Origin of the sequence: Tardiphaga sp. 768_D3_N2_1 (assembly GCF_052076105.1) — a bacterium.
Classification (GTDB): domain Bacteria; phylum Pseudomonadota; class Alphaproteobacteria; order Rhizobiales; family Xanthobacteraceae; genus Tardiphaga.
The window spans coordinates 5,368,165-5,481,329 of record NZ_CP197245.1 but is presented as its reverse complement, the minus strand read 5'-3'; the positions used below and the strand labels follow the sequence as shown (position 1 = coordinate 5,481,329).

Annotated in this window: 113 protein-coding genes and 2 tRNA genes (2 of these 115 only partly in view); 51 read left to right on the top strand and 64 right to left on the bottom strand. The window is 61.9% G+C overall.

Going from position 1 to position 113,165, the window contains the following annotated elements:
• From tsaE to trxA, 6 genes are all read left to right on the top strand, one after another.
• Positions 1-67: the final stretch of a tRNA (adenosine(37)-N6)-threonylcarbamoyltransferase complex ATPase subunit type 1 TsaE gene (gene tsaE, locus AB8A27_RS25810; protein WP_441244332.1), read on the top strand. Its footprint begins 1,457 nt before the window's first position; 67 of the gene's 1,524 nt are visible here — the last part of the coding sequence; the start codon falls outside the window, past its left edge; the stop codon is at positions 65-67.
• A 92-nt stretch (positions 68-159) separates the two neighbouring features.
• Positions 160-477, top strand: a complete 318-nt coding sequence (locus AB8A27_RS25805) for a PilZ domain-containing protein (protein WP_092140743.1) — start codon at positions 160-162, stop codon at positions 475-477.
• Between the two features lie 176 nt (positions 478-653).
• The gene (locus AB8A27_RS25800) at positions 654-1,376 is read left to right on the top strand and encodes a nucleotidyltransferase family protein (RefSeq protein ID WP_441244331.1); all 723 of its coding nucleotides are present in this window, start codon (positions 654-656) and stop codon (positions 1,374-1,376) included.
• 68 nt (positions 1,377-1,444) lie between these two features.
• On the top strand, positions 1,445-4,633 hold the full coding sequence (gene addB / locus AB8A27_RS25795) for a double-strand break repair protein AddB (protein ID WP_441244330.1): 3,189 nt from the start codon (positions 1,445-1,447) through the stop codon (positions 4,631-4,633).
• The gene (gene addA / locus AB8A27_RS25790) at positions 4,630-8,121 is read left to right on the top strand and encodes a double-strand break repair helicase AddA (RefSeq protein ID WP_441244329.1); all 3,492 of its coding nucleotides are present in this window, start codon (positions 4,630-4,632) and stop codon (positions 8,119-8,121) included. The genes addB and addA overlap by 4 nt, the downstream gene beginning before the upstream one ends.
• A 101-nt stretch (positions 8,122-8,222) precedes the next feature.
• Positions 8,223-8,543 carry a thioredoxin gene (trxA, locus tag AB8A27_RS25785; RefSeq protein WP_068734104.1) on the top strand — a complete coding sequence of 107 codons (321 nt, stop codon included), beginning with the start codon at positions 8,223-8,225 and terminating at the stop codon, positions 8,541-8,543.
• A gap of 233 nt (positions 8,544-8,776) precedes the next feature.
• On the opposite strand, the gene AB8A27_RS25780 is transcribed toward trxA, so the two are convergent.
• From AB8A27_RS25780 to trpA, 4 genes are all read right to left on the bottom strand, one after another.
• Positions 8,777-9,517, bottom strand: a complete 741-nt coding sequence (locus tag AB8A27_RS25780; RefSeq protein WP_441244328.1) for a metallophosphoesterase family protein — start codon at positions 9,515-9,517, stop codon at positions 8,777-8,779.
• A 57-nt stretch (positions 9,518-9,574) separates the two neighbouring features.
• Positions 9,575-10,906 carry a bifunctional folylpolyglutamate synthase/dihydrofolate synthase gene (locus AB8A27_RS25775; protein WP_441244327.1) on the bottom strand — a complete coding sequence of 444 codons (1,332 nt, stop codon included), beginning with the start codon at positions 10,904-10,906 and terminating at the stop codon, positions 9,575-9,577.
• A complete protein-coding gene (gene accD, locus AB8A27_RS25770; protein WP_092140753.1) occupies positions 10,903-11,832 on the bottom strand; it encodes an acetyl-CoA carboxylase, carboxyltransferase subunit beta in 930 nt (309 codons plus the stop codon). The genes AB8A27_RS25775 and accD overlap by 4 nt, the downstream gene beginning before the upstream one ends.
• A 105-nt stretch (positions 11,833-11,937) precedes the next feature.
• Positions 11,938-12,774: a tryptophan synthase subunit alpha gene (trpA, locus tag AB8A27_RS25765; protein WP_441244326.1), complete on the bottom strand. Its 837-nt coding sequence runs from the start codon at positions 12,772-12,774 to the stop codon at positions 11,938-11,940.
• Positions 12,775-12,822: 48 nt separating this feature from the next.
• Between trpA and AB8A27_RS25760 the strand changes: the two genes are divergently transcribed.
• Positions 12,823-13,170: an endonuclease domain-containing protein gene (locus AB8A27_RS25760; protein WP_441244325.1), complete on the top strand. Its 348-nt coding sequence runs from the start codon at positions 12,823-12,825 to the stop codon at positions 13,168-13,170.
• Between the two features lie 148 nt (positions 13,171-13,318).
• Here the strand turns inward: AB8A27_RS25760 and trpB are convergent, their stop codons facing one another.
• The 8 genes from trpB to aroA form a co-directional block, all read right to left on the bottom strand.
• The gene (gene trpB / locus AB8A27_RS25755) at positions 13,319-14,533 is read right to left on the bottom strand and encodes a tryptophan synthase subunit beta (RefSeq protein ID WP_441244324.1); all 1,215 of its coding nucleotides are present in this window, start codon (positions 14,531-14,533) and stop codon (positions 13,319-13,321) included.
• Complete coding sequence (locus AB8A27_RS25750; protein WP_441244323.1) at positions 14,533-15,189, bottom strand: phosphoribosylanthranilate isomerase; 657 nt, start codon at positions 15,187-15,189, stop codon at positions 14,533-14,535. The genes trpB and AB8A27_RS25750 overlap by 1 nt, the downstream gene beginning before the upstream one ends.
• A gap of 57 nt (positions 15,190-15,246) precedes the next feature.
• Positions 15,247-15,636: a LapA family protein gene (locus tag AB8A27_RS25745; RefSeq protein ID WP_441244322.1), complete on the bottom strand. Its 390-nt coding sequence runs from the start codon at positions 15,634-15,636 to the stop codon at positions 15,247-15,249.
• Positions 15,637-15,723: 87 nt separating this feature from the next.
• Positions 15,724-16,035, bottom strand: a complete 312-nt coding sequence (locus AB8A27_RS25740) for an integration host factor subunit beta (protein WP_068730326.1) — start codon at positions 16,033-16,035, stop codon at positions 15,724-15,726.
• 161 nt (positions 16,036-16,196) lie between these two features.
• The gene (sppA, locus tag AB8A27_RS25735) at positions 16,197-17,177 is read right to left on the bottom strand and encodes a signal peptide peptidase SppA (RefSeq protein ID WP_441244321.1); all 981 of its coding nucleotides are present in this window, start codon (positions 17,175-17,177) and stop codon (positions 16,197-16,199) included.
• A 202-nt stretch (positions 17,178-17,379) separates the two neighbouring features.
• Entirely contained in the window at positions 17,380-19,083 is a 1,704-nt protein-coding gene (gene rpsA / locus AB8A27_RS25730) for a 30S ribosomal protein S1 (protein ID WP_092140767.1), read from the bottom strand.
• Positions 19,084-19,344: 261 nt separating this feature from the next.
• A complete protein-coding gene (cmk, locus tag AB8A27_RS25725) occupies positions 19,345-19,983 on the bottom strand; it encodes a (d)CMP kinase (protein WP_441244320.1) in 639 nt (212 codons plus the stop codon).
• 110 nt (positions 19,984-20,093) lie between these two features.
• Positions 20,094-21,443, bottom strand: a complete 1,350-nt coding sequence (gene aroA, locus AB8A27_RS25720; protein WP_441244319.1) for a 3-phosphoshikimate 1-carboxyvinyltransferase — start codon at positions 21,441-21,443, stop codon at positions 20,094-20,096.
• A 146-nt stretch (positions 21,444-21,589) separates the two neighbouring features.
• Between aroA and AB8A27_RS25715 the strand changes: the two genes are divergently transcribed.
• Positions 21,590-22,006 carry a TIGR02300 family protein gene (locus AB8A27_RS25715; protein ID WP_441244318.1) on the top strand — a complete coding sequence of 139 codons (417 nt, stop codon included), beginning with the start codon at positions 21,590-21,592 and terminating at the stop codon, positions 22,004-22,006.
• 81 nt (positions 22,007-22,087) lie between these two features.
• Positions 22,088-22,163: transfer RNA gene (locus AB8A27_RS25710), tRNA-Ala, on the top strand.
• Positions 22,164-22,232: 69 nt separating this feature from the next.
• Here the strand turns inward: AB8A27_RS25710 and AB8A27_RS25705 are convergent.
• The gene (locus AB8A27_RS25705) at positions 22,233-22,691 is read right to left on the bottom strand and encodes a MarR family transcriptional regulator (RefSeq protein ID WP_115031981.1); all 459 of its coding nucleotides are present in this window, start codon (positions 22,689-22,691) and stop codon (positions 22,233-22,235) included.
• Between the two features lie 160 nt (positions 22,692-22,851).
• Between AB8A27_RS25705 and AB8A27_RS25700 the strand changes: the two genes are divergently transcribed.
• The 8 genes from AB8A27_RS25700 (at position 22,852) to AB8A27_RS25665 (ending at position 30,070) form a co-directional block, all read left to right on the top strand.
• The gene (locus tag AB8A27_RS25700; RefSeq protein ID WP_092141938.1) at positions 22,852-23,277 is read left to right on the top strand and encodes an organic hydroperoxide resistance protein; all 426 of its coding nucleotides are present in this window, start codon (positions 22,852-22,854) and stop codon (positions 23,275-23,277) included.
• Positions 23,278-23,523: 246 nt separating this feature from the next.
• Positions 23,524-24,732 carry a CaiB/BaiF CoA transferase family protein gene (locus tag AB8A27_RS25695; protein ID WP_441244317.1) on the top strand — a complete coding sequence of 403 codons (1,209 nt, stop codon included), beginning with the start codon at positions 23,524-23,526 and terminating at the stop codon, positions 24,730-24,732.
• 167 nt (positions 24,733-24,899) lie between these two features.
• Positions 24,900-26,213: a sn-glycerol-3-phosphate ABC transporter substrate-binding protein UgpB gene (gene ugpB, locus AB8A27_RS25690; RefSeq protein ID WP_441244316.1), complete on the top strand. Its 1,314-nt coding sequence runs from the start codon at positions 24,900-24,902 to the stop codon at positions 26,211-26,213.
• 121 nt (positions 26,214-26,334) lie between these two features.
• Positions 26,335-27,216, top strand: a complete 882-nt coding sequence (ugpA, locus tag AB8A27_RS25685) for a sn-glycerol-3-phosphate ABC transporter permease UgpA (RefSeq protein ID WP_092140781.1) — start codon at positions 26,335-26,337, stop codon at positions 27,214-27,216.
• On the top strand, positions 27,216-28,064 hold the full coding sequence (gene ugpE, locus AB8A27_RS25680) for a sn-glycerol-3-phosphate ABC transporter permease UgpE (RefSeq protein WP_441244315.1): 849 nt from the start codon (positions 27,216-27,218) through the stop codon (positions 28,062-28,064). The genes ugpA and ugpE overlap by 1 nt, the downstream gene beginning before the upstream one ends.
• Positions 28,065-28,070: 6 nt before the next feature.
• Positions 28,071-29,168, top strand: a complete 1,098-nt coding sequence (locus tag AB8A27_RS25675) for a sn-glycerol-3-phosphate import ATP-binding protein UgpC (protein WP_441244314.1) — start codon at positions 28,071-28,073, stop codon at positions 29,166-29,168.
• Between the two features lie 158 nt (positions 29,169-29,326).
• Complete coding sequence (locus AB8A27_RS25670) at positions 29,327-29,752, top strand: Hsp20 family protein (protein WP_092140787.1); 426 nt, start codon at positions 29,327-29,329, stop codon at positions 29,750-29,752.
• A gap of 51 nt (positions 29,753-29,803) precedes the next feature.
• Positions 29,804-30,070: a DUF1150 family protein gene (locus AB8A27_RS25665; protein WP_441244313.1), complete on the top strand. Its 267-nt coding sequence runs from the start codon at positions 29,804-29,806 to the stop codon at positions 30,068-30,070.
• A 137-nt stretch (positions 30,071-30,207) separates the two neighbouring features.
• Here the strand turns inward: AB8A27_RS25665 and AB8A27_RS25660 are convergent, their stop codons facing one another.
• Positions 30,208-30,459, bottom strand: a complete 252-nt coding sequence (locus AB8A27_RS25660; RefSeq protein ID WP_441244312.1) for a hypothetical protein — start codon at positions 30,457-30,459, stop codon at positions 30,208-30,210.
• A 54-nt stretch (positions 30,460-30,513) separates the two neighbouring features.
• Between AB8A27_RS25660 and AB8A27_RS25655 the strand changes: the two genes are divergently transcribed.
• Together AB8A27_RS25655 and AB8A27_RS25650 are read left to right on the top strand one after the other, a co-directional pair.
• Positions 30,514-31,014, top strand: a complete 501-nt coding sequence (locus tag AB8A27_RS25655; RefSeq protein ID WP_441244311.1) for a hypothetical protein — start codon at positions 30,514-30,516, stop codon at positions 31,012-31,014.
• 32 nt (positions 31,015-31,046) lie between these two features.
• Positions 31,047-31,574 carry a hypothetical protein gene (locus AB8A27_RS25650; protein ID WP_092140793.1) on the top strand — a complete coding sequence of 176 codons (528 nt, stop codon included), beginning with the start codon at positions 31,047-31,049 and terminating at the stop codon, positions 31,572-31,574.
• A 112-nt stretch (positions 31,575-31,686) separates the two neighbouring features.
• Here AB8A27_RS25650 and ptsN read toward each other — a convergent pair whose 3' ends face one another.
• The 7 genes from ptsN to AB8A27_RS25615 form a co-directional block, all read right to left on the bottom strand.
• Positions 31,687-32,148: a PTS IIA-like nitrogen regulatory protein PtsN gene (gene ptsN / locus AB8A27_RS25645; RefSeq protein ID WP_068730308.1), complete on the bottom strand. Its 462-nt coding sequence runs from the start codon at positions 32,146-32,148 to the stop codon at positions 31,687-31,689.
• A gap of 241 nt (positions 32,149-32,389) precedes the next feature.
• Complete coding sequence (hpf, locus tag AB8A27_RS25640; protein WP_092140795.1) at positions 32,390-32,995, bottom strand: ribosome hibernation-promoting factor, HPF/YfiA family; 606 nt, start codon at positions 32,993-32,995, stop codon at positions 32,390-32,392.
• A gap of 59 nt (positions 32,996-33,054) precedes the next feature.
• Positions 33,055-34,746, bottom strand: a complete 1,692-nt coding sequence (rpoN, locus tag AB8A27_RS25635; RefSeq protein WP_441244310.1) for an RNA polymerase factor sigma-54 — start codon at positions 34,744-34,746, stop codon at positions 33,055-33,057.
• Between the two features lie 90 nt (positions 34,747-34,836).
• A complete protein-coding gene (gene lptB / locus AB8A27_RS25630) occupies positions 34,837-35,853 on the bottom strand; it encodes an LPS export ABC transporter ATP-binding protein (RefSeq protein WP_441244309.1) in 1,017 nt (338 codons plus the stop codon).
• 198 nt (positions 35,854-36,051) lie between these two features.
• Positions 36,052-36,729, bottom strand: a complete 678-nt coding sequence (locus tag AB8A27_RS25625) for an LptA/OstA family protein (RefSeq protein WP_441245026.1) — start codon at positions 36,727-36,729, stop codon at positions 36,052-36,054.
• A 5-nt stretch (positions 36,730-36,734) separates the two neighbouring features.
• Positions 36,735-37,484: an LPS export ABC transporter periplasmic protein LptC gene (gene lptC, locus AB8A27_RS25620; protein ID WP_441244308.1), complete on the bottom strand. Its 750-nt coding sequence runs from the start codon at positions 37,482-37,484 to the stop codon at positions 36,735-36,737.
• A gap of 176 nt (positions 37,485-37,660) precedes the next feature.
• Complete coding sequence (locus AB8A27_RS25615) at positions 37,661-38,275, bottom strand: ribonuclease D (protein WP_068730302.1); 615 nt, start codon at positions 38,273-38,275, stop codon at positions 37,661-37,663.
• Between the two features lie 169 nt (positions 38,276-38,444).
• On the opposite strand from AB8A27_RS25615, the gene AB8A27_RS25610 reads away from it, so the two are divergent.
• Positions 38,445-39,281 (top strand): NYN domain-containing protein, encoded by an 837-nt coding sequence (locus AB8A27_RS25610; protein WP_441244307.1) that lies wholly within the window; start codon positions 38,445-38,447, stop codon positions 39,279-39,281.
• Between the two features lie 36 nt (positions 39,282-39,317).
• Here AB8A27_RS25610 and AB8A27_RS25605 read toward each other — a convergent pair whose 3' ends face one another.
• From AB8A27_RS25605 to AB8A27_RS25560, 10 genes are all read right to left on the bottom strand, one after another.
• Positions 39,318-40,994, bottom strand: coding sequence for a thiamine pyrophosphate-binding protein (locus AB8A27_RS25605; RefSeq protein WP_441244306.1), 1,677 nt, complete (start codon positions 40,992-40,994; stop codon positions 39,318-39,320).
• A gap of 49 nt (positions 40,995-41,043) precedes the next feature.
• Positions 41,044-42,546 carry a tripartite tricarboxylate transporter permease gene (locus AB8A27_RS25600; RefSeq protein ID WP_441244305.1) on the bottom strand — a complete coding sequence of 501 codons (1,503 nt, stop codon included), beginning with the start codon at positions 42,544-42,546 and terminating at the stop codon, positions 41,044-41,046.
• Positions 42,543-42,992 (bottom strand): tripartite tricarboxylate transporter TctB family protein, encoded by a 450-nt coding sequence (locus tag AB8A27_RS25595; protein ID WP_441244304.1) that lies wholly within the window; start codon positions 42,990-42,992, stop codon positions 42,543-42,545. The genes AB8A27_RS25600 and AB8A27_RS25595 overlap by 4 nt, the downstream gene beginning before the upstream one ends.
• Positions 42,993-43,065: 73 nt before the next feature.
• Entirely contained in the window at positions 43,066-44,031 is a 966-nt protein-coding gene (locus AB8A27_RS25590; RefSeq protein ID WP_441244303.1) for a Bug family tripartite tricarboxylate transporter substrate binding protein, read from the bottom strand.
• A gap of 46 nt (positions 44,032-44,077) precedes the next feature.
• Positions 44,078-45,502 (bottom strand): UbiD family decarboxylase, encoded by a 1,425-nt coding sequence (locus AB8A27_RS25585; protein WP_441244302.1) that lies wholly within the window; start codon positions 45,500-45,502, stop codon positions 44,078-44,080.
• Positions 45,503-45,622: 120 nt separating this feature from the next.
• Positions 45,623-46,162, bottom strand: a complete 540-nt coding sequence (locus AB8A27_RS25580; protein WP_441244301.1) for a TIGR02444 family protein — start codon at positions 46,160-46,162, stop codon at positions 45,623-45,625.
• A 43-nt stretch (positions 46,163-46,205) separates the two neighbouring features.
• On the bottom strand, positions 46,206-46,799 hold the full coding sequence (locus AB8A27_RS25575) for a UbiX family flavin prenyltransferase (RefSeq protein ID WP_441245025.1): 594 nt from the start codon (positions 46,797-46,799) through the stop codon (positions 46,206-46,208).
• Position 46,800: 1 nt separating this feature from the next.
• Positions 46,801-47,181: a cupin gene (locus AB8A27_RS25570; RefSeq protein WP_092140823.1), complete on the bottom strand. Its 381-nt coding sequence runs from the start codon at positions 47,179-47,181 to the stop codon at positions 46,801-46,803.
• A 24-nt stretch (positions 47,182-47,205) separates the two neighbouring features.
• Positions 47,206-48,705, bottom strand: a complete 1,500-nt coding sequence (locus AB8A27_RS25565) for a 4-hydroxyphenylacetate 3-hydroxylase family protein (protein WP_441244300.1) — start codon at positions 48,703-48,705, stop codon at positions 47,206-47,208.
• 50 nt (positions 48,706-48,755) lie between these two features.
• The gene (locus AB8A27_RS25560) at positions 48,756-49,286 is read right to left on the bottom strand and encodes a flavin reductase family protein (protein ID WP_244558211.1); all 531 of its coding nucleotides are present in this window, start codon (positions 49,284-49,286) and stop codon (positions 48,756-48,758) included.
• A gap of 175 nt (positions 49,287-49,461) precedes the next feature.
• On the opposite strand from AB8A27_RS25560, the gene AB8A27_RS25555 reads away from it, so the two are divergent.
• The gene (locus AB8A27_RS25555; protein WP_092140827.1) at positions 49,462-50,028 is read left to right on the top strand and encodes a MarR family winged helix-turn-helix transcriptional regulator; all 567 of its coding nucleotides are present in this window, start codon (positions 49,462-49,464) and stop codon (positions 50,026-50,028) included.
• A gap of 27 nt (positions 50,029-50,055) precedes the next feature.
• Here the strand turns inward: AB8A27_RS25555 and AB8A27_RS25550 are convergent, their stop codons facing one another.
• From AB8A27_RS25550 to AB8A27_RS25520, 7 genes are read right to left on the bottom strand one after another with little or no spacing between them, the layout of a single operon-like run.
• Positions 50,056-50,745: a response regulator gene (locus AB8A27_RS25550; RefSeq protein WP_441244299.1), complete on the bottom strand. Its 690-nt coding sequence runs from the start codon at positions 50,743-50,745 to the stop codon at positions 50,056-50,058.
• Positions 50,742-53,462, bottom strand: coding sequence for a DUF4118 domain-containing protein (locus tag AB8A27_RS25545; protein ID WP_441244298.1), 2,721 nt, complete (start codon positions 53,460-53,462; stop codon positions 50,742-50,744). The genes AB8A27_RS25550 and AB8A27_RS25545 overlap by 4 nt, the downstream gene beginning before the upstream one ends.
• A gap of 58 nt (positions 53,463-53,520) precedes the next feature.
• A complete protein-coding gene (locus AB8A27_RS25540; protein ID WP_441244297.1) occupies positions 53,521-54,126 on the bottom strand; it encodes a K(+)-transporting ATPase subunit C in 606 nt (201 codons plus the stop codon).
• An 11-nt stretch (positions 54,127-54,137) separates the two neighbouring features.
• On the bottom strand, positions 54,138-56,255 hold the full coding sequence (gene kdpB, locus AB8A27_RS25535; protein ID WP_441244296.1) for a potassium-transporting ATPase subunit KdpB: 2,118 nt from the start codon (positions 56,253-56,255) through the stop codon (positions 54,138-54,140).
• A 21-nt stretch (positions 56,256-56,276) separates the two neighbouring features.
• A complete protein-coding gene (gene kdpA / locus AB8A27_RS25530; RefSeq protein ID WP_441244295.1) occupies positions 56,277-57,980 on the bottom strand; it encodes a potassium-transporting ATPase subunit KdpA in 1,704 nt (567 codons plus the stop codon).
• A 26-nt stretch (positions 57,981-58,006) separates the two neighbouring features.
• Positions 58,007-58,096 (bottom strand): K(+)-transporting ATPase subunit F, encoded by a 90-nt coding sequence (locus tag AB8A27_RS25525; RefSeq protein WP_081421711.1) that lies wholly within the window; start codon positions 58,094-58,096, stop codon positions 58,007-58,009.
• 10 nt (positions 58,097-58,106) lie between these two features.
• A complete protein-coding gene (locus tag AB8A27_RS25520) occupies positions 58,107-58,265 on the bottom strand; it encodes a hypothetical protein (protein WP_441244294.1) in 159 nt (52 codons plus the stop codon).
• Between the two features lie 207 nt (positions 58,266-58,472).
• Here AB8A27_RS25520 and AB8A27_RS25515 point away from each other — a divergent pair, with 207 nt between their 5' ends.
• From AB8A27_RS25515 to AB8A27_RS25505, 3 genes are all read left to right on the top strand, one after another.
• Entirely contained in the window at positions 58,473-58,901 is a 429-nt protein-coding gene (locus tag AB8A27_RS25515) for a hypothetical protein (RefSeq protein WP_441244293.1), read from the top strand.
• 72 nt (positions 58,902-58,973) lie between these two features.
• Positions 58,974-59,954 (top strand): 2-dehydro-3-deoxygalactonokinase, encoded by a 981-nt coding sequence (locus AB8A27_RS25510; protein ID WP_441244292.1) that lies wholly within the window; start codon positions 58,974-58,976, stop codon positions 59,952-59,954.
• Positions 59,951-60,586, top strand: a complete 636-nt coding sequence (locus tag AB8A27_RS25505) for a 2-dehydro-3-deoxy-6-phosphogalactonate aldolase (protein ID WP_441244291.1) — start codon at positions 59,951-59,953, stop codon at positions 60,584-60,586. Before AB8A27_RS25510 ends, AB8A27_RS25505 begins: the two co-directional genes overlap by 4 nt.
• Positions 60,587-60,698: 112 nt before the next feature.
• Here AB8A27_RS25505 and AB8A27_RS25500 read toward each other — a convergent pair.
• A tRNA-Leu gene (locus AB8A27_RS25500) sits at positions 60,699-60,785 on the bottom strand.
• 165 nt (positions 60,786-60,950) lie between these two features.
• Between AB8A27_RS25500 and AB8A27_RS25495 the strand changes: the two genes are divergently transcribed.
• The gene (locus AB8A27_RS25495) at positions 60,951-61,919 is read left to right on the top strand and encodes a complex I NDUFA9 subunit family protein (RefSeq protein WP_441244290.1); all 969 of its coding nucleotides are present in this window, start codon (positions 60,951-60,953) and stop codon (positions 61,917-61,919) included.
• Between the two features lie 56 nt (positions 61,920-61,975).
• On the opposite strand, the gene AB8A27_RS25490 is transcribed toward AB8A27_RS25495, so the two are convergent.
• Positions 61,976-62,785 carry an undecaprenyl-diphosphate phosphatase gene (locus AB8A27_RS25490; protein WP_170849629.1) on the bottom strand — a complete coding sequence of 270 codons (810 nt, stop codon included), beginning with the start codon at positions 62,783-62,785 and terminating at the stop codon, positions 61,976-61,978.
• Between the two features lie 205 nt (positions 62,786-62,990).
• Here AB8A27_RS25490 and AB8A27_RS25485 point away from each other — a divergent pair, with 205 nt between their 5' ends.
• On the top strand, positions 62,991-63,683 hold the full coding sequence (locus AB8A27_RS25485; RefSeq protein WP_068730287.1) for a glutathione S-transferase family protein: 693 nt from the start codon (positions 62,991-62,993) through the stop codon (positions 63,681-63,683).
• A complete protein-coding gene (gene queG / locus AB8A27_RS25480) occupies positions 63,632-64,867 on the top strand; it encodes a tRNA epoxyqueuosine(34) reductase QueG (protein ID WP_441244289.1) in 1,236 nt (411 codons plus the stop codon). The genes AB8A27_RS25485 and queG overlap by 52 nt, the downstream gene beginning before the upstream one ends.
• On the opposite strand, the gene AB8A27_RS25475 is transcribed toward queG, so the two are convergent.
• Both AB8A27_RS25475 and AB8A27_RS25470 read right to left on the bottom strand, forming a co-directional pair.
• Complete coding sequence (locus tag AB8A27_RS25475; RefSeq protein WP_441244288.1) at positions 64,827-65,297, bottom strand: nuclear transport factor 2 family protein; 471 nt, start codon at positions 65,295-65,297, stop codon at positions 64,827-64,829. The genes queG and AB8A27_RS25475 overlap by 41 nt on opposite strands.
• Before the next feature lie 45 nt (positions 65,298-65,342).
• Positions 65,343-66,125: an alpha/beta hydrolase gene (locus tag AB8A27_RS25470; protein ID WP_441244287.1), complete on the bottom strand. Its 783-nt coding sequence runs from the start codon at positions 66,123-66,125 to the stop codon at positions 65,343-65,345.
• A 332-nt stretch (positions 66,126-66,457) separates the two neighbouring features.
• Here AB8A27_RS25470 and infC point away from each other — a divergent pair, with 332 nt between their 5' ends.
• Positions 66,458-66,997: a translation initiation factor IF-3 gene (gene infC / locus AB8A27_RS25465; RefSeq protein WP_092141944.1), complete on the top strand. Its 540-nt coding sequence runs from the start codon at positions 66,458-66,460 to the stop codon at positions 66,995-66,997.
• Positions 66,998-67,095: 98 nt separating this feature from the next.
• Here the strand turns inward: infC and AB8A27_RS25460 are convergent, their stop codons facing one another.
• A complete protein-coding gene (locus AB8A27_RS25460; RefSeq protein ID WP_176454502.1) occupies positions 67,096-67,242 on the bottom strand; it encodes a hypothetical protein in 147 nt (48 codons plus the stop codon).
• A gap of 293 nt (positions 67,243-67,535) precedes the next feature.
• Here AB8A27_RS25460 and rpmI point away from each other — a divergent pair, with 293 nt between their 5' ends.
• The 6 genes from rpmI to AB8A27_RS25430 all read left to right on the top strand — a co-directional run bounded on the left by rpmI (position 67,536) and on the right by AB8A27_RS25430 (position 73,638).
• Positions 67,536-67,736 carry a 50S ribosomal protein L35 gene (rpmI, locus tag AB8A27_RS25455; protein WP_011661951.1) on the top strand — a complete coding sequence of 67 codons (201 nt, stop codon included), beginning with the start codon at positions 67,536-67,538 and terminating at the stop codon, positions 67,734-67,736.
• A gap of 67 nt (positions 67,737-67,803) precedes the next feature.
• The gene (gene rplT, locus AB8A27_RS25450; protein ID WP_068730282.1) at positions 67,804-68,163 is read left to right on the top strand and encodes a 50S ribosomal protein L20; all 360 of its coding nucleotides are present in this window, start codon (positions 67,804-67,806) and stop codon (positions 68,161-68,163) included.
• 206 nt (positions 68,164-68,369) lie between these two features.
• A complete protein-coding gene (gene pheS, locus AB8A27_RS25445) occupies positions 68,370-69,452 on the top strand; it encodes a phenylalanine--tRNA ligase subunit alpha (protein ID WP_441244286.1) in 1,083 nt (360 codons plus the stop codon).
• Positions 69,449-71,854 carry a phenylalanine--tRNA ligase subunit beta gene (pheT, locus tag AB8A27_RS25440; protein ID WP_441244285.1) on the top strand — a complete coding sequence of 802 codons (2,406 nt, stop codon included), beginning with the start codon at positions 69,449-69,451 and terminating at the stop codon, positions 71,852-71,854. Before pheS ends, pheT begins: the two co-directional genes overlap by 4 nt.
• Positions 71,851-72,618, top strand: a complete 768-nt coding sequence (locus AB8A27_RS25435; protein WP_441244284.1) for a TSUP family transporter — start codon at positions 71,851-71,853, stop codon at positions 72,616-72,618. The genes pheT and AB8A27_RS25435 overlap by 4 nt, the downstream gene beginning before the upstream one ends.
• A gap of 72 nt (positions 72,619-72,690) precedes the next feature.
• Complete coding sequence (locus tag AB8A27_RS25430) at positions 72,691-73,638, top strand: MBL fold metallo-hydrolase (protein ID WP_441244283.1); 948 nt, start codon at positions 72,691-72,693, stop codon at positions 73,636-73,638.
• A gap of 25 nt (positions 73,639-73,663) precedes the next feature.
• Here AB8A27_RS25430 and AB8A27_RS25425 read toward each other — a convergent pair whose 3' ends face one another.
• Positions 73,664-75,067, bottom strand: a complete 1,404-nt coding sequence (locus AB8A27_RS25425; protein WP_441244282.1) for a flavin monoamine oxidase family protein — start codon at positions 75,065-75,067, stop codon at positions 73,664-73,666.
• Between the two features lie 194 nt (positions 75,068-75,261).
• On the opposite strand from AB8A27_RS25425, the gene AB8A27_RS25420 reads away from it, so the two are divergent.
• Positions 75,262-76,149, top strand: a complete 888-nt coding sequence (locus tag AB8A27_RS25420; RefSeq protein WP_441245024.1) for a lipo-like protein — start codon at positions 75,262-75,264, stop codon at positions 76,147-76,149.
• A 9-nt stretch (positions 76,150-76,158) separates the two neighbouring features.
• On the opposite strand, the gene AB8A27_RS25415 is transcribed toward AB8A27_RS25420, so the two are convergent.
• From AB8A27_RS25415 to AB8A27_RS25405, 3 genes are all read right to left on the bottom strand, one after another.
• Entirely contained in the window at positions 76,159-77,010 is an 852-nt protein-coding gene (locus AB8A27_RS25415) for a carbohydrate ABC transporter permease (protein WP_441244281.1), read from the bottom strand.
• A gap of 13 nt (positions 77,011-77,023) precedes the next feature.
• Positions 77,024-77,896, bottom strand: coding sequence for a carbohydrate ABC transporter permease (locus tag AB8A27_RS25410; RefSeq protein ID WP_441245023.1), 873 nt, complete (start codon positions 77,894-77,896; stop codon positions 77,024-77,026).
• Between the two features lie 111 nt (positions 77,897-78,007).
• Positions 78,008-79,390 (bottom strand): ABC transporter substrate-binding protein, encoded by a 1,383-nt coding sequence (locus AB8A27_RS25405; protein ID WP_441244280.1) that lies wholly within the window; start codon positions 79,388-79,390, stop codon positions 78,008-78,010.
• Between the two features lie 140 nt (positions 79,391-79,530).
• Between AB8A27_RS25405 and AB8A27_RS25400 the strand changes: the two genes are divergently transcribed.
• Positions 79,531-80,283 carry a sulfate transporter family protein gene (locus AB8A27_RS25400; protein ID WP_441244279.1) on the top strand — a complete coding sequence of 251 codons (753 nt, stop codon included), beginning with the start codon at positions 79,531-79,533 and terminating at the stop codon, positions 80,281-80,283.
• Here AB8A27_RS25400 and nth read toward each other — a convergent pair.
• On the bottom strand, positions 80,280-81,056 hold the full coding sequence (gene nth, locus AB8A27_RS25395) for an endonuclease III (protein ID WP_441244278.1): 777 nt from the start codon (positions 81,054-81,056) through the stop codon (positions 80,280-80,282). The two genes, AB8A27_RS25400 and nth, sit on opposite strands and share 4 nt — an antisense overlap.
• 22 nt (positions 81,057-81,078) lie before the next feature.
• Here nth and AB8A27_RS25390 point away from each other — a divergent pair, with 22 nt between their 5' ends.
• Complete coding sequence (locus AB8A27_RS25390; RefSeq protein WP_441244277.1) at positions 81,079-81,597, top strand: DUF2244 domain-containing protein; 519 nt, start codon at positions 81,079-81,081, stop codon at positions 81,595-81,597.
• 81 nt (positions 81,598-81,678) lie between these two features.
• Positions 81,679-82,560, top strand: a complete 882-nt coding sequence (locus AB8A27_RS25385) for a methylated-DNA--[protein]-cysteine S-methyltransferase (protein ID WP_441244276.1) — start codon at positions 81,679-81,681, stop codon at positions 82,558-82,560.
• A 77-nt stretch (positions 82,561-82,637) separates the two neighbouring features.
• On the opposite strand, the gene AB8A27_RS25380 is transcribed toward AB8A27_RS25385, so the two are convergent.
• From AB8A27_RS25380 to AB8A27_RS25370, 3 genes are all read right to left on the bottom strand, one after another.
• Positions 82,638-84,005 carry an MFS transporter gene (locus tag AB8A27_RS25380; protein ID WP_441244275.1) on the bottom strand — a complete coding sequence of 456 codons (1,368 nt, stop codon included), beginning with the start codon at positions 84,003-84,005 and terminating at the stop codon, positions 82,638-82,640.
• 75 nt (positions 84,006-84,080) lie between these two features.
• Complete coding sequence (locus tag AB8A27_RS25375) at positions 84,081-85,610, bottom strand: aldehyde dehydrogenase (protein WP_441244274.1); 1,530 nt, start codon at positions 85,608-85,610, stop codon at positions 84,081-84,083.
• Positions 85,607-86,257 (bottom strand): GntR family transcriptional regulator, encoded by a 651-nt coding sequence (locus AB8A27_RS25370; protein ID WP_441244273.1) that lies wholly within the window; start codon positions 86,255-86,257, stop codon positions 85,607-85,609. The genes AB8A27_RS25375 and AB8A27_RS25370 overlap by 4 nt, the downstream gene beginning before the upstream one ends.
• 171 nt (positions 86,258-86,428) lie before the next feature.
• On the opposite strand from AB8A27_RS25370, the gene AB8A27_RS25365 reads away from it, so the two are divergent.
• Complete coding sequence (locus AB8A27_RS25365; RefSeq protein WP_441244272.1) at positions 86,429-87,220, top strand: alpha/beta fold hydrolase; 792 nt, start codon at positions 86,429-86,431, stop codon at positions 87,218-87,220.
• 26 nt (positions 87,221-87,246) lie between these two features.
• Here AB8A27_RS25365 and AB8A27_RS25360 read toward each other — a convergent pair whose 3' ends face one another.
• From AB8A27_RS25360 to dnaK, 8 genes are all read right to left on the bottom strand, one after another.
• A complete protein-coding gene (locus tag AB8A27_RS25360) occupies positions 87,247-87,870 on the bottom strand; it encodes a 2,3-bisphosphoglycerate-dependent phosphoglycerate mutase (RefSeq protein WP_441244271.1) in 624 nt (207 codons plus the stop codon).
• Positions 87,871-87,892: 22 nt separating this feature from the next.
• On the bottom strand, positions 87,893-88,708 hold the full coding sequence (gene dapB, locus AB8A27_RS25355) for a 4-hydroxy-tetrahydrodipicolinate reductase (protein WP_092140881.1): 816 nt from the start codon (positions 88,706-88,708) through the stop codon (positions 87,893-87,895).
• A 134-nt stretch (positions 88,709-88,842) separates the two neighbouring features.
• Positions 88,843-89,145, bottom strand: a complete 303-nt coding sequence (locus AB8A27_RS25350) for a DUF1330 domain-containing protein (RefSeq protein ID WP_441244270.1) — start codon at positions 89,143-89,145, stop codon at positions 88,843-88,845.
• A 24-nt stretch (positions 89,146-89,169) separates the two neighbouring features.
• Positions 89,170-89,886, bottom strand: a complete 717-nt coding sequence (gene pyrF, locus AB8A27_RS25345; RefSeq protein ID WP_441244269.1) for an orotidine-5'-phosphate decarboxylase — start codon at positions 89,884-89,886, stop codon at positions 89,170-89,172.
• Between the two features lie 6 nt (positions 89,887-89,892).
• Positions 89,893-90,471, bottom strand: a complete 579-nt coding sequence (locus AB8A27_RS25340) for an NADPH-dependent FMN reductase (RefSeq protein WP_441244268.1) — start codon at positions 90,469-90,471, stop codon at positions 89,893-89,895.
• Between the two features lie 44 nt (positions 90,472-90,515).
• Positions 90,516-91,118, bottom strand: coding sequence for a class I SAM-dependent methyltransferase (locus AB8A27_RS25335; RefSeq protein ID WP_441244267.1), 603 nt, complete (start codon positions 91,116-91,118; stop codon positions 90,516-90,518).
• A gap of 92 nt (positions 91,119-91,210) precedes the next feature.
• Positions 91,211-92,353: a molecular chaperone DnaJ gene (gene dnaJ, locus AB8A27_RS25330; RefSeq protein ID WP_441244266.1), complete on the bottom strand. Its 1,143-nt coding sequence runs from the start codon at positions 92,351-92,353 to the stop codon at positions 91,211-91,213.
• A gap of 183 nt (positions 92,354-92,536) precedes the next feature.
• Positions 92,537-94,435 (bottom strand): molecular chaperone DnaK, encoded by a 1,899-nt coding sequence (gene dnaK / locus AB8A27_RS25325; RefSeq protein WP_092140891.1) that lies wholly within the window; start codon positions 94,433-94,435, stop codon positions 92,537-92,539.
• Between the two features lie 380 nt (positions 94,436-94,815).
• Between dnaK and AB8A27_RS25320 the strand changes: the two genes are divergently transcribed.
• A complete protein-coding gene (locus AB8A27_RS25320) occupies positions 94,816-95,760 on the top strand; it encodes a hypothetical protein (RefSeq protein ID WP_441244265.1) in 945 nt (314 codons plus the stop codon).
• A gap of 18 nt (positions 95,761-95,778) precedes the next feature.
• On the opposite strand, the gene AB8A27_RS25315 is transcribed toward AB8A27_RS25320, so the two are convergent.
• Together AB8A27_RS25315 and AB8A27_RS25310 are read right to left on the bottom strand one after the other, a co-directional pair.
• Positions 95,779-97,311 (bottom strand): hypothetical protein, encoded by a 1,533-nt coding sequence (locus AB8A27_RS25315; RefSeq protein WP_441244264.1) that lies wholly within the window; start codon positions 97,309-97,311, stop codon positions 95,779-95,781.
• Positions 97,308-98,855 (bottom strand): hypothetical protein, encoded by a 1,548-nt coding sequence (locus AB8A27_RS25310; RefSeq protein WP_441244263.1) that lies wholly within the window; start codon positions 98,853-98,855, stop codon positions 97,308-97,310. Before AB8A27_RS25310 ends, AB8A27_RS25315 begins: the two co-directional genes overlap by 4 nt.
• A gap of 163 nt (positions 98,856-99,018) precedes the next feature.
• On the opposite strand from AB8A27_RS25310, the gene pncA reads away from it, so the two are divergent.
• Positions 99,019-99,735, top strand: coding sequence for a bifunctional nicotinamidase/pyrazinamidase (gene pncA, locus AB8A27_RS25305; protein WP_441244262.1), 717 nt, complete (start codon positions 99,019-99,021; stop codon positions 99,733-99,735).
• 130 nt (positions 99,736-99,865) lie between these two features.
• Here the strand turns inward: pncA and grpE are convergent, their stop codons facing one another.
• Entirely contained in the window at positions 99,866-100,462 is a 597-nt protein-coding gene (gene grpE / locus AB8A27_RS25300; RefSeq protein ID WP_441244261.1) for a nucleotide exchange factor GrpE, read from the bottom strand.
• A 116-nt stretch (positions 100,463-100,578) separates the two neighbouring features.
• The gene (gene hrcA, locus AB8A27_RS25295) at positions 100,579-101,667 is read right to left on the bottom strand and encodes a heat-inducible transcriptional repressor HrcA (RefSeq protein ID WP_441244260.1); all 1,089 of its coding nucleotides are present in this window, start codon (positions 101,665-101,667) and stop codon (positions 100,579-100,581) included.
• Positions 101,668-101,821: 154 nt separating this feature from the next.
• Between hrcA and rph the strand changes: the two genes are divergently transcribed.
• The 3 genes from rph to hemW all read left to right on the top strand — a co-directional run bounded on the left by rph (position 101,822) and on the right by hemW (position 104,440).
• The gene (rph, locus tag AB8A27_RS25290) at positions 101,822-102,544 is read left to right on the top strand and encodes a ribonuclease PH (RefSeq protein WP_441244259.1); all 723 of its coding nucleotides are present in this window, start codon (positions 101,822-101,824) and stop codon (positions 102,542-102,544) included.
• A gap of 104 nt (positions 102,545-102,648) precedes the next feature.
• The gene (gene rdgB, locus AB8A27_RS25285; protein WP_441244258.1) at positions 102,649-103,290 is read left to right on the top strand and encodes an RdgB/HAM1 family non-canonical purine NTP pyrophosphatase; all 642 of its coding nucleotides are present in this window, start codon (positions 102,649-102,651) and stop codon (positions 103,288-103,290) included.
• A complete protein-coding gene (hemW, locus tag AB8A27_RS25280) occupies positions 103,277-104,440 on the top strand; it encodes a radical SAM family heme chaperone HemW (protein WP_441244257.1) in 1,164 nt (387 codons plus the stop codon). Before rdgB ends, hemW begins: the two co-directional genes overlap by 14 nt.
• A gap of 3 nt (positions 104,441-104,443) precedes the next feature.
• On the opposite strand, the gene AB8A27_RS25275 is transcribed toward hemW, so the two are convergent.
• Positions 104,444-105,670 (bottom strand): penicillin-binding protein activator, encoded by a 1,227-nt coding sequence (locus AB8A27_RS25275; protein WP_441244256.1) that lies wholly within the window; start codon positions 105,668-105,670, stop codon positions 104,444-104,446.
• A gap of 226 nt (positions 105,671-105,896) precedes the next feature.
• On the opposite strand from AB8A27_RS25275, the gene rsmI reads away from it, so the two are divergent.
• From rsmI to AB8A27_RS25240, 7 genes are all read left to right on the top strand, one after another.
• Complete coding sequence (gene rsmI, locus AB8A27_RS25270; RefSeq protein WP_441244255.1) at positions 105,897-106,859, top strand: 16S rRNA (cytidine(1402)-2'-O)-methyltransferase; 963 nt, start codon at positions 105,897-105,899, stop codon at positions 106,857-106,859.
• On the top strand, positions 106,846-107,259 hold the full coding sequence (locus AB8A27_RS25265; RefSeq protein ID WP_441244254.1) for a YraN family protein: 414 nt from the start codon (positions 106,846-106,848) through the stop codon (positions 107,257-107,259). Before rsmI ends, AB8A27_RS25265 begins: the two co-directional genes overlap by 14 nt.
• Positions 107,260-107,314: 55 nt before the next feature.
• The gene (gshB, locus tag AB8A27_RS25260; RefSeq protein WP_441244253.1) at positions 107,315-108,256 is read left to right on the top strand and encodes a glutathione synthase; all 942 of its coding nucleotides are present in this window, start codon (positions 107,315-107,317) and stop codon (positions 108,254-108,256) included.
• 193 nt (positions 108,257-108,449) lie between these two features.
• A complete protein-coding gene (locus AB8A27_RS25255; protein WP_441244252.1) occupies positions 108,450-109,430 on the top strand; it encodes an MBL fold metallo-hydrolase in 981 nt (326 codons plus the stop codon).
• A gap of 209 nt (positions 109,431-109,639) precedes the next feature.
• Positions 109,640-111,178, top strand: coding sequence for a YifB family Mg chelatase-like AAA ATPase (locus tag AB8A27_RS25250; protein ID WP_441244251.1), 1,539 nt, complete (start codon positions 109,640-109,642; stop codon positions 111,176-111,178).
• Between the two features lie 105 nt (positions 111,179-111,283).
• The gene (locus AB8A27_RS25245) at positions 111,284-111,754 is read left to right on the top strand and encodes a hypothetical protein (protein WP_441244250.1); all 471 of its coding nucleotides are present in this window, start codon (positions 111,284-111,286) and stop codon (positions 111,752-111,754) included.
• Positions 111,755-111,929: 175 nt separating this feature from the next.
• On the top strand, positions 111,930-113,165 hold the 5' portion of the coding sequence (locus AB8A27_RS25240; protein WP_441244249.1) for an ATP-binding protein. The gene runs 1,011 nt beyond the window's last position; the window shows 1,236 of its 2,247 coding nt (coding positions 1-1,236); the start codon lies at positions 111,930-111,932; its stop codon lies off the right edge, out of view.

Below are 113,165 nucleotides of genomic sequence, written 5' to 3'. Positions count from 1 at the left end.
GGCGCATCCGACGCTGGCGCCGTTCCAGCAGTGGTATGCGACGCATGTACCACCGCCGCGATTCTAACACTTACTTAACCACTTATTAGTCGCGCACGTTTTATCCTCTGCACGAGCCCTGCACATGCGGAGCTTGGCGTACTGGACAAGGGACGTGTCATGACGGAGCGGCGTGCGGGAGATCGGGTCGTTTTCGAGCGCGGCTTTCCTGCGCACATGATGGGCATCGATGGCACCTGGCGTCGCTCCTGCATCATGGAAGACATTTCCGAAACAGGCGCCAAACTCACCGTCGATGGTTCTGTCGAAGGACTGAACCTGAAAGAATTCTTCCTTCTGCTCTCATCCACAGGTCTCGCCTATCGCCGCTGCGAACTCGGCTGGGTCAATGGTGACCAGATTGGTGTGAACTTTCTCAAACCGAACGACAAAAAGAAAAAGACGAAACGTCCCGAGACGCAGGCGGCAGAAACGTGACGTTGCAGGCGGGTGCAATTGTCGCATCCGCGTCATCTCGGCCCATTATGGCTCGATAGGTTCATGCATGCGACACGCCGCCGTGCTACCATTATTTCAGCTCAGAAATTCAAGAACGATTCCATCAAGGCCCACCATTCTACCAAGGCCCATCTTTTCTTAAGGCCAATGTCGTTATGTCCGTAAAACCCACCAAAGCAATGGTTCTCGCCGCGGGCCTCGGCCTGCGCATGCGACCGCTCACCAACAATCTGCCGAAGCCGCTGGTCTCCGTCGCTGGACAGCCGCTGCTGGATCACGTGCTCGACAAGCTCGCCGCTGCCGGCGTGACCGAAGCGGTGGTCAATGTGCATTACCTGCCCGACCAGATCATCGATCATGTCGCGACGCGCTCCAAACCGAAGATCATCATTTCCGACGAGCGCGATCAGGTGCTCGGTACCGGCGGCGCCGTGGTGAAGGCCCTGCCGCTGCTCGGCACCGAGCCGTTCTATCATCTCAATGCCGACACGATGTGGATCGACGGCGTGCAGCCGAATCTCACGCGCCTCGCCGAAGCTTTCGATCCCGCACGCATGGACATCCTGCTGCTGATGGCGCCGACCGCCAACAGCATCGGTTATGCCGGCTCCGGCGACTACGCGATGCTCACCGATGGCGCGCTGCGTCGCCGCAAGGAAAATCAGGTGGTGCCGTTCGTCTATGCCGGCGTCGCGATCCTGTCGCCCGCACTGTTCAAGGACGCGCCATCCGGCGAATTCTCGCTGACCAAGCTCTTCGACAAAGCCAATGAACAGGAACGCCTGTTCGGGCTGCGCATGGAAGGCGTCTGGATGCATGTCGGCACGCCCGACGCCGTGCGCGCCGCCGAAGAAGCGTTCCTCGCCAGCGTCGCCTGAGCTTCCTGCGACTCCCGTCGCCTTTCCAGCCATGCCATGATGCACCCTGATCACGAATCAGGGTGTTCATGCGCGTCTTCAATATTCCCTCCTCGGCGCCATTTCTGCGCACGCTGATCACCGCGCTCGTCGACGGTGATCTCGTCGAGGGATTCTCTGCGCGCAATGCGCCGGAGAAACTGGCCACCGTCACTTTGTATCTGCCGACACGCCGCGCCGGCCGCATGGCACAGGAGATCTTTCTCGACGTGCTCGGTACCGACGCCGTACTGCTGCCGCGCATCGTGCCGCTCGGCGATGTCGACGAGGAGGAACTGGCCTTTGCTCAGGCGGCATCGCCCGAAGCGCTTGAGCGGCTGGATGCACCTCCCGCTCTCGACGGACTACAACGCCGACTTCTATTGGCGCAGTTGATCGCCGCATGGGCGAAGCAACTCGCACCAGGCGATTCCGGCCAGACACCACTGGTGGTCGGCGCGCCGGCCTCGACACTGGCGCTGGCCGACGACCTCGCACGGCTGATGGACGACATGGCGACGCGCAAGGTCGACTGGAGCGCGCTGGACGGGCTGGTGCCCGATGCGCTCGATCAGTACTGGCAGTTGACGCTGCAGTTCCTGAGCATCGCCAGAAACGTCTGGCCGGACATCCTCGCCGCGCACAATGCAATTGAACCCGCGATCCGCCGCGACCTCTTGATCGACGCCGAAGCCGCGCGCCTGAAGGCGCATAAAGGCGGCCCGATCATCGCAGCCGGCTCGACCGGGTCGATGCCGACGACAGCGAAGTTTCTGCGCGAAGTCGCGCAGCTAGCCAATGGCGCCGTCGTGTTGCCGGGACTCGATACCGACCTTGATGACGTCGCATGGAATCTGATCGGTGGCACCAGGGATGCGCAGGGTCGGGTCGAATCCTCGGCATCGAATCATCCGCAATTCGCGCTCCATGCGCTGCTGGAACGTTTCGGTATCACGCGCCGCGATGTGACGACGCTCGGCACACCGTCGCCGCGGGGCCGCGAATTGCTGGCCTCGGAAGCGATGCGGCCATCCAATGCCACGGCGCAGTGGCATACGCGACTGGCGCAGCCCGCCGTCGACCAAAAGATCGCGGCCGGCATGCAGAAGCTCTCTGTGATCGCCGCCGCCAATCCGGAAATGGAAGCGCTGGCCATCGCGATTGCCATGCGCGAGGCCCATGAGCTGAAGAAATCCGCAGCCCTGGTCACGCCCGACCGCGCGCTGGCGCGCCGGGTGATGGCCGCGCTCGGGCGCTGGAATCTGATCTACGACGATTCCGGCGGCGACGCGCTGACGGAAACCTCGGCCGGCATCTTCGCCCGCCTCATTGCCGAAGCTGCGGCAGAACAGCTTGAACCTGCCACTTTGCTGGCGCTGTTGAAACATCCGCTGTTTCGTCTCGGCGCCACGCCGAACGCATGGACAGATGCCATCGAGACGCTCGAACTCGCACTATTGCGCGGCACGCGGCCGACACCCGGCACCGCGGGACTCGCACAGGACTTCGCACGTTTCCGCGACGAACTCGGCAAGCTGCGCCGCCGCGAAGCCTCGATGCTGCATGGTGCCGAGCCGCGCGCAAAACTCGACGATGACCGCCTCGACCGCACCGAAGACCTGATCGCGGCATTGCGCGCAGCGCTCGCACCGCTGGAGAGCATCCACCCCATCAGGCCCATCGATTTCGCCGAGGTCGCGCTGCGGCATCGCGAGGCGATCAAACTGTTGTCGCGCGACGACAGGGACAGCGAAGCTGCATTTGCCGGACGCGAAGGGACGGCGCTCACCAAGGCATTCGACGATCTCGTCGTCATGGAGACCATCGACACCGAGAGCAGCCCCGAAGAGCGGCTTCGCCCCAGCGGGCTGATGATGCAGCTCCGCGATTATCCCGATATATTTCAGACCGCCTTTGCCGACCGTATCGTGCGCCGGCCGGAAGTCGCCAATGCCAGCTTGCGTATCTACGGCCAACTCGAAGCACGGTTGACGCAATCGGACCGCGTGATCCTCGGCGGTCTGGTCGAAGGCATCTGGCCACCGTCGCCGCGGATCGATCCGTGGCTCAGCCGGCCGATGCGCTATCAGCTCGGCCTCGATCTTCCGGAGCGCCGCATCGGCCTCACCGCGCATGACTTCGTGCAATTGCTCGGCACGGAAGACGTCATTCTCAGCCACGCCGCGAAAGTCGGCGGCGCGCCCGCCGTCGCATCGCGCTTCCTGCATCGTCTCGAAGCCGTCGCCGGCGAGGCTCGCTGGGAGGCCGCGCTTGCTGCAGGCGAACATTATGTTCGCTATGCCGAAGAACTCGATCGCCCCGAACAGGTCACGCCGATTGCCCAGCCGGAGCCGCGGCCGCCACGTGCGGCGCGCCCGCTCAGGCTCTCGGTCACTGCCATCGAGGACTGGCTGCGCGATCCCTACACGATCTACGCCAAATATATCCTGGGCCTCGTGCCGCTCGATCCCGTCGATATGCCGCTATCGGCTGCCGACCGGGGATCGGCGATCCATGCGTCACTCGGCGACTTCACGATGGAATACAGCAAGGCGCTGCCAGACGATCCCGCCGCTGCTCTGCGCCGGATCGGACAGACACATTTTGCGCCCCTGATGACGCGGCCGGAAGCCCGTGCGCTGTGGTGGCCGCGCTTCCTGCGCATTGCATCGTGGTTTGGCGCCTGGGAGATCGACCGCCGCATCAATGTCGCCAGCATCGACGCCGAAGTACGCGGCGAGATCGCGATCCCGCTCGATCACGGCCGTGTCTTCCATCTCTCGGCCCGCGCCGACCGCATCGAACATCGCAGCGACCGCACCTTCGCGCTGCTCGACTACAAGACCGGCCAGCCACCGACCGGCAAACAGGTGCGCATGGGCCTGTCGCCGCAGCTCACGCTGGAAGCCGCGATCCTGCGCGAGGGCGGCTTCAAGGGCGTTGCTGCAGGCTCGTCGGTCAGCGAGCTGGTCTATGTCCGGCTCAGCGGCAACAATCCGCCGGGTGAAGAGCGACTGCTCGAACTGAAGATCGAGCGCAAGGACGAGGCGCAGTTGCCCGATGACGCCGCCATCGAGGCGCGCGCCAAGCTGGAAGCGCTGATCCGCACCTTCGAGGACGAAGCCACCGCCTATGCATCGCTCAGCCTGTCCATGTGGTCGAACCGCTATGGCAGCTATGACGATCTGGCCCGCATCAAGGAATGGTCGGCCAATGGTGGCAGCGGAGGCGAGTCATGAGCGGCCCGCGCAATATCCCGCCCGCCGCGAGCGCCAGGCAGCAACTGGCATCCGATCCGGCATCATCGGTGTTCGTCTCGGCCAATGCCGGTTCAGGCAAGACCTATGTGCTGGTCAATCGCGTCATACGCCTGCTGCTTGACGGTGTCCCGCCCGAGAAGATTCTCTGCGTCACCTTCACCAAGGCCGCGGCGGCCAACATGGCGGAGCGCGTGTTCACGCGGCTCGGCCACTGGGTTACGCTGGATGACGCCGCGCTCGATGCGGAAATCGGGAATGCCGGCGTTCCCGCCTCGAACAGCAGACTGCGGTCGCGGGCGCGCGAATTGTTCGCCAGCGCGCTGGAGACGCCGGGCGGGCTGAAGGTGCAGACCATTCACGCGCTGTGCACACGGCTGCTGCAACAATTTCCGTTCGAGGCCAATGTGCCTGCACGGTTCAGCGTGCTCGACGACCGCGACCAGAACGAGATGATGGAACGCGCCAGCCTGCAGGTGCTGCTGCATGCCGCTGCTGCGCCCGACAGCGCCGAAGGCCGCGCGCTGACGACCGCCATGACATCGGCGGCGGACGTGACGTTCCGCGACGTGGTCCGCGAGGCGAGTCTGTCCCGCGACCAGTTCCTGGCCTGGATCGAACGCGCCGGCTCAACCGACGCTGCGATGGCGCAGCTCTCCGCGACGCTAGGCGTTGGGCCCGGTGATACCAGAGAGAGCGTCGAGCTGGAGATCATCGATGGCCCCAACTTGCCGCGCGAACGCTGGATCCTTGCTGCTGACGTCTTCGAGACCGGTACGACAAATGATATCAAACAGGGCGCGCGGCTGCGCGAAGCGCTATCATACGGCGGCACGGAGCAGATCGACGCCTATCTGAGTGTCTTCCTCACCGACAAGCAGGAACTGCGCAAGTCATTCGCTACCAAGACCATCGAGAAGAACAATCCCGGTCTGTTCAATGCGTTGATCCGCGAAGCAGATCGCATCGCGCCGCTGCTGGAGCGTCGCCGCGCCGTCGCGATGCGCGAGCGCACCCAGTCGCTGCTGGTGATCGCCAGCCAGGTTGCAGAGAATTACCGCCGCGAGAAGAACGAACGCGGCCTCCTGGATTACGACGACCTGATCGCGCGGACACTGGAGATGCTCGACCGGGTGTCGTCGAGCTGGGTGCATTTCAAGCTCGACCGCGGTGTCGATCACGTGCTGATCGACGAGGCGCAGGACACCAGCCCGCGGCAATGGGACATCATCACCCACCTGATTTCGGAATTCACCTCCGGCGAAGGCGCGCGCGACGGGATCAAGCGCACGATCTTCGCGGTCGGCGACGAGAAGCAATCGATCTTCTCGTTCCAGGGCGCGGCGCCCCGCGAATTCGACCTGCGCCGCAAGGCGTTGCAGGGCCGATTCAAGGACGCCGGGATGAAATTCGATCCCATCGCCTTCAGCCATTCGTTCCGCTCGGGCTCGGCCATTCTGCAATCGGTCGATCACGTGTTTCGCGAAGAGGCGATATTCCGCAGCATCCATGCCGTCGAGAACGGCTATCCGATTCATGAAACGCTGGAGGATGCCGGTCCCAGCCTGATCGATCTGTGGGAGCTGGAACAGCCCGACGACCGGCCCAGCATCGAAGGCTGGCAGGCACCGTTCGACAAGCGCTCCGAGACCAGCCCCGAAGTGAAGCTCGCACGCCGTGTCCAGACCGAGATCAAGGGATTGATCGCGGCCAGGACGGAGACCGGCCCCATCGGCAAGCGCCGTCCGCTGCGCTACGGCGATATGCTCGTGCTGGTGCGCCGCCGCGGCAAGGCCTTCGATGCGATCATCCAGGCGCTGAAACATGCGGGCATTCCCGTTGCCGGCGCCGATAGGCTCAAGCTCACCGAACATATCGCCATCATCGACCTGATGAATCTGGCCGACGCACTGCTGCTGCCGCAAGACGATCTGGCGCTGGCGACCGTGCTGAAGAGCCCGCTGTTCAGCCTCGACGACGATGATCTGTTCAAGCTGGCCTGGGAGCGCACGGGATCGCTGCGTGATGCGCTTGGCAGACAGGCGGAGGGCAATCCCAAACTGACCGGCGCGCTGAAGCGGTTGATCGCCTGCGAAAAACGCTTTGCCAGCGAGACTCCTTTCGCGTTCTACGCCTGGCTGCTCGGCGGTGACCACGGCCGCGCGCGTATCCTGCGCCGGCTCGGCCATGAGGCCAATGACGCGCTGGATGAGTTCCTCGAACTCGCACTGGGCTATGAGCGCAAGGCGCCGGCCTCGCTGCAGGGCTTCGTCGCCTGGCTGCGCGCGGCCGACACCGAGGTGAAGCGCGACATGGAAATCACGCGCGACGAAGTCCGCGTGATGACCGTGCACGGTGCCAAGGGCCTGGAAGCGCCTGTCGTCTTCATGGTCGACACCACGTCATCCCCGGCGGATTCGCAGCGGCTCAACCTGATCCATCTGCCGCAGGGCAATGCCGCGCCGCAGGGACCCGGCGTCGTGGTCTGGGCCGGCAAGAAGGTCGACGATCCGCCCGCCGTGGCGACGGCACGCGCCGACATGATCCGCGATACCGAGGACGAGTATCGCCGGCTGCTCTATGTGGCGATGACGCGCGCGGCCGATCGCCTGATCGTCGGCGGCTGCATGCCCGGCAACCGCAACGAGGTGCGGCCGCTGTCCTGGTACGACCTGATCCAGAAGGGCCTCGAAAATTCGGGCCTTCACATGCAGCAGGTGCCGCCGCCGGATGGTGTGGTGAAACGCTATACGCGGGTCGAAGATGTGACACCGGCGCCTGGCGCTGCAATGCCTGTCGCTGCGGCTGCACCGATCGTGCTGCCGGCGTGGCTGCGCGACAAGGTCGGCGATCAGCCGCGCCGCGAGAGCCTGCTGCGGCCATCGGATGCCGAGGATGACGACGGGCGCGGCCAGCGCACGGGTGAATCCGAGCGGCTGCGTCAACTCGCTTTACAGCGCGGCAACCTGGTGCACCGGCTATTGCAGTCGCTGCCCGACATCGCCGCCGAGAAGCGCCGCGAGACCGGGCTGAACTTCCTCGCCCGCAACGCCAAGGACTGGACCGACCTCGACCGGGCGGCGCTGGCCACGCATGTCCTGTCGCTGATTGGCGATCCGCGCCTCGCCGAGCTGTTTGCCCCCGGCAGTCGCGCCGAAGTGGCAGTGGCCGGACGGTTGACGCGAAAGGATGGTTCGCCCGTGCTGGTGTCGGGCCAGATCGACCGGCTGGTCCTGACCAAGACGGAGATCCGGATCGTCGATTACAAGACCAACCACAACCCGCCGCGCAAGCTGATCGAGGCGCCCAAGGCCTATATCCGGCAGTTGGCGCTGTATCGCGGCGTACTCGCCAAGTTATACCCAGACCGGCCTATCCGCGCCGCCCTGCTCTGGACGGAAACGATTGAAATGATGGAGATTTCCGGTGCTGCGCTGGACGCGGAGCTGGCCGCCATCATCTCGGCGTGACCAACCTTGACCCGGCAAGGGGCCGTTCATAGGTTGGATGCATCATTCCAGCGCGCGAATCTTCTGGCGCGCCTTTCATTGAACAGGACGAGGATACGACCATGGCCGTTGGCAAGGTGACAGACGCCGATTTCGAAGCGGAAGTGCTCAAGGCGACCGGCCCGGTCGTGATCGATTTCTGGGCCGAATGGTGCGGTCCGTGCCGCATGATCGCGCCGGCGCTCGACGAAATCTCCGCTGCCATGGGCGAAAAGGTCACCATCCTGAAGCTCAATGTCGACGAGAACCCGAAGACCGCCTCGAAGTATGGCGTGATGTCGATCCCGACGCTGATGATCTTCAAGGGCGGCGAAATGGCCTCCCGTCAGGTCGGCGCCGCGCCGAAGGCGAAGCTGCAGCAGTGGATCAGCGCCGCGGTGTGATCGCGCGCTTCATCCGAGAATTCGAACGGCCGGTGATTATTTCACCGGTCGTTTTTCTTTTGCGTGATGGAGCTGGTTCTTCTCAACTGTCGTCCCCGCGAAGGCGGGGACCCATACACGCCGAGAGTATGGTTGAAGTGCTGTAGTTACGACTCTGCCGTTCGAACACACTGACCGTGGTTATGGGTCCCCGCCTTCGCGGGGACGACAATCGAGAGGGTGTACCGTCTCGCCTACCTGATCCATCCTGTCGCCAGTGCGCTGGCCCATTCGGGTCGTTCGTTCTGCCGCGCCAGCGCTGCCATCGCCTCATGGTCATACGGCACCTGACGGAACGTCACCTGCCAGCGGCCTGAATCGGAATCCAGAATCGCATAGCAGGCATCAGGCGTGCCGACTTCGAGCGTGTGCGGATAGGGCGTGACGTCGCGATAGCCGGGGCCGCCGACGCTGCCGGGATTAACGATCATGCGGCCATCGCGAAGCCGCACCGACCGCGCGATGTGCGTGTGCGCGCACAGGATCAGCGATTGCGTGATGCCTCTCGCCTTCTCCTCGATGGCTTCGATGGCAGCCATGTGCACCACGCCTTCCGGCGTCACCGCTTCCATCCAGTAGGTGTTGTCGTCATCGGGCGTCGCGTGAACGAGATAGACCTCATCGCGATAGATCGTGCTGAAGGGCAGTGCGCGCAGCCAGTCCATCTGCTCTGGTTCCAGCTGACTGTGTGCCAGCCGGTCGGACGGCCACATGTCGTCGAGCTTATAGTCGGTGATGTAACGATCATGATTGCCGCGGACATTGGTGGCATTGAGACCCATCATGGTGTCCACCGCACGGCGCGCATCGAGCGCACCACTGGCCATATCACCCAGATTGACGATGTCGGTGATGCCCTGGTTACGGATATCGGCGACAACGGCCTCAAGGGCAAAGTGATTGCCGTGAACATCGGCAATGGCAGCGAAGCGCATCGAACCTCCCCAAAATCAAGCAAAGATCAATCAGAGACCACTTGTATCGATGCGATTCTATGCAGGTAGCGTGCCGTTCTCCGCCAACACGTGACCGGCCAGATAGAGCGAGCCTGCAATCAGGATCCGCGGCGGGACTTCGTAGGCGAGCCGCGTGAGAGACTGCAGCGCATCGGCGACGCTCGGCGCTGTCTCGACGCGCATGCCGAGACTTCGCGCAGCATCCGCGAGTGTATCCGGCGCCATGGCGCCGTCGCGGCCGGGGATTCTCACGGCGATGATATGGCGCGTCTGGCCGGCGAAATTCGCCAGAAAGCCCGTGGCATCCTTGTTGGCCATCATGCCGGCGATGACCACCAGCGGCCGCGGCACACGCTCCTCGAGATCGCCGAGCGCCGCCGCAATCACGCGTCCTCCATCGGCATTGTGGCCACCATCGAGCCAGATCTCCGAATCGGCCGGCGCCGCAGCGACAAGCTTGCCCGACGTCAGCCGCTGCATGCGCGCCGGCCATTCGGCACGCGCGACACCGGTCTCATAAGCGGCCGGATCGATCCTGAAGCGATCCAGCGCGCGCAGTGTCGCAATCGCAAGACCGGCATTGCCGAACTGATGGCGCCCGAACAGCCGCGGCGCCGCGATATCCATCAGCCCGCGATCGTCCTGATAGACGAGACGCCCACGCTCGATGTTGACGTGCCATTCCTGACCGGCGCTCACAAGCGGCGCGTGCATCTTGCGCGCCTGCTGTTCTATCACCTCGGTGACATCGGGCGATTGCTCCGCAGTGATGACCGGCACGCGGCGCTTGATGATGCCGGCTTTCTCGGTGGCGATCTTCGCGAGCGTATCGCCGAGAAAATCCGTGTGGTCGATGGTAATCGGCGTGAACACGCAGGCGGCGGGCGCCTCAACGACATTGGTCGCATCGAGGCGGCCACCAAGGCCGACTTCGAGCAACACGACATCGGCGGAATGCTTTGCGAACAGATCGAAGGCGGCGGCGGTCTCGGCCTCGAACACCGTGATCGGCGCACCAGCGTTGATCGATTCGACATGCGCGAACGCATCACGCAATTCATCGTCACCCACCAGGGTGCCGGCGAGACGAATGCTCTCATTCATGCGGACGAGATGCGGCGAGGTGTAGACGTGGACGCGCAGGCCTGCGGCCTCGCAGATCGCGCGCAGATAGGCAATGGTCGAGCCCTTGCCGTTGGTACCAGCGACATGAATCACCGGCGGCAATTTCTGCTCGGGATGGCCGAGCTGCGCCAGGAGCCGCTGCATGCGGTCCAGCGACAGATCGATAGCGGTCGGATGCAGCTTCGACAGCCGCGCCAGGATCTCGCCGAGTTCCGGCGACGATGGCGGCGCGGAGGTGCTCACGCGTGGGCGGCCGGCACCGCGTCCGGAGCCACGACGATCTCGGCCGGAATGTTCTCTGCACGCGGCGGGCTCGCAATGGCCGGCGACTTCGTCAGCAGGCGACAGAGACGCGCCAGCGTCGGCTTCAGATCGTGGCGATGCACCACCATGTCGACCATGCCGTGGTCACGCAGATATTCGGCCCGCTGGAAACCTTCGGGCAGCTTCTCGCGGATGGTCTGTTCGATCACGCGCGCACCGGCAAAGCCGATGAGCGCACCGGGTTCGGCGATCTGCACGTCGCCCAGCATCGCATATGAGGCGGTGACGCCGCCGGTGGTCGGATTGGTGAGCACGACGATGTAGGGCAGTTTGGCTTCACGCAGCATCTGCACGCCAACCGTGGTGCGCGGCAGCTGCATCAGCGACAGGATGCCTTCCTGCATGCGCGCGCCGCCGGAGGCTGCGAACACGATGAAGGGCGACTTCTTCTCGACCGCCAGTTCGAGCCCGCGCACCAGCGCCTCACCGGCAGCCATGCCGAGCGAGCCGCCCATGAAATCGAAATCCTGCACGGCGACGACGACGCCGGAGCCTTCCATCTTGCCGTAACCGACCTTCACCGAGTCGTTCATACTGGTCTTGGTGCGCGCATCCTTGATGCGATCGACATATTTGCGCTCGTCGCGAAACTTCAGCGGATCGGCGATCACTTCGGGCAGCGCGACGTCGTACCAGGTCTCGTTGTCGAAGATCGACTTCATGCGCGCAGTGGCGCCCATGCGCATGTGATAGTTCGAGCCGGGAATGACGAACTGGTTGCTCTCGACGTCCTTGTAGAACACGAGCTGTCCAGTATCCGGGCACTTGATCCAGAGGTTCTCGGGCGTATCACGCTTGAGGATGCTGCGGATCTTCGGCCGGACGACGTTGGTGAGCCAGTTCATATGTGTCTCCGCGTCGCTGAGATGATGCGTCGCTCTGATGTCTATATGGCGGCCGGGACGGAGCCCGGCAACCGTTGTTCCCGGTTGATGGAGGCCAATTATGGCTTATTCCGCAGCCTGTTTGGCCCCATGAACGCCCTGGGCGAGGGCTGCGGCCAGATCGGCGACCGCGCCGACGCTCCTGGCCGTGGCCTTGCCATCGGCGTCCAGCGACGCCTTCAGGGCATCGACCAGCGCGGTGCCGACTACGGCGCCACTGGCGTGGCTGGCGATCGCCTGCGCTGCCTCCGGGGTCCGGATGCCGAAGCCGACGCAGACCGGCAGCTTGGTATGACGCTTGATGCGCGCCACCGCCGTGCCGACCGCGGACGCATCGGCTGCGGCTGCACCGGTGATGCCGGTGACGGAGACGTAATAGACGAAGCCCGAAGTGTTCGCGAGCACCGCCGGCAGGCGCTTGTCGTCGGTGGTCGGCGTCGCCAGACGGATGAAGTTCAGACCGGCCTTCATGGCGGGGATGCAAAGCTCGTTATCTTCTTCCGGCGGCAGGTCGACGATGATCAGGCCGTCGACGCCGGCAGCCTTGGCATCGGGCAGGAATTTATCGACGCCGTAGATATAGATCGGATTGTAGTAGCCCATCAGCACGATCGGCGTCTTGTTGTCGGAGCTGCGGAAGTCGCGCACGAGCTGCAACGTCTTCTTCAGCGTCATGCCGGCCTGCAGCGCGCGCAGGCCCGCGGCCTGGATCGAGGGGCCATCGGCCATCGGATCGGTGAAGGGCATGCCGATCTCGATGATATCGGCGCCCGCTTTCGGCAGCGCCTTGACGATTTCGAGCGCGGTGGCGGGATCAGGATCGCCAGCCATCACAAAGGTGACGAAAGCCGCACGGCCTTCGGCCTTGAGTTCGGCGAAACGGGTATCGATGCGGGTGGTCATGATGCGAAGATCGCCGTGCTATACTCTCTGCCGGGGAGAGCCTGGGGGATGGACAAGTTCAAAGCCAGAGCCAAACAACTCCGTACTACGCAAACGAGCGCCGAGGCGAAGCTATGGCAAGCGCTAAGGGCACGCCAGCTGGCGCGCTGGAAATTCCGACGGCAGCACGTGATCAACGGGTTTATCGTCGATTTCGTGACGCTGGATGGCAGGCTGGTCATTGAAGTTGATGGTGTGACGCATGCGACAGCAAGGGAGGCCGCATACGACGCGCGACGCACCTGGGTGCTGGAAAGTGCCGGATTCCTCGTGCTGCGGTTCAGCAATACGGACGTATATGAAGACCTCGAAGGCGTGCTGAAAGTAATCGCGACCACACTGCCGGCGACGGAGTGAAGCCCCCTCACCCGCGCGCAAGAGCGCGCGACCTCTCCCCGGTGGGGAGAGGTGAAGAACGGAGCTCCCTCTTTACCTCTCCCCACCGGGGAGAGGTCGGATCGCTCTTGCGATCCGGGTGAGGGGGCATTTCGGTAAACGCTGACGCTCACTGACGTGCTCGCAGAATATCCCCCACCTGCGGGACGTCCTTGTCGCCGCGGCCGGAGAGGTTGACGACCATCAGGTGATCCTTCGGCAGTTTAGGCGCGAGTTCGGATACCTTGGCGAGGGCATGCGCCGGCTCCAGCGCCGGGATGATGCCTTCGAGTTTCGACAGCAGCTGGAATGCGGCCAGCGCTTCCTCGTCCGTCGCCGACAGATACTTCACGCGGCCGATCGTATGCAGCCATGAATGTTCGGGGCCGATGCCGGGATAATCGAGGCCGGCGGAGATCGAATGACCTTCCTGGATCTGACCGTCTTCATCCATCAAGAGATAAGTGCGGTTGCCATGCAGCACGCCTGGACGACCGCCAGCAATCGATGCGGCGTGCAGGTTGGTGAGCCCGTGGCCCGCCGCTTCGACGCCGTAGATATCGACCGAGGGATCGTCAAGGAACGGATGGAAGAGCCCCATCGCATTGGAGCCGCCGCCGATGCAGGCAATCAGCGAATCCGGCAGGCGACCTTCGATCTCCTGCATCTGTACACGGGTCTCATCGCCGATGATCGACTGGAAGTCGCGCACCATCATCGGATAGGGATGCGGGCCGGCGACGGTGCCGATGCAATAGAACGTGTTGTGCACATTGGTGACCCAGTCACGCAGCGCCTCGTTCATTGCATCCTTCAGCGTGCGCGCACCGACCTGCACCGGCACCACCTTGGCGCCGAGCATTTCCATGCGGATCACATTGGGCTGCTGACGCGCCACGTCCACAGCGCCCATATAGACGATGCATTCGAGACCAAAGCGCGCACAGAGCGTCGCCGTCGCCACGCCATGCTGGCCAGCTCCGGTCTCGGCGATGATGCGCTTCTTGCCCATGCGGCGCGCGACCATGATCTGGCCGAGCACGTTGTTCACCTTGTGCGAGCCTGTGTGGTTGAGCTCTTCGCGCTTCAGATAGATTTTTGCGCCACCGAGATGTTCGGTGAGACGCTCGGCAAAATACAGCGGCGACGGGCGGCCGACATAGGCCTTGAGATAACCGTCCATCTCCTTGCGGAAGGCGGGATCGGCCTTGGCGTCCTCATAGGCCTTCTGCAGATCGAGGATCAGCGGCATCAGCGTCTCGGCGACGAAGCGGCCGCCGAAAATGCCGAAGTGACCGGTGTCGTCGGGACCGGACCGGTAGGAATTGGGAATGGCTTGAGTCATCAGGTCGTCAACTCTTCCGTTGCGCGCGCGGCGCGGATGAAAGCGCGGATCATGTCGGGATCCTTGATGCCCGGCGCGCTTTCCACGCCGGACGAAATATCGACACCGCCGGCCCGCGTGATGCGCAGGGCCTCGGCGACGTTGGCGGCGTTGAGGCCGCCCGACACCATAAAGGGCAGCTTCAGGTCGAGGCCTTCGAGCAGATGCCAGTCGAAGGCCTCGCCGAGACCACCCGGTCGCGTTGCATCCTTCGGCGGTTTGGCATCGAACAGGATGCGATCGCAGACCGCGGCATAGCCGGGCAATGCGGCCAGATCGGCTTTGGCCTCGACGGCAAGCGCCTTCATGACCGGGAGGCCAAACTTCTGTTTGATATCACGCACCCGCGCGACGCTCTCCTTGCCGTGAAGCTGCAGGATATCGGGCCTCAGGGCATCGATACTGTTTTCGAGATCGGCGTCATCGGCATCGACCGACAGCGCGACCTTCACGGCACGGCCCTTTGCCTGCTTGCCCAGAGCCCGCGCAATGTCGAGCGTGACGTGACGCGGCGATGGCGGAAAGAACACGAAGCCGACCATATCCGCGCCGCCGGCCAGAGCCGCATCAAGCGTCTCCGGAGTGGACAGGCCGCAAATTTTGACGATCAGAGACATGCTTCAAATGGCCGCTGGCAATACCGGGAATGGCAGGAAAAGCCTTTGCGCGGGGTTCTACAACGTCGCGCCGGACTTGTCTCGCTCACCGGCCATATAAGGGGAACCCGGCGCCGGGAGCCGCTGCGTACCATTCCGCGAGGCGGTCGCAACATGAGCGCGCAAATCGGCCAGTTCAGCCCGGGCCCGCTGCGCCTCGGCCTCGCGCTGGCGCGCTGCACGGCGCCAGCGGCCCTGCGTGAACCAGGTGGCCATGCCGCCCGCGATGACACCCAGGATGGCCGACAGGATGATCACCGCGAATAACGGCAGCGTGGCGCCGACCGCAGGATCGCTGCTGTTGAACGGATCAAAGGATACCGTGACCAGATGACGGTTGGCGACGGCGAACACGGTAAAGACGATCGCGAGGGGGATGATCACCAGAGCTGAGAAGAATTTGCGCATCAACGTCTCTCGCGAAGGCGATGCGGGCGCGCATTCCGCTAATTGGCTCAGACCTGTCGGCCCGAATGCGCGCTACCTCAAAGTTCTTTATGTCGCCGCGCTTGCTTCCGGCGCGGCATCGTCGCGATTCAGGCGCTCGCGCATTTCCTTGCCCGTCTTGAAGAACGGAACGCTCTTCTGGTCCACCGGCACATGCTCGCCAGTCCGGGGATTGCGGCCCGCACGGGCCGGGCGATGCTTCACCGAGAATGCGCCGAAGCCGCGGAGTTCGACACGATCACCACGTGCCAGCGCAGCCACGATCTCATCGAGAATCGCATTCACGATGTTCTCAACATCCCGCTGGTAGAGGTGCGGGTTATGCTCAGCGATGCGTTGAACGAGTTCGGATTTGATCATCGAGACGTTGGACTCTGAACGGGAGGATGCATTTCCGTGAAAATGCCTTGAACTGTCAAGACGCTAAATGAATTCGAGCACCTTCGAAAATGCGTGACAAATGCCCGAAACCGTTGTTGCAGCCTTCTTTGCAGTGCGGAAAGAACAGGACGAGCGGTTCCCTAGTTGGTGGTGGCCGGCCGCCACAGCGCCAGCATGCCATCGAGACCGAAGCCGTCCATGGCTTGCGCAAGGCCGGCCTGCTCGACCTGCCGCGCGATCGCAGTGAGACCCACTGCATCGAGTGTGATCGTCGCAGCAGCACGCAAGAATGTCAGATCGCCGAACTTGGGCGTCAGCTTGAAGTCGCGAACCGGCAGGTCACTCTTGATCTTCTTCTCGGATACCAGCCACGCCACGGCGGCTTTCTCATCGCCGAGCTGGTCGATCAGCTTGAGATCCACGGCCTGGCGACCCGTGAAAACACGGCCATCGGCGACTTTCTGTAGTTGCCCGTCATCCATGGCGCGGCGGCTCTGCACGAGCCCGCGGAACCAGCCATATGAGTCCTTCACCAGCGATTCCAGCGCTGCCCGCGCTTCCGGGCTGGTCGGCTCGAAGCCGTTGGGCGCGGCCTTCAGCGGCGAGGATTTAACCTGCTCGACCTCGACACCGACGGTCTTCATCAACCCCGTGAAATTGGGAAACTGGAACAGAACACCGATGGAGCCGACCAGCGAGCTCTGCTGCGCGACGATATGGTCGGATGCGAGTGCCGCGATGTAGCCGCCCGATGCGGCCAGGCCCTCGACGACAACGACCATCGGTTTCTTGGCCTTGAGGCGCATCAGCGCGTCATAGAGCTGCTCGGAGCCAGCCGTCGTACCGCCCGGCGAATTGATATGTACCACCACCGCCGCCGCGGATGACTTCTCCAGCCGCTCCAGCGCCTCGACGCGATCATTGTTGCTCTGGATCAGGCCCTCGATCTTGATGCGCGCGATTGCCCCCGACGACGACAGCGCCTGGGACCCGGACCGCGTCACGGCGACGCCGACGACGACCACCGCAGCAACCGCAACCAGTACCGCCGCCACGCGCCAGAAGGTCAGCTTGCGACGCATCCTGCGGCGATCGACGATCACATCGGAATCAAGCGACATCGGAAATCTCCTGGAAGCCCTCGAAAGAGCTTGCGTCTGGCGGGTGCAGCATCTGTCGACCGGGCAGCGTTTATTTGAGGTATCTCAAATACATCAATTGCGAGGCAATATGAAGAAAACATGGTCGAAACAGCAAAAAGGGCCCCGGTGAAACCGGGGCCCTCCTTGATAGCAACAAGTGAGTCGAAACTTACTTGTGCGCTTACTTGTCGGTGCGCTGCTTGAGCGCGGTGCCGAGGATGTCGCCGAGGGTCGCGCCCGAATCCGACGATCCGTACTGCGCGATGGCTTCCTTCTCTTCCGCCACTTCGAGAGCCTTGATCGACACCTGGACCTTGCGGGCCTTCTTGTCGAACTGGATCACGCGGGCATCGACCTTTTCGCCGACGGCGAAACGCTCAGCGCGCTGATCCGAACGCTCGCGCGCCAGTTCCGAACGCTTGATGAAGGTCGTGAAGTCGGTGCCGGCGATCTGAACGTCGATGCCGGATTCCTTCACTTCGAGCACTTCGCAGGTCACGACGGCGCCCTTCTTGACGTCGCCCGGCTCTGCGAAGGGGTCGCCTTCGAGCTGCTTGACGCCGAGCGAGATGCGCTCCTTCTCGACATCCACATCGAGGACGATGGCCTTGACCATGTCGCCCTTCTTGAAGTTGTCGATGACCTGCTCGCCCGGCTGCTTCCAGTCGAGGTCGGAGAGATGGACCATGCCGTCTACGTCGCCTTCGAGACCCAGGAACAGACCGAACTCGGTCTTGTTCTTGACTTCGCCTTCGACGGTCGAGCCGACCGGGAACTTCTCGACGAACACTTCCCACGGATTGCGCATGGTCTGCTTGAGACCGAGCGAAATGCGGCGCTTGACGCTGTCGACTTCGAGAACCTGCACTTCGACTTCCTGCGAGGTCGAAACGATCTTGCCGGGGTGCATGTTCTTCTTGGTCCACGACATTTCCGACACGTGGATCAGGCCTTCGATGCCCGGCTCCAGTTCGACGAATGCGCCGTAGTCGGTGATGTTGGTGACGCGACCCGAGAAGCGCGCGTTCAGCGGGTACTTCGCCTCGATGCCCTGCCACGGATCGTCGAGCAGCTGCTTCATGCCGAGCGAGATACGGTGGGTCTCGTGGTTGATCTTGATGATCTTGACCTTGACGGTCTGACCGATGGTGAGAACTTCGGTCGGGTGGTTCACACGACGCCATGCGATGTCGGTGACATGCAACAGGCCGTCGATGCCGCCGAGGTCAACGAACGCACCGTAATCGGTGATGTTCTTGACGACGCCGTCAATGACCTGACCCTCTTCGAGGTTCTGGACCAGTTCCTGACGCTGTTCAGCGCGGGTCTCTTCGAGAACCGTACGACGCGACACGACGATGTTGCCGCGGCGGCGATCCATCTTGAGGATCTGGAACGGCTGCGAGTTGTTCATCAGCGGAGCAACGTCGCGGATCGGACGAATGTCCACCTGCGAACGCGGCAGGAAGGCCACTGCGCCGTCGAGATCGACGGTAAAGCCACCCTTGACCTGATTGAAGATAACGCCGTGGACCTTCTCGTTGTTGTTGAAGGCCTTCTCGAGCTTGCCCCAGCTCTCTTCGCGGCGCGCCTTGTCGCGCGACAGAACGGCTTCGCCCAGTGCGTTTTCGATCCGGTCGAGGAACACTTCGACTTCGTCGCCGACCTTGAGTTCGCTGTCACGGCCGGGACCGGCGAATTCGCGCAGTGCCACACGGCCTTCAGTCTTCAGGCCGACGTCGATGACGGCCATGTCCTTTTCAATCGCAACCACGCGGCCCTTGATGACCGAGCTTTCCTGAAGGTTGCCGCCCGCGAAGGACTCGTCGAGCATTGCCGCGAAATCATCGCGGGAAGGATTATACGAAGAAGCAGTCGAAGCCATTTGTTCTCCAGATGCGGGTATCGCCGGCCATTCGGGTTAAGGGGCGTCTCAATCGTGAAGTGTCAGGGGTCCGCAACCTCTAACGACCGCCTTGCAGGAGTATGCAAGAACGGGCCGGCAGCATGCCTTCACGATCAAAACGTGGGTAGTACTTGATGGTGTCCGGAGCCTGAAGCGCGTATCGCAGCTCGAGATCGGGAGCGGGCTTTCCTCCAATGACGGCAACGGTTTTGTCTGAGGACTTTCGGAAGGAAAGAAAAATCAGACCCGTTGCCGGCCCGCTCGGACGGCCTCGACAATGTCGATGGCGGCCCGGACACCGCCTTCTATATCCAAATTGGAATTATCCAGCAAGTATGCATCCGCGGCCGGCTTTAAAGGCGCGATCGGGCGGTTCTTGTCGCGTTCGTCGCGCCTGATGATATCGGCCAGCACGGCGGCCTCATCGGCCACCTCCCCCCGCCCCAGAGCCTCCAGGGTGCGCCTGCGGGCGCGGACCCTGGGATCGGCGACGACGAAGATCTTCACGTCCGCATGGGGGCAGATCACGGTTCCAATGTCGCGGCCATCGAGCACCGCTCCCGGCGGATCCTCGGCAAAGCGCCGCTGGAAGTTCAAAAGAACCTCCCGCACCCGGGGGATGGCCGAAACCACGGAGGCTGCATCGCCGACTTCCTGGGTCTTCAGCGCCGGATTGCCGAATTTCTCGGGATCGAGCTCGCTCGCCACAGCCACGGCCTGCGCCTCATCGGTCAGATCCGCGCCGAGATCGAGCAGTGCCTTGGCGACTGCGCGATAGATCACACCGGTATCGAGGTGCCGGTAACCGTAATGGTGCGCAAGCCGTTTGCCCAGCGTGCCTTTTCCGGATGCGGCGGGACCGTCGATAGCAATGATCATGCGTTGCGCGTGCTCGTCTTGTCGCGATGAATGGCGGTGGATCGGGAGCCAGGCTCGCGCGACCTGCGCGGGCTTAGCACCCGTCTCCGGAAATATCCACGCCGGCAGGCTCAGGAAAAATCAGCACCCAGCCGACGCATCATCGGGATGAAATCGGGGAAGCTGGTCGCGATGAATGTCGTGTCGTCGATGGTCACCGGCCGATCGGAGGCGAGGCCCATGGCCAGCGCCGACATGGCGATGCGGTGATCCATATGGGTGGCGACGAGACCGCCACCGGCAACACGGCCGTTGCCATGCACGATCAGGTCGTCGCCAACGATCTCGACATTGACGCCGTTGACCCGCAACATCGCCGCAGTCGCTTCCAGACGATCGGATTCCTTGACGCGCAGCTCCTGCAGCCCGCGCATGATGGTCGTGCCCTCGGCGAAAGCCGCAGCCACCGCCAGCACCAGATATTCATCGATCATCGACGGCGCGCGCTCCGGCGGCACTTCGACGCCGTGCAGCTTCGACGCTGTGATCCGGAACTGCGCCATCGGCTCGCCGGCATCGCCGCGGATATCGCTTTCCTCAATGGATGCGCCCATCTCGCGCAGCGTCGTAAACAGGCCTGTACGCAGCGGATTGGTCATCACATCGGTGAGGACGATCTCGGAGCCCGGCACAATCAATGCCGCGACCATCGGGAATGCTGCGGAGGACGGATCTGCCGGCACCACGACATCGGCGCCCTTCAGTTCGGGCTGGCCAGTGAGCGTAATCTTGCGACCGTGCGCGCCTTCTTTTTCAGAGACGATCTCGGCGCCGAAATGTTTGAGCATCAGCTCTGTGTGGTCCCGGCTGGCCTCGGTCTCGATCACCGTGGTCGTGCCGGGCGCCGAAAGCCCTGCGAGCAGCACCGCCGACTTGATCTGGGCGGACGCCACCGGCGTGCGATAGACGATCGGCAAGGGGTCACGTGCGCCCTGCAGGGTCAGCGGCAGCCGGCCGCCCTCCTGACTGGCGATGACCTTGGCGCCCATCAGTTCCAGCGGATCGACGATGCGGCGCATCGGGCGGCTGCGCAGCGAGGCGTCGCCGTCGAAGGTCACGGTAATCGGACAGCCGGCGACGGCACCCATCACCAGCCGCGAGCCGGTGCCGGCATTGCCGAAATCCAGCGGCGCCTTGGGCGCCGCGAAGCCGGCGACGCCGACGCCGTTGACCTTCCACGCAAAATCGCCTGTTCGCTCGACCCTGGCGCCCAGTGCCTGCATCGATTTGGCGGTATTCAGGACGTCCTCGCCCTCCAGCAATCCCGTAATCCGGGTCTCGCCGACCGCCAGGGCACCCAGAATGAGGGCCCGGTGCGAAATCGACTTGTCACCCGGCACGCGGGCGCTGCCGCGCAGGGCGCCGGATTTTCGCGCTGTCAGCGGTGTCGGCTGGGCGGCGGCTGTGTCTGATTGGGTCAAGATTGTGTTCCTTCGCGCAGGCGGCTCGTAGCATATGAGCCACGCTGCGTCACGCGGCGGTCATTCTCCCGCAAACCGCTATTGACAGAGGCGCGTCAACTAGCCAAGTGAAGCACCGTTTTTCAAAAATCCCCAGGACCCTTCACGTGGCCAAATCCGATCTCGGAACCAAACGCATTTGCCCCACGACGGGCAAGAAGTTCTACGACCTGAACAAGAGCCCGGTGATTTCGCCGTATACGGGCGAGGTCGTGCCTATTGCGCCGATTGCGCCGCCGCGGACCCGCGCGGATGCAGCCGCACGCGCTGCTGCTGCCTCTGCTGCGGCGTCCGAAACGCCGGAGATGGCCGAGAACGAAGAATTGGTCTCGCTGGAGGAAGCCGACGCCGAGGAAAATACCGGCAAGAAGGCTGCCGTGCTGGAATCCGAGGACGATATCGAAGTCGATGACACCATCGATGACGATGAAGACGATGATTCGACCTTCATTGCCGACGAAGAAGAAGGCGATGAGGACGTGACCGACATCATCGGCGACGTCTCGGGCGACGAAGAAAGTTAAGTTCAGAAGAGACTTGAGATCACTCCTGATATGTGATCTTGGTTTGCCGCGCGACGCCCCACCCAGTGCGTCGCAGGTATTGGGGCCATAGCTCAGCTGGGAGAGCGCTTGCATGGCATGCAAGAGGTCGGCGGTTCGATCCCGCCTGGCTCCACCATCCTTCGCTCGCTTCGCGAGCTTCGGCTCGGCGAGACGCACCAATCCATCCTCGTAGAGAATGACCGCGCTAGTCCCCGATCGCAGCGTTGAGCCTGTCGCGGAGTGCCACGAGATCATTTTTCATCGCGGCCATTTCGCCGACTGTGCAGGCTGACGCTGCGAGGATTCCCTGTGGCACGGCCTTGGCCTTTTCACGCAGCGCCTGACCTTGCGCCGTCAATGCGATCAGCATCTGCCGCTCGTCCTCGACACTGCGGGTGCGTTTGATCAGGCCGGCCGCTTCCAGACGCTTCAACAGAGGGGTCAGTGTGCCGGAATCCAGAAACAGCCGCTCACCGATATCCTTGACCGGGACATTGTCCTGTTCCCACAGCACCAGCATCGCCAGATATTGCGGATAGGTCAGCTTTAGCCGGTCCAGCAGCGGCTTGTAGACGCGGTTGAAGGCATGGCCGGCTGAATAGACGGCGAAGCAGAGCTGGTTATCGAGCTGCAATAGCGGATTCGGTGCGGGTTTCTTGGCCATGGTTATCTCCGGAGCTTATCTGGCCACAGGTAATCCCAGACCCAAACCCCTTCACGATCAGTTGAGCACAATTCGATTGCCTCGTCCATTTTATGTATTGCGCACAATCTAATTGTGCGCAATTATAATCAGACAAGACGTAAACAACGAGGAGACGACAATGTCTGTGAATGTGCTCTACAAGACCAGCGCCAAGGCAACCGGTGGTCGCGATGGCCACGCCGCTACGCTTGATGGCGCGCTCGACGTCAAGCTCACCACGCCGAAGGAACTCGGCGGCGCAGGTGGCGCCGGCAACAATCCCGAGCAACTGTTCGCGGCCGGCTACGCCGCCTGCTTCATCGGTGCGATGAAGTTTGTGGGTTCGCAGGGTGGCCCGAAGGTACCGGCCGACGTGTCGGTTACCTCCACCGTCGGTATCGGTCCGCGTTCGGCCGGCGGTTTCGGTCTCGATGTCGAACTCGCAGTCTCTCTCCCGGGCCTGCCGCGTGCAGAAGCCGAAGCGCTGGTCGAGAAGGCGCATCAGATCTGCCCGTATTCCAACGCCACCCGCGGCAATATCGACGTCCGTACCGTCGTGGTGTGATCGATCTCGCAAATTGATCTCGTGGTGTCGCGGATATTCCGCGGCACGACGCAAATCCAAAAAGGGCTCGGCCATTGGCCGGGCCCTTTCTGTTCGCCTGACGGCACCCTCACACCTGCCCATAGCGGCCATCCCGCGGTTGGGCATTGCCGCTGCGGCGGAAGCCAGCTAGCTCTGACGAACTCCGACATGTCCTTCGCGATGCTTTGGGCATATCCGCAATACACGTGAGAGAAGGCTGACTTGATGAGCTTGCCGATAGCTCCCGGCGCAATTGCCGGTCTGCGCGTGATCGATCTGTCACGCGTGCTTGGTGGACCCTATTGCACCCAGATTCTGGCCGACCACGGCGCCGACGTCGTCAAGGTCGAACCGCCCGCCGGCGACGAGACGCGCGACTGGGGCCCCCCCTTCCACGACGACGACGCGGCCTATTTCATCGGCACCAACCGCAACAAGCGCTCGATCGGTCTCGACCTCGCCTCCGAGGGCGGTCGTACCGTGCTGATGCGGATGCTCGAAAATGCCGACGTGATGATCGAGAATTTCAAGCCCGGCACGCTCGACAAATGGGGCATCGGCAACGATTTCCTGCGCGAGAAATTCCCGCAGCTGATCCATTGCCGCATCTCCGGCTTCGGCGGCGATGGCCCGCATGGCGGCCATCCCGGCTATGACGCCATCATCCAGTCGATGGTCGGCCTGATGGCCTCCACCGGCTCGCAGGAAAGTGGCCCGACCCGTATCGGCGTTGCGCTGGTGGATATGTGTACCGGCCTCTATGCCTGCGTCGGCATCCTGATGGCGCTCGCCGAGCGCGCCAAATCGGGGCTCGGTCAATTCGTCGAGGCGACGTTGTACGAAACCGGTCTCGCGATCATGCATCCGCATACCGCGAACTATTTCTACAACGGCGGCAAGCCGCCGGCGCTGACCGGCAACGAGCATCCGAACCTGGTGCCCTATGCCGTGTTCGCTGCGCGCGACGGCAACATCTTCATGGGCGTCGGCAATGACGGCACCTTCCGCAAGCTGTGCCGCGAACTCGGCAAGCCGGATCTCGGCACGGACGTGCGCTTCGCACGCAACCGTGACCGCGTGCAGAATCGCGATGCGCTGCGAGCCGAACTGGAAGCGATCCTGAAGGATCACGACAGCGCGCCGCTGTGCGAGCGCCTGCTTGGCGCCGGCCTGCCGGCAGGCCCGGTGCAGTCGATCGACAAGGCGCTCGCCAATGCCCACACGAAGCATCGCGGCGATATCATCGAGAAGGACTGGTACAAGGGCGTTGCCTCGCCGGTCCGCTTCGATCGTACCAAAGCGAGCCTGCGCCACGTGCCGCCGAAGTTCAACGAGCACTTCAACGAGATTCTCACGGAGTTCGGCTATTCCGGCGATGAGATCAAGGAGCTGGTCGCCAAGGGAACCGTGAGCGGCTCCGAACGCAAGCGATAAGACCAATACGGGGCTGCGCGATCCGCAGCCCCGTTCGTCTTCGACTTTTTGCGGCTTCCCAACGCCGCCATTTCCCGCCTAGCATCCGCGCTGTCAAAATGTCGCATGCACGTCATCCGGCGCAGCTTTGTTGCAACGAGACGATGACGGCTAACGGGAGAAACTGGATGATCCGCCCCCCATTCGCACTTGCCACCTTGTTCGCATCCACGCTGGCGCTCGCTTCGCCCGCGCATGCGGTGACCGAGATCCAGTGGTGGCACGCGATGACCGGCGGCAACAACGATATCGTCAATAAGCTCGCGGCTGACTTCAATGCCAGCCAGCCGGACTACAAGGTGGTCCCGACCTTCAAGGGCAGCTATCCCGACACCATGAATGCCGGCATCGCAGCATTCCGCGCCGGCACCGCACCGCACATCCTGCAGGTCTTCGAGGTCGGTACCGCGACCATGATGAGCGCCAAGGGCGCCGTCAAACCTGTCTACCAGCTGATGAAGGATGCGGGCGAACCGTTCGATCCAAACAACTACCTGCCCGCGATCACCGGCTACTACTCGACATCGAAGGGCGAAATGCTGTCGTTTCCCTTCAACTCTTCATCGATGGTGATGTGGGTCAACCTGGATGCGCTGAAGAAGGCCAACATTGCCGAGATTCCCAAGACCTGGCCCGAAGTGTTCGAGGGCGCCAAGAAACTCAAGGCGGCCGGCTATGCGACCTGCGGCTTCTCCAATGCCTGGGCGACCTGGGCCAATATCGAGCAGTTCTCGGCATGGCACAATGTGCCGATCGGCACCAAGGCGAATGGACTCGACGGCTTCGACACCGAGCTGAAGTTCAACACGCCACTGCATGTCAAACATCTGCAGACGCTGATCGAATTGCAGAAGGACAAGACCTACGATTATTCCGGTCGCGGCAATGCTAGCGAAAGCCGCTTCGGCTCCGGCGAATGTCCAATCTTCCTGACCTCGTCGGGCTACTACGCCAGCGCCAAGGGCACCGCGAAGTTTGCCTTCACCTCGGCGCCGATGCCTTACTATCCCGAAGCTGCCGGCGCGCCGCAGAATTCGATCATCGGCGGCGCCTCGCTCTGGGTGATGGGCGGCAAGAAGCCCGACGAATACAAGGGCATCGCGAAATTCTTCAGCTTCCTGTCCGACACAGAGCGCCAGGCCAAGCTGCATCAGGAATCCGGCTATCTGCCGATCACCAAGGCTGCCTATGAAAAGACCAAGGCCGACGGTTTCTACGAGAAGAATCCGATCCTGCAGACTCCGCTGAAGGAGCTGACCAACAAGGAGCCGACCGAAAATTCGCGCGGGCTTCGCTTCGGCAACATGGTGCAGCTGCGAGACATCTGGTCCGAAGAGATCGAAGCTGCGCTGGGCGGCCAGAAGACCGCGCAACAGGCACTCGACACCGCCGTGAGCCGCGGCAACGCCATGTTGCGAACCTTCGAAAAGACTGCGAAGTAATATCCAAGCGAACGCTGCCATTGCCCAGCCTCGCGCGCAATTGCGCGCCTGGCCAGGCGATGACATGAGCAGACGATGACATGAGCAGACTGAGGCTGCTTTCTGGGGCACGACGAACTGCATGGAAAAGTCCGCGGTCTTCAAGGGCAAGCTGCTGCCATATCTGCTGCTCGTGCCGCAGCTGGTCATCACCCTGGTGTTTTTCTACTGGCCGGCCAGCCAGGCTGTCTGGCAATCGTTCCTGCGCGAGGACGCATTCGGCCTGAATTCGGAATTCATCGGGCTGGAGAACTATCAGGCGCTGCTCGCCCAGCCGGAATATTACAAGGCAATGGCGACGACCGTGGTGTTCTCATCGCTGGTCGCCGCATTGTCGCTGTCGATCGCTCTGCTGTTCGCGACCCAGGCCGACAAGAACCTGAAAGCGGCGCCTACTTTCAAGGTCATGATGATCTGGCCTTATGCGGTGGCTCCCGCGGTCGCCGGCGTGCTGTGGCTGTTCATCTTCCATCCGACGCTCGGCACCATGGCACGGCCGCTGCGCCTGATGGGCTTCAATTGGAATCCAATGTTGAACGGCAACCACGCCATGGCGCTGGTCGTCATGGCCGCGGTGTGGAAGCAGATCGCCTATAATTTCCTGTTCTTCCTGGCCGGCCTGCAGGCGATCCCGCGCAGCGTCCTCGAAGCCGGGGCGATCGATGGCGCCGGACCATATCGACGGTTCTGGACGATCACCTTCCCGCTGCTGTCGCCGACCACGTTCTTCCTGCTGGTGGTCAATGTCGTCTATGTGTTTTTCGACACCTTCGGCATCATCGATGCGGTCACCGGCGGCGGACCTGCTGGGGCGACGACCACCCTGGTCTACAAGGTCTATGCCGACGGCAGGCTTGGCGGCGACCTTGGCGGATCAGCCGCGCAGTCGGTGATCCTGATGGTTATCGTGATCGCGCTCACGGCCATCCAGTTTCGTTATGTCGAGCGCAAGGTGCAGTACTGATGGTCGAGCACCGCCGCTGGAACGACATTCTCGCTTACGCGATCCTGACCCTCGGTGTGCTCATCGTCGTGTTCCCGGTCTATGTCGCACTGATCGCCTCGACCCATGACGCAGCGACGGTGGTCAACGGCAACATGCCGATGCTGCCGGGCAGCCATACGCTGGAGAACTATTACCGGGCGATTTTCGTCGGCGGGTCTCGCTACAGCCGCGAGCCGGTCGGTCAGATGCTGATGAACTCGTTCGTCTCGGCTGCGGGCATCGCAATCGGCAAGATCTTCATTTCGATCCTGTCGGCCTATGCCGTGGTGTATTTCCGCTTTCCATTTCGCAAGACGGCGTTCTGGATCATCTTCGTCACGCTGATGCTGCCGGTCGAGGTCCGTATCTATCCGACCTACAAGGTGATCGCCGATCTGAAGATGCTCGACACCTATAGCGGGCTGATCCTGCCGCTGATCGCATCGGCTACCGGCACGCTGCTGTTTCGCCAGTTCTTCATGACTATTCCCGATGAATTGCTCGAGGCCTCGCGCATCGACGGCGCCGGTCCCTTTCGCTTTTTCAAGGATACGTTGCTGCCGCTGTCGGTCACGACGATGGCAGCGCTGTTCGTGATCCAGTTCATCTATGGCTGGAACCAGTATCTGTGGCCGCTGCTGATCACGACGCAGGAATCGATGCAGACCATCGTCACCGGCATCAAGAAGATGCTGACGACGACGGACGAGCTTGCCGAGTGGCAGCTCGCGATGGCGACAGCGATCCTTGCGATGGTGCCACCTGTCGCCGTGGTGGTGTTCATGCAGCGACTGTTTGTGCGCGGCCTGGTCGAGACGGAGAAGTAAATTCAGATGGCCAATGTTTCGCTGCGCAGCGTCCGCAAGACCTATCCCGGCGGCTTCGAGGCCATCAAGGGCATCGATTTCGAAATTGGCGACGGTCAGTTCTGCGTGCTGGTCGGACCAAGCGGCTGCGGCAAGTCGACCTTGCTGCGCATGGTCGCCGGCCTCGAGACCGTCACCTCCGGCGAGATCGATATTGGCGGCCGTGTCGTCAACGAGATCGAACCGGCGGATCGCGACATCGCCATGGTGTTCCAGAATTACGCGCTCTATCCGCATATGAGCGTCTACAACAACATGGCTTACGGCCTGCGCAACAGGGGCATGCCAAAGCCGGAGATCGATACGCGCGTGCGCGAAGCCGCGCAGACACTCGAACTCGCCGGCATGCTCGATCGCAAGCCCAGACAATTGTCGGGCGGCCAGCGCCAGCGCGTCGCCATGGGCCGCGCCATCGTCCGCCAGCCGAAAGTGTTCCTGTTCGACGAGCCATTGTCCAATCTCGACGCCAAGCTGCGTGTTGCCATGCGGGTCGAAATCCGCAAGCTGCAACGCCGCCTCAAAACGACGTCGATCTACGTCACCCACGACCAGTTGGAGGCGATGACGCTGGCGGATATTCTGGTGGTGATGAATGGCGGCCAGGTCGAGCAGATCGGCAGCCCGCTCGATATCTATCGCAAGCCGGCGACCACTTTCGTCGCCTCCTTCATCGGTGCGCCGCCAATGAACCTGATCAGACTGAGCGGTGACGAGATCCGTGCGCAGTTCGCCGGCGACAGACGCAGCGCTGCCGAGGCCGGTATCCTGGGCATCCGGCCGGAAGACCTCGCGATCTCCGGCGAGGCCACAGCTGACAGCGGCATCACGCTGAACCTGACAGTCGAGGCCATCGAGCGGGTCGGGGCGGAAACCTTCGTCTACGGCACTCGCGCGCGGGCCGAGAAGGCCGTCAGCGCCACCCCGGGTGAGCTGCCCGAAGGCGAGGTCATCGTGCGTATCCCCGGCCAGGATGCCCCGGCCATCGGTGCTTCGATCCGCGCCGCGGCCCCCCGCGACAAACTGCACCTGTTCAGCGCCGATGGCCGGAATCGGATCGATATCTAATCCGTTTCAAGGCCTTAGTAACGGTTTCCTTGCAATTTAGGGGTGCTTGAACCGGGCTTTGGCATGCCCATATGGTTGATTGACCGGTTGGCAGAGTGCCGATTGGCCAGGGGTGCCGTAAGGGCCCCTCAAAGTCGCTTCGAGAGGGCTTTGTAGGTATGTCTCGTGTTCCTTCGTTATCCAGTCCGTTCCTTTTGGGATTCGACGAGATTGAGCGTGCGCTTGATCGCGTCGTCAAAGGCGCCGACGGTTATCCTCCCTACAACATCGAGCGGTGCGACCGTAACAACGGTCAACCCGAACGCCTGCGGATCACGCTGGCGGTCGCAGGTTTCACCCGCGATCAGCTCGATGTGACCACCGAGGAAAACCAGCTCGTGATCCGGGGCCGCCAGCAGGACGACAAGGCCCGGCAATACATCCATCGCGGCATCGCCGCGCGCCACTTCCAGCGCACTTTCGTGCTGGCGGAGGGGATGCTGGTGCTGGGTGCGGATCTGAAGAACGGGCTGTTGTCGATTGATCTGGCCAGGCCTGAGCCTGAAAGGGTCATTAAGACAATCGCTATCAATGAACACGAATAATGGAACGAGTAGCGGACTCGACCGCTTGATCTACCAGAAGGAGTCGAGACGATGACTGAAGTTGCTACGATCACTGAAAATGCCGCCGTGACCACCGAGGCACTGGCACATCTGGGCGAAGGCTTGATCGCCTATGTGAAGCCGGTTCGTTCGGAAGATGTGCCCGGACTGTTCCCGCAGGCGCCTGATATCGCGCCGGGATTGCAGCTGTTCGCGCTGCACGCCGCCGACGGCACACCGATCATGCTCACCGACAGCCGCGAAGCGGCGATCGCGAATGCATGGAGCCAGGAATTGCAGGCCGTCAGCGTTCACTAACGCGGACTGTTTGACATGCAGACGTCAGGATACGCGGTGACAGCCGCGTATCCAATGTCCAGTATCCCAGTATTCAAACCACGATCATTACGTGCAGGCGCTCGGCTTGCATGACGCGGTATCTGTTTAACCCGTCGTCAACATCGTGAGCGCAACATCAGACGCAATCGAGTCGCACGCGACCTTTCGTCTGCTGCGTCATCTGAAAAACTGATCCCCCCATCAATAGAAATCTGGACATCCAGCGCGATGGCATCATTGCGCCTGATCTTTGCTGCCGTTTCGCAGAAGAAAATGGTGACCACGCATTCACCATGACTTGAGAAAATCTGATCATGTTGAGATTCGAGGCCGCTATGAATGGATCGATACAAGCCCAGATCGGTCAAATCGAAGACTTGCTGCGGAGCTTCGGTGCGACGGTCATCGATCGAGAGACAGAGGTGGTCGCGCCAAGCCGCTCCTGGAGTTTCGATAGTCGGCCGGTGATCGCAGCCTGTTTCGCGCTCTTTGTTTTTGCACCGGGCTGCGCTGCGGCCGCCGTGTTCCTGATGCGCGCCGACGGCACTATCCCTCCCATCGTTACGCCCAACAGCAATCCGCCTTTCGTGACCAAGTCAGACCGTTTGCCGCTCGGGCAATGGAGCACCGGGGCAGTTCAACACCTCAGCGCCCGGGATGACGCGCGCCTTGCGACGACTGCCGCACTCGCAGATCCCGCATTTCTCTCACCCATCCTGATCCGCGGCAGCCTTGAAGACGGCACACTCACGACCTTCGCCGAGCCTGCGGTCATTCCAGGGCCGATCATGCTGCCGTCAAAGCTGCGAGTGAAGCGTGACGTCCGGCGCTCCAAGCCAACCAAGCTCGTCGCCGAAATCATTCGCCCTGAGCCGCCACAACCAACCTTCTTCGAAAAGCTGTTCGGACAACGTTTCAACTAGCCCAGTCATTCTTCTCACAGGCGAGGACCACGATGCAAAACACTGCCGCCATGAATTCGGACATCAAAGCTCTCCTCACTTTGCTGTTGCTGAAGACCGGCACCAGTTCGCCAGAGATTCACAATGCTCTGCAGCTTGCTGCCGCATCGCGAGTGATGATGGCGGAAGAGCATGCCAATCCGGCGCGCATGCAGGGCACAGAAACCTCCGGCAGCAACGTCGCCAAGCTTCGCCCCGTAGCCGCCGTCAACGTTCCTGAAACGTCAGCGGCGGTGCGACGCATGAAGCAAAGCGCGGATACCATGAATTCCGACATCAAGGCTTTGCTGACGCTGCTGCTGCTCAAGAGCGGTGCGGATGCCAACGAGATCCAGACAGCACTGCGGATGGCAGCCTCATCGCGCGCCGCCGCTGCAGCGGAAGAAGCAGAATCGGTCCGTGCCGAAACGCAGGCCGAAGCTGCCTCTGCGGCCATGAACGAGCTCGCATCGATCACCGCGCGGCAGGCGGTGCGCAACGAATCGCTCGCTCCAATCTCGGCCAAGGAATTCGCGGCGTAAGCTGGCGAGGCCAACCAGCCTTCTAACCCCACGCAAGCAGGAATTCCGTTCGGAGTCAGAGAATCGCCCGGTCCAACCGGGCGCTTCCAGCGTAAGCTACGGGGTGAGATGGTTAGGCGGCTGTCGCCGGCGGCAGAGCGAGCACCGAATAGATCGCCTGCGCATCGCGAGAAGCGCGCAGCTTCTTGGCGACGTCCTGATCGCGCAGCAGACGCGCGATCCGCGCCAGCGCCTTCAGATGATCGGCGCCCGCACCTTCCGGCGCCAGCAGCAGAAACACCAGATCGACCGGCTGGCCGTCCATGGCCTCGAAATCGATCGGACGCTCCAGGCGCGCAAACAGACCGAACAGCTTGTCGAGCTTCGGCAACTTGCCGTGCGGAATGGCGACGCCATAGCCCACGGCCGTCGTGCCGAGCTTCTCACGCTGCAACAGCACCTCGAAAACGGCACGGTCGTTCTGGCCGGTGAGCGCGGAAGCGCGCGCAGCGAGCTCCTGCAGCGCCTGCTTCTTGCTGTTGACCTTCAACGCCGGGATTATCGCCTCGGGCGCGACCAGATCGGTAATCGTCATTGACCGTTCCGAGGATGTTTGACCGTCAGCGGGGTAGTTAGAACCAAAACCGGCAGCGTCAAGAAAGACTGGAAAGGGACATCGTTCCCTGTGGCGGAAAACGCGCCGGGCGCGAACGCCCGAACGTACTCTAGCACCGGAACCCCCCATGCGAAATCCATTGACTGGCATAACCTGTCAAAGGCGGCGGACCATAGGGAGGGGCCGTTTGGGCGTCAATGCTGTTAAACAGAATTGGCCGTCAGGACGGTTTAACCACCGGCGGATCGACCCAACCCACGTTCCCGTCACCCCTGCGATAGACGATATTTAGCCGGCCGGTACTGCCATGCTGGAATACCACGACGGCAGCGCCGGTAAAGTCGAGTTCCATGACAGCTTCGCTGACCGAGAGCCGCTTCAGCGATCTGGTCGATTCGGCAATGATGACCGGATCGTAGCCGCCGTCTGCATCGTCCTCATGATCGGGCGCCTCGAGGATGTAGCTCGGCGCGTCTAAAGTCGGGGCAGTGAGTTCGGCCATTGCCTGATTTTCAGCATGCGCCTTGCGTGCGGAGCGATCCTTCAGCCGGCTCTTGTAGCGACGTAAACGTTTCTCGATCTGGAGGAGCGCCTGATCGGCGCTGGCGTAAGCATCCGCTGCATTGGAGTCCGCTTCGAGCGTAATTCCGGAGTCAAGATGCAACGCACAATCGGTGCGGAAGCCGAAGCCATCTTTGCTTAGCGTGATGTGACCGGAATAGTTGCCATCGAAATATTTGCGAAGGACTTCATCGGTCCGCTCACTCACGCGGCCTCGCAAGGCGTCTCCGACATTGATGCTTTTTCCCGAGATACGAAGGGTCATGCTGATGCCTCGATTCTTCTGCCTTGAACTGACAGTATCCCGTTTCCACGGGAGTGCAATCAAGCTGGTGCAGTGTCGCGGGATCGGTCGGGTGTCCTGTCAGACTGTGTCCTATCGGACGGAGCGGCGGGCGCCGTGAGTGCATTGCCGAGCATACTCTGCTTGTCGCGGCGGCGTTGAACCGAAGACGGAATACGCATGGCCTCCCGGTATTTGGCAACGGTACGGCGCGCGATATCAATTCCGGCTTCGCGCAAGCGTTCCACGATCGTGTCGTCCGACAGAATAAGAGAAGGACTTTCTCCGTCAATCAATTGCTTGATGTGATGGCGTACCGCTTCAGCCGAATGCGCTTCACCACCATCAGCCGATGCGATCGACGCCGTAAAGAAGTATTTCAATTCAAAGCTGCCGCGATTTGTCGCCATGTATTTATTGGCGGTAACGCGTGACACCGTCGACTCATGCATTTGAATGGCATCAGCAACCGCCTTGAGATTCAGCGGCCGTAGATGTGCAACACCCTGCGTGAAGAAGCCGTCCTGCTGCCGGACGATCTCGGTCGCAACCTTCAGGATAGTACGCGCGCGCTGATCGAGTGCACGCACCAGCCAGGTCGCGTTCTGTAAACAATCGGTGAAGTACGACTTGTCGCCATCCTTGCGGATCGTTTTCGACAATTCGGAATAATAAACCTGGTTCACAAGAACGCGCGGCAGCGTGTCGCTGTTCAACTCGACGTGCCAGCCGCCATCGGGACCGGGCCGCACATAAACATCAGGCACTACGGTCTGCGTCCGCGCCGAGCCAAACTTCAGACCGGGCTTCGGATCGAGCCTGCGAATCTCGCCGATCATGTCGGTCAGGTCTTCGTCGTCGACGCCGCAGATTTTTCTGAGATTGCCGATGTCACGCTTCGCCAGAAGATCGAGATGCTCGACCAGTGCCTGCATCGCGGGGTCGTAACGGTTCTGTTCACGCAACTGGATTGCAAGACATTCACTGAGGCTGCGCGCGCAGACACCCGGCGGATCGAATTTCTGCAACGCGCCGAGAACGCTTTCGACATCAGCAGCCGAGGCGCCGAGCCGCTCATGCACGTCACCGAGATCTTGCGGCAGGTAGCCGGCCTCATCGACGAGATCGATCAGATACTGACCGATCATGCGCTGCGCGGGCGACGAGAACGCCACCGCAAGCTGTTCGGCGAGATGGCTGGCGAGCGTCACTTCCGCGGCGACGAAGGCCTCGAGATTGTAGCTGTCGTCGTTGGAGGCGCCGCCGCCCCATTCGGTATAGGCGGTCGGAGCAGCGTCCTGCGCGTTGCGCGCGGCGGCCTCTGCCGGCTCTTCGGAGAAGACGTTGTCCAGCCCGGTATCCAGGGTCTGTTCGATTTCGGCGCGGGTGCCGAGCTCACGGTTCATCCACTCATCAGGCGCCGGCGCATCGAAGCTGTCGCTGCCTGAACGATCGGAAAAATCGGAGTGGTCGCCGCCATCGTCATGGCCGGAGGCATAGCCCGCCTCGTCCTGGCCCGAAAACTCGCCGCGCTCGGGGCCAGCCTCGCCGGCCACCGGTGGCTCAGGACCGTCGCTGGCGCGCTCCAGCAGCGGATTGCGCTCCAGTTCATCTTCGACAAAGGTTGCGAGATCGAGATTCGACAGCTGCAGCAGCTTGATGGCCTGCATCAGCTGCGGCGTCATCACCAGCGACTGTGATTGCCGGAACTCTAGTCTCTGCGTCAGCGCCATGGAGGCAAAAACCGATCCAAAAGTTGGTCCGTTTCTTGCTTATCTCTTTCCCAGCCTGATGTACACGGCTTGACGAATTGTAAATTTGGGCTAGAGGCGGAATTCCTCGCCAAGGTAAAGGCGCCGCACGTCCGGGTCAGCCACGATCTCCTCTGGAGATCCTTCCGTCAGGATTTCGCCAGCATAAACGATGTAGGCGCGATCTGTCAGCCCCAGCGTTTCGCGCACGTTATGGTCGGTGATCAGCACGCCAATGCCGCGATTGGTGAGGTGACGGACCAGGTCCTGAATGTCGCCCACCGCGATCGGGTCGATGCCGGCGAAGGGTTCGTCGAGCAGCATGTAATTCGGCCGCGTCGCCAGCGCGCGCGCGATTTCGACACGGCGACGCTCGCCGCCAGATAGCGCGATCGAGGGTGACTTGCGGAGCTTCTGGATATTGAACTCTTCGAGCAGCCCGTCGAGCTCGCGCTCACGCTTCTTGCGGCTGGGCTCGACGACTTCCAGCACCGCACGGATGTTCTGCTCGACGGTAAGGCCGCGGAAAATCGAGGCTTCCTGCGGCAGATAGCCGATGCCAAGGCGCGCACGCTGATACATCGGCAATTGCGTGACGTTGTGGCCATCCAGTTCGATGGCGCCGCTGTCGGGCTTGATCAGGCCGGTGATCATGTAGAACACCGTGGTCTTGCCGGCGCCGTTCGGTCCGAGCAGGCCGACGGCTTCGCCGCGGCGAACATAGATGCTGACGCCGCGGGTGACCTGGCGTGAACCGAAGCTCTTTTTGACGTTATGGACGGCCAGATAGCCTGCACGCGGGGCCGCTTTTGGCGCAGCGGCTCCGTTGGTTCTCGGCCGCGGCGGCGCCTTGTCCGGACGACGGGCCGGCGCTTGCTGCGGGGCACGCGGCACCTCCGCCCGGGCCTGTGGAACCTGGGGCGTATCGGCCGGGGCGGTGCGTGCCAGCGGCGGGGCCTCACGGCCCGGATTACCCAGCATATCGCCCATGCTGTCGCCAAGCGCGGTGATGTCGACCGGCGAGCGCGCAAAGCCTTGCGGACCGCGTTTCGGAGCGCGCCGACGGAACATGCCGAGGAAATCAACCATTCGCGCTTCGATCAGCCTCTAGACGTCATCCGCGCCAGGTCGCGGCATATTCGGTTCCCTGGGAACAGCATGGTGCAGTAGATGTCCCTTGCCCAGCCGAACGCCAAGCCTTCCATGTCGATTAAAACAATGGCGATAACGGGTTAGACGACCAGATTCAACCGAATCCGGGTCGTTTGTATCGGCAAACCCTTCGAGTTACTTGGGTTTTCCGCCTCCGGACCCCGGTATGATCGAGGTCGGGCCTCCACCACCGCCCTTCTGCTGGCCGGACGACTCGAACATGCCCTGGACCCTGCCGCTATTGGATTCGACGCGTGAGGTACCGGTGGTCATATCCACGGTCAGACGATCGCCGCGCAGCACATTCTTGCCCTGGGTGAGCACAACATTGCCCTGCATCGTGACGAGATTGGTCCGGGTATCGAATACCGCCGTCTCGCCGGTGACGACCTGGTCTTTCTGGGTGACGATGACGCCGCCACGCGCTTCAAGCCGCTTGATCGCCGACGAGCCACCCGGACCCGGCTGCGCAGCCTTGATCGGTGCCTTGGGTGCAGCCTTGGCCGCCGGCTCGTTCGCGGAACCGCCGCCGTCATAGAAGACCACGAGCGTCTTCGACTTCATCGTGGTGTCGCCCTGTACGACCTTCACATCGCCTGCGAAGGTCGCCTCCTTTTTCTTGTCGCGCATTTCCAGCGATGCGGCCTCGATCTGAATCGGCTGGTCGCGATTCTGCGAGAAGCCCTGCATCGCATTCGGCACACCCTGCACCGCGCTCTGCGCATGTGCTTCACCTAACAAAGCCAGCACGAGCACGGCGATCGCAACACCGGTCGCCCCGCGGAATCGGACACTACTGACGGGAAAAATCATCACATTCATTTCGCGTTGGCGCGCTTGCCGTTGGCGGCCCGCGGTTTCACGGGCTCCGGCGCGGCTTCGGGCTCTGCCGCGGTCTCAGGCTGAGCCGAAGCATCCGGCGAAGGCGGGTCCATCTTCAGGTTCATCGACACACCGCCCTCGAACCGAACCAGCTCACCGTGTTCCGTGATGCGCATCCGTTGCCCGAGCAGAGTGCCGTTGAGAAGTTTGACGTCGACCGGCTCGTCCGACGTGACGATGCCATTGGCAATATCAATGTTCGCCTGAGTCAGCCGCGCTTCGTAGCCGGTCGTCGTTTGCAGGAAAACGTCCTCATACAGATAGAGCATCTGCGCCTTCGAGTTGAATTTCCCGGTGCGGGCATCCATCGTCATCGTCGACTTGTCTTCCATCATCACCTTGGCGCGCAAGGTCGTGAGTTCGACATTGTCGGGATCCGTCAGATCCTGCGTCGCGGCCTTGGCCCATAACTCATATGGCCGCCCGTCCGGCGAGAAACCGGCCAGATGCGGCGTCTCCATGGTGATCTTGGTCCCCGAAACGACCAGATTGCCCATGTCGAGCGGCAATTTGGCGAGAATCCGGAACGGGTTGAAGATCGACACGCCGACAATCGCCGCCATCGACAGGACCACGACGGCAGGGACAGCAATCCGCAGCAGACGCACCAGACGGCTATGGCGTGCCGCGGCCCTGAACCGCGCATCCATGCCCGCCTGATAGCTCGGAATCTGAACTGAACTCACCGTCGCTCCAACGGGCCATACCAAAGCAGGCCACACCGAAAGGCCTGCCAAACCGGCGCCAGTCTACGCTGAAATGCACCGGTTTGCAGCCCCGCCCCACCAGAACGAGGAGTATGACCGAAACGCGGCAGGAGGTACCCTGAACTGTTTCAGAAAGTCACTTCGCCGCAGGCCGGTCACGAATGAGCGAAAATGTCCTCGTTTTCCCAGCCCGAGAGGTCGAGTTTGGCCCGGGTCGGAAGGAAGTCGAAACAGGCCTGCGCCAGCTCGGTGCGACCCTCCCGCGCCAGCATGACGTTCAGCCGCTCACGCAGCCCATGCAGATGCAGCACGTCCGATGCAGCGTAGGATAGCTGGGCCTCGCTGAGGGTCTGACTGCCCCAGTCGCTCGACTGCTGCTGCTTCGACAGATCGACGCCGAGGACTTCGCGGACCAGATCCTTGAGACCGTGCCTGTCTGTATAGGTGCGGCACAGGCGGGAGGCGATCTTGGTGCAATAGACCGGCTCGGGCATCACGCCGAGTGCGTTGTAAAGAGCGGCGAGATCGAACCGGGCAAAGTGAAAGATCTTGGTGACTTTGGGATCGCCGAGCAGCTTCTTCAGGTTCGGCGCGTCCGTGTGGCCCATCGGAATCTGCACGACATCAGCGCTTCCGTCGCCGGGCGAAAGCTGCACCACGCATAGCCGGTCGCGATGCGGATTGAGACCCATGGTCTCGGTGTCGATCGCAACTGAATCGGTGTAGCGGCTCAGATCTGGTAGATCGCCGCGATGCAGGCGGATGGTCATGGTCTCAATTGCCTCTTCAAGCGCCCGCGATTCGCGGGATTTGGGTGACTTTACCGCGCAATGACCGGGCTGACGAGAGATACGCTCTCTCAGCTATGTTTCGCCTGTAGCGAAAAGCTGACAGACTGAGCGGGCCATTCATCCATCACGGAGCGGGCAGAGGTTGCAGATGAACGTCGCACAGCAGCGCTTGCCCCGTTTCGCGGTCCTGATCGATGCCGACAACACGTCCCCGCAGATCGCCGGCGGCCTGTTCGAGGAAATCTCCAAATTCGGTGAAGCCAGCGTTCGCCGGATCTACGGCGACTTCTCAAGTCCGCAGCTCAAATCCTGGGCCGATATCCTGCAAAAACACGCCATCGATCCTTACCAGCAGTTCGCCTACACGAAGGGCAAGAACTCATCCGACATCGCGCTGGTGATCGACGCGATGGACCTGCTGCATAGCGGACGGTTCGACGGCTTTTGCCTGGTGTCCTCCGACAGCGACTTCACACGTCTCGCCTCTCGGCTGCGCGAGCAGGGCGCTGACGTCTACGGCTTCGGCACGCGGAAAACGCCCGAGAGTTTTCGGCAGGCGTGCCGACGCTTTGTCTATACGGAAAACCTGATCGCAGAGCGTGCGACGACGACAACAGAACAGCCGCCGGCCGCCGTCGCCCTGAAGAACCCCGCTGCGGCAATTCCCATTCTGGAAAGGGTCGTTGCCCAGCTTGGCAATGAAGACGGCTGGGTCAATCTGGATCGTGTCGGAGAGCAACTGCCCAACGTCGTCTCCGATTTCGACGTCCGGAATTACGGTTTTAGAAAATTAAGCGATCTCGTGCGCAAGACTGAAATCTTCGAGATCGAGAAGACCGAGGCCGGTCGCCTGAGGCTTCGGGCCAAGCCGAAGGCGAAGCCGGCAGCACCGGCGCCGAGGGAAACGAAGGCGAAACGGAAAGCGGCGGCTGGCCGCGCCAGAAAAGCTACAAAGGACGGCGAAAAAGCCGCCAGCCAGAGTTAGCGGCTTTCCTGATCAACGACAGGCTCCAGACCAGCCTCAGATGCGCCTATCAGGCGTCAACTGGTTACGATTGACGCGCAATTCGATGATCGAGGGCGCCTTGGCCTCCACCGCCCGAGCGAAAGCCGCGGGAAATTCATTATGCGCCTCGATGGCCTCGCCATGGGCGCCATAAGATCGGGCAAGTGCCGCGAAGTCCGGATTGAGCAGGTCCGTGCCGCTTGGACGATTCGGGAAATTCAGCTCCTGATGCATCCGGATCGAGCCATACATCGCGTTGTTGACGATAATCACGATGATCGGCAATCGCTGCTGGACCGCGGTGGCGAATTCCTGCGAGGCCATCATGAAGCAGCCGTCACCGGCCAGGCAAACGATCCTGCGTTCGGGATGGCGCAACTGCGCGGCGATCGCCGCAGGCAGGCCGTAGCCCATCGAGCCAGACTTCGGCGCGATCTGGGTGCCCAGCTTTCTGTAGCGGTAGTAGCGATGCAGCCATATCGTGTAGTTACCGGCACCATTGGTGACGACGGCATCGTCGGGCAATTCGGTATTGAGGTGATCGATCACCGTGGCGAGATCGAATGGCGGCGCATCGGTGCGCGGCGCCTGATAGTCGACGTAAGCCTGACGCAGCTCCGCGCGCCAGCCCGCCCATGCCTCGCTGTCCAGCGGCGGCAGACCGGCCAGCGCTTCGGCGAAGCGCGAGGAATTGGCGGGAATGCCGAGGGTCGGCACATAGACGCGGCCGAGCTCTTCGGGTCCCGGGAAAACATGGATCAAAGTCTGTTTCGGAGTTGGGACGTCGAACAGCGAATAGTGATTGGTCGTGACATCTCCGAGCCTGTCGCCGATCACCAGCAGCAAATCCGCCATCTTGACCCGCGCCATCAACGGACGGCTGCAACCGAGACTGATATCGCCGATATACTGGTCGCTGCGGTTATCGAGCACATCCTGCGAGCGGAAACCGGCGACGACCGGCAAATCATTCCGTTCGACAAAGGCCCTGAACTGTTCGGCCGCTGCGGCGGTCCAGCCGAGATTGCCGACGATCACCAGCGGCCGCTGTGCCTTTTGTAGCAGCGCGCGCACTTCGGCTATCTGCGAGGCCGACGGCGAAGCTTCGATGACGGTCGCAGGTGCCGTGTCGACAACGTCGCTCATCGCGCTGAGCACATCTTCCGGGATCGAAAGCACGACCGGCCCCGGCCGTCCCTGCATCGCGACATGAAAGGCCCGGCTCACCAGTTCCGGAATGCGATCGACCGAGTCAATCTCGACGACCCATTTCGTCATGTCGTCGAAAGTGCGGACGTAATTCATCTCCTGAAAGCCTTCGCGTCCCAGATGACTGCGCGGCACCTGTCCGACGATCAGGATCATCGGCGTCGAGTCTTGCCAGGCGGTATGCAATCCGAGCGCCGCCTGCATAGCGCCGGGGCCCCGGCTGACGACGCAGATGCCCGGACGGCCCGAGATCTTGCCGTCGGCTTCAGCCATGTGAGACGCTGTGGTCTCGTGCCGGCAGACAATGAAGCGGATTCCGGCATCCGGCTCATACAGTGCGTCAAAGATCGGCAGCGCGCTTTCGCCGGGAACGCCGAACATGCGATCGGCGCCATTGCGTCGCAAGGCCGCGACGAGAAGCTGACCGCCATTGCGTGGACCGGTCTTGCTGACCGATGACTGTGTCGGTTCGTGCTTGTTCATGGGGTCTTTCGTCCTGATCTCGCCCGCCGAAATTGCGGATCGAGCAATCTTATTCCTGGAATACTTCGCCCCGGCGCTTGCTGATCGACGGCATCACGATCGAAATCAGCAGGGCAGCCGATAGCAGGAGCAGCGTGAGGCTGATCGGCCTTTGCAGGAACACCATCGGATCACCGTGCGACGTGATCAGGCTGCGCCGGAAATTCTCCTCAACCATCGGACCGAGCACGAAGCCCATCAGCAGTGGCGCCGGTTCTGCGTCGAGCTTGCGCAGGATGTAGCCCAGCGCCGTAAAGCCCACGGTCATATAGATGTCGAAGCTCGAATTATTGACCGAGAACACCCCGATCGCGCAGACCACGAGAATGACGAGATAGAGAATGCGATACGGCACGTTGAGCAGCCGGACCCAGATGCCGATCATCGGCAGATTGATGATCACCAGCATCGCATTGCCCAGAAACATACTGGCGATCAGCCCCCAGAACAGATCCGGCTGACGCGAGATAATCGTCGGCCCTGGCGCGATGCCATGCAGCGTCAGTGCGCCGACAAGCAGTGCCATGGTCGCGCTGGTCGGAATCCCCATGGTCAATAGCGGAACGAATGACGTCTGCGCCGCAGCGTTATTCGCCGACTCCGGCCCGGCAACGCCCTCGATGGCGCCGTTACCGAAGCGCTCGGGCGTTTTGGATACGCGCTTCTCCAGCGCATAGGACGAGAACGACGCGATGGTGGCGCCGCCACCGGGCAAGATTCCAAACACCGTCCCCAGCAGCGTACCGCGAGTCACCGCCCCCCAAGCGCCGCGCAACACTTTAAACGATGGCCAGATACTGTTGATCTTCGAATGGTTCACGATGCGAGTCGAGACGCTTTCGAGGTTGGAGATCACCTCGGCCACGCCAAACAGACCCATCACCAGCGCGACGAAATTGATGCCATCAGACAGTTCGATCAGCCCGAACGTCATTCGTGCTTCGCCGGTATTGATATCCATACCCACCATGCCGAGGAGCAGGCCAAGGAAGATCATCGCCACGGCCCGGAAGGCCGAACCGTTGGCCAGCACCACCGCAGACACCAGACCCAACACCATCAGCGAGAAGTAGTCCGGCGAGGCGAACTTCTGCGTCATCAGCGCAAGCGGCGGACCGAGCAGTGCAATCACGACAGTTCCGAAGCACCCCGCGATGAAAGAGCCGATCGCAGCGATGGCCAACGCCTCGCCGGCGCGGCCCTGTTGCGCCATCTTGTAACCGTCGATGGCTGTGACCACCGACGTCGACTCACCTGGAATATTGACCAGGATGGCCGTAGTCGAACCGCCATATTGCGCGCCGTAATAAATTCCGGCGAGCATGATGATGGCGCCAATCGGATCGAGCGCATACGTGGCCGGCAACAGCAGCGAGATAGTGGCCACTGGACCGAGACCCGGCAGCACGCCGATCAACGTGCCGCAAATGGCGCCGACCAGACAGAACAGCAGATTGAGCGGCGTCGCGGCAACCGAGAAGCCATGGCTGAGGCCGGCGAAGACGTCCATCATGGCAGCACACTCACTGGGATCTTGAGAAGCCAGACAAAGATCACCGAGGAGGCGATCGCCAGCAGAACTCCGGTGACCACACTGGCGAGCCATGTCGTCTCGCGCGAGGCGAAATGAGCCAGACCGACCTGCACCAGGATCGCGATTACGAGACCGGCACGCTCGACCAGGAGACCGAACGCCGCGAAGGACAACAGGACGAAAAACAGTGGCCGCAGATGCAGCCTGCCGACGGACACGCCTTCGGTCGTCAGCCCCTTAACGATCATGACGAGACCCATGCCAAGCAGGATCAGCGCCAGGCCAAGCGGAAAATAGCCCGGGCCCATGTCGAGCACGGTGCCGATTGTCAGCGTGCGGATATAAAGTAAAGCGACGACGGCGACGACGACCAGAAGCAGACCCGAATAGAAGTCCGAATTCCCTCGCTGCGCGATCGATTTCATGGCGGGCTCCTATGCGGTCGGAGGGGGATGCGGACGGCGACGCAATGAATCCGCCGCCCGCGATGTCGGATAATCAGGTCTTCTTCTCGGAGATTTCCTTGAGCAGCGTGCGCCACTGCTCGACTTCCTTGGTGATTTGCGCGGTGTATTCGGCCGGCGTAGTGAACACGGTCGATGCACCGGCGACCGCCATGTTCTTCTTCACTTCGGGATCCGCAGCCATCTTCTTCAGGGCGGCTGACACCTTTTCGACGATCGCATCAGGTGTAGACGCCGGCGCCATGACGCCGTTCCAAGACTCCACCGCATAGCCCGGCGATACGGTCTCGGCGACCGTGGGAAGCTTCGGCGTGAACTCGCTGCGTGTTGCAGACGTCACGGCAAGCGCGCGCACGGTATTGGCTTCGATCTGCGGCAGCGCGTCGGTCATGTTGGTGAAAGACAGATTGACCTCACCCGCAACGACCGCGGCCGTCGCCGGCGAACCGCCCTTGAACGGCACATGGGTCATCTTGGTGCCCACGCGGGCATCGAACAGTGCCACCGAGAAATACATCAGACCGCCGGCACCGCTGGAGCCATAGGTCAGCTTGCCGGGATTGGCCTTGGCATATTTGACCAGATCTTCCATCGAATTGATTGGAAGCGACGGATTGACGATCACAGTCTGCGGAATGGTGCTGACGACACTGATCGGCTTGAAGCTCTTGACCGGATCGTAGGAGGTTGTCTGCGCGACCGGCGCAACCGAGATCGCACCCACGCTGCAGACGCACAGCGTGTAGCCATCGCCCGGCGACTTCGACACGAGATCGGACCCGACGATGCCGCCGGCACCGGCGCGGTTGTCGACGATCACCGTTTGACCGAGTTCCTTCTCCAGGAAACGCGCGGTGATGCGCCCGACCGCATCGGTGTAGCCACCGGGTGCATAGGGCACGACGAGCTTGATCGGCTTCGTCGGCCACTCCTGCGCCGAGGCAGTCGTGACACTCAATCCGGCACCCATCAGCAGGGCCGCTACAAGAAGTCGCTTCATCGGTTTTTCCTAGTGATTGAGAAAATGTCGAGAGGGCTTCAACTACTCATGCAATGTTCGTTCCCACGAGCCCGAGTGCCTGGGTTGCCTTGTCTTCACCTGCGGCAAAATGGCTGAGCTCGATATCGGTCTTCGCGAACTCAACGCGCCGGAACTTGTCCTGATCTTCGAACGGCACCGTGGCGTCGATGCCAAGCTTGGTGCGAATGCCTTCCTTGCTGACACGCACATATTCATGGCCCCGCGCGCCGGGAATCAGAATGAGATCGCTCGACGCTTCCATGCGCGTGGCCACCGCATATTCCACATCGATGGGGTCGCGAATGTCGATGTCGTGATCGACCATGGTAATTAGATCGAGATCCTTCAGCGCGCCAAAGGCGGCCATCATCGCATTGCGCTGCAGACCGTTATGCTGACGGCTCTGCTTCTTCACCTGAATGACCGCATGGAAACGATGCAGTCCACCTGACGTCATCTCGACGTCGGTGACGATCGGAATCGCCGACTGCAGCACCTTGAGCAGGCTGGCTTCGAGCACGTATTTGCGGAGAATGATGGTTTCGCGGCCGAAGCCGTTGATGACGTGATAGATCGGCCGCAGGCGATGGGTGACAGCCGTGACCTTCAACACCGGCGCATCCGCAGCCGGCGCGGCAAAGCCAACGAACTCGCCGAACGGACCTTCCGGCGCGACGTCGTCGATCGAGATTTCACCTTCCAGCACGAATTCGCATTCGGCCGGCACGATCATGTCCTGCGACACGGCCTTCACTACCGTCAGCGGCTTACCTGCGAGACCGCCGGCCACCGCGAGTTCGTCGGCAGTTTCGGGCATCTGCGAACCCATCGTCGCGGCCGTGAAATGCAGCGCAAGATCGGTACCGATGCAAACGGCGACCGGCAGAGACTTGCCCCGCGCCTTGGCGCGTTCGAATGCGAGGCGAAGATGGCGGCCAAAATCGAGTTTAATGGCGACGCTATCCGGCCCCAATAGCTGCAGCCGGTGATAGGACGCATTGTAAATGCCGGTCTCCGGGTCCTTTACGATCACGATACCGGCGGTGATGTAGCGGCCCGCATCGCCCGGCGCATGAAACAATGCTGGCAGTAGCTTGGTAATATCGAACCCGGTCTTCAGCACGACTTCCTGGGACGGCGCGCTGGAGACGACTTCCGGCGGCAACGGACCACCCATCGCGCGCTGTACCAGACCGCGGATGCCGTTGAAATCGAGACCAAACGCAGCCTCGCAGTTCTCCTTCGAGCTCAGCAGATTTCCGATCAGCGGAACGTCGTAACCCTTGACCGACGGAAACAGCAGCGTCTGACGCCCGTCATGCTTCTTCAGAACCGCTGCGATCTCCAGATGCGGATCGGCGGGTCGCTCGAATGTCATAATGCGATCATTCTTGGCCAGGCGCGCCAATGCGGAACGGAACCGTGTGTCGAGGATCTGCGGATGCGGCATGTCGGTCTTTTTCTCGTTTTTCGCCTGATCACATAATTGCGAAGAAAGATAGCTAAGTACTAAAGCTAGTCAAGCACGCTCCCTAGGCACGGACTGACTAATTTCGATGCGTGCACTGCATCATTGCAGTAATTTATCAGTGGCTGAGAGGATCGCCCCGATCGCGGGCGACAGCCCGTCGATCCGGTGATGATGCTCCTTGCCCAGCGCATGACGAACGACATGGTGCAGGACGTCACTCACCTCGCCACGCGTCGATCTGCGCTGTTGCGAGGCATACTGCCCCAACCATGCGACGAGCAGATCATTCTCCAACGACTCGGCGGCGAGTTCTCCAGCCTTGATCTGCGCGCGCAACTGTTCGCTGGCGACCGATGGTGCGGGAGCCGGCCCCAACTTCAACGCGGTTCGGATCGCGCGGAGGGGGTGCACGATCTGTTCGCGCCAGGGACGGCAGGCACGATCCATATTCTCGATGTCGGAAGGAGTAAGAGGAATACGCCGCTGCGCCACCGCAAAAGTCGCAACCAGCAGCAGCATCACATCGACGCCCGCCTCAGCCTGCAGCTTCAGGCAAGCATCCGACACGCCGGGTTCCGCGTAAAGCTTGAGGGCAAAGGCCCAACTTTCACGTGCGGTGAGCGGGCCGTCATCGGTCATTGTCGTCACGCCACCAGATCGGGTGAAGCCGACAATGCCGCGCTCATTGGATGTCTCGGGTCCTGGCGGGATTAAGGCCTTCCCAGCGACTGACGACGCCGGTCTGGATGTCGAACAGATCCAGCACCCGCCCGAGCGTCTGGTCGACCATTTCTTCGAGACTGCTGGGCCGGGCATAAAATGCCGGCACCGGCGGATAGACGATGGCACCGATTTCGGTCACTGCTGCCATCGATCTGAGGTGACCGAGATGCAGCGGCGCCTCGCGCGCCATCAGAACAAGCCGACGGCGCTCCTTGAGGACCACGTCGGCGGCCCGCGTTACCAGCGACGAGGTAATACCGGTCGCGATTTCCCCCAGGCTGCGCATGGAACATGGCGCGATCACCATGCCCATGGTCCTGAACGATCCGCTGGCGATGGTCGCGCCGATATTGTCGGCCTGATGCACGACATCGGCCAGAGCGGTCACATCGGACACCGCAAGGTCCAGTTCCTGCGTCAGCGTGATCTTCGCCGACCGGCTCAATACGAGATGCGTCTCGACGTCGGTCGCCTTCAACAGCCGCAGCAGCCGGACACCATAAATGGTGCCCGACGCTCCGGTGATGCCGACGATCAGGCGCCGCGGTGCAATCTCAGGCTGGGTCGAAATAGTGAATCTCCATCAAGACGCAGCCACCGACCGATTTGAACGGGCCGTGATAGGCACCGGGCGGACGGCAGGCATAGGTGTTGGGCTGGAAGGACTCACCGCCGTTACCCTGCTTGTCGTTACCGACAATCAAGTCGCCGGTGAACAGGAACACTTCTTCCCAGTATTCGTGCACGAAAGGCTCGGTGGTGTAAACGCCGGGCGCGAAACGCAACAGGCGGGTGCGGCTGCCGCGCTTGTTCACCTCATCGAGCGCCCCCGACAGGATCTTCTGCTGGATGCCGGCCGGATAGCCCGCGGGCGTCTCCCATCCCGAGGACATATCGACGGTGCGGAATTCATCGTGAAGTTTGTTGATGGCCATAGTCAGGTTTCCTGCAGGGACGGATCAAGCAACGGCGCGCGGCGATGTGGCCGACGCCGTGGAGGTGGTGACTTCATCGGCAAGGTCATAGCTCGCCAGCATCTTGTCGAGCAACGCCGCCGATTTCATCCAGTCATAAGTCCGGAAAGCGTGGCCCTTGGTGACAAAGGTCGCGCCCGCGAAGAACATCTCGTATTGCGAGTGACGCGAGGCGAATTCCGAGCCGACCGCATCCCAGGCCAGCTTGTAGAACTTGACCTTCTCGGTCGCGCTGGCGGCGGGGGACTGCTGGGTCTTGCCGATTAGGCGCGCCAGTTCCGGATTGCCGAAGTCCTTCACCGAGGACGGCAGCATGATCATGCCGCCGCCGGCGAGTTCGCGCAGCGTGTTGATGACCTTCGAATAGAGCTGCTGGGTGAGGACCTGTGCCGAATACAGCATCGCCCGGTCCGGCACGTAATAGGTGCCGCGCTGCGTGCCCTTGGTCTCCATCGCGACGACGAAGGCTTCGACCATCGACACTTCGGCTGCGAGCTGACCGAGCATTTCCCTGACCTGTGGGAAACCGGCGATGCCGTTGGTCTCCGCGGTCCGATGCGCGATCCCGATCAGGAAGCGCAGCTTCACCGAGAGCCGGATCATGGCCTGATAGTTCTGATACACATGCGCCGGGGTGACGTGGAACTGCTTCTGGCACATCGCGATGTCATCGACGATGAACACGCGATCCCAAGGCACCTTCACGTCGTCGAAATACAGCACGGCATCGTTTTCATCGAAGCGGCTCGACAGCGGATTGTCGAACACCGATGGCGACGCAGCTTCATAGGACTTGCGCGACAGGACCTTCAGACCCTTCGTATTCATCGGAATCGCGAAAGACACCGCATATTTCTCGTCGCCCGGCTGCAGCGGCTGGATACAGGTGACGAACACCTCGTTGGCCATGATGCCGCCGGTTGCCAGCATCTTGGCGCCGCGGATCGTCAGACCCTCGGCATCGCGCGACACCACGCCCGCCGACAGGAATGGATCGGCCTGCTCGGCGGCGCTCTTGGAACGATCGGCCTGGGGGTTGATGATCACATAAGTCAGGTAGAGATCGTTATCGCGGGCGTAGCGATAGTAATCCGCCAGCGCCTTGGCGCGGTCCTTGTTGTAGGTCTCGAAGACTTCAAGACCCATATACATACCGGCGATACAGGAGGCGACGTGATCCGGCGCGCGGCCCATGAAGCCGGCATGCAACTCGGTCCAGGCCTCCAGACCGCGGCGACGATTGACCAGCGCATCATAGCTGCCGGGCAACTCCCAGATCCGGTTGGCGCGGGTGCCGGTCTCGGTCTCGAAAGTCATCAGCTCGCGATTTTCCGGCGCGCTCTGGAAATCGAACATCCGCCCGATCGACGCCACCGCACCACGGAATGCCGGATGGGTGGTCACGTCATCCACCAGCTCGCCATCGAGATAGATTTCACGGCCGTCGCGCAGGCTCGCGATGTGCTGTTCGCCGGTCTTGATCATGGGTTGCCTCGGTCACTTTCAGTCATGGGTGGCATTTCAGGTGCGTTATTTCAGTAATGCATCGGCAGCGGCCATTCCGGGCTGCGTTCGGTACTTGCGAGGCTGCGATAGGCCCCGCGAAAGAAGACCAACGGCTCGTTAGCCGGATAGGCGGTGAACTTCACCACCCGGCCGACGAAGATCACATGGTCCCCGCCGTCATATTGCGCGTATGGCGCGCATTCGAAGTGCGCGAGCGCGCCGGCGATCAGGGGCGCCGCCTCATGGCCCAGCGTATGTTCGACCGCCGCCCACTTGTCGCCGAGCGCCTTGGCGAACTTGTTCGACAGATGCTCCTGGTCGCGGCCGAGGATGTTCACGGCATAGCCCTTGGCTTCGGTCATCGCCTTGAGGCTGAAGGCCTTGCGATCGATCGAGAACAGGATCAGCGGCGGATCCACCGAGACCGAGTTGAACGAACTCATGGTCAGGCCGATCGCCTGGCCATCCGCCGCTTCGGCCGTGATCACGGCGACACCGGTGGCAAACTGTCCGAGCGCCTGTCGGAAGGCACGGGGATCCAAGTCAGCAGTGGCGCCCATGGTCATCTCCTGATCGCGAAACCTGAACGACGCGCATTAGCTTTATAACAAAGCTATATTATCGAACGAAAGCGCGCGCTGTCAAGCATGGCTGGCCTGCTATCAAAACGCGCTGGTTCCAACTTGTTTGTGCGTAACGTCGCCGCTATACGACTCATAGGTGTGCGGGGACCTGATGGCGATTAAAAGCAAATCACGTAAAATGAAGGTAGAACCGACGATTTCGCGGCCACAATTGATGGTCGACGGATCGGATCGGGCTTTCCGTCAATTTGTCCATGACACATTGGCGTTTTCGGCGCGGCTTCAGGCCGTGCGCGGGCAACTCGGCGCAGTGATCGGCCTGTCCGGCACGCAATACACTGTGCTGATCGCAATTGCTCATTTGAGCGGCACAGATGAGAAGATCGGCGTCAATCAGGTCGCCGAGCACCTGCACTTCAGCGGCGCGTTCATTACGATCGAGATCAACAAGCTGGTATCAAACGGCCTTGTTGAAAAAGAGACCGATGCGGAAGACCGCCGCCGCGTCATTCTAACCATCACGCCGAAAGCGCGCGCGCTGCTCAATGAACTGGCACCTGTTCAGCGTCCGGTGAACGATATGCTGTTTCGCAGCATGTCGGCTGCAGACTTCGAGCGAACGCGCAAGCTGATGTCCGAGATGGTGGACGCCGCCGACGAGGCGATCCGGCTACTGGACTACAACGCCCCGGCATCGGTCGCCCGGCAGACCAAATAACCTGCTGTTTGACGGGTTTGTCGCTGGCTATTCGCCGGCGCGCAGCCGATAGCCGATACCCGTTTCGGTCAGGACGAATTGCGGGCGCTCCGGATCAAGCTCGATCTTTTGACGCAGCTGGCGGACATAGACGCGCAGATATTGTGCGTCGGTGAGTTCATCCCACAACTCCTTCAGCAGAAACCGGTGAGTCAGCACCTTGCCGGCATGCTGCACCAGGACCCGCAGCAACTCATATTCCTTCGGGGACAGCTTTACATCGCGGTCACCGACCTTGACGATGCGGCGCACCAGATCGACCGACAATTCGCCGGATCGGAATACCGGCCGCTCGCCGTGAACCTGTAGCTGATGCCTGAGCGCAGCCCGCATCCGCGCCAGCAACTCATCCATACCGAATGGCTTGGTGAGATAGTCGTCGGCGCCAAGATCAAGCGCCTGCACCTTGCCGGCTTCGTCGCCGCGGCTGGACAGCACCACGATCGGCACGCTGTCATCGCGCGCGCGAATCATCTGCAGCAGATCGTGGCCCTGGATGTCCGGCAGGCCGAGATCAAGGATGATGACGGCTGGCTTCTCCGCCAGTTTCTCCAGCGCGATCTTGCCGTTGCTGGCCTCCAGGACGTCATAGCCCTGGGTGCTGAGGCCCATGCGCAGCAATTTGCGGATCGGCGGCTCATCATCGATGATCAGGACCTTGATGGCAGCTGTGTTCATGCGGCGGTGTCCAGAGCTTCAGAGGCCGGCGGGATGGGAAGGCGGATAGTCAGCACGGCGCCTGATCGGTCGGCGCGATTGGTGGCCGAGATAGTGCCATGCATTGCCTCAACAAAACCCCGAGAGATCGCAAGACCGAGGCCGGTACCCGCCCGAACGTGATCGCCCTTGTTGGCGCGATAGAATTTATCGAACACCTGCTCGAGATCGGCGGGTGGAATGCCCGCACCCTCGTCCATCACCTGCAGCAAGACCGAGTCCTTGTCACGGATGGCCCTGATCGCGATGGTGGTGTCATCCGGTGCATATTTCGCGGCATTGTCGAACAGATTGAACAGCACCTGCTCGAACAGTACCGCATCGAGCTCCAGCATCGGCAGGTTTGACGCCAGATCGAGCGCGACGCTATGCCTGCTGAGGATCTTGCCGGCCCGGCGCAGCGCACTGCCGACGATCTCGGTGAGATCCTGCAGCGTTGCATTAGGCACCACGGCACCGGACTCCAGCTTGGTCATATCCAGCAGATTGGCGATGAAGCGGTTCAGCCGTTCGGATTCGTCAATCACCGTGCCGAGCAGATCGGCCTTCTCGGCCTCGCTGAGCTTCGGCGACAGATCGCGCAGCGTGGAAGCCGCGCCGAGCACGGAGGCCAGCGGCGTCTTCAGATCATGCGAGATCGAGGTCAGCAGCGCCTGACGCAGCCGGTCGGATTCGACGTTGCGCTCGGCGCGATCCATGTCTTCCACGAGCTGCACGCGCTCGATCGCGAGTGCGCTCTGGTCCACAAGCGCATCCAGCAGCCGGCGCTGGTCTGGTGTCAGCAATGGCCCCGTGCGATCGTCGTCGATGCCAATCACACCGATCGGTCCACGGCCGGTGCGCATCGGCAGAAACAGCCGCTTGGCGCCGGGCAATGTCTCGGAGCCACGACCGGCCGGCCGATCATTGCTCCAGGCCCAGTTGGCTGCGGCCAGATCGGCCTTGTCCAATTCGTCCTCAGGGGGATAGCCCGCTTTGACGGTGATAACACCCTGTTCCGGCAGCAGAAGAACGACCCGCACCTTGAGCATCAATGCGATCTGATAGGCGCTCGCCCAAAGCACATCGTCGAGTGCCGCCGTGCCCGCTAGTTTTCTGCTGAAAGCATAGAGAGACTCGGTCGTCCGCACGCGGCCGAAGGCCGAGACGGCCTGCGTGCGGACCCGCGCCGCAACATTGGACACCAGAATTGCGATCAGCATGAAGAAGAAGAAGGCCGCAACATTGGTCGGATCGGTGATGGTGAGCGTGTAGACCGGCGGCAGGAAGAAAAAATTATAGCTCAGCGATGCCACGACGCTCGCCAGCAGCGATGGCCAAAGGCCGAAGCGCACGGCGACACCAACCACGGCAGTGAGAAACATCAAATCGACATTCTCGATACCGAAGATTGGACGCAACAGTGTTGCAGCCACAAGGGCCACCGCCACGACGGCAACCGCTGCGATATAGGGCTTTGCGTCGAACGGCTCGACGCGATCGGTCGTCTGCGCACGTTTCGCAGCCGGCTCCGTCGGCAACGCATCGCCGGCAATCACATGCACGCTGATATTGCCGGCGCGCCGGACGAGATCGTGGACCACCGAACCGCGCACCAGTTCGAACCACCATGACCGCGATGCCTTGCCAATCACGATCTGGGTGACGTTATTGGCATGGGCATAACCGAGCAGATCGTCGGCGATCCGCCGTCCAGCGCCCGGAATCGTCAGGGCTTCGGCACCAAGCGCTTCGGCGAGCCGCAGCGTATCAGCCAGCCTGTCGCGCTGTTCTTCGGTTAACTGAAGGCTGCGCCGCGTTTCGATGCTGACTGCCGTCCATGGCGCATGCAGGCGATCGGCGAGACGTTTGGTGTAGCGCACCAGCCCGGCCGACCGTGGATCCTCACTGATACAGACCAGAATGCGTTCACCGGCAGCCCACGGACCAGCAATGGCATTGGCCTGCATATGCGTGAGCAATTGCTCATCGACCCGATCGGCCGTCCGTCGCAACGCCAGCTCACGCAGTGCCGTCAGATTGCCCGGCGAAAAGTAATGTTCCAGCGCACGCTCGGCCTGTTTCGGAACGTAGACCTTGCCTTCCCTCAGGCGCTGAATCAGATCGTCTGGCGTGAGGTCGATCAGCTCGATCGCGTCGGCACGATCGAACACCGAATCCGGCACCGTCTCGCGCACCCGCACATGGGTGATCTGTGCGACCACATCATTTAGGCTTTCGATGTGCTGGATATTGACCGCGGTATAGACGTCGATCCCCGCGGCAAGCAATTCCGCGACGTCGAGATAACGTTTCGGATGCCGGCTGCCGGGCGCATTGGTATGGGCGAGTTCGTCGACCAACGCGATCTGCGGCCGCCGCGCTATCAGTGCATCGAGATCCATTTCCTCGAGTTGCTGGCCCTTGTGATCGATGCGCTTGCGGGGAAGCACGTCGAGGCCGATCAGCAACGCCTCGGTCTCGGCGCGCCCGTGGGTCTCGACCACGCCAACCACCACATCGACGCCCGCCTTGCGTCTGGCATGGGCGCTTTGCAGCATCTCGTAGGTCTTGCCGACGCCGGGAGCGGCGCCGACAAAAATCTTCAGCCGTCCGGCCGCACCTTCCTCGCGCCTTGCTGTTTCCAGCAAGGCTTCAGGCGAAGGTCGTTGATCGGGATCGCGGCGCTGATTTGCCATAAGGCAATATAGTCTCCGCCAGGTCTTAGGCCTAGATTAAGGCTGCGGCCTAGACGGCCTACTTCGGTGCGGCGGCGTCCAGCGCAAGATTCAAGGCGAGAACGTTAACGCGCGGTTCGCCCAGCAGGCCGCCGAGGCGGCCCTCGGTCTTCTCGGTTACCAGCTGGCGGACGCGATCCTCCGGCAGCTTGCGCGCCTTGGCGACGCGCGGCACCTGAAACAGCGCGCCCTCCGGGGAGATGTTGGGGTCGAGACCGCTGCCCGAGGTGGTGACGAGATCGATCGGCACAGGCATCGACGGGTTCTCGGCCTTCAGCTTCTCGACGTCGTCCTTGACGCGGTCGATCAGCGCCTTGCTGGTCGGACCAAGATTGGAGCCCATCGAGTTCACCGCGTTATAGGGCTGCGGCACCGTCTTGGTGGAATCTTGCGGGTCTGGGCCCAGGGTCGCAGACGGACGGCCATGGAAGTATTCGTCGCCCTTGAATTCCTGACCGATCAGGGACGAGCCTATCACCTTGCCGTCCCGCTCGATGAGGCTACCCTGCGCCTGGTTCGGCATAATCGCTTCGGCGACGCCCGTCATCGCGAGGGGATAGCCGAGGCCGGTGATGGCAGTGAGGCCGAGTAGCAAAACAATGGCCGGGCGAATTTCTCTCAACATAGCGTAACTCCTCAAACCAGGTGCAAGGCGGTGACGACGAGATCGATCGCCTTGATGCCGATGAACGGAACGATGATGCCGCCGAGGCCGTAGATCAGCAGGTTGCGGCCGAGCAGTGCGCCGGCGCCGATCGGACGATAGGCGACGCCCTTCAGAGCCAGCGGAATCAGCGCGATGATAATGATCGCATTGAAGATGATGGCCGACAGGATGGCGCTTTGCGGGCTCGCCAGACCCATCACATTGAGCGCGCCGAGCTGCGGATAGAAGGCGAGGAAGATCGCCGGGATGATGGCGAAATACTTTGCCACGTCATTGGCGATCGAGAACGTGGTCAGCGCACCGCGCGTCATCAGGAGCTGCTTGCCGATTTCGACGACCTCGATGAGCTTGGTCGGATTGGAGTCGAGATCGACCATGTTGCCAGCTTCGCGCGCCGCCTGCGTGCCGGTATTCATGGCGACACCCACATCGGCCTGCGCCAGCGCCGGCGCGTCATTGGTGCCGTCACCGCACATGGCCACCAGCTTCCCCTTGGCCTGCTCGTCACGGATGAGCTGCAGCTTGTCCTCGGGTGTGGCCTGCGCGAGGAAATCATCGACACCGGCTTCGGCTGCAATGGCTGCAGCCGTCATCGGATTATCGCCGGTGATCATGATGGTCCGGATGCCCATGCGACGTAGTTCGGCGAAGCGCTCGCGGATACCGCCTTTGACGATATCCTTGAGATGGACGACGCCGAGCAGCTTGCCATCACGTGCTACGGCCAGTGGCGTGCCGCCAGCCTTGGCGATTTCGTCTGAAATCGCCTGGATCTCGCGTGCAGTGTCGGACATCGGCTGGATCGCGCGGGCAACGTTTCCGGACGTGACGGCAAACGACCCGCCGCCATTGACGTAAGCGAGCATCGAATCCACCGCGCCCTTGCGCACCGACGAGCCTCCGGCATCGACACCGCTCATGCGGGTCTGAGCCGTGAACGGCACGAAGGTCGCGCCAAGCTCGGCCATGTCGCGGCCACGGATGCCGTATTTCTCCTTGGCGAGCACGACAATGGAGCGGCCTTCCGGCGTCTCGTCTGCGAGCGACGCGAGCTGCGCAGCATCGGCCAGCTCCTGCTCGGTGACGCCGCGCACCGGACGGAATGCCGTCGCCTGACGGTTACCGAGGGTGATCGTGCCGGTTTTGTCGAGCAACAGCGTATCGACGTCGCCGGCAGCCTCCACCGCGCGGCCGGACATCGCCAGCACGTTGAAACGCACGAGGCGATCCATGCCGGCAATACCGATGGCCGACAGCAGCGCGCCGATCGTGGTCGGGATCAGCGTGACGAACAGCGCGACCAATACGACCACCGAGATCGAGCCGCCAGCATAGGCCGCGTAGCTCGGAATCGTCACCGTCGCGAACACGAAGATGATCGTGAGGCCAACCAGCAGAATGTTCAGCGCGATCTCGTTCGGCGTCTTCTGCCGCTCGGCGCCTTCCACCAGTTTGATCATGCGATCGATGAAGGTCGAGCCCTGCGCCGCCGTTATGCGGACCCGAATCCAGTCGCTCAGCACCTGCGTGCCGCCGGTGACCGCCGACCGGTCACCACCGGACTCGCGGATGACGGGCGCGGATTCGCCGGTGATGGCAGCCTCATTTACGGAGGCCACGCCCTCGATGACTTCGCCATCTGACGGGATGGTGTCGCCAGCTTCCACCAGTACGACATCGCCGACCTTCAGGCTGGTGCCCGAGACCATACGATAGCTCTTGTCACCGGCGTCGCTGCCGGTGAGCAGCTTCGCCTGGCTCTCCGTCCGCGTCTTTTTCAGCGACTCTGCTTGCGCCTTGCCGCGGCCTTCGGCGACAGCTTCAGCGAAATTGGCGAACAGTACCGTGAACCAGAGCCAGAGAATGATCTGGAACGCGAAGCCCAGATCGCTCCCGCCCATGATGATATTCTTAACGAAGATCACCGTCGTGAGCGCGGCGACGACCTCGACCACGAACATCACAGGGTTCTTGATCATCAATCGTGGATCGAGCTTGGTGAAAGCCGATCGGATCGCGGGCAGCACGATTTTCGCATCCAGCATGGCCGAGACCGGCACCCGCTTCTGCAGTTTCAACGTTTCCATGATGAGTACTCCGAAATCCGATCAAAACAGGGTATTGGCGGTCATCGCGAGGTGCTCGACGATCGGCCCGAGCGCGAGTGCCGGGAAGAAGGTGAGACCGCCGATGATCAGGATCACGCCGATAACGAGACCGACGAAGAGGCCGCCCGTCGTCGGCAGCGTGCCGGCCGAGGGTGCAATAGATTTCTTCGCAGCCAGTGAACCGGCCATCGCCATGGCGGGCACGATCATGAAGAAGCGGCCGACGAACATCGAACTCGCCAATGTGAGATTGTAGAAGAAGGTATTGCCGGTGAGCCCACCGAAGGCCGAGCCGTTATTGCCGGTCGCCGAGGTGAAGGCGTAAAGCACTTCGGTGAAGCCATGCGGGCCCGCATTGGCCATCGACGCCACCGCCGAGGGCAGCACCACCGCCACCGCCGTCCAGCCGAGATACATCAGCGGCAGGACGAGAATGGCAAGCATCGCCATTTTCACCTCGCGCGCCTCAATCTTCTTGCCGACATATTCCGGCGTACGGCCGACCATCAGACCGGCGACAAAGATCGCCAGAACGACGAACAACAACATGCCGTAGAGACCCGCACCCACGCCGCCGACGATGATCTCGCCAAGCTGCATGTTGATCAGCGGAATCATGCCACCGATCGCTGTAAACGAATCATGCATCGCATTGACCGCGCCGCAGGATGCCGCCGTTGTCACGACCGCGAACAGCGACGACGCGACGATGCCGAAGCGCAGTTCCTTGCCTTCCATATTGCCGCCGGTGAGGCCGAGCGCATTCAGACCCGTGGTGCCAGAAGCTTCGGCGCCATAGGTGATGGCGACACCGGCAATGAACAATACGCCCATCACGGCCAGGATCGCCCAACCCTGCCTGGGGTTGCCGACCATGCGGCCGAACACATTGGTCATTGCTGCACCGAGCGCGAAGATTGAGATCATCTGGATGAAATTCGACAGCGCAGTCGGATTCTCGAACGGATGCGCGGCATTGGCGTTGAAGAAGCCGCCGCCATTGGTGCCGAGCATCTTGATGGCGACCTGCGAAGCGACGGGACCGACCGCGATCGTTTGTTTGGCACCTTCGAGCGTCGTCGCATCGACATAGGCGCCGAGCGTCTGCGGCATGCCCTGCCAGACCAGGAACAGCGTGTAGACGACACAGATCGGCAGCAGCACATAGAGCGTGCAGCGGGTAATATCGACCCAGAAATTACCGATGGTGCGCATCGACGAACGTGCAAAGCCACGGATCAGCGCAATCGCCAAGGCAATGCCGGCAGCAGCCGACAGGAAGTTATGTACTGTCAGACCCAGCATCTGGGTCAGATACGACATGGTGCTTTCGCCGCCGTAGTTCTGCCAGTTGGTGTTGGTGATGAAAGAGATCGCGGTGTTGAAGGAGAGATCCTCGGCGACCGCCGACTGACCGGCCGGATTGAACGGCAGCACGCCCTGCAAGCGGATCACGGCATACAGGCCGAGGAAACCGGCCGCATGAAACAGCAGCATAGAGACCGTATAGGTCAGCCAGTGCTGTTCGCGTTTCTCGTCAACGCCGGCGACCCAGTACAGCCCGGCTTCGACCGGTCGCAGAACCGGAGAGAGGAAGGTACGTTCGCCGTTGAAGACCGATGTCATGTAGCCGCCGAGCGGCTTCACCAGCGCGAGAACCACCGCGCAGTACAAAGCGATTTGAATCCAGCCAATTGTTGTCATGTCAGTCGACCTTTTGGAGTGCGCGCTCAGAACCGCTCGGGCCGCAGCAGCGCGTAAGTGAGGTAAATCAGCAATGCCGCGGACACGAAGCCGGCGAGGGTGTAATCAAAAATCATGATGCGCTCCTCACAGCCGTTCGCAGGCATAGGCATAGCCCAGCGTGAGGATGAAGAAGCCCAGACCGAGGGCCAGCATGACGACGTCCAGCATGGGAAGCTCCTGATGCGATGACTGCAGCGGCGCGGGGCAAACGGCTCTCGCGCCCGATGCACGATCAGGTGCCATTCCAGACGTAGGTTTTCGAGATGAAGCCAGCAGCGAACTTATAGGAATCTCATAAAGACGCGGGGGCATGCGCGGACCCGGCCAATCTTCACGCGCTTATACGGCCCTTATATTTTCGTGCCCGAAGCTGCATCGTATTCAAATGACGAACGACGGATATTGCATGGTGCGATCTTTCGAAGATCACGCTGTTCATGGAGACCCGTCATGTCGTTCATCTCGATTCAGCGAACGTCCCTTTCCGAAGCGCCATCTGAAACGGCTCCACTAGACGCCACGAGTTTCGCCGCGATCTGCCTCACCACCTGCAAGCGCCTGCCGGCCATGCGCCGCACGGCGGAGGCCCAGCGCCTCGATGCCGCGCTTGCCTTGATCGCCATCGAACTACCGCGGTGGAAACTGCGTCGACTCGCTTATGATGAAGGTGAATGGCATTGCGCTCTCTCGAACCAGCGTGACCTTCCAGACTGGCTGGATAGCGCCGTCGAGACGCATCACCCAGACATGGCAACGGCGATCCTGGATGCATTTCGCGCCGTTGTTAGCCGCGGAGGCACGCCGCATCTGACGCAAGCGCCCGTGCGCGCAATCCAGCCCACCGATTCCGAGCCGATGCTGTGTGAGAACTACTGCTGAGCGAAGAGGGTCAGTGCGAAGTACTGTAGCTCGACCATCTCGAACAGCCTTCCAAGAGTCAGGCTTTCGGCTATGCTTGGCACGAACTCGTGCCATGACAAGCCGGAGCAAGACGTGACATCAGACAAGCCGGCTTTCGTCGCGGTCGATTGGGGCACCAGCAGCTTTCGAGGCTGGTTGATGACCGCCGACGGCAACGCGCTTGCGGAAACCCGCGGGCCTGAAGGCATGCTACATTGCGCGACTGCCGGCTTCGCTCCGGTGCTCGCTGATCATCTTGCCAGACTTGGCGGAACCAGGCTTGGCGGACCGCAGGACCTGCCGGTGTTGATCTGTGGCATGGCCGGCGCACGGCAGGGCTGGATCGAAGCGCCCTATCTGCACACACCGACACGCCTCGACGCCTTGCACGACGGTGCGAAGCGTGTCGATACACAAGGCGACGTGCGTATCCTGCCCGGCATTGCCCAGGCCGACGCCGCGGCGCCCGACGTCATGCGCGGCGAAGAGACGCAACTCCTCGGCGTGACCGAGCCCGGCTTTACCGGCCTGGTCTGCATTCCCGGCACCCACAGCAAATGGATCCGTATTGAGTCCGGCAGCGTGGTATCATTCACGACCTATATGACCGGCGAACTATTTTCGGTCATCACTCAGCACAGCATCCTGAAACACGCCGTCGATCACGACGCGCCGTCGCCCGCCGCGAATGAGGCGTTCCGCGATGGCCTGCAGCGCGCGATCGATGCGCCGATCGGTTTGACTGCTTCGCTCTTCAGCTTGCGCGCAGCGCAACTGCTCGGCTTCCAGCAACAGGCCGACGGTGCCGCACGCCTGTCGGGCCTCCTGATCGGCACGGAAATCGCCGATGCCGGATCGCGCTATGGCACGCAGCATCCGGTGCGCCTGATCGGCGCCGGTGCGCTCAAGGATCTCTATGCGTCGGCGCTTGCGGCTGCCGGCTTCGAGGTTGCCATCGTTGATGCCGAACGCGCGTCGCAACACGGCCTGACCAAGGCTGCAATCCATTTGTGGGGAGCTCAGTTCATATGAACCAGCCGATCCGTTGGCCTACCGTGAAGCGTCCGCTCGTCGCCATCCTGCGCGGCGTGCAGCCCGACGAGGTGGAGGGCATCGTCGAGGCGTTGATCGACACCGGCTTCGAGATGATCGAAGTGCCGCTGAACTCGCCCGATCCGTTCGATTCCATCGCGCGGATTTGCAAACGATTTGGCAGTGACACCCTGATCGGCGCCGGCACCGTCCTCACCGCGGATGATTGCGCCCGCGTCGCCGATGTCGGCGGGCGTCTGATGGTGAGCCCGAATGTCGACGTCGATGTGCTGGCAATGGCCGCGAATCGCGGGATGGTCACGATGCCCGGCGTGTTCTCGCCGACCGAAGCTTTCCTCGCACTCCGCGCCGGTGCCTCCGCGCTGAAATTCTTTCCTGCGTCGATCCTCGGCCCGTCCGGCATCGCCGCCATCCGCGCGGTTCTGCCCAAGGATGCCGTGATCGGGGCTGTTGGTGGTGTTTCCGACCGGAATTTCGCGGACTATGTCGCCGCCGGCATACAAGTCTTCGGCCTCGGCAGCAGCCTGTATCGGCCTGGAATGAGCGCTATCGAGGTGAAGGCGACCGCACAGGCATCTGTCGCGGCTTATGATCAGGCGATGGCCCGCTAGAAGCAGAGCGCGATATCTGTTCGCGGTGATGGCGCGCCGTACCTGTCGGAGGCGTGGCCAGCACATTTAAACTGACTGAATTTCTCTGAATATCAGAGACTTAGGAGCACCGTGGTGCCCAGGAAAGGACTCGAACCTTCACGGCCGTTAAGCCACTGGCACCTGAAGCCAGCGCGTCTACCAATTCCGCCACCTGGGCACGTGCGAGGCACGTGGCGCGGTTAGTAGGGGGCCGTTACGCGCTTGTCAAATTGCTTCGTTCAATTCCAAATCCGCTGTACAGGCCTCGCGCGTTGGCGTATCGCGAATTGGTCTAAATTCCCCCCGTTTTGCCCGTTGCATGACTGACTCAAGGAACTGATCCATGGCTGCCCCCATCGACACCCTCGTTACGGTTTTCGGCGGATCCGGCTTCGTGGGACGCCATGTGGTTCGCGCGCTGGCCAAGCGCGAATACCGGATCAGGGTCGCGGTGCGCCGTCCCGAGCTGGCCGGCCATCTGCAGCCGCTTGGCCGTGTCGGACAGATCAACATTGTTCAGGCCAATCTGCGCCACCCGGCCTCGATCAAGGCCGCGATGCGCGACGCCAGCATCGTCGTCAATCTGGTGGGTATCCTGACCGAAAGCGGCGCGCAGACCTTTGATGCCGTGCAGGCGCGGGGCGCCGGCGCGGTCGCGCAGGCCGCCGCCGAGATTGGCGCCCGGATGGTGCAATTTTCGGCCATCGGCGCCGATGCCAATTCCGAATCAGCCTATGCCCGTGCCAAGGCGGCCGGCGAGCAGGCCGTGCTGGCCGCTGTGCCTTCCGCAACGATCCTTCGCCCGTCGATCGTGTTCGGCCCCGAGGACCAATTCACCAATCGATTTGCCAGTCTCGCCCGGATGGCCCCCGTGATGCCGGTGTTCGGCGCCACGACCAGAATGCAGCCGGTCTATGTGGGCGATGTCGCCCAGGCTGCGGCCGATGCCGTCGATGGCAAGACCCGGCCGGGTGCGACCTATGAACTCGGCGGCCCGGAAGTGCTGACGATGAACGAGATCATCGACATCGTTCTGGCCACCATCGAGCGCAAGCGCATGGTGGTGCCGGTGCCGGCGGCCATTGCCAAGCTGCAGTCCTATTTCCTGCAATTCGCTCCGGGCGACTTCAAGCTGACGCCGGATCAGGTCGCCATGCTGCGCGTGGACAATGTGGTGTCGGAGGCCGCCAAGGCGGCCGGTCTGACGCTGGATGGCTTGGGTATCGCCGCTGATTCGCTGGAAGCGATTGCGCCACAATATCTCTGGCGCTTCCGCGCCACCGGTCAGTTCGCGCATAACGGTATAAACTGACGATATCGTCTCGGCCATGCACACCGAAGGCGTGCATGGCCGATACCCATCGAATTTTAGTAGCCCAGCGCCAGCGCGATCAGGCCAAGCGTGCCGACGATCACGCGCCACCATGCGAACAACGCGAAGCCGTGGCGGGTCACGTAGCCGAGAAAGCTCTTCACCACGATGATCGCGGTGATGAAGGACACCACGAAACCGATCGCGATGATCACGCCGTGATCGACCGAAAGATCGGCCCGGCTCTTGTAGAGATCATAGACGAAGGCGCCGACCATGGTCGGGATCGCCAGGAAGAACGAGAACTCCGCCGCTGCGCGCTTCTCGGCGCCGAGCAGCATGGCACCGACGATGGTGGCGCCGGAGCGCGACACGCCGGGGATCATCGCCACGCACTGCGCCAGACCAATCTTGAGATACATCGGCAATGGGAACGTCGTGGCATCGTGATGCACCGGCTCAAGATCGAGCTGATCGACCCAGAGCAGGATCGCGCCGCCGACGATCAGCGAGAAACACACGACCCACGGATTGAACAAATAGCTTTTGACATAGCCGCCGGCAGCGGCGCCGATGATCGCGGCAGGCAGGAACGCGATCAGCACGCCGATCACGAAACGGCGCGCCGCAGCGTCACCTTTGAACAGATTCAGCGCGATATGCCACAACTTGCCGAAGTAGAGTGCAAGGATCGCCAGAATGGCGCCGAGCTGGATCAGTACGGCGAAGCTCTTCCAGAAATTATCCTCGCCCAGATCGAAGAAGCGTTCCGCGAGCAGCAGATGCCCCGTAGAGGAAACCGGCAGGAACTCGGTGACGCCCTCGACAATGCCGAGAATCACCGCCCTTATCGCATCAGACATCATCTGCTTATCTGTCCTTCGTCAGTGTGGGCCTGAAAAAGCCGGGTTCTTCTCGCCTATTCCCTCCATTGCTGCAATCGCAAATACCATCACATTCGCGGGTTGCCTCAGAACCAAGCTTCGCTAGTTTGGCGCGCGCCGCGTGACACTTTTACCGCCGACGCAACCGAGACGCTTTCTTAACGACCGCATAACTATCAAGGCCCGCATGTACACGCTTTACCATCACTCGTTCTGTCCGCATTCCCGCTTCATTCGTCTCGTACTCGGCGAATACGGACTCGATCTCACATTGGTGGACGAGCGGCCGTGGGATCGGCGCGAGGCATTTCTGGCGCTCAATCCTGCGGGAACTACGCCTGTGCTGCTCACCGACGGTTTCCCGCCCATTCCAGGCGCGGGGATCATTGCGGAATATATCGACGAGACCCACGGGCCGGAGATGGGCGATCGTCGCCTGCTGCCTGTCGCGATGGCGGAACGCATCGAAGTGCGCCGACTGATGGCGTGGTTCAACGAGAAATTCTTCGAGGAAGCGTCCGGTCCGCTGGTCACCGAACGGATTTACAAGCGCTTCATGAGCGAAGAGGTCGGCGGCGGCGCGCCGGCGATGGATGTGATTCGCGCAGCCACCGCAAATGTGCGCTATCATCTGGCCTATATCGGCTGGCTGGCGCGGACGCGTAATTTTCTGGCCGGTGACCGGCTGACTTATGCGGATCTGGTCGCGGCAGCTCATCTGTCGGCGATCGACTATCTGGGCGATGTTCCATGGAGCGAGGACGACGCAGCGAAGGCGTGGTACGCGCGGGTGAAATCCCGTCCGTCGTTCCGACCGCTGCTGAGCGAATGGCTGGCGGGCGTGCCGGCATCGCGGACCTATGTGGATCTCGATTTCTGAGCACATCGGCTGACGACGACCGCACCGCGTTTCCCGCCGATCTCAAGGATACGCTGACGCGCGAGGCACTGGCGCTGGGCTTCGATTCAATCGGGATCACCGATCCAGACGCCATCGCCGGCGTACGCGCGCGACTGCAGGATTTTCTCAACGCCGGCGCCCATGGTGACATGGAGTGGCTTGCCGACAATCCGGACCGCCGCGCCGACCCCAAGGTGATGTGGCAGGATGTGCGCTCCGTCATCATGCTCGGCGTCAATTACGGCCCCGACGAGAACCCGCTCGAAATCCTCAAGCAACGTTCGCACGCCGCAATCTCGGTCTATGCTCGCGGCGACGACTATCATGATCTCATCAAGAAGCGCCTGAAGCTGCTGGCGCGCTGGCTCATCGCGCAGGCGGGCGGTGATGTGAAAGTGTTCGTCGATACCGCCGCCGTGATGGAGAAACCGCTCGCTGGCGCCGCAGGATTGGGCTGGCAGGGCAAACATACCAATCTCGTCTCGCGCGAATTCGGCTCCTGGCTGTTTCTCGGCGCCATCTTCACCACGCTCGAATTGCCGCGCGATAAGCCGGCCAATGATAGCTGCGGTTCGTGCCGGGCCTGTCTCGACAGCTGTCCGACCTCGGCCTTCCCCGCGCCCTACAAGCTCGATGCGCGGCGCTGCATTTCCTATCTCACGATCGAGAACAAGGGCCCTATCCCGCACGAATTCCGCAAACCCATGGGCAACCGCATCTATGGCTGCGACGATTGCCTTGCTGCTTGCCCATGGAACAAGTTTGCGCAGGAAGGCCGCGAGATCAAACTCGCCGCACGTGATGAATTGCGCGCGCCGTCGCTGGCCGAACTTGCAAGGCTCGATGATCCGTCTTTCCGCGCATTCTTCACGAAGTCACCCGTGAAGCGCATTGGCCGTAACCGCTTCATTCGCAATGTGCTGATCGCCATCGGCAATTCAAACGACCTGGCGCTGATGGACGACGCCCAGCGACTGCTCGGCGATGAAAGTCCTGTGGTCCGCGGGGCTGCAGTGTGGGCGTTGTCGCAACTGATGCCTGCGGATGTGTTTGCTGCATTGGCTGTGCGGTTCAGCGAAGCCGAACAGGACGAGAGCGTCGGCCACGAGTGGCGACTGGGCCTCAGTTCGTCAGGTGTCGCGCCATCTCCGGTCGCGCCTTGAGCGCTTCCCCTTGTTTTGCGACGATCCTGGCGATGCGCTCCGGCGCGAAATGCAGATCGACGAAAGCCGGCGCCGTGTTGGCCACTTCGTGATAGTTCGCGATCTTCCCGTCGCGCAGCGTCATGATCGCAACGCCTTCGAACATCGCGCGACCGCCATTGGCTTCGGGGAGTTTCGAGCGATAACTGAAGGTGTAGCGCGCATAGAGCGTAGCGCCGTCGTTCACCGGCGCATGCATATCCCAGCGAAAGTCTTCCGCGGTCCGGTAGAACCAGTCATCGACCATATCAGCGATTTTGGCGCGGCCTTCGAACGCGCCATAGAAGACGTCGTGATAGACGCCGTCCTCGGTGAACAGCGCAGCGAAGCTCTGGCCGTCACGCTGTTCGACGGCATCGCAAAATGCGCGCAACATCGCCATGACATCCATCTCCAGTTCCTCCGCTGATTGATCGCGCTTTTCAGGCAAGCCTATTCAAAACTCCGCCACAGCCGACAATAATCGCGCAATGTCCTGCGGGCGCGACAGCCGATGGTCGCCGTCCTGGATCATGGTCAACACGACATCCTCGCTCGGCAACCGTTCGGCCAGACGAAAGGCATGTTGCCAGGGCACGTCAGGGTCCTGCCTGCCCTGAAGAATCCGCACGGGGCAACCGACGTCGATCGTGCTGCCGAGCAGCAGATGATTGCGCCCTTCTTCGATCAGCCGCCGCGTGATCGGATAGGGCTCGCCATATTCCGACGGGCGCAGCCATTGCCCAGTGGTCTCGATCTCCGCGCGAATGTCCGGCGAGAAGCCTTTCCACATCAGCTCTTCGGTGAAATCCGGCGCCGGCGCGATCAGCACCAGGCCCTTCAGCGTCGCGCGCCCCACTTTGCCGCGTCGAGCCAGCGCGCGCGCCAGCAGCAGTGCCATCCAGCCGCCCATCGACGAGCCGATCACTACCTGCGGACCCTGGCAGGCCGCATCAAACGCCGCGAGGCCATCCTCCAGCCATTGGCCGATGGTGCCATCGACGAAATCGCCGCCGGATTCACCGTGGCCGGAATAATCGAAACGCACGCAGGCGCGGCCATGATCAGAGGCCCAGGCATCAAGCGCCACGGCCTTGCCGCCCTGCATGTCCGATTTGAAGCCGCTCATCCAGAACAGACCCGGAGCAGCGCCATCACGGATCCGCATGGCGATCTGGCGGCTGTTGCTGCCTGTGCCTACAGTGATGAAAGTAGGCTCGGTCGATACCGTTATGCTCATCAAACCATCCTTGTTCGACCCTGAAATGCCGCTTGCTGTTTGATTGAGCAGGTCCGGATCGTCAACGTCGATCCCTGGGGATCATCAACGTCCATACCCTTGTGGAACGTCCACCTCGGTACCGCGTTGCGCTCCCGTCAACCCCGGCTTGCAGAACGAGCCGGGGAACTCTATTTGAGCAAGATTAGCGGTGTGCGACGCCTGATGGCCTTTCGCGTGACGAAATTGCCTCGTATTTGAGTGATTTGACGCTGCGTTGCGTGAGTATGCTTGCTCGAAACGCCTTATTCCTTCACACTGCGGCCTTCCTTCACAACATTGGAGAGTTACCCATTCGCCGTCCCAACAGAGCCCCGCCCGCCGCAACCAAAGACGGGCCGCGCACCAACGATGAAATTCGCAATCTGCAGATCCAGCTGATTGATCAGAACGGCGTGAACCACGGCAACGTGGAAACCATTGCTGCAATCAAGATGGCGATGGAAGCCGGCATGGATCTGGTCGAGATTTCGCCGAACGTGAATCCTCCCGTCTGCAAGATTATGGACTACGGGAAGTTCAAGTATTCGGCGCAGAAAAAGGCCGCCGAGGCCCGCAAAAAGCAGAAGATCGTCGAAATCAAGGAGATCAAGCTCCGCCCGATGATCGATGATCATGACTATGACGTGAAAATGCGCGCGATGCAGCGCTTCTTCGAAGAAGGCGATAAGGTCAAAATCACCTTGCGCTATCGTGGCCGCGAAATGGCGCACCAGGAAATCGGCACCAAGCTGCTCGACAAGGTCAAAGCAGACGTCGCTGAATACGCCAAGGTCGAGCAGGACGCGCGCTTCGAAGGCCGTCAGGTGGTGATGGTGCTGGCACCGCGCTGATCACAATCGTGATTGAGCGCTCAAGGATTGCGGCCCGTCAGTTTTGGCGGGCCTTTTTCTTTGAAAGAGTGTTCGGAGATCAGTCGGAGCCGGGCGGCTCAGCCTGAAATGAGGGCGAGTGCGCCGGCCAGCGCGAGAGCTGCGGCGAGGCCAGCGGCTGCGAACATCCAGCGGGTAGCGGTCTGGGCAGCAGCATCTTGCTGGATGGCAACCGCCCTTGCGGCGGCACGGGCATTCCGGGCCATTGTCGTCGTCCCTCTGTTTCTCTGGTCCGAATAAGATAGGCATCCGACCCCGCTCGGACCAGTCTGAAGCCATGCGCTAAACAGAGTGTTGAGCCGCGTTAATCGTTGCCATCGGGGCATTCCTCTGTCATAAGCCCAACCTTCGTCGCCCGGCTGATTAAGGGCTGCCGTGTCGACGACTGTGCTGACTTCTTGCAAACGGCAATTAGTCGAGCATTTTCAACGCTCTAACGAGCATTTTAGCCTGCGCAACGCCCCTCGGGGCGCTTTCTGCGTGGCCATAGGAGAGCCAAATGCCCAAGCTGAAGACCAAGTCGGGCGCTAAAAAGCGCTTTAAAGTCACCGGTACCGGCAAAGTCATGTCGGCCCATGCCGGTAAGCGCCACGGTATGATCAAGCGGACGAAGAAGCAGATTCGTCAGCTCCGCGGCACCCGCGTGCTGTTCAAGACCGATGGCGACAACATCAAGCAGTACTTTCTGCCAAACGCCTGATCGCCCTACCGCCGCTTAACCCGGCGGATATCACCCCTTTTGTTATTTCAGATGAAGGAGATCAGTCATGGCTCGCGTCAAACGCGGTGTGACGGCTCACGCCAAGCATAAGAAAGTCTACAAGGCCGCCAAGGGTTTCCGTGGTCGCCGCAAGAATACGATCCGCGCCGCCAAGGCCGCCGTCGACAAGGCCGGCCAATATGCGTTCCGCGATCGCAAGCGCAAGAAGCGTACGTTCCGCGCGCTCTGGATCCAGCGTCTCAACGCTGCCGTCCGTCCGCTCGGCATGACCTACAGCGTGTTTATCAACGGTCTCGCCAAGTCCGGCGTGACTGTCGACCGCAAGGTGCTCTCGGATCTCGCGATCAACGAGCCGGCGGCGTTCAACGCGATTGCTGAGAAGGCCAAAGCTGCTCTCGCAGCGTAAGCCAACTTGGGCTGCGCTCGCAGCCTGAGCTCTCAAGCTCCGCGTATTCATCGACATTGTCATGGCCGGGCAGAAGCGTTCACGCGCTCCTGTCCCGGCCATTGACGTCTTAAATCCTTGCAAGACCGTGCTGTAGACCCTGCGCACCCGACCTGTTGTCGGGCGAAGGCAGCAAGAGGCGCCCGCCTCTTTCATCGAGGTTGCTGATGTCCGATCTGACGACCCTCCAACAAACTATCCTGGCAGATATTGCCAATGCTTCCGACGAAGCCACGCTCGAAGCGGTGCGCGTCGGCGCACTTGGCAAGAAAGGCTCGATCTCGGCCCTGCTCGCCACGCTCGGCAAGATGTCGCCAGAAGAACGCAAGACCGAAGGCGCCGCGATCAACCTCGCCAAGGATGCCGTTACGCAGGCGCTGACTGCGCGCCGCGACGTGCTGAAGTCTGCCGCGCTCGATGCGCGCTTGGCATCCGAGACCATCGACGTCACGCTGCCGCTGCGCGATGGCCCGGCCGAGCTCGGCCGCATTCATCCGCTCAGCCAGACATGGGACGAACTGACGACGATCTTCGCCGATATGGGCTTCGCCGTCGCCGAAGGTCCGGATATCGAGACCGACGACTACAACTTCACCAAGCTGAATTTCCCCGAGGGCCATCCGGCCCGCGAGATGCACGACACCTTCTACTTCAATCCGAAGGAAGACGGTTCGCGCCTGCTGCTGCGTACCCATACGTCACCGGTGCAGGTGCGCACCATGCTGAGCCAGCAACCGCCGATCCGCGTGATCTGTCCGGGCCGCACCTATCGCAGCGATAGCGACCAGACCCACACGCCGATGTTCCATCAGGTCGAAGGCCTCGTGATCGACAAGGGCTCGCATCTCGGCCACCTCAAATGGATCCTGCACGAATTCTGCAAGGCGTTCTTCGAGGTCGACAACGTCAATATGCGCTTCCGTCCGTCGTTCTTCCCGTTCACGGAGCCGTCGCTGGAGGTCGATATCCAGTGCCGCCGCGACAAGAACGAGATCCGTTTCGGCGAAGGCGAAGACTGGCTGGAAATTCTCGGCTGCGGCATGGTGCATCCGAACGTGCTGCGCGCCTGCGGCATCGATCCCGATGTGTATCAGGGCTTCGCCTGGGGCATGGGCATCGATCGCATCGCAATGCTGAAATACGGCATGGCCGACCTGCGTCAGCTGTTCGAGGGTGACGTGCGCTGGCTGAATCACTACGGCTTCAAGCCGCTTGAAGTACCGACGCTGGCCGGAGGACTGAGCACGTGAAATTCTCCCTCTCCTGGCTGAAAGATCATCTCGAGACCGACGAGCCGCTTGAGAAACTGACCGACAAGCTCACCATGATCGGGCTCGAGGTCGAGCATGTCGACGACAAGGCGAAGCTGCTGAAGCCGTTCACGATCGCGGAGATCGTCACAGCCGAGAAGCACCCGAATGCCGACAAGCTGCGCGTCTGCACCGTCAATGTCGGCGACGACAAACCCCTGCAGATCGTCTGCGGCGCGCCGAATGCGCGTGCGGGGCTGAAGACCGTGCTTGCACGGCCCGGCACCTATATTCCGGGGAAGGACTTCACCATCGGCCTCGGCAATATCCGGGGCGTCGAAAGCCAGGGCATGATGTGCTCGGCCGGTGAACTCGGTTTGCCCGATGCAATCGATGGCATCATCGAACTCCCCGGGGATGCCCCGGTCGGTGCTGTTTATGTCGACTGGGCCAAGCTCGGCGACCCCGTCATCGAGATCAACCTGACGCCGAATCGCCAAGATTGTACTGGCGTGACCGGCATTGCGCGTGACCTTGCCGCGGCTGACATGGGCGTGTTCAAGAATCCCGGCATCAAGCCAATCAAGGGGGAATTCCCCTGCCCGGTGAAAGTCACGGTCGAAGACGCCAAGCTGTGCCCGGGCTTTGCACTGCGCCTCGTGCGCGGCGTCAAAAATGGCCCTTCGCCGGAGTGGCTGCAGAAAAAGCTGACCTCGATCGGCCTGCGCCCGATCAATGCGCTGGTCGATATCACCAACTTCCTGACCTTCGACCGCGCGCGTCCGCTGCATGTGTTCGACGCCGCCAAGGTGAAGGGCGATCTCACGGTGCGCCACGCGCGCGACGGCGAGACGCTGCTCGCACTCGATGGCAAGACCTATACGCTCGACAGCAAGGTCTGCGTCATTGCCGATGACAACGGCGTGGAATCGCTCGCCGGCATCATGGGCGGCGAAGCGTCCGGCTGTTCGGAAGAGACCACCGATGTGCTGATCGAATCCGCGCTGTGGAACGAGATCAATATCGCGCAGACCGGCCGCAGGCTCGGCATCAATTCCGACGCGCGCTATCGTTTCGAGCGCGGCGTCGATCCGGTCTTCATGGTGCCTGGCCTCGAACTCGCCACCAAGCTTGTGATAGAGCTGTGCGGCGGCACGCCGTCGGAAAGCATCGTGGTCGGCAAGCCCTACGGCGACGACCGCATTATCGACTTCCCGATTGCCGAAGTGAAACGCCTCGCCGCCATCGACGTCCCGTTCCCCGAGATGCGGCGCATCCTCGGCCATCTTGGCTTCATGGTGGCCGGCAGCGGCCCCGTGGTGAAGGTTGCGGTGCCGTCATGGCGCAGCGACGTCACCGACAAGGCCGACATCGTCGAGGAAATCATGCGCATTGTCGGTGTCGACAAAGTGCCGATGACGCCGTTCCCGCGTGGCGATGCCCCGCGCAAGCCGGTGCTGACGCAGATCCAGCAGCGCACCCGCCGCGCCAAGCGTGGACTGGCGGCACGCGGCCTTGTCGAGGCCGTGACGTGGTCGTTCATCTCGAAACCGCATGCCGAAGTGTTCGGCGGCGGCGCCCCTGAACTGGCGCTGGCCAATCCGATCGCCGCCGATCTCTCCGACATGCGCCCGAGCCTGTTGCCCGGACTGATCGCGGCCGCTCAAGCCAATGCACATCGCGGCTCGTCCGATCTCGCGCTGTTCGAAGTCGGCCAGGTCTTCCGTGGCGATCGCCCGCAGGATCAGTTCATGGCTGCATCCGGCGTGCGGCGTGGTCTCGCATCGTCGATTGGCAACGGTCGTCACTGGTCAGGCGCCAGCGCTGCGAATGCGCTCGACGCCAAGGCCGATGCATTTGCGGTTCTCGCAGCCGCCGGCGCTCCGATGCAGGCACTGCAGATCGTGGCCGGTGGCGCCAACTGGCTGCATCCCGGCCGTTCGGGCACCATCCAGATCGGCCCGCAGAACGTCCTCGGTCATTTCGGCGAACTGCATCCGCGCACGCTCGAGGCACTCGGCGCCGACGGTCCGTTGATGGCGTTCGAAGTGATCCTCGATCGTATTCCCGACGCCAAGCAGAAGGCGACGCGCGCCAAGCCGACGCTGGACCTCTCGGCATTCCAGCCGGTCTCGCGCGATTTCGCCTTTATCGTCGATCGCAGGGTCTTGTCCGGCGACATCGTGCGTGCCGCAGCCGGCGTCGACAAGAAGCTGGTCACTGCGGTGACCGTGTTCGACGTCTATGAAGGCAAGGGCATCGACGACGACAAGAAGTCGGTGGCCATCGCTGTCACGATCCAGCCGCGCGAGAAGACCCTGACCGATCAGGAAATCGATGCAGTGGCAGCGAAGATCGTGGCGGAAGTAACGAAGAAGACGGGCGGCACGTTGCGCGCATGATGGAGGCACTCGGCCTGGTCCAGTATTCGACCACGTCGCTCGTTTTTATCACCATCACCGCCTTCATCGCCGGACTGGCCCGCGGGTTTTCGGGCTTCGGTTCGGCGCTGATCTTCATGCCGCTCGCCTCAAGCGTGGCCGGCGCGCAAGTCGCGTCGCCTCTGCTGCTGCTGATCGACTTCTCAACCACGCTGACGCTGATCCCGAACGCTGCAAGACGAGCCGACAGGCGCGACGTCAGCATCATTTCGCTGGGCGCGCTTATTGGCGTGCCGCTTGGCACCATGGCCTTGGCCTGGGCCGATCCGCTGACTGTTCGCTGGGGCATCGTCGCGCTGATCGTCACGATGCTGACGCTACTGATCTCCGGCTGGCGCTATCCCGGCAAGCCGACCGTACCGGTGACGGTCAGCGTCGGTGGTGTCGCCGGCTTTTTCGGTGGCTTGGCGCAGCTCGGCGGCCCGCCCATCGTGATGTATTGGCTGCGAGACGCGGCGGTCGCGGCCGTCACACGCGCAAACATCATTCTGTATTTCGCTATCGCCGACGTGCTGATCATCATCAGCTACACGATCGGTGGATTGTGGAACACAGCCATCCTCGGCCTTGCAGTGATTACCGGACCACTGTTCGGTCTCGGCCTCTGGCTCGGCTCGAAACTGTTCGGCAAGGCCAGCGACGAGCTGTTCCGCCGCATCTGCTACGCGTTGATCGCCGTCTCCGCGCTGATTAGCCTGCCGCTGTTCGACGGGATATTTCACTGACGCTTGCGTGACTTGCGGCGCCAGCCGGCGCGGCGTTAGGGTCTCTCCAATTCAAAAATACGGGAGAAAACCATGATCGATCGCCGCGACATGCTGAAATTTGCCGCTGCCGGCGCCGCGGTCTTGGCGGCGCGCCCCGCGCTGGCGCAGACGCCGGCAAAACCGCGCACCAGGATCATATTTCTCGGCACCAAGGGCGGCCCGCGCGTCGGCGTCGGTGCATCCAATCCCGCTAACCTCGTTGTCGTCAACGATACGCCATTCGTGATCGATTGCGGCATGGGCGTCAGCCGGCAGCTGGTCAATGCCGGCGTGCCGATTCCCTCGGTGAAGTATATCTTCATCAGCCACCACCATTCCGATCACAATCTGGAATACGGCAACCTCTTCTACAATGCGTGGGCCGCAGGCCTCTCGACGCCGATCCACTCGTTCGGTCCCAGGGGCATCGAGGCGATGACCCGGACTTACTGGGAGCTGAACAAATTCGACGTAGATACCCGCATCGAAGATGAAGGCCGCCCCGATCCGCGACCGCTGCTCGTTGCCAAGGATATAGCGGAGGATGGCGTGGTGCTGCAGACCGCCGACGTCAAGGTGACAGCGTTCCGCACGCCGCATCCGCCGATCGTCGACAACTTCGCCTACAAATTCGAGACGCCCGACGGCGTCATCGTGTTCTCCAGCGACACCGCTTACAACCCGAAGCTCGCAGAGTTCGCCAAGGGGGCGGACGTGCTGATGCATGAGGCACTTTACGTCCCCGCTGTCGACCGGCTGGTGATCAAGACGAAGAATGGCGCGACGCTGAAAAAGCATTTGATGGAGAGTCACACCACCACAGAGGATGTCGGCCGCATCGCCGCCGCGGCTGGCGTGAAGGTGCTGGTGCTCAGCCATTTCGTGCCGGGCGACGATCCCGAAGTCACCGACGAGAACTGGATCGAAGGCGCGCGAAAGAATTTCTCCGGCAAGATCATCGTGGCCAAGGATCTGATGCAGCTGACGCTACCGGTGTAGCGCCAATAGCAGCCTCACGTCGCAGCTACTCCGCTCCCGCTCCGCTCGACCGCTGCCGCCGCTGCTTGGTTCGCACCGGCTTTTCCGGTTCCGGCTCCTTCATTGCGCCGATCTTCTTGAGCGCCGCCTCTGCTGCGCGCTCGCCGCTTTCCCATGCGCCATCGACCGTGCCCCACAGCGTTTCATGCGTTGCTTCGCCGGCGAGGAACAGATTGCCCATGGGCTCAGCCAACACGCGGCGCGAGGCCTGGCCACCCGGCGCGGCCCCCGACATGGCTCCGAGCACGAATGGCACCGTATCCCAGCGCGTCGTTGCAGAGCGCTTGATCGCAGGTTTGATATCGGAGCCGAACAGCTTCGTCAGCCACTCCACAGCAAAAGCCAGCATCGCAGCCTCACCCTGAGTTGCAAGGTCGCGGCCGAATGTGCCGGCGACATCGACGGTACACAGTGATGATCCACCAATATTCGCAAATAGCGCACCGGTGCGTGTGCTCGTGCTTTGCTCGACCATCAGCTCGTCGCGACCGAGCCCGAGCGGATTGCCAGTAAACTGCAGCGCTATACGGTCATAGCTGCCGAGGCTGAGTTTTGCCGCCGCCTCGAGCTGCCGCTTTGGCAGTTCCGGCGTGAACTTGATCGCTCCCGACGACAACACATTGCTCGACGCGGTGATGATGACGGCACGCGCCGCAATGCGTCCCGACGCTGTTTCCACCCCGATGTCACGACCGCTCCAAGTCACGCGCGTCACAGGCGTCGACAGCGCCACCGGGACGGCTTCGCCGAGTTTGCCCATCAACGCGCCGAGCCCCTGGCGCGTGGCAACGTCGATGGCGCGATCCTGCGCGCGCGAGAGATCCACCGTCGAGAGATCTTTCAGGTCCTTACCGGTCGCATAAGCCCCGAGCACGAAATCGATCGTGCCCGCCCAGTCCCCGAGGTCCTTCGGTAGCGCCGCGGCGCAGGAGATGTCGGCCCGGCGCGCGGCCTCGTCGATGGCGCGATTGGCGCGCACCACCGCGGCGAGCAATTCCTCGGTTTCGCCGGCGCGGGCGTTGCGACGACCTATGCGCAGCTTCTGGCTCGGCGGGGACGGGGCGACATCGATCCCCGCCGGCCGGGCAAGCTTCACCACTGCGTTGGTTTCAGGCGTGTGCAGCCAGCGTGCGCCACGATCGAACGGGACGTCGAAGCTTGTCGCGTCCGTCATGCACCGTCCGCCAATCCGGCTGGAGGCCTCGACCACGATCACCTTGCGGTTGGCGGCCTGGATACGGCGCGCCGCAGCAATGCCCGCGGCACCTGCGCCGATCACGACAATGTCAGCATCCCGGGGTAGTGGCGCAGCCAATGCCCTTGCGCCGAACAGCGGCGCGAGCGTCAATGCTGCGGACGCCGACAGGAAATCCCGGCGTGAAATTGTCATGACATGGTTTCCGAAATTTTGCGATGCATGAGAACGTCCCGCGAACCTTGCCGTATTCGAGGATGTGCAGCAACCATTGTGGTGAATCAATCGTCACCAGCGGCGCGTGGGCATGAACCAAATTGCAATGGCTCTCGACCATGATGAAGCCAGGGAAAGCGGTCGACATGAACCGCGCTGGGGGAGTCACGATCATGGGCCTCATGCTCGATACGGTCGGGAAACTGATCGCGAAATATCTGCAGAAGGAACTGCCCGGCTACGAGCCCTTCACGCCGAGCGACCCAGAACGCCTGCGCGGTATCATCCAGGAAGGTGATGTGTTGCTGGTCGAAGGCAACAACCGCGTCTCCGGCATCATCAAATATCTCACGCAATCGACCTGGTCGCATTCTGCGCTCTATGTCGGGCCGATCGACGGCGCCACCGAGCCGAATGGCGAGCCGCATGTGCTGATCGAGGCCAATATCGGCGAAGGCGTCACCTCGGCACCGCTGTCGAAATATTATCCGTTCCACACCCGCCTGTGCCGCCCGGTCGGTCTGTCCTATGAGGACCGCGTCACGGTGTGTCGTTACGCCATCAACCGGATTGGCTTTGGTTACGACACCAAGAACATTCTCGACCTGATGCGCTTCCTGATCCCGCTTCCGGTGCCGCAGCGCTGGCGGCGGCGCATGATCGCTTTCGGCTCCGGCGATCCCACCAAGATCATCTGCTCGGCACTAATCGCGCAGGCTTTCGATGCCGTGCGCTATCCGATTCTGCCGAAAATCACCCGCGCCGGCAGCCGCCAGGCCCGCCGCGAGATCCTGCATATCCGCGATTCATCGCTGTATATGCCCAGGGATTTCGATATCTCGCCCTATTTCGAAGTGGTGAAGCCGACCATCGAACTCGGCTTCGATTACACGGCTCTGCACTGGGCCGACAAGCAGAAGCCGCTCCGGGAGGTGGCGGGCACTTTCGATCCATTTCCGGACGTCTTCGGCACGCCGCCGCTCATTTCTGAAACGACTGACACGGAAGCGGAAGTGGCTGACGAAGACATGAGCAGGCCTAGGATCAGGCAGGTCGCCTGATCCGCTACGTCAGGACTTGACCGCGCCCGCTGTGAGTCCGCCGACCATATAGCGCCGGAACGCGTAATACACTGCGGCCGGCGGGAGCGCGTAGATGAAGCCCGTGGTCATCAGCAATTCCCAGGGCGAGTCGTCGGCGGCCAGGAAGTTGCCGAGCGCCACTGGCAGCGTGATCTCCGTGTCTTTCGACAACAGCAGGAAGGCGTAGAGATATTCGTTCCAGGCGAGCAGCAGCGCATAGGTGCCGATCGCGACCAGCGACGGCAACATCAGCGGCACATAGACCATGCGGAACAGTTGCAGCGGCGTTGCGCCATCCATGATGGCGGCTTCGTCGAGCTCGAGCGGCAGCTTGTCGGACGCCTGTTTCAAAACCCAGATCGCATAGGGCGAGGCGATGGTCACCATCGCCAGGATCAGCGACCAGTGATTGTTGAGCAGACCGTAATTGCCCATGGTGCGATACATCGGCACAGCGAGGAATGCCGCGGGAATGAAATAGGTGAAGAGAGCGAGATTCATTACCGTCCGGCCGCCACGTACACGCAGCCGTGAGATTGCAAAGGCTGCCGATGTTGCAGTCACGAGCGTCAGCGCCCCCACCGCAACCGCTATCACAACCGAGTTTCCAAACTGCGCCCAGAAATCGCGCAGGAAATAGTGCTGCTGATTGAACACGATCCTGAAATTGTTCAGCGTCGGATGGTCGGGCCACAGCTTGCCCGCGAACGCATCCTGTTTCGGCGAGATCGCAAACAGGAACATGTGATAGATCGGAATCAGCGTCCAGATCAGCACGGGAATGCCAATCAGCAGCAGTCGCGCTTCGGTTCCGACTTCTCGTAGCGTTGGCACTCTCATCGGGCAAACCTTCTCATCGAGAGAGCCGTTTCATCATGAAATAGACCAGCGGCAACACCAACGGCATCGCGCAGACGATAGACGCCATTGCGAGATCGAGCTGATCGAGCCGGAGATAGCGGATACCCAATGTGGAGAGCACATGGGTAAGATCGGCCGGGCCGCCGCCAGTGAGCAGATAGACGCTGTTGAAATCTCCGAGCGTCCAGATCATCGAGAGCAGCGTGCAGGTCAGATACAGCGTCTGCATTGACGGCCAGGTGATGAAACGGAACTTCTGCCACCAGCTGGCGCCGTCGACGTCGGCGGCCTCGAACATGTCGTTCGAGATGGCGAGGCGGCCGGTCATCAGGATCAATGTCCAGAACGGCAGCGACTTCCAGATATGCACCAGAATCGCCAGCGTCAGACCCATCGCTGGATTGTTCAGCCAATTCGGGCCGTCCTCGCCGGTGAACTTGAAGATCAGATTATTGATCACGCCCCATTCGGGATTGAACATGAAGCGCACCGACAGAATGGTCGGAATCGACGGCACCGCCCAGGGCAGGATGAACAGCACCGAGAGCCAGCGGATCCAGGTGCGCGACTGCACGAAGAAGCCGGACAGGAACAGAGCTATCAGCATCTTCACATTGATGCCGATGATCAGGAAGATCAGCGTATTGACGACGGCGCGGGCGAAGACCGGATCGTTATAGAGCGCGACATAGCTGGCCGGATGCCGCGCCAGCCACAAGCCATAACCGATCGGATAGACCACGAAAGCGGCGAAGACGAGCAGATAGGGCGCCAGCATGACAATGCCCCAGACCTGCGGCGTCGATAGCCGCGCGGACAGGGGAGGAGAAGGAACGTCGGAGGTGGAGTAAGTGATCGCCGTCATTGCGCCTTTGACCTGGATGTAACTCAACTGTCACTCCTCGGCACACCAATTGGTGTGCCGAGGGCGGGACCGGCGCCAAAGGCGGCGGTCCTGTCCGGAACGACGGAGGCCTTAACCCGCGATTTCCTTGATGCGGGCGATCAACTCATCGACGGCCTTTTCGACCGGCACCTTCTCGCTGACCACACGGTTCATCGCCTTGGCCCAGACATTCTCGTTGTTGAGGATCGTGAACTTGTAGTTCTTCACGAAATCGAACGACGAGGTGCCACCCGTGAACTGGGTGTAGACCGCCTTGCGATGCTTGTCGGCCTGCCAGAACGGACTTGCCTGTCCGGCCTTGGTCACCGGGAACCAGCGACCGAGTGCACCTTCAACATAGGGGCCGAGGTTTTCTTCTTCCATCAGGAACTTGACGAACTCCTTGGCGCCCGCCTTGTTCTTCGACTGTGAAAAGATCATCCCCGTCTTCACGTCGGAGCGATACTTGATGGGCGTGCCGTCCGGCTTCAGCGGGAACGACGCCGTGACGATCGTCTCCTCATAGGCTTTCTTGCCCGCTGCACGCTGTTCCGGCGTCAGCGACTGATTCTGCGAATCCTCGAACCACTTCGCCGCGATCGAAATCGTGAAGTTGTGGGTCATGAGGATGCTCTTGTTGTGGAAGGCGACATTGTTGTCGGGGTCCTTCCACGTCGTCGAGGACGGCGGCGTACAGCCCTTGATATAGGTGTCGGTATAGTCCCTGAGCGCGCCGATCAGGCCTTCCTTGACCTTGGGATCATCCACCAGAAGCTTGCCGTCATCATCCACCAACTTGACGTTGTAGGCATCCATGAAGGTGTAGAACGACTGCAGCGAGTCCGTGGACTCCACGCCCATCGGCTGGCCGACGCCATAGGCACGGCTGCCTGACGCCTTGCGGTAGGCCGGCTGGACCTTGTCGCACCAGAATGACCAATAGCCCTTCCAGTCCTTGGGAATATCGCTGACCTTGTAGCCGGCCTGCTCGAGAAGATCGCTCCAGATCTCCACATGCATCGACTGCTGCTTTAGCGGAAAGCCGTAATAGGCCTTCTTCTTGGTCTGGCCATTCATCAGATAGGCGGTCTCGACCGTGTTCGGCGCAAACTTGTCCTTCATCGGCGCGAGAATGTCAGTGAGGTCTTCGAGCTTGCCCTCGAAGGCCCATTTGCCGGACGCCTGCACGTCATAAGTATCGGCATAGGCGACATCCGGCGGTGTCCCGGAATCCAGCGCCGCCACGGTCTTCGGGATCATGTCCTGAATGGCATATTGCGAGAGTTCGACCTTGATCTTGGTTTTGTCTTCGAACTTCTTGATCGCTGCCAGCAGCGATTCATCTTCGGATTTATAGAAGCCCTTGCTGAACCAGACGGTGATGCTTTGCTGCGCGAAGGCGGGCGCTGCGGTCAGAAACAAGCCAGAAGCGGCAGTGGCAACAACAAGCGCACGGGTACCCTTGGTGATCAAGACGTCGTCCTCCCTGATGATTGTTTTTCTTGAGACTACCTCTTTCTATTTATCCGTCCAGTGAAGAAGTCGATGCTGCGCTGCACTTGTCTGACAACTTCGCAATGGTTACGTCTTCGTGATTACAAGGAGAAAATCGGATGTTTGTCGCTGCCGCCAAAGCGCTATCGCAAATTCTTTCACCGCCAATGCGCAGCATCCTGTGGAAGTCGATCGGACTTGCCCTCGTTTTAATCACCGTCCTGGCGGTCGGCATGCAGCGGCTGTTGAACTGGGCTGCCACTTCGGGCGGCGTCTGGGCTGAAAGTGCTATCGGGTCGGACTACCACACGATGATCAATGTTCTGTCCTGGATCTTGTCGATTGCCGCCGGTCTCGGCGTCGTCGTCGGCGCAATCTTTCTGATGCCGGCGATCACGTCACTGGTCGCCAGCGTGTTCGTCGATGATGTCGCCGATATCGTCGAGCGCGAGCACTATCCCGCCGAGCGGGCCGGCGTCGCATTGCCGTTTGGGCTCGCGATCACCGAAGGTGGCAAGACGGCGCTGCTGACCATCGCGGTCTATCTGATCGCGCTGCCCTTCGTGTTCTTTGCCGGCATTGGTTTCATCGTCTTCTTCATCGCCACGGCCTGGCTGCTCGGCCGCGAATATTTCGAGCTCGCCGCCATGCGGTTCCGCTCGCCGGCGGACGCCAAGGCGATGCGCAAGCAGCATGCGGCGACGGTGTTCACCGCGGGGCTGTTCATCGCAGCCTTCGTCTCGATCCCGATCGTCAACCTGGCCACGCCGTTGTTCGGCATGGCCTTCATGGTCCATATGCACAAGCGATTGAGCGGGCCACGACCCGAGCTGATCGAGCCGGGCCGCGTGACGAAGGTGCCGGTCGCCTAGATCACCGTCTTCTCCGGCCACTGGCACAGATCGTTGATCAGGCACACCTCGCAGCGCGGCTTGCGTGCGAGGCACGTATAGCGGCCGTGCAGGATCAGCCAATGATGGGCATGCAGCATGAACTCGTGCGGGATCACGCGCTCCAGTTCGAGTTCGACATCCAGCACGTTCTTGCCCGGCGCCATGTTGGTGCGATTGCCCACGCGGAACACATGGGTGTCCACAGCCATCGTGTATTCGCCGAACGCCATGTTGAGCACGACATTGGCGGTCTTGCGCCCGGCGCCCGGCAGTGACTCGATTTCGGCGCGGGTGCGCGGCACGACGCCGCCGAATTCGCGGATCAGTTTTTCCGACAGCGCGATGACGTTCTTCGCCTTGGTGCGATAGAGGCCGATGGTCTTGATATATTCCCGCACCGTCTCTTCGCCGAGATCGATCATCTTTTGCGGTGTATCGGCGATGGGAAACAGCGCGCGCGTCGCCTTGTTGACGCCAGCGTCGGTCGCCTGCGCCGACAACACCACAGCCACGAGCAGCGTATAGGGATTGAGATGTTCGAGCTCGCCCTTGGGCTCGGGATTGGCCTTGCGAAAGCGCGAGAAGGCTTCATGCACCTGGGCTTTAGTCCAAGGCTTCAACTTGATGGGTTTCAGCTTGATGGGCTTCGACTTGGCTGCCTTCTTCGCAGGCGCCTTTACCGCTTTCGCTACAACCTTCTTTGCAGGACTGGATTTCGTGCTGGCGGGGAGCTTGCGGGTGATTTTCGGCATCAAAGGGATATACTGAGGGACCATGACATCAGGCAACGACTTTGACGTCCTGCAGGAACCGATGCTGTTCAGCGCGCTGCTTCGCCCACATCGCGCGCTGGGTCGCAAGGGCTTCCTCGTGCTCATGGGTTTCATCAGCGTGGTCTCGTTCAGCGCGGGGATGACCTTCCTGCTGATGGGCGCCTGGCCGGTGCTCGGCTTTTTCGGCCTCGACCTGCTGGCGATCTATATCGCCTTCAAGATCTACGACAGACGCGCCAGGGCCACCGAAGAGATCACGGTCACGCCGTCGGAAATCCGTGTGCGCCGGGTCAGCCCGCGCGGTGACGTGGTCGAATGGGCGTTCAATCCGCTCTGGGTGCAGATCGATCAGGTGTGCCACGCCGAATTCGGCATTGAGCAGCTTTTTCTGGTGTCGCGCGGCCGTCGGGTGTCAATCGCGCGGTTCCTCGGCGCAGAGGAAAAAGCAAGCTTTATCAAAGCTTTGATGGAAGCGCTCCAGGCCGCCAAACGCGGCCCGACCTATAATCCGGTGAACTGATGACCAATCGGGAAACGGGTGGTTTGCGCCCCGGGGCAGGCCTACATCGATATCATGATGAATCTTGCCAGAGACCTAGCGATGACTGAGCATCGCCCGATCAAGCCGGGCCAGCGCGACGCGGCCCTGCGCGATTACGATTCCGTGCGCCGTGCTATCGGTTTCATGCATTCACAGTGGCGGGACCAGCCGAACATCGAGGCCGTGGCTGACGCCGCGAGCGTGACGCCGGACGAGTTGCACCACCTGTTCCGCCGCTGGGCCGGACTGACACCGAAAGCGTTCATGCAGGCGCTGACGCTCGATCACGCCAAGCACCTGCTGCGCGATTCCGCCAGTGTGCTCGATGCGGCGCTCGACTCCGGCCTGTCGGGCCCGGGCCGGCTGCACGATTTGTTCGTCACCCATGAAGCGATGTCGCCGGGAGAATGGAAAACCGGCGGCGCCGGTATGGAATTGCGCTACGGTTTCCATCCCTCGCCGTTCGGCACAGCCATCGTGATCGCCAGCGACCGCGGCCTTGCGGGTCTCGCTTTCTCCGATCCCGGTGAGGAGCGGACAGGCTTTGCCGACATGGCCCGCCGCTGGCCAGCCGCGACGCTCATCGAAGATATGGAAGCGACCGCACCACTGGCACGGCGCATTTTCGATACCAAACTGTGGCGCCCGGACCAGCCGCTGCGCGTGGTACTGATCGGCACAGATTTCGAAGTCCGCGTCTGGGAAACGCTGCTGAAGATTCCGATGGGCCGCGCCGTCAGCTATTCGGATATCGCCTGCAAGATCGACAAGCCGAAAGCCTCACGCGCCGTTGGCGGTGCGGTGGGCCGCAACCCGATCTCTTTCGTGGTGCCGTGCCACCGCGCGATCGGCAAATCTGGCGCGCTGACCGGCTATCACTGGGGCATCACCCGCAAACAGGCGATGATCGGCTGGGAGGCCGGACAGGTCGGGGCGAGCTAAGGACGGGAAGAGACGCTGGCCGTAACTTCTGTAACCGGCAGGCCGCGAGATGGACGCGACCTGCTGGATCGCGATGATCAGGAAACTTCCTTCAGCACCGGCACTGCCGCCTCATCTGGCTTCATTTCCTCGAGACTGCGATTGCGGGGCTCGATACCCAGCGCCCATACAGTGATGATCTGCAGGACCAGAAGTCCGATCATCAGCGCCATCACGCCGGCGACGCCGCGCGCCTCGAACAGGGTTACCACCAGGAACGGCGTCACGATGGTGGCCCCGCGCCCCAGCGTATTGACGATCCCCGACGCCCGCAGACGCACTTCAGTGGGAAACAGTTCGGGGATGTAGATGCCGAACAACAGCGCAACCAGCACATAGATCGGGATCGTGAGCGCGAAGCCCACCGCTGGCAGCAGCAGCGGGTCCGAAATCATCGGATAGATGATGCCCAGCACCACCGCGATCAGCGACGAACCGATGATGGTCGGCTTGCGACCCCAACGATCCGCCGTCAGCGCACCAATGGCCGAGCCGACCGGAGCACCCAGCGCCATCAGCAGCGAGTAACTGAACGAGGTCGCGACGCTCAATCCCTGTTTGATGAAGAACACCGGCAGCCAGGTCACGAAGCCATACAGCAATGTGTTGATGGTGATCAGGCAGACCGAACCGACGATCATGCGCGACAGCAGTGGCGGCACGAACAGCGATGACAACTGGCCGGACGCCTGCACGGTCGGGATCGTGGTCACCGGCGGCAGCGGCTTGCCTTGAGCCGCCTCACTCTCGATCTTCTGCATGAGCGCCTCAGCCTCCTCGCGGCGACCGACAGCCTCGAGCCAGCGCGGCGACTCCGGCAGGTTCTTGCGCATATACCAGACCACCAGCGCACCGATACCGCCGAGCACGAACATAGCGCGCCATCCGAACATCGGCACCACGAACGAGGCCACCAGCAGCGCCACCGGCAGGCCACTGACGACGCAGACGGCCATCAGCCCCAGATACCTGCCGCGCGAACGCGCCGGAACGAACTCGGTCATCGTCGAGTAGCCGACCACGTTTTCAGCACCGAGCCCGAGGCCCATTACAAAGCGGCACAGGATCAGAATGGTCATGTTCGGTGCGAATGCTGCCGCAAGCGATGCCACGCCGAATAGCAGCAGATTGAATTGGTAGGAGAACCGACGGCCAAAGCGATCACCGAGAAAGCCGGTGCCGAACGAGCCGAGCATCATTCCGAAGAACGTGGCCGAAATGAACAGCGCATTCTCGGCGAGCGTCGAGAAGCCGCTCTTGAGCGTCACGCCCAGCACCGTTCCTGCGATGTAAATGTCAAAGCCGTCGAAGAACATTCCAATCCCGATCAACGTCATGATGCGGTAGTGGAACGGTCCAATCGGCAGCCGGTCCAGCCGGCCGCCTGCATTTACTGATGTCGGCATCGTCGTCTCTCCCTGTGTGTTTCCGTATCGGTTGACGCCGTCCCTCTTCGGGGATCTTCTGGCGATCGCTTCGCGCTAGTTCAGTCGCTTCTGCCCCGCCGTGTCGCGATACCAGTCGAACGGGCCGTCGCCCGTCGCGACCATCACGCTCTTGGTGTTGAAGTGATCGTCGAAGCTTTCGGTGCCGCATTCGCGGCCGATGCCGCTGTCGTCCACACCGCCCCAGGGCGATGCCGGGTCAAGGCGATGGTGATCATTGACCCAGACGATACCCGCCTTGACGCGGCCGGCCACGCGATGCGCGCGCGCGACATCACGGGTGCGAATGGCCGCTGCAAGTCCGAACGGGGAATCATTGGCCAGACGCAACGCATCGGCCTCGTCCTTGAACGGCGTGACGGATGTGAACGGGCCGAACACCTCTTCCTGGAAGATGCGCATGTCCGACCGGACATCGGCGAACACCGTGGGCTCCACGAAGAACCCGTTTTCGTGACCGGCTATCTTTGCCGCAACGCCACCAGCAACCAGCCGGGCACCGTCTTCGTGACCGAAGCGCGCATAGGAAAGCACGCGGTCGCGCTGGCGCGCCGAGATCACCGGACCGAGCTGCGTGTTGGGATCGAAAGGATCGCCGATGCGGATAGACTTCGTCTTGGCCTGCAGCTTCGCGACGAACTCGTCGTAGATCGAGGCCTGCACGATATGCCTGGAAGCGCAGACGCAAGTCTGGCCAGCACCGATGAATGCGCCGAAAGCGGCATAATTGACCGCCTGATCGACATCGAAATCATCGAACACCATAACGGGCGTCTTGCCGCCGAGCTCCATGGTCTGATGCGCGAAGACTTTTGCTGCCGAAGCACCGGCGACGCGCCCGGCCTCGGTGCCGCCGGTCAACACCAGCTTGTTGATGTCGGGATGTTCGGACAACATCTTGCCGGCACTTGGGCCGTAGCCCAGCACGATATTGAATACACCCGGGGGCAGGCCGGCTTCGGTGAAGATTTGCGCGAGCTTCAGCGTGGTCAGGGGCGTGTATTCCGAAGGCTTCACGACCGTCACGCAGCCGGTGGCCAACACGACCGCCAGCGACTTGCACAGGATCATCAGCGGATGATTGAACGGCGTACAGTTCGCCACGATCCCGATTGGCGTGCGCAGTGTGTAGTTGAGATACGCGCCTTCGACCGGGATGACCGAATCGCGCCGCGCCAGGGCAACGCCAGCGAAATAGCGGAAGAAATCAGGGAGACGCGCAAGCTGCGCCCGAGTCTCGTTGACCGGACGGCCGTTGTTCAACGTTTCCAGCCGGTACAGCGTATCGAGATTAGCCTCGAAGGCATCGGCAAGCTTGTTGATGAGGCGCGCGCGGGCGCGCGTATCCATGCCGCCCCAGGCGCGTCCTTCGAAAGCCGCACGCGCGCTCTTCATCGCATGATCGATATCGGCCGCGGTCGAATTGGGGATTCGTGCGATGACGTCGCCCGTAGCCGGGTTGCGCACATCGATCATCTCGCCATTGCCGGCTTCGACCTCACGGCCGTCGACGAAGTTGCCGTGAATCTCGACATCGATGGAGCCGGTTTTTGCTGGAATGTTCATAGATCTCTCCCTTCGACGATGATCGCGTTACGCGCCAAGGCAGGCAGCACGCGCTTTTCTGTTTTCTCGATGTGGGCCTTGATAATGCGCGCCGCGCCGCGTTGATCACGGCGCTGCATGGCGTCGATCAGGCTGACGTGCTCGCCAACCAGCTGCATGTGATCGCGGCCCTTGACGTTGGCGATGCTCACGCGCACCAGCCGGTCGGCCTGTTCGATCAGATCGCGCGCGGCCGACGCCATGCGCCGGTTGCCGGACGCCTCTGCCAGCGCGATGTGGAAGGCGCGGTTGTAGTCGATGAAATCTTCCGCTGAGCCGTCGAACGACCGGTACTGGTCCAACCCGCGCAGGATGTCGTCCGAGGCCTGCTCGATCGCCTCCGACACACAGGCCGGCTCGACCGCATAGCGAAACCGCAACAGGTCCCGGGCGTCCGAGATCGAGATCGGATTGACCCGGTAACCCTGGCGCGGCTGCACCGTCACGAGATGCTCCCGCTCCAGCCGCAGCAAAGCCTCGCGTACGGGCTGCCGGCTGACCGCATAGCGCTCCGCAAGTTCCTGCTCTCGCATATCATCGCCTGGCAAAAAGCGACACATAAGGATATCAGACCTGAGGCTATTGTAGACATTGTCCCTGAGAAGCACGGATTTTTCCTCTGATTCCTTCCGTAGGATGCATCTCGTGAAATATCACGTCAAGTCAGATTTCCGAGATCGGGGCTTGCTTTTGGGTTCCGGTCCGGGACACAACAGGGCAGGCAGGATGCGACAGCCGAGCAGGCTGCGGCCTGGAAGCTTTTGACGGGAGAGGCAAAAATGGCAGATCGGCGCTTGGCAAACGGCACCGTCAATGCAGCGCAATTTGGCGAAGGACCGGCCATCGTGCTGCTTCACTCGCTGCTGTCTGACCGGGCAAGCTTCGATCGGATCGTGCCGTCACTGGCCAAGACCCACCGTGTCGTTGTTCCCGAATTGCCAGGCTTTGGGGGATCAGACGCCGCAAGCGGCGGATTGGCGGCGGTGGCTGACCGCATGGCGGAGGCCGTCAGGGACTGCGGCGACAGTGCGGACACGATTGTGCTCGGCAACGGCTATGGCGGCTTCGTCGCCTTGCAGATGGCGATCCGCCATCCCGACATCGTAGGCCGTCTGGTTCTCGCCGATTGCGGCGCGGCATTTTCCGAACCCGGTCGTGAGGCGTTCCGCAACATGGCGACGGCAGCATCGACCAAGGGATTGGCGGCAGTCACCGATGTCGCGATGCGACGTCTGTTCGCACCTGAATTTCAGGAGCAGAATCCGGACTTGATGCGCGATCGCCGCGAGGCCTTTCTGCGCACCGATCCCGCTGTGTTTCAGAGTGCGTGCGAGTCCCTGGCGACGCTGGATCTGCGCCCCGAGATCGGCACCGTCAAAGCGCCGGTGTTGGTGCTGGTCGGCGAGCACGATGAAGCGACGCCACCACCGATGTCCAGAGAGCTTGCTGCCGGACTACCTGATGCACGGCTGATCGTGCTTCCGGGCTGCGCGCATGTCCCGCAATTGCAGAAGCCGGACGTCTTTCTCGATGCGATCTCGGATTTCGTATCGGTTGCGGTGGCACGCTAACCGCGCCACGCAACCGAACGCGTCGATCAACCCGCCAGATCGAGTTTCGACGCTACTGTCGCATCGGCATTGAGCCGGTAGATCACCGGCGCGCCGGTCGCCAGTTCGCGGGCCAGAATGCCTTCCGGCGTCAGCTTCTCCAGCACCATGATCAGCGCGCGCAGTGAATTCCCGTGCGCAGCGACCAGCGTGCGTTCGCCGCGCAGCACGCAAGGCAGGATCTCCTGCACGAAATACGGCAGCGTGCGCGCCAGCGTATCCTTCAGGCTCTCGCCACCAGGCGGCGGCACGTCATAGGAACGGCGCCAGACATGGACCTGCTCCTCGCCCCATTTGGCGCGGGCATCGTCCTTATTGAGGCCGGAGAGGTCGCCGTAATCGCGCTCGTTGAGCGCCAGGTTCTTCGTGACGGGAATCCCGGTCTGGCCCATCTCGGTCAGCGCAAGCTTCAGCGTGTGCTGCGCGCGGGTCAGCGCCGAGGTGAACGCGACATCGAAGGTCAAACCCTGCGCCTTCAGCTTGCGGCCCGCTTCCTTGGCCTCTGCGACGCCCTTCTCGGTGAGATCAGGATCTTTCCAGCCGGTGAAAAGGTTCTTCAGATTCCATTCGCTCTGTCCATGACGGACGAGGACGAGAAGACGTTCGTTCATCGAGAATTCCGTTTCGTTCTTCTTACATTTCACCAAGGCCGAGCACGTCAGCCATCGAATACAAACCGGGCTTTTTTCCATGCGCCCACATCGCCGCCTTCAGCGCACCATGGGCGAAGATCATGCGATCCTCGGCCTTGTGCGACAGCTCGATGCGCTCATGGGGACCGGCGAAGATCACCGTATGATCGCCCGCGACAGTGCCGCCGCGCAGCGAGGCAAAGCCGATATCGCCGGTCTTGCGCGCACCCGTGAGACCATCGCGGCCACGGGCCGAATGTTGCTCGAGCGGAATCTTGCGGCCCTCGGCAGCAGCCTGACCCAGCATGAAAGCCGTGCCCGATGGTGCATCGATCTTGGCCTTGTGGTGCATCTCCAGCACCTCGATGTCGAAGCCGTCATCGAGCGACTGCGCGACGCGCTTCACCAGCGCGGCAAGCAGATTGACGCCAAGGCTCATATTGCCTGACTGCACGACGATGGCCTGGCCGGTCACGCTCTTGATCACCGCGTTATCCGACGCCGACAGGCCGGTAGTGCCGATCACATGGACGAGGCCGCGCTGGGCTGCGATCGCGACATTGGCGATGGTTGCCGCGGGAACCGTGAAATCAAGAATGCCATCGGCATCCTTCGACAGCGTCCAGAGATCAGCTGAGAGTTTGACGCCGTTCTCGGGCAGGCCGGCGAGCACGCCGGCATCCTGTCCAAGCAGCTCCGAGCCGGGCGCCTCGAGCGCACCGGACACGACAGCGCCGGGGGTTTCGGAAATGGTGCGGATCAGGGCGCGGCCCATTCGGCCACCAGCGCCAGCAACGATCAGTCTCATATCGGACATTGAACGATCCTCAGTATCTCAAGGCGGTATAGCGGCGCGCTGCCACGGCGGCAACACGCCACGGTACCTAAAGTCCTTAGATACCAATTAGATCAGACACATGCTTAAGGCCCAGCGGCTCAAGGCTTGTTCGCTCAAGGCTGCGGACCGTCATACCCCTCGATGATCACGAGGTCGCTCTCGCCATGCGGGCTGCGCATCGCCACCAGTCGCTGGTATTCCGGCGAATTATAACAGGCCAGTGCGGTCGCGTAGTCCCTGAATTCGAGCACGACATTGCGCGACCGCGAGGTGCCTTCCTTGGCCTCGAACTGACCGCCGCGCACCAGGAATTTGGCCCCGAATTTATTGAAGACCGGGCCGTTCTCGGCCACGTACTGCTTGTAACCGTCCATATTGTGCACGTCGGCACGCGCAATCCAGTAAGCCTTGGCCATCTTGTAGCTCTCCCTGTCCCGTTCTTACTTGCTCGCCAGCGCCTGCGTGATTTCGGCGACTATTGCCTCGGCGGCAGCCTTCGGATCGGCGGCTTCCATGACCGGGCGACCGACCACCAGATAGTCCGAACCTTCGGCAATCGCGCGTGCCGGAGTCATGATCCGCTTCTGATCGCCCACGTCACTGCCCGCAGGGCGCACACCGGGCGTGACCAGACACATCTCGGGCTTGATATGCTTGCGCAGGTTCGCCGCCTCTTCCGGCGAGCAGACGAGGCCATCGATACCGAGCGCCTGCGCCTGCTGCGCGCGCGCGGCGACGAGATCGCTGACACCGAGCTGATAGCCCGCAGCTTTCAGATCCTCGTTGTCGTAAGAGGTCAGCACGGTCACGGCGAGGATCTTCAGGCCGGAACCCTTGCTGGCATTAGCCGCCGCCTGCATGGTCTGCGGATAACCATGTACGGTGAGGAAGGTCGCGCCGAGCTTCGCCACGCTTTCCACACCGCGCGCGACGGTGTTGCCGATGTCGTGCATCTTGAGGTCGGCGAACACCTTCTTGCCGGCATCGGCGAGCTTGCGCACCAGCGGCAGGCCACCGGCATAACCAAGCTGATAGCCGATCTTGTAGAAAGTCACGCTGTCGCCGAGCCGCGCGATCATCGCTTCGGCAGCGTCAACATCCGGCAAATCGAGCGCAACGATCAGGCGATCGCGAGGGTCAATGGTCTGCAACGTCATGTCATCTCACTTCATCTGCTGCGCGACATCGATGAGCTGGCGCACCATCGCCGTCATCGCATCCTTGTCAGCGGCGTGTTTCAGCCGGTCCATATCGTCATAGGCTTCGCTCGCGAATGCCAGTGTCAGCTGATTCGGGATCACAGTCGCGCGGCAGGCCGACAGCACCAGCCGGAGCGCCTGCAGGCAACGCGTACCACCGAGCCGGCCATTCGACGCCGCAGCGATCGCAAACGGCCGCTCCCGAAACACTTGGCCCTTGCTCTCATGCGTGTCTTCCACGCGCGAGACCCAGTCGATCGTGTTCTTCACCAGCGGCGGCAGCGACGCATTGTATTCGGGCGTCACGATCAGCACACCATGATGCGCCGATATCATGCGCTTCAGATCGAGCGCATGTTTCGGCACGCCGGAATTGCTCTCGAGATCGCCGTCATAGATCGGCAGCGGAAAGTCGCCGAGTGAAATCCTGCTGACGTCGACATCGGCGCGAACCAGCGCATCGACGGCGACGGCCGCCAGTTTCGCATTCAGCGATCCTGTGCGCAGCGAGCCGGGAATAACGAGGATCTTGATCGCGGCCATGATTCCGATCGTCGGGCGAAGCCGCCGCGCGATCGCGGCCGGCACTAGCGTTTGCGATACACCCAGACGCGGGCCGGCGGAAGATTCATCCAGATCCGCTCGGAGGCCTCTGTGGACACGCCGGGCAGCGATTTCGGGATCGGCGGCGCCACCGAATAGGTGAATTGCACGAAGGGCGCGTTCGGCGACATGGCCGTAAAGGCATCGCGGATCAGCTTGAGGCGCGTCAGCATCGGCTTGGTAACCAGCGGCAGGCCGGAGACAACGGCGGAGGCGGGTTCTTTCAACACGTCCCACAGCGTATCGCGCAATGCGTAGGCGTCACCCTGAACGATCGTCGCCTGCGGGTAGCGCTCGCGCAGCAGCGCGCAAAAGGTGGGGTTGAATTCGACGAGCACCAGACGCTTTTGGTCCACCCCGTGCGCAACCAGCGCAGAGGTGATCGCGCCGGTGCCGGGTCCAAGTTCGATGACCGGACCGGTCGTGTCATTATCGACATATTGCGCCATGGTGCGGGCAAGAGCTTTGCCCGACGGCATCACCGCGCCCATATGCAGCGGCTTATCGATCCATGAACGGAGGAAGCGGACCTCGTCGTCGAGACGGAGCGGCTTCTTCAACGTACGCGCGGACGAGTGCAGAGGCATGTCGCTTCCAGGCAGACCGCGGAACGTGCGGAACGTCAGAATTTCGTCATAAAGAGGTATAGGCAACAATGGAAACGGTCAAGCTTCCAACGTCAGGAGCCTGTCCGCGTTCCGAAGAAGTCCTTGACCTTAGTGAAGAAACCCGCGGCTTCAGGTTGCGTTGCACCCGAAGATAGTTTCTCGAATTCGGCCAACAGCTCCTGCTGCTTTTTCGTCAGGTTCTGCGGCGTTTCCACGACGACCTGGACATACATGTCGCCGGTCTGGCGCGAGCGCAGCACAGGCATGCCTTTCGACGAAACGCGGAAGCGGCGCCCGGACTGGGTACCCGAGGGAACCTTGACCTTGTTGCGCCCGCCTTCGATGGTCGGCACTTCGAATTCGCCGCCCAGCGCCGCGGTTACCATCGAGATCGGCACGCGGCAATGCAGGTCCGCGCCATCGCGCTGGAAGAAGTCGTGTGAGGCCAGCGACAGGAAAATATAGAGATCGCCCGACGGGCCGCCGCGCGCACCGGCTTCACCTTCATTGGCGAGACGAATGCGGGTGCCGTCTTCGACGCCCGCCGGAATGTTGACCGAGAGCGTGCGCTCGCGCTCGACGCGGCCGGCGCCGGAACAGCTCGGGCACGGATCCTCGATCATCTGACCGCGGCCCTGACAGCTCGGGCAGGTCCTTTCCAGCGTGAAGAAGCCCTGGGCCTGGCGGACGCGACCGGCGCCGCCGCAGGTCGAACAGGCCTTCGGCTTGGTGCCGGCCTTGGCGCCGGTGCCGGAGCAGGCTTCGCAGGTCACCGCGACTGGAATCTCGATCTGTGCGGTCTTGCCGGAGTAAGCTTCCTCCAGCGTGATTTCCATATTGTAGCGAAGATCTGCCCCGCGCTCGCGGCCGCCGCCGCGGCCACCACCGCGCTGCCCGGCCATGCCGAACAGATCTTCGAAAATGTCGGAGAAGGAGGAGGCGAAGCCGGATCCGAAGCCCGGACCACCACCGCCGCCATTGCCCTGTTCGAAGGCCGCATGGCCATAACGGTCATAGGCCGCGCGCTTGTCGCCGTCCTTGAGAACGTCGTAGGCCTCGGCAATTTCCTTGAACTTCACTTCAGCGGCGGCATCGCCTGGATTCTTGTCCGGATGCCACTTCATCGCAAGCTTGCGAAACGACGTCTTCAGGGTCGCATCATTCGCGCCGCGCTCGACTTCCAGCGTCTCGTAATAACATTGCTTGGTGGACATCGGTCAGATCCGCCCGAAATTGGTCCTCATCCCGAGGAGCATCCCAGAAGAACGCATCGCTGAAGATGCTACTCCCGTACTAACAAAACTTGCCTAACAAGGCCCGCCTGACAAAAAACAACCCTCATCCTTCGAGACGCGCACCGCGCTACTCAGGATGAGGGTCATTGTTCCGCTCGCCTATCAGGCCGACTTCTTCGGCTTGTCGTCATCGACTTCCGTGAACTCGGCGTCGACCACGTCATCCTTCTCAGCATCGCGCTTGGCGTCAGCCTCGGCCTGCTGGGCGTACATCGCTTCGCCGAGCTTCATCGAAGCCTGCGCCAGCGTATTGGTCTTGGCCTTGATCGCCTCGGCATCATCGCCCTTCAGAGCTTCCTTCAGGTCGCTCATGGCATCCTCGATAGCGCGGCGCTCGGTCTCACCGACCTTGTCGCCATGCTCGCCCAGAGCCTTCTCGGTCGAATGCACGAGGGCATCGCCGTGATTCTTGGCATCGACAGCCTCACGACGCTTCTTGTCGTCGGCAGCGTTGGCCTCGGCGTCCTTGACCATCTTCTGGATGTCCGACTCGGACAGACCGCCAGATGCCTGGATCCGGATCTGCTGTTCCTTGTTGGTTGCCTTGTCCTTCGCCGACACGTTGACAATGCCGTTGGCGTCGATGTCGAAGGTCACCTCGACCTGCGGCATGCCGCGCGGAGCCGGCGGAATGCCCATCAGATCGAACTGGCCAAGCGGCTTGTTGTCGGCCGCCATTTCGCGCTCACCCTGGAAGACCCGGATGGTGACGGCGTTCTGGTTGTCTTCGGCCGTCGAGAACACCTGGCTCTTCTTGGTCGGGATCGTCGTGTTGCGCTCGATGATGCGGGTGAACACGCCACCCAGCGTCTCGATGCCCAGTGACAGCGGAGTCACGTCGAGCAGCAGCACGTCCTTGACGTCGCCCTGCAGCACGCCGGCCTGAATGGCGGCGCCGATGGCCACGACTTCGTCCGGGTTAACGCCCTTGTGGGGCTCCTTGCCGAAGAACTGCTTCACGACTTCCTGGATCTTGGGCATGCGGATCATACCGCCGACCAGAACCACTTCGCCGATTTCACCGGCGGTGAGGCCGGCATCCTTGAGCGCCTTGCGGCAAGGTTCGATGGTCTTCTGCACGAGATCGTCGACCAGCGCTTCAAACTTGGCGCGGGTCAGCTTCAGCGTCAGATGCTTCGGACCGGATGCATCCGCCGTGATGAACGGCAGGTTGATTTCGGTCTGGGTCGTCGACGACAGCTCGATCTTCGCCTTTTCTGCAGCTTCCTTCAGGCGCTGCAGAGCCAGCTTGTCGTTGCGCAGGTCGATGCCCTGCTCCTTCTTGAACTCGTCGGCGAGGTAGCCGACCAGGCGCATGTCGAAATCTTCACCGCCGAGGAACGTATCGCCGTTGGTGGACTTCACTTCGAACACGCCGTCGCCGATCTCGAGGATCGAGACGTCGAAGGTGCCGCCGCCGAGGTCGTACACAGCGATGGTGCCGGACTTCGACTTGTCGAGGCCGTAAGCGAGCGCAGCCGCAGTCGGTTCGTTGATGATGCGCAGCACTTCGAGGCCGGCGATCTTGCCGGCGTCCTTGGTGGCCTGACGCTGGGCGTCGTTGAAGTAGGCGGGCACGGTGATGACGGCCTGCTCGACCTTCTGGCCGAGATGAGCCTCCGCGGTTTCCTTCATCTTCTGCAGCGTGAAGGCGGAGATCTGCGAGGGCGAATAGGTTTTACCGTCGACTTCGACCCAGGCGTCGCCATTGCCAGCCTTGGCAATCTTGTAGGGGACGAGCTTCTTGTCCTTCTCGACGGTCGGATCGTCATAGCGGCGGCCGATCAGGCGCTTGACCGCAAAAATGGTGCGCTCGGGATTGGTAACTGCCTGGCGCTTGGCCGGCTGACCGACGAGGCGCTCGCCATCATCGGTAAAAGCCACGATGGACGGCGTGGTGCGCATGCCTTCTGCGTTCTCGATGACCTTCGGCGTTTTGCCATCCATGACGGCGACGCAGGAATTCGTCGTACCGAGGTCGATACCGATGACCTTTCCCATGCTCTCATATCCTTTTTCTGCGGCAGGTTGGCTGGGCCCTGACGGCACCCCGCTCCCAACCCCCAAACATCAACTATTCGCGATATTGCGACGGTAGGCCTCATATAGGAGGGGGGGTGGTGGCCGCAAGGCATCTGGCACACTCCAGCCCCATGAAAACACGACCATCGCGCGAAATTAATAATTGGTGAAACAGACCCTTGGCGGTTGTTTCGCCCATACGCGACGGATCGGCGCGGGCGGCGCCGGGAACGGATTTATGGCTTGATCTGTTGGCGGAACAGGGCAACCGTGAACGCTCGTTCCGGCCGGGCGCGCGGCGGCCAAGGCCGGAGCCCCGCACCATCGAACAGCCTCAATGCAAACCCAGTAGATTTTTCATGAAACACGCTGCGCCTCTGTTCGCTTTGACCATGCTGACGGCCATTTCGGCGGTCCACCGCCCCGCTTTGGCGGCTGACCCCGTCTTCCCGCCGGGTGTCCGCGTGGGGCTGTCCCCGTTGGTTGGCCTTGCCCCGGCAAAGACCTTTGTCGGCTTCGAGACCTCCGACCAGGGCGTCAAGGTGCTCATGACCGAATTGCCAGGGGCCGCCTTCAACGAGGTTGAGACCGCGTTCAAGGCCAATCCGGCAGGTATGGTCGCTAAGCCCGAGACCATCGAGACCACGGCCGGAAAGGCCTTCTACACGATCGAGAACGCGAAGGACGCGACCGGTAATGTCAGGCGCTATTCGATGATCGTCGGCGGCGGAACCTTCTCAGGCTATGTCGCCGTACAGGTTCCGGAAAATGCCCAGAAGATCTATACCGACGACGCGGTGCGCCAGATGTTCTCGTCCGTTGTGGTGCGCAAGGAAGTGCCGCTGGCCGAGCAGCTCGGCCTGATGCCGTTCAAGGTCGCCGAAATGAGCGACTTCAAGACCGTCCGTACGCTGGCGCCGGGCGCCGCTTTGTTGCTGGCCGACTCGACCGACGAGAACAGTATCGAAACGAGTCCTTTCATGGTGATCGGCAGCCTTGCCTCGGCACCGGAAAAGCCGGACGACCGCGGCCGCTTCGCCCAGCAGGCTGCAGGCACGATCCCAGGCCTGCGCGAAGGCCGCATCACCATGTCGGAGCCGCAGCGGATCGACGGTATGCCCGGCTATGAGACGCGCATCGACGCGGTCAGCGGCAAGAACAACACGCCCGTCAGCGTGGTGCAGTGGCTGCGCTTCGGTGGCGGCAAAATCACCATGCGCATTATTGCAAGCGCTCCGCGCGATGACTGGGCCAAGGCGTTTCCACGCTTCCGCGCCGTGCGCGACGGCATCGAGCCGCGCTGACGCAGCACAACATCGGCTTCAGGGCTTATGGCTTTGCGTAAGAAGCGTCACCTTGTTGATGGTGGCCACGACGCGAAAATCCTTTAACAGATCAGCGACGTCGGGATGCGCTTTTAGCCATTCCGAGCCGCCGCCGGTGAGGTCATCCACCAGCACCAGGGTCGGTGGTCTTTTCTTGATATCCTCGATCAGCATCGTGCGCTCACGCGCGGCATAGGCCTCGAGCAGTCGATCTTGTGCAGGACTTACTCCGCCTCTGCTGCGCAGGACCGCGTGATAGGCAGCGATCCACAGGCCTTGCTGCCGCAAAACCCATGTTCCGCCGACCGCGCGCACAAGAGGATGTCCGATGCCCGGCTCGGCGGAGATAGCAAGAATGACAGGACGCGGTCCCAGTTGCGAGATTTTCTCCTGCAGTGGGCGCGCATCGAAGGCGGTGTCGAACCATAACATGGAGCGTATGAACAGCAGCACCGGCAGGATGACCGCGCCGACGCCGAACAGACGATCCGTCCTGGTAACCGGCAGATAGGTCATACGCGCATAGCCAAAAGCAAGCAGTGCGAGCGCAATCATTGGGTATGAATGGTAGGGCCAGCCTTTGCCCTGCAAAACAAAACCAGCGGCAAAGCCGGCCGAGGTCGCCAGTAGCAAAACGAACGGACCATCGACGCCGGCGCGCCGTTTGAGCACCACAGCCGCGAGCAACGCGGTGGCCCATAGTGTCACTGCCGGCTTTTCCAGCAGCGTCATGACCGGCTGCTGCACCTGAAGATAAACATCGCGGACCATCGGCCCGACTACCGTCAGGAATTCCGGAAACAGCCCAATGACGACAGCGGCGTAGAGCGCCAGCGCGACGGCGAGCGTCAGATATTCCGGCCGCAGCAGGACGCGCCACGATAACCGCGTGGAGACAGCCTCCGCGACCAGCGCGCCGAGCAGGGCTATCGCGAAATAGGGCTTGAACGACAGCGCAATCGCCGCGCCGATGCCGGCTGCGATGGCCGCGGGCCATGATGGTGTGCTGTGCTTTATGCGGCACGCCAATACAGCCAGCATCGGCAGCATGGCGATCAGCGCAATATGTTCGCGCTGACCGAAAGTCTGCGTCGGCAGCACGGCCAGCAGTGCAATTGCCAGCAGCGCCAGCGGCCAACCTTGCGCGACACCGAGAACCGACGCGCGCGACAGAATGCGAGCGCTGAGCAGCAGCGACACGGCGATGCCGATAAAGACCAGCGCATCGGTCACGCGCTCCGCAGCCAGTCCGAGCGCGCGGGCGATGGCGATTCCCGGCAAATAGGCCAGGACGGCCATCGGCGGATTGGTCTCGATGATATCGATATAGAGGCGCTGGCCGTCGAGTACGCGCTCGCCGACGGTCAGAAGCCAGCTTACATCCGTATTGGCCGCCAGAACATGACGCAGCACGATCGCCACGATCAGCAGCGCGACGACGGCGAGCCACGGAAGGATACGATTTCGCTGCAGCGTCCGCCCGGGCAGAACAGCACTTGCGGTTTCGCCCGGCGTGGTGGCGCGCGTCACGGCATCCTCTTCAGGATGTCGATGCCGTCGATGGTCTGCACCAGGGCATAGGGCTTCAGGAGCTGCGCCAGTTCCGGATCAGCTTGCGCCCAAGCGCCCCAGTCGCTGTCGCGATTGTCGACCAGCACCACATCCGGCGAAGACGCCCGGAAATCCGCGACCAGCCCGTCGCGCTCGGTTGCGACATGGCGATCGAGACGCGCCGAAGTCACTGCATCGAAGGACTGTTCTTGACGCGCACGGCGAACGATCTCCCGGATCAAGAATGCCTCCTGACGCGACACCCAGACACCGCCGACATCACGCACGAGCGGGTGCGCGATGGTTGCCGCGCCGCCCAGCATCATGATCTTCGGATGTGGTCCAAGCTTCGCGACCGCAGCTTCGAGTTTGCGGATATCGACGCTGGCGTTGAACCAGACGCAGGCGTTAGCGAGGATCGTAACGGCCGCAAGCGATGCCGCGATGCGTAGGCGGCGCAGGCGTGCCGTCACAGGATCGACCGCCGCAACGGCATAGCCGAGCGCCATCAGCGACAGCGCCACCATGGGAAAGGCGTGATAGCCCCATCCCTTGCGCTGGACGAAGAACGCCACCGCAAAGCCGAACGAGGTTGCCAGCAACACGGTGACCGCGGCATCGGGCTTGTGCCGGCGTTGCAACAGCAGCACCGCGAGTACCGCAGCGAGCCACAGCATCGTGGCGCCACTGAGCGCCAGGGCCAGCCACGGCGCTGCCAGTAAAAGATAGACATCGCGGACGACGGGATAGATCTGCGTGAAATAGGCCGGGAACGATACATAGATCCAGGCGGCATAGGCCACGACCAGCACGCCGGCGATCCAGTTTTCCGGTGCGACGAGAATGCGCCACTGCCGCGCCTGCAAGGTCGCGGCGAGGATGGCCGCGCCAACACCGAGCGCGAAATACGGTTTGAAGCTCATGGTGACGGCCGCGCTGACCCCGGCGATGACGATCGCAACGGTCGACACCGGCTCGTTCCCGGCACGGCGGATCAGGACCGCAAGCGCCGGCATCAAGAACAGCAGCGCGAGATGTTCACGCTGACCGAAATCGTACATCGGCAGGATGCCGAGCAGCGCCACGGCCCATACAGCGAGCGCACCGGCGGCAGAGCGACCCGGCAGCTTTGAGTTACGTAGCAGCCACCATGTCAGTCCGAGCGAGGCCGTCATCAGAGCCAGCATCAGTGCAATGGTCACCGCTTCCGGCCGCAGGCCCGTGACGCGCGCCAGCGCCACGCCGAGAAAATAGATCGATCCGGCCATCGGCGGATTGGTCTCGAGAATATCCAGATAGAGCCGCTGACCGTCGAACACACGTTCACCAACGATCAGCCACCAGCTTACATCGACATTAAACGGCAGCGCCCAGCGCAGCCCGAGCATCACCACACACACAGCCAACCCGGCAATCAGCCAGGGCCACGCAAGCTGTGCACGGGGAGCGGCAGCCTCACCGATCAAATTCCGATTTTGGGCAGCCCGGCCTCGGGCAAGCCGCAGGCCGATATCGATCGTCATGCGCTCAACTTTTCAGGCAATGCTGCCGCCGAAACTAGGAGAGGCGCATTAACAAGCCCTTGCGCGGACAGCCCGAAATGCGGCTGCCGCCCGCACCACGATCCGCTTTACGCAATGACCGCGACCTGATTGTCTGTGAGGGTTCAATCTCGGGGGGACGACGATGCTCAACAGACGTCAAATTCTCGGAGGGCTTGGAACCATGGCCATGACCAGCCTAGCTCCCAAAACACTGTCCGCTGCCGGCAAGGTCAGCCTCGATCGCACATCCGTCCTGCTGATAATCGACGTGCAGAATTGCTTCCTGCCCGGTGGCAGCCTTGCGGTAAAGGACGGTGATAAGGTCGTGCCGGTCATCAACGGCATCGCCAAGAAATTCGCAGACGTGGTGATGACCCAGGACTGGCACACGCCGGGCCATATCTCCTTCGCATCCAGCCACAGCGGCAAGAAGCCGTTTGAGACCACCGATGTGAAATACGGCAAGCAGGTGCTATGGCCGGATCACTGTGTGCAGGGCACTGAAGGAGCTGCGCTCTCGAGGGATCTCGCCATCCCGCATACCGAGCTGATCCTGCGCAAGGGCTTCAACAAGGACGTCGACAGCTACTCGGCCTTCACCGAGGCCGACGGCAAGACCACCACCGGTCTCGCCGCCTATCTGAAAGCCCGCAAATTGCAGCGCGTGTTTATCGCCGGTCTCGCCACAGATTTCTGTGTCGCGTGGTCCGCCCTCGATGCGAGAAAAGCAGGTTTCGATGTCTATGTGATCGAGGATGCCTGCCGCGGCATCGATACGCAGGGTTCGCTGGCCAAGGCCTGGGCCGACATGAACAAGGCCGGCGTGAAGCGGATTCAATCGGGCGATCTGGCGGCTTGATCCATGCTCTCACTGTCGTCGCCCGACTTGATCGGGCGACCCAGTAATCACCGGCACTTGTAGTATTGCACTGGCAGCAGCGTGTGCTGTTATCACCCGCTTTCGCGGGTGATGACAGCCAGAGACGCTGTTACTCCGAAGCCGGTGCAGCCTTGACGCCGCCCTTCGACACGCCAACCAGCGCCGGGCGCAGCACGCGCTCGCCGATGGTGTAACCGGCCTGCACGACCTGAACGACGGTTCCCGCAGGCACCGATGCATCCGGCACTTCGTACATCGCCTGCTGGAAGTTCGGATCGAACTTCTCGCCCGACGGATCGAACTTCTTCACGCCGTTCTTTTCCAGCGTGTTGAGCAGCGAACGCTCGGTGAGTTCGACGCCTTCGAGCAACGCCTTCAAACCGGCATCGGCCGCCGCCTTGGTTTCGGCCGGGATCGCGTCGAGCGCGCGCTGCAGGTTGTCGGCAATGTCGAGCACGTCGCGCGCGAAATTGGCAATCGCGTAGGTGCGGCCGTCGGCGACTTCCTTCTGGGTCCGCTTGCGCAGATTTTCCATCTCCGCCAGCGTGCGCAGCATCTTGTCGCGCGCGTCCGCGGCTTCCTTAGTCAGAGCCTCGACCGAATTCGGTTCCGGATCGTCCGGCATGATGTAGGGCTTGGAGACCACCGGATCGGCGGCCGCTGCCGTCTTGTCCTGATTGTCGTTCTGCCCATTGGAATCAGTCATCACGCCGCCTTCTCAAAAACACGCCAAAATGGTGGGATTGCTGAGCGGGATATCGGGGTTTAAGCGTCGAAAATCAAGCGCAACCAGCCGGAATGCGGGATCTGGAACCGGCCCTGTCAGCCACCGAGCATGCGGCTGACGATGCGCGCCGCGTAATCCACCATCGGGATCACCCGCGCATAATTCAGCCGGGTCGGGCCGATGACACCGAGAACGCCGACAATATGGCCGGCGCCGTCGCTATAGGGCGCAATGATCGTGGACGAGCCGGACAGTGAGAACAGCTTGTTTTCCGAGCCGATGAAGATGCGGACACCTTCGGCCGTCTCCGCCCGGCCGAGAAGGTCGATCACCTCGCGCTTGGCTTCCAGATCGTCGAACAGGTGGCGAACACGCTCCAAATCCTCCAGCGCGTGCAGGTCCTCGAGCAGATTGGCCTGGCCGCGCACAATGAGCTGCCGATCGTCCTTCTCGCCGCCCGACCAGCTGGCGATGCCGGCGGCGATCACCTTCTGGGTCAGTTGATCAAGCTCGATCTGGCTCTGGGCCAACGCAGTTTCCAGCTCCAGCCGGGCTTCGGCCAGCGTCCGGCCGCGAATCCGGGCATTGAGGAAGTTCGAGGCCTCGTTCAGCGCTGATGACGGCACGCCGGGCGGCAGGGTCAGGACGCGATTTTCAACCTGACCGTCTTCGGCCACCAGCACGACCAGCGCCTTTTCGGGCTCCAGACGGACGAATTCGATGTGTTTCAACCGCACATTGGACTTGGCGGTCAAAACTACCGCCGCTGCGCGGGTTAGGCCGGACAGCCGCGTCAGCGCCTCGCCGAGGGCCGCCTCCACGGTCTGCGAGCGACCCACCGAAGACAGCTGCTGCTGGATCGACTGCCGCTCCGGCTCAGTGAGGTCGCCGACCTGCATCAGGGCATCGACGAAAAATCGCAGTCCGAGTTCGGTCGGCAGCCGTCCGGCAGAGGTATGCGGCGCGTAGATGAGGCCAAGCTGCTCCAGGTCCGACATGACGTTGCGGACCGAGGCCGGCGACAGGGGAACCGTGATCAGGCGCGAAATATTGCGCGAACCGACAGGTTCGCCGGTAGCGAGATAACTCTCGACGATCTGCCGGAAAATCTCGCGCGACCGCTCATTGAGCTGGGCGAGCCCGGCATGCGGCGAGATCAGGCCGATCGGATCGTGGTGGGCCACAGGCAACTCCTTGAGGACCTAATTTGTCGCTCCGGCGGGCCGGATACAAGCACCATTGCGTGCGTGGAACCTGCCCCTGCCCTTGCCGCTACGGTCCGTGGCCCCTAAAAGCACCGCGAACAGGCTTTCTCTGGACATTTGGAAGGATTTTCTCATGCGGCCAAGCCGTCGTGCGCCCGATGAACTGCGCGCCGTGTCGCTGGAACGCGGTGTCGTCAAATATGCCGAAGGCTCCTGCATGGTGAAATTCGGCGACACCCATGTGCTGGTGACCGCCACGCTGGAAGAGCGGCTGCCGCCATGGCTCAAGGGCCAGGGCCGCGGCTGGGTCACTGCCGAATACGGCATGCTGCCCCGCGCCACGCTGGAACGCACCCGCCGCGAAGCCGCATCCGGCAAGCAGGGCGGCCGTACCGTCGAAATCCAGCGACTGATCGGCCGTTCGCTCCGCGCTGCTGTTGATCTCGAAGCACTCGGCGAACGCCAGATCACTATCGATTGCGACGTGATCCAGGCCGACGGAGGCACCCGCACCGCGTCGATCACCGGCGCGTGGGTTGCGTTGGCCGACTGCATTTCGTGGATGAAAGCCCGCAACATGTTCAAGAACGGCGGCGGCAACGTGCTGCGCGACAATATCGCGGCAATCTCCTGCGGCATCCATCAGGGCACCCCGGTGCTCGATCTCGATTACGCCGAGGATTCGGAAGCCGACACCGACGCCAATTTCGTGATGACCGGCGATGGCCGCATCATCGAGGTGCAGGGCACCGCCGAAAAGACGCCGTTCACGCAGGACGAGTTCCTGAAGCTGATGGCGCTGGCGCAGAAGGGCGTCGGCCGGCTGGTCGAATTACAGAAGATGGCGGTGACCTGAATCGAGATCGTCGTGCCCGGCGCATGCCGGGCATCCGCGCCTTGGCCGCGCGTGAAGACGTGGATGGCCGGGACAAGCCCGGCCATGACGGAGTATTATTTTTCATGACCCAACATCGTCGAATCACTGGCAAGCTCGTCATCGCCACCCACAACCCCGGCAAGCTTGCCGAGATGCGCGACCTCTTGGCCCCTTACGGCATCGAGGCCGTGTCGGCCGGCGAACTCGGCCTCCCCGAACCCGACGAGACCGGCGATACCTTCAAGGCCAATGCGGCGATCAAGGCGATTGCTGCGGCCAATGTCGCGCAATTGCCGGCCTTCGCCGACGATTCAGGCCTTGTCGTCAATGCCCTCGATGGCGCGCCCGGCATCTATTCGGCGCGCTGGGCTGGTGAATCCAAGGACTTCACCGGGGCGATGACGCGCATCGAACGCCTGCTGCAGGAACGCGGCGCGACGACGCCTGAGAAGCGCACCGCACATTTCGTCTCGGCACTCTGCGTAGCATGGCCCGACGGTCACGTCGAAGAAGTCGAGGCACATGCACACGGCACGCTGGTCTGGCCGCCGCGCGGCACCGCCGGCTTCGGCTACGATCCGACATTCCTGCCCGATGGTCACACCCGCACCTATGGCGAGATGACCGCCGTCGAAAAACACGGGTTGCCACCACTCGGCGAGGGCCTGTCGCATCGCGCCAGGGCATTCGTGAAGCTCGCGGAGATCTGCCTTGAGCCACGCTGACGCACAGCAAGACGCATTCGGCGTTTATGTGCACTGGCCGTTCTGCCTGTCGAAGTGTCCGTATTGCGACTTCAACAGTCATGTCCGTCATCACGCCGTCGATGAAGTGCGCTTCGCACGCGCCTTCGCGCGCGAGATCGAAACCACCGCAGCGCGCACACCCGGCCGTACCGTGACGTCGATCTTTCTCGGCGGCGGTACGCCGTCGCTGATGCAGCCGCAAACCGTCGGCGCGATTCTCGACTCGATCGGCAAATACTGGAACGTCGCCTCCGACGTCGAAGTATCACTCGAAGCCAACCCGACCTCTGTCGATGCGACGCGCTTTCACGGCTATCGCGAGGCCGGCGTCAATCGCGTGTCGCTGGGCGTCCAGGCACTCGACGATGCTTCGCTGAAATCACTGGGGCGTCTGCATAGCGCGCGTGAAGCGCTCGATGCGGTGGCCATCGCGCGCAGCGCATTCGATCGGTATTCATTCGATTTGATCTATGCGCGTCCCGACCAGACCCCGCAGATGTGGACCGACGAACTCAAGCTCGCGATCTCGGAAGCCGCAGAACATCTGTCACTGTATCAACTGACCATCGAGGAAGGCACGCCGTTCTTCGGACTGCACGCTGCCGGTAAACTCAAGATACCGGACGAAGGCCTCGCGCGCACGCTTTATGACGTGACGCAGGAGGTCTGTGCGCAGCAGGGCTTGCCGTTCTACGAGATTTCCAACCACGCGCGTCCTGGCGCAGAATGCAGGCACAACCTCGTCTATTGGCGCGGTCAGGAATATGCCGGCATCGGGCCTGGTGCCCATGGCCGCCTCGACATCGACGGTGTCAGACATGCCATCGCCACCGAGAAACGCCCGGAAGCCTGGGTCATGCGCGTGGAAGACAACGGCCACGGCGTAATATCCGATGAATTGCTCAACAGCGAGGAACGTGCCGACGAATATCTGCTGATGGGCCTGCGCCTCGCTGAGGGCATCGATCCCGCGCGTTATCAGATGCTCTCCGGTCGCGCGCTGGATGAGAACCGTATCGCCATCCTGCGCGAAGAAGGCGCGATCGTCGTCGAAGCGAATGGCCGCCTGCGCGTGACGCAGGAGGGATTTCCAGTGCTAGACGCGGTGGTCGCTGACCTCGCGGCTTGAACGCTACGCGCCAAAGCTTTTCGGCGAGCCCGCCACCGCTTGACCACCTCCGGACGCAACCTTCATCACGGCGAGGCCGCGATCGTTGCCGCCATCGCTGCGAAACCGGAACAGACCATCGATGCCGGCAAAGCCGGACGGATTGGTGAGCGTTTCAGGCGCGAAGCGCTGTCCGCCCTGGGTGCGCGCCAAGGCAGCCACCAGCGCGACGGCATCGTAAGCGAGCGTCGCCGTGCGCACGGGATCGCCGCCATATTTTGCGCGGTAGCGACCGGCGAAGGCACGGAACCCTGCAGGATCCGGCGCGGCGTAGAGCCCACCCTGCAACGCCGCGCTGTTGAAGACGCGCGGATTGTCCCACAGGCCCGTTCCGAGCAATTGCACGTTGCGCAGATTGGCACCCGCCGCGGTCAGTGCATCGGCCGTTGCGACCACTGCGTCGCCATCGTCTGCGATGAAGAGCGCGTCGGCGCCGGTGAGCGATGCTGCAATGTTGCGTGCTGCGCTGGAACGATCCGCGCCATAGCGCTCAAAAGCAACGATGCGGCCGCCCTTTCGCGCCACGGCCTGCTTGAAGGCGACTTCCACGACATTGCCATAGGCATTCTCGGGCAGCATCGCCGCAAAGGAGCGCTTACCCGTGCCCGCAGCGTAATCGACGATGCGATTGACGTCGGATTCGGGCAGGAAACTGAGCAGGTAAACACCGCGGCCAGCGACGCTCGAATCGGTCGAGAAGGCGATCACCGGCACGTTGCGCGCGCGGGTGAGCTGCGCCGTAGCAGGCACAGACAGTGCAAACAGCGGCCCGAGAATGATTTCGGAACCTTCGTCGAGCGCCTGCTGAGCGGCCTGTTGCGCGCCCTGCGCGCTGCCGTTGTCGTCCTTGATCAGCAATTGAATGCTGGGATTCTGGAATTCGGCGAGCGCCATTTCGGCGGCATTCTTCATCGATTGCGCGGCGACGCCGGCATTGCCCGACGCTGACAAAGGCAGGATCAGGCCCACTTTGGTGCCGCCAGTGCCCACAGACTGTGGCTGCTGCGCCGGCCCCGCGGGAGGTCCTGACGGCGACGCCGGCCCGGTGCCGAAGGCATTGGTCAACGTGGACTGCACACCCGCGCAGGCTCCGAGCAGCGGCGCGCCCAGCAGCAGGCCGACAGCCGTCCGCCGTGTTGCGCCCCACGTCGCGCCCTGGGTCCCGGATTTGGGGTCGAACGGATCCGCCATCACTTCTCTTCTTTCGGCCGCATCACATCGGCCCGCCTCGTCACCCAGTATATAGTGTGAGGCGCGGATTCAGACATATTGTCGGCGATAAGTTAACCAAAACAAAAGCTTTATGTTCGGCCATACCTCGTCACCGTAGCCAGATTAGCACAGCGGGAATGAACCACGGCCAAACGCCGGAAAAACGGCTGTCCCCCTTTGGCGCAATTCGCTCTACATTGTCGCCATGCGTGCAACACCCCTCTCCTCATCATCTGCGGACACCGCGGCGCCATCGACCCGGACCTTCACGGTCTCCGGCCATCTGCTCATGGCACCGAAAGCTGTCCCGGGGCTGCACCTCGTGGCGACGCCGATCGGCAATCTCGGCGACATCACCCTGCGTGCACTTGAGACCTTGGCCGGGGTCGACATCATCGCCTGTGAAGACACCCGCATCACCCGCCGCCTGACCGAGCGCTACGGGATCACCGGTACGCTCAAGCAGTATCACGAGCACAATGCCGAACAGGCGCGGCCGAAGATCCTCGAAAAACTGTCGGAGGGCGCATCCATCGCGCTGGTGTCGGATGCCGGCACGCCGCTGATTTCCGATCCGGGCTTCAAGCTGGTGCGCGAAGTGTCGGCAGCAGGCTTCAACGTGATCTCGCTGCCTGGCCCCTCCTCCGTGCTGGCTGCGCTGGCCGTCTCGGCCCTGCCGACCGACCGTTTCTTCTTCGAGGGCTTCTTGCCGTCACGTCAGATGGCGCGCCGGTCGCGCCTGACGGAGTTGGCCGCCATCGATGCCACGCTGGTGATGTTCGAGTCCGGCAATCGCGTGCAGGACACGCTGGCCGACCTCGCCGATATCATGGGTAATCGCGATGCTGCGATCTGCCGCGAACTCACCAAGATGCATGAAGAGATCAATCGCGGATCGATTGCCGACCTGGCCAAGGAGGCAGATGGGTTGGAGACCCGCGGTGAATTCGTGCTCGTCATCGGACCACCAGCCGCAGACGCGCAGGCCATGACCGAAGACGATCTCGATGCCGTGCTGCGCAGCTCGCTGCGGCGCGATAGCGTGAAGGATGCCGTAGCGCATGCGGTCGAACTGTCCGGCCGGCCGCGCCGCGCCGTCTATGCCCGCGCGCTGGAACTGGCCAAGGAGATTCAAAGTCAGAGAGATTCGGGCGATGGCGAAGACTGAGAAAGTCTCCGCATCGAAGCCCTCCGCCACACCGGCTGCGCCGGAACGCGTTGCAGCGTTCAACACCGGTCTCTCCGCCGAAAGCCGCGCCGCTGCTTTGCTGCTGGCCAAGGGCTACCGCATCCTCGCCCGCCGCTTTCGCACCCCCCATGGCGAGATCGATATCGTCGCCAGGAAACGCAACCTGATCGCCTTTGTCGAGGTGAAGGCTCGCGCCAGCCTGGACGAGGCCGCCTATGCGGTAACGCCGCGCCAGCAGGCCCGGATCATGAATGCCGCCCAGGGCTGGCTGATGGCCCGTCCCGAATATGCGGAATTCGACCTACGTTTTGACGTCGTGCTGATTGCGCCGAGACATTTGCCACGCCATCTGTTAGCGGCATTCGACGCCAGTTCCTGACTTCAATATCTTCCTGAGTTTTCGCCTCCCCGACCATAATTCCGGACCTTGCAACATGACCTTGAACGTCGCCGTCCAGATGGACCCCATCGCACGCATCAATCACAAGGGCGATTCGACCTTCGCAATGCTGCTGGAAGCCCAGAAGCGCGGTCACAAACTGTCCTATTACACCCCGGACAAGCTCTCGCTGCGCGGCAATGACGTGGTGGCACCGGTGCAGTCGCTTTCGGTGCGCGACGTCGAGGGCGACTACTTCACGCTCGGCGAACCGACCCGGGTTAATATGGAATCCTTCGACGTCGTGTTGCTGCGGCAGGATCCACCATTCGATCTCGCCTACATCACCTCAACGCATCTCCTCGAACGGATCCACCCGAAGACGCTAGTGGTCAATAACCCGGCTTCCGTGCGCAACGCACCGGAGAAGATCTTCGTGATGGGCTTCTCGGACCTGATGCCGCCAACGCTGATCTCGCGCGACAAGGACGAGATCAATGCCTTCCGCGCCGAACACGGTGCCGTGGTGATGAAGCCGCTGCATGGCCATGGCGGCGCAGCGGTGTTTCGCGTGCTCCCGCAGGACATGAATTTCGGTTCGCTCTACGATCTGTTCTCCGTGACCTTCAAGGAGCAGTGGGTGATCCAGCGCTTCCTTCCCGAAGTGAAGCATGGCGACAAGCGCATCATCCTGATCGACGGCGAATTCGCCGGCGCCGTAAACCGCGTGCCGGCTGAAGATGATTTGCGCTCGAACATGGTGCGCGGCGGCGCCGCCAAGGCCACGGAGCTTTCGCCGCGCGAACGCGAGATCTGCGAACGCGTCGGACCGGCACTGCGCAAGCTCGGACTGCTGTTCGTTGGCATCGATGTCATCGACGGCAATCTCACCGAGATCAATGTGACATCGCCCACGGGCATCCGTGCCATCGCCAAGCTTGGCGGCCCGGATGTGGCGGCACGCGTCTGGGACGTGATCGAAGCGAAGCGGAAATAAACTCCACCCACGTCATTCGCTGCGCCGCGGCAATCATCGACGCGGCAATTTGAATTCCATTCGTCGCAATTCTTCACTCGTTGCTTTTGCTTGCCAGTCATTGAGGGCAAGGGCAGCATGTTGATGCACGCCCAATCAATCGGGCGGCCCGCCATCTGTGGTGGCAAGCAAAAGCATAGTAGTGGAGGAACGCATGACTTCAGACGTTTCGCGACGGTCCCTGCTCGCGCTCGGCGCAGGCATCGGCGCAAATCTCCTCGCTCCCGGCCTCATTGGCAGCGCATTAGCCAAGGCGCCCAAACTCGGCACACAGGCACCCTACTTTCATCGCTTCATGCTCGGCAGCGCCGAAGTCACCGTTGTCTCCGACGGACCTTTGCCGCTCGGCGATCCCTCCGGCACATTCGTCGGCGTGCCCAAGGAAGACGTGCAGAAGATGCTGACGGATAATTTCCTCAGCAGCAGCAATGTCGTGCTCGAACAGAACGCGCCAATCGTCAACATGGGCGACAGGCTAATCCTGTTCGATACCGGCATGGGCACGTCGCAACTATTCGGCAACACCACGGGACGCTTGCAGAAGAGCATGGCCGAGGCTGGTATCAAACTCGGCGATATCGATGCAGTGGTGTGTTCACACGCGCATATCGATCATATCGGCGGCATCGTCGATGCCAATGACAAGCCGCTGTTTCCGAACGCGCAAGTCTATCTCAGCGAGGAAGACTTTAAGTTTTGGACCGACGAAGGCAAACTCGGTTCGCCGCTCAAGGACTTCATCGTCCATGCGCGCAAGAACCTGCTGCCTGTGAAGGATCGCCTGGTGTTTTTCAAGGACGGACAGGAGTTTCTGCCCGGCGTCACCGCCATGCATGCGCCCGGTCATACGTTCGGCCACCACATGTTCATGATTCAGTCGGACGGAAAGTCCTTCGCGTTCCTTGGCGACCTCACCCATCATCAGGTGCTGTTGCTGGAGAAGCCGCGGATGGAGTTCGCCTATGACTCCGATCCGAAGATGGCCGCGGCAACGCGGGTGAAGATGCTCGACATGCTCGCGGCCAACAAGACCGCCGTGATGTCCTATCACTTCGCCTGGCCGGGCTATGGTCATGTGGTCAAATCGGGCGACGGCTTCCGCTATATCGCCGAGCCGATGGTGATGAATCTCTAGCGGCAACTTTCTTGCAGCTTTCATGCGGCGATCTTGGGTCAGCGATCGTCGCATGAACTCCGCAGCGGTCGTTACGCTGCGGGAAGAAAGTCCCTTGTGTGGTTTTGGCCACCTTTGCCAAGACCACGGTACTTTGTCGACTTCGTTCACTAATTGTTCTTGCTATCGAAGCAACCTTAGGTTACGCTTTCATCCCGAATGAGGGCGGCATGGTTCAACGCGTTTCCACCGTAGCCTTTGAGGGGATCGAGGCCCGCGCAGTCGACGTGCAGGTTCAGGTCGTGCCCGGCCTGCCGAATTTCTTGATCGTCGGCCTGCCCGACAAGGCGGTGTCCGAAGCGCGCGAACGGGTCCGCGCGGCGCTGGTCGCTTCGGGTCTTGCGCTGCCAGCGCGGCGCATCATCGTCAATCTCGCACCGGCTGACTTGCCGAAGGAAGGCAGCCATTACGATCTACCGATCGCGCTCGGATTGATGGCGGCGATCGGCGCGATTCCGCCGGATGCCTTGGCGGGCTTCACCGTGCTCGGCGAACTCGGCCTGGATGGTTCGCTCGCTCCTGTAGCCGGCGTGCTGCCGGCTGCGATCGGCGCCAACGCGCGCGACGAGGGATTGATCTGTCCGGCGGCCTGCGGCGCGGAGGCCGCATGGGCGAGCCCCGATATCCAGATCATCGCCGCGACATCGCTGATCCAGATCGCCAATCACTTCAAGGGCACACAGGTTCTGTCGCGGCCGCAACCGAAGATACATGCACGCGAGGAGGCCTTGCTGGATCTGCGCGACATCAAGGGGCAGGAAAGCGCCAAGCGTGCGCTCGAAATCGCTGCGGCCGGGGGCCATCACCTGTTGATGGCCGGAAGTCCGGGATCGGGAAAATCCATGCTTGCGGCGCGGCTGCCGTCGATCCTGCCACCGCTATCGCCGGCGGAGCTGCTCGAAGTCTCGATGATCGCGTCGGTGGCTGGCGAGATCAAGGATGGCGCGCTCACCGCACGCCGGCCGTTCCGCGCACCGCATCATTCCGCCAGCATGGCCGCGCTCACAGGTGGCGGTTTGCGCGCGCGACCGGGCGAGATTTCGCTGGCGCATCAAGGTGTGCTGTTTCTCGATGAATTGCCGGAGTTCGATCCGCGCGTGCTGGATTCGCTGCGCGCACCACTCGAGAATGGCGAGGTGGCGGTCTCGCGCGCCAATCACCGCGTCACCTATCCTGCCCGCTTCATGCTTGTCGCTGCCATGAATCCATGCCGGTGCGGTCACGCTTTCGAACCGGGCTTCTCCTGCAAGCGCGGCCGGATCGACCGCTGCACCTCGGACTATCAGGCGCGCATCTCGGGACCCTTGATGGACCGCATCGATCTGCGCATCGAGGTGCCGGCTGTCACCGCAGCGGATCTCATTCTGCCGCCACCGTCGGAAGGTTCCGCCGAGGTCGCGGTGCGCGTCGCCGCCGCGCGGGATCTACAGACCATGCGTTACGCCGCGGCGGGATTGCCGGGCACACACACCAATGCCTCCGCGCCTGCCTCTGTGCTGGAAACGGTTGCGCAGCCAGATGCCCAGGGACTGACATTGCTGCGCGATGCCGCCGAAACGATGCGGCTGACCGCGCGCGGCTATCACCGCGTGCTGCGCGTAGCGCGGACGCTGGCCGATCTCGACGGCGCCGAGAAAATCGGGCGACTGCATCTGGCCGAGGCGTTGTCTTACCGCGCGCTGGCGGAGGACGTTCGCCGCGCAGCGTGAATTTCCGGCACCCCCTGATGTGGACGTCAACGCGATAGTAACGAGTTTTGTTTACGCTCTGCTCACCATAACCCCGCGTTACGGGGCCAGGGCGAGTACCGTGTCATGCTGCGTTTCAAGATTTTAGCTTCGACGATTCCTCTTGCGCTGGCAGCTTTTCTCGCCCGAGGCGATCTCGTAACCGGCACGCATCCTTGTATCACCACCGGTGAGACGACCATTCAGATCGCCACCATGCCCTGGCAGGCGCAATCGCATGTCAGCTTCACCAGCGATCCCTTGCAGGCGACCGTGCGTGTGCAAATCGTCGATAGTGCCGACACCGCCGACTTCGTCGTACTCGATGATGTCGATGCCGCGGAACCGGATGCTTGTCCGGTCACCGCTGCGACCCGCTTCATCGGTATTGCCGACACATCGGCAACATTGGAACCCGTCATCTATCTGTCGGAGCAGGGTGACGCCGACTATCGAATCTTCGTGAAGTCACGCAGTTTCACGGCGCGCGATGCCGCTGCGCTGATCGTCAGCGCCCATAGCCGCAGCCCAGCGCGAATCGCAGCGGCCAGCCTCTAAGAAGTGGATTAACGCTTCATCAACCATGTCTGCGCCGGCAAATTCGAAACTGCCGTGACGCAAGCACTTGGCAACAACATCCCCGCATGGTCTCCGGCGGGCGCGATCGCCAGATCGCGGCCTGTGTTCGCTCGCAATCACGAGCTCTGATGTGACCAAGCCGGAGTGTTGATCTGTGGCGAAGGGCGTTTTCCGGATCAAGGTCTACTTCCGCCGCTTCGCGCGCCGCTTTCCGTGGTTCGCTTTCGTCATCCGCTCCTTCGTGATGTTCTCCGCTGCCTTCGGTGGCGCCTACGGCTTCATCTCCGGTTCGACCTCCAAAGACTCCGGTTACGATCCGCATTCTTTTGCGATCGGTGCTAGCTTCCTGTTCGCGCTGGCCTGCGTAGCGCTGGCCACTATGAGCATCCGCATGCGCTTCATGGGCAAGCGGATGCGCAAGCTGGCTGCGCATAACGACGCCCTGGTCGATCGGAACTGGGAGTTGAAGGAAGCCGAAGAGCGCGCGCGCAGCCTGTTCGAGGCGCAGGGCGACCTTATCGTGATCCGCGACAGCGAAGGCTGCATCACCTTCGTCAATGATGCCTATTGTGCGTTGGCGGAACAACAGCGTGAAGCGTTGATCGGCAGCCGCTTCGAACTCACGCTGCTGGAGCAGGGCGACATCGCCAACGAGCCCAACGGTACCAGCGTGCACGATCAGAAGATTGCGACCGCCACCGGCCCGCGCTGGATCGCCTGGCGTGAAGGTCTGGTTCGGATCGACGCAGGCCAGCCCGCCGAACTGCAATGCGTCGGCCGCGATGTCACCGACCGCACCCAGACCGAGCGCGCCCTCAGCGAAGCGCGTGATCACGCCAATGCCGCCAACCACGCCAAGTCGCGTTTCCTCGCCATGGCGTCCCATGAAATCCGCACGCCGCTGAACGGCATTCTCGGCATGAGCGGCTTGCTGCTCGATACGCCGCTGACACCCGAACAGACCACTTACGCCAAGGCTGTGAAGACCTCCGGCGATGCACTGCTATCGCTGATCGAGGAGCTGCTGGATTACTCCAAGATCGAGGCCGGCAAGATCGATCTAGAACATCGGCCCTTTGCACTGGCGGGATTGATCGAGGACATCACTGAATTGCTGGCGCCCCGCGCGCAGGCCCGCAATCTCGAAATCGCGGCCTATGTCGACGAGCGGCTGCCGCTGCAAGTGATGGGCGATGCAGCGCGCCTGCGCCAAGTGCTGCTTAATCTCGCGGGCAATGCCATCAAGTTCACGGCGACGGGCGGTGTAGCGCTGATCGTCGAGCCCGGCATTTGGCCGAACGAAATCTCGTTCCTGGTACGCGACACCGGCATCGGCATCGCGCCGGATGCGCAGCAGCGCATCTTCCGCGAATTCGAACAGGCAGATGAG

Bases quoted from the DNA above. Each gene is read 5' to 3' on its own strand.
- AB8A27_RS25805 (WP_092140743.1), top strand. From the start codon at position 160: ATGACGGAGCGGCGTGCGGGAGATCGGGTCGTTTTCGAGCGCGGCTTT.
- AB8A27_RS25800 (WP_441244331.1), top strand. From the start codon at position 654: ATGTCCGTAAAACCCACCAAAGCAATGGTTCTCGCCGCGGGCCTCGGC.
- addB (WP_441244330.1), top strand. From the start codon at position 1,445: ATGCGCGTCTTCAATATTCCCTCCTCGGCGCCATTTCTGCGCACGCTG.
- addA (WP_441244329.1), top strand. From the start codon at position 4,630: ATGAGCGGCCCGCGCAATATCCCGCCCGCCGCGAGCGCCAGGCAGCAA.
- trxA (WP_068734104.1), top strand. From the start codon at position 8,223: ATGGCCGTTGGCAAGGTGACAGACGCCGATTTCGAAGCGGAAGTGCTC.
- AB8A27_RS25780 (WP_441244328.1), bottom strand. From the start codon at position 9,517: ATGCGCTTCGCTGCCATTGCCGATGTTCACGGCAATCACTTTGCCCTT.
- accD (WP_092140753.1), bottom strand. From the start codon at position 11,832: ATGAACTGGCTCACCAACGTCGTCCGGCCGAAGATCCGCAGCATCCTC.
- trpA (WP_441244326.1), bottom strand. From the start codon at position 12,774: ATGACCACCCGCATCGATACCCGTTTCGCCGAACTCAAGGCCGAAGGC.
- AB8A27_RS25760 (WP_441244325.1), top strand. From the start codon at position 12,823: ATGGACAAGTTCAAAGCCAGAGCCAAACAACTCCGTACTACGCAAACG.
- trpB (WP_441244324.1), bottom strand. From the start codon at position 14,533: ATGACTCAAGCCATTCCCAATTCCTACCGGTCCGGTCCCGACGACACC.
- AB8A27_RS25750 (WP_441244323.1), bottom strand. From the start codon at position 15,189: ATGTCTCTGATCGTCAAAATTTGCGGCCTGTCCACTCCGGAGACGCTT.
- AB8A27_RS25745 (WP_441244322.1), bottom strand. From the start codon at position 15,636: ATGCGCAAATTCTTCTCAGCTCTGGTGATCATCCCCCTCGCGATCGTC.
- AB8A27_RS25740 (WP_068730326.1), bottom strand. From the start codon at position 16,035: ATGATCAAATCCGAACTCGTTCAACGCATCGCTGAGCATAACCCGCAC.
- sppA (WP_441244321.1), bottom strand. From the start codon at position 17,177: ATGTCGCTTGATTCCGATGTGATCGTCGATCGCCGCAGGATGCGTCGC.
- rpsA (WP_092140767.1), bottom strand. From the start codon at position 19,083: ATGGCTTCGACTGCTTCTTCGTATAATCCTTCCCGCGATGATTTCGCG.
- cmk (WP_441244320.1), bottom strand. From the start codon at position 19,983: ATGATCATTGCTATCGACGGTCCCGCCGCATCCGGAAAAGGCACGCTG.
- AB8A27_RS25705 (WP_115031981.1), bottom strand. From the start codon at position 22,691: ATGGCCAAGAAACCCGCACCGAATCCGCTATTGCAGCTCGATAACCAG.
- AB8A27_RS25700 (WP_092141938.1), top strand. From the start codon at position 22,852: ATGTCTGTGAATGTGCTCTACAAGACCAGCGCCAAGGCAACCGGTGGT.
- AB8A27_RS25695 (WP_441244317.1), top strand. From the start codon at position 23,524: ATGAGCTTGCCGATAGCTCCCGGCGCAATTGCCGGTCTGCGCGTGATC.
- ugpB (WP_441244316.1), top strand. From the start codon at position 24,900: ATGATCCGCCCCCCATTCGCACTTGCCACCTTGTTCGCATCCACGCTG.
- ugpA (WP_092140781.1), top strand. From the start codon at position 26,335: ATGGAAAAGTCCGCGGTCTTCAAGGGCAAGCTGCTGCCATATCTGCTG.
- ugpE (WP_441244315.1), top strand. From the start codon at position 27,216: ATGGTCGAGCACCGCCGCTGGAACGACATTCTCGCTTACGCGATCCTG.
- AB8A27_RS25675 (WP_441244314.1), top strand. From the start codon at position 28,071: ATGGCCAATGTTTCGCTGCGCAGCGTCCGCAAGACCTATCCCGGCGGC.
- AB8A27_RS25670 (WP_092140787.1), top strand. From the start codon at position 29,327: ATGTCTCGTGTTCCTTCGTTATCCAGTCCGTTCCTTTTGGGATTCGAC.
- AB8A27_RS25665 (WP_441244313.1), top strand. From the start codon at position 29,804: ATGACTGAAGTTGCTACGATCACTGAAAATGCCGCCGTGACCACCGAG.
- AB8A27_RS25650 (WP_092140793.1), top strand. From the start codon at position 31,047: ATGCAAAACACTGCCGCCATGAATTCGGACATCAAAGCTCTCCTCACT.
- ptsN (WP_068730308.1), bottom strand. From the start codon at position 32,148: ATGACGATTACCGATCTGGTCGCGCCCGAGGCGATAATCCCGGCGTTG.
- hpf (WP_092140795.1), bottom strand. From the start codon at position 32,995: ATGACCCTTCGTATCTCGGGAAAAAGCATCAATGTCGGAGACGCCTTG.
- rpoN (WP_441244310.1), bottom strand. From the start codon at position 34,746: ATGGCGCTGACGCAGAGACTAGAGTTCCGGCAATCACAGTCGCTGGTG.
- lptB (WP_441244309.1), bottom strand. From the start codon at position 35,853: ATGGTTGATTTCCTCGGCATGTTCCGTCGGCGCGCTCCGAAACGCGGT.
- AB8A27_RS25625 (WP_441245026.1), bottom strand. From the start codon at position 36,729: ATGATTTTTCCCGTCAGTAGTGTCCGATTCCGCGGGGCGACCGGTGTT.
- AB8A27_RS25615 (WP_068730302.1), bottom strand. From the start codon at position 38,275: ATGACCATCCGCCTGCATCGCGGCGATCTACCAGATCTGAGCCGCTAC.
- AB8A27_RS25610 (WP_441244307.1), top strand. From the start codon at position 38,445: ATGAACGTCGCACAGCAGCGCTTGCCCCGTTTCGCGGTCCTGATCGAT.
- AB8A27_RS25605 (WP_441244306.1), bottom strand. From the start codon at position 40,994: ATGAACAAGCACGAACCGACACAGTCATCGGTCAGCAAGACCGGTCCA.
- AB8A27_RS25600 (WP_441244305.1), bottom strand. From the start codon at position 42,546: ATGATGGACGTCTTCGCCGGCCTCAGCCATGGCTTCTCGGTTGCCGCG.
- AB8A27_RS25595 (WP_441244304.1), bottom strand. From the start codon at position 42,992: ATGAAATCGATCGCGCAGCGAGGGAATTCGGACTTCTATTCGGGTCTG.
- AB8A27_RS25590 (WP_441244303.1), bottom strand. From the start codon at position 44,031: ATGAAGCGACTTCTTGTAGCGGCCCTGCTGATGGGTGCCGGATTGAGT.
- AB8A27_RS25585 (WP_441244302.1), bottom strand. From the start codon at position 45,502: ATGCCGCATCCGCAGATCCTCGACACACGGTTCCGTTCCGCATTGGCG.
- AB8A27_RS25580 (WP_441244301.1), bottom strand. From the start codon at position 46,162: ATGACCGATGACGGCCCGCTCACCGCACGTGAAAGTTGGGCCTTTGCC.
- AB8A27_RS25570 (WP_092140823.1), bottom strand. From the start codon at position 47,181: ATGGCCATCAACAAACTTCACGATGAATTCCGCACCGTCGATATGTCC.
- AB8A27_RS25565 (WP_441244300.1), bottom strand. From the start codon at position 48,705: ATGATCAAGACCGGCGAACAGCACATCGCGAGCCTGCGCGACGGCCGT.
- AB8A27_RS25560 (WP_244558211.1), bottom strand. From the start codon at position 49,286: ATGGGCGCCACTGCTGACTTGGATCCCCGTGCCTTCCGACAGGCGCTC.
- AB8A27_RS25555 (WP_092140827.1), top strand. From the start codon at position 49,462: ATGGCGATTAAAAGCAAATCACGTAAAATGAAGGTAGAACCGACGATT.
- AB8A27_RS25550 (WP_441244299.1), bottom strand. From the start codon at position 50,745: ATGAACACAGCTGCCATCAAGGTCCTGATCATCGATGATGAGCCGCCG.
- AB8A27_RS25545 (WP_441244298.1), bottom strand. From the start codon at position 53,462: ATGGCAAATCAGCGCCGCGATCCCGATCAACGACCTTCGCCTGAAGCC.
- AB8A27_RS25540 (WP_441244297.1), bottom strand. From the start codon at position 54,126: ATGTTGAGAGAAATTCGCCCGGCCATTGTTTTGCTACTCGGCCTCACT.
- kdpB (WP_441244296.1), bottom strand. From the start codon at position 56,255: ATGGAAACGTTGAAACTGCAGAAGCGGGTGCCGGTCTCGGCCATGCTG.
- kdpA (WP_441244295.1), bottom strand. From the start codon at position 57,980: ATGACAACAATTGGCTGGATTCAAATCGCTTTGTACTGCGCGGTGGTT.
- AB8A27_RS25525 (WP_081421711.1), bottom strand. From the start codon at position 58,096: ATGATTTTTGATTACACCCTCGCCGGCTTCGTGTCCGCGGCATTGCTG.
- AB8A27_RS25520 (WP_441244294.1), bottom strand. From the start codon at position 58,265: ATGGCACCTGATCGTGCATCGGGCGCGAGAGCCGTTTGCCCCGCGCCG.
- AB8A27_RS25515 (WP_441244293.1), top strand. From the start codon at position 58,473: ATGTCGTTCATCTCGATTCAGCGAACGTCCCTTTCCGAAGCGCCATCT.
- AB8A27_RS25510 (WP_441244292.1), top strand. From the start codon at position 58,974: ATGCTTGGCACGAACTCGTGCCATGACAAGCCGGAGCAAGACGTGACA.
- AB8A27_RS25505 (WP_441244291.1), top strand. From the start codon at position 59,951: ATGAACCAGCCGATCCGTTGGCCTACCGTGAAGCGTCCGCTCGTCGCC.
- AB8A27_RS25495 (WP_441244290.1), top strand. From the start codon at position 60,951: ATGGCTGCCCCCATCGACACCCTCGTTACGGTTTTCGGCGGATCCGGC.
- AB8A27_RS25490 (WP_170849629.1), bottom strand. From the start codon at position 62,785: ATGATGTCTGATGCGATAAGGGCGGTGATTCTCGGCATTGTCGAGGGC.
- AB8A27_RS25485 (WP_068730287.1), top strand. From the start codon at position 62,991: ATGTACACGCTTTACCATCACTCGTTCTGTCCGCATTCCCGCTTCATT.
- queG (WP_441244289.1), top strand. From the start codon at position 63,632: ATGGCTGGCGGGCGTGCCGGCATCGCGGACCTATGTGGATCTCGATTT.
- AB8A27_RS25475 (WP_441244288.1), bottom strand. From the start codon at position 65,297: ATGGATGTCATGGCGATGTTGCGCGCATTTTGCGATGCCGTCGAACAG.
- AB8A27_RS25470 (WP_441244287.1), bottom strand. From the start codon at position 66,125: ATGAGCATAACGGTATCGACCGAGCCTACTTTCATCACTGTAGGCACA.
- AB8A27_RS25460 (WP_176454502.1), bottom strand. From the start codon at position 67,242: ATGGCCCGGAATGCCCGTGCCGCCGCAAGGGCGGTTGCCATCCAGCAA.
- rpmI (WP_011661951.1), top strand. From the start codon at position 67,536: ATGCCCAAGCTGAAGACCAAGTCGGGCGCTAAAAAGCGCTTTAAAGTC.
- rplT (WP_068730282.1), top strand. From the start codon at position 67,804: ATGGCTCGCGTCAAACGCGGTGTGACGGCTCACGCCAAGCATAAGAAA.
- pheS (WP_441244286.1), top strand. From the start codon at position 68,370: ATGTCCGATCTGACGACCCTCCAACAAACTATCCTGGCAGATATTGCC.
- AB8A27_RS25435 (WP_441244284.1), top strand. From the start codon at position 71,851: ATGATGGAGGCACTCGGCCTGGTCCAGTATTCGACCACGTCGCTCGTT.
- AB8A27_RS25430 (WP_441244283.1), top strand. From the start codon at position 72,691: ATGATCGATCGCCGCGACATGCTGAAATTTGCCGCTGCCGGCGCCGCG.
- AB8A27_RS25425 (WP_441244282.1), bottom strand. From the start codon at position 75,067: ATGACAATTTCACGCCGGGATTTCCTGTCGGCGTCCGCAGCATTGACG.
- AB8A27_RS25420 (WP_441245024.1), top strand. From the start codon at position 75,262: ATGGGCCTCATGCTCGATACGGTCGGGAAACTGATCGCGAAATATCTG.
- AB8A27_RS25415 (WP_441244281.1), bottom strand. From the start codon at position 77,010: ATGAGAGTGCCAACGCTACGAGAAGTCGGAACCGAAGCGCGACTGCTG.
- AB8A27_RS25410 (WP_441245023.1), bottom strand. From the start codon at position 77,896: ATGACGGCGATCACTTACTCCACCTCCGACGTTCCTTCTCCTCCCCTG.
- AB8A27_RS25400 (WP_441244279.1), top strand. From the start codon at position 79,531: ATGTTTGTCGCTGCCGCCAAAGCGCTATCGCAAATTCTTTCACCGCCA.
- nth (WP_441244278.1), bottom strand. From the start codon at position 81,056: ATGCCGAAAATCACCCGCAAGCTCCCCGCCAGCACGAAATCCAGTCCT.
- AB8A27_RS25390 (WP_441244277.1), top strand. From the start codon at position 81,079: ATGACATCAGGCAACGACTTTGACGTCCTGCAGGAACCGATGCTGTTC.
- AB8A27_RS25385 (WP_441244276.1), top strand. From the start codon at position 81,679: ATGACTGAGCATCGCCCGATCAAGCCGGGCCAGCGCGACGCGGCCCTG.
- AB8A27_RS25380 (WP_441244275.1), bottom strand. From the start codon at position 84,005: ATGCCGACATCAGTAAATGCAGGCGGCCGGCTGGACCGGCTGCCGATT.
- AB8A27_RS25375 (WP_441244274.1), bottom strand. From the start codon at position 85,610: ATGAACATTCCAGCAAAAACCGGCTCCATCGATGTCGAGATTCACGGC.
- AB8A27_RS25365 (WP_441244272.1), top strand. From the start codon at position 86,429: ATGGCAGATCGGCGCTTGGCAAACGGCACCGTCAATGCAGCGCAATTT.
- AB8A27_RS25360 (WP_441244271.1), bottom strand. From the start codon at position 87,870: ATGAACGAACGTCTTCTCGTCCTCGTCCGTCATGGACAGAGCGAATGG.
- dapB (WP_092140881.1), bottom strand. From the start codon at position 88,708: ATGTCCGATATGAGACTGATCGTTGCTGGCGCTGGTGGCCGAATGGGC.
- AB8A27_RS25350 (WP_441244270.1), bottom strand. From the start codon at position 89,145: ATGGCCAAGGCTTACTGGATTGCGCGTGCCGACGTGCACAATATGGAC.
- pyrF (WP_441244269.1), bottom strand. From the start codon at position 89,886: ATGACGTTGCAGACCATTGACCCTCGCGATCGCCTGATCGTTGCGCTC.
- AB8A27_RS25340 (WP_441244268.1), bottom strand. From the start codon at position 90,471: ATGGCCGCGATCAAGATCCTCGTTATTCCCGGCTCGCTGCGCACAGGA.
- AB8A27_RS25335 (WP_441244267.1), bottom strand. From the start codon at position 91,118: ATGCCTCTGCACTCGTCCGCGCGTACGTTGAAGAAGCCGCTCCGTCTC.
- dnaJ (WP_441244266.1), bottom strand. From the start codon at position 92,353: ATGTCCACCAAGCAATGTTATTACGAGACGCTGGAAGTCGAGCGCGGC.
- dnaK (WP_092140891.1), bottom strand. From the start codon at position 94,435: ATGGGAAAGGTCATCGGTATCGACCTCGGTACGACGAATTCCTGCGTC.
- AB8A27_RS25320 (WP_441244265.1), top strand. From the start codon at position 94,816: ATGAAACACGCTGCGCCTCTGTTCGCTTTGACCATGCTGACGGCCATT.
- AB8A27_RS25310 (WP_441244263.1), bottom strand. From the start codon at position 98,855: ATGACGATCGATATCGGCCTGCGGCTTGCCCGAGGCCGGGCTGCCCAA.
- pncA (WP_441244262.1), top strand. From the start codon at position 99,019: ATGCTCAACAGACGTCAAATTCTCGGAGGGCTTGGAACCATGGCCATG.
- grpE (WP_441244261.1), bottom strand. From the start codon at position 100,462: ATGACTGATTCCAATGGGCAGAACGACAATCAGGACAAGACGGCAGCG.
- rph (WP_441244259.1), top strand. From the start codon at position 101,822: ATGCGGCCAAGCCGTCGTGCGCCCGATGAACTGCGCGCCGTGTCGCTG.
- rdgB (WP_441244258.1), top strand. From the start codon at position 102,649: ATGACCCAACATCGTCGAATCACTGGCAAGCTCGTCATCGCCACCCAC.
- AB8A27_RS25275 (WP_441244256.1), bottom strand. From the start codon at position 105,670: ATGGCGGATCCGTTCGACCCCAAATCCGGGACCCAGGGCGCGACGTGG.
- rsmI (WP_441244255.1), top strand. From the start codon at position 105,897: ATGCGTGCAACACCCCTCTCCTCATCATCTGCGGACACCGCGGCGCCA.
- AB8A27_RS25265 (WP_441244254.1), top strand. From the start codon at position 106,846: ATGGCGAAGACTGAGAAAGTCTCCGCATCGAAGCCCTCCGCCACACCG.
- gshB (WP_441244253.1), top strand. From the start codon at position 107,315: ATGACCTTGAACGTCGCCGTCCAGATGGACCCCATCGCACGCATCAAT.
- AB8A27_RS25255 (WP_441244252.1), top strand. From the start codon at position 108,450: ATGACTTCAGACGTTTCGCGACGGTCCCTGCTCGCGCTCGGCGCAGGC.
- AB8A27_RS25250 (WP_441244251.1), top strand. From the start codon at position 109,640: ATGGTTCAACGCGTTTCCACCGTAGCCTTTGAGGGGATCGAGGCCCGC.
- AB8A27_RS25245 (WP_441244250.1), top strand. From the start codon at position 111,284: ATGCTGCGTTTCAAGATTTTAGCTTCGACGATTCCTCTTGCGCTGGCA.